Origin of the sequence: Brevibacterium sp. UCMA 11754, from assembly GCF_021532275.1 — a bacterium.
Classification (GTDB): domain Bacteria; phylum Actinomycetota; class Actinomycetes; order Actinomycetales; family Brevibacteriaceae; genus Brevibacterium.
Window position 1 is genome coordinate 1 of the sequence record NZ_JACBOT010000010.1, and the last position, 114476, is coordinate 114476.

106 protein-coding genes, 1 tRNA gene, 3 pseudogenes and 1 other annotated feature (1 of these 111 running past the window's edge) are annotated in these 114476 nt (G+C 62.9%); of the genes and pseudogenes, 30 read left to right on the forward strand and 80 right to left on the reverse strand.

Going from position 1 to position 114476, the window contains the following annotated elements:
- Nucleotides 1-535: 535 nt before the first annotated feature.
- From HX613_RS05555 to map (HX613_RS05570), 4 genes and pseudogenes are all read right to left on the reverse strand, one after another.
- On the reverse strand, nt 536-685 hold the full coding sequence (locus tag HX613_RS05555; protein WP_235344417.1) for a hypothetical protein: 150 nt from the start codon (nt 683-685) through the stop codon (nt 536-538).
- A 331-nt stretch (nt 686-1016) separates the two neighbouring features.
- Nucleotides 1017-1271 (reverse strand): hypothetical protein, encoded by a 255-nt coding sequence (locus HX613_RS05560; RefSeq protein WP_235344418.1) that lies wholly within the window; start codon nt 1269-1271, stop codon nt 1017-1019.
- Between the two features lie 21 nt (nt 1272-1292).
- A complete protein-coding gene (locus HX613_RS05565) occupies nt 1293-1751 on the reverse strand; it encodes an ATPase domain-containing protein (RefSeq protein WP_235344419.1) in 459 nt (152 codons plus the stop codon).
- Between the two features lie 183 nt (nt 1752-1934).
- Nucleotides 1935-2665, reverse strand: a pseudogene (gene map / locus HX613_RS05570) (type I methionyl aminopeptidase).
- Between the two features lie 232 nt (nt 2666-2897).
- Here map (HX613_RS05570) and HX613_RS05575 point away from each other — a divergent pair.
- Nucleotides 2898-3092, forward strand: a complete 195-nt coding sequence (locus HX613_RS05575) for a hypothetical protein (protein WP_235344420.1) — start codon at nt 2898-2900, stop codon at nt 3090-3092.
- Here the strand turns inward: HX613_RS05575 and HX613_RS05580 are convergent, their stop codons facing one another.
- The 4 genes and pseudogenes from HX613_RS05580 to HX613_RS22550 form a co-directional block, all read right to left on the reverse strand.
- On the reverse strand, nt 3093-3335 hold the full coding sequence (locus HX613_RS05580; protein WP_235344421.1) for a hypothetical protein: 243 nt from the start codon (nt 3333-3335) through the stop codon (nt 3093-3095).
- A 9-nt stretch (nt 3336-3344) separates the two neighbouring features.
- Nucleotides 3345-4400: an aldehyde dehydrogenase family protein gene (locus HX613_RS05585; RefSeq protein WP_235344422.1), complete on the reverse strand. Its 1056-nt coding sequence runs from the start codon at nt 4398-4400 to the stop codon at nt 3345-3347.
- A 79-nt stretch (nt 4401-4479) separates the two neighbouring features.
- Nucleotides 4480-4805: pseudogene (locus tag HX613_RS05595) on the reverse strand (aldehyde dehydrogenase family protein); the annotation flags it as partial.
- A 181-nt stretch (nt 4806-4986) separates the two neighbouring features.
- Nucleotides 4987-6137, reverse strand: a pseudogene (locus HX613_RS22550) (NAD(P)/FAD-dependent oxidoreductase).
- Nucleotides 6138-6393: 256 nt separating this feature from the next.
- Here HX613_RS22550 and HX613_RS05610 point away from each other — a divergent pair.
- The 4 genes from HX613_RS05610 (at nt 6394) to HX613_RS05625 (ending at nt 9827) form a co-directional block, all read left to right on the forward strand.
- Complete coding sequence (locus HX613_RS05610; RefSeq protein WP_235344424.1) at nt 6394-6534, forward strand: hypothetical protein; 141 nt, start codon at nt 6394-6396, stop codon at nt 6532-6534.
- Nucleotides 6535-6588: 54 nt separating this feature from the next.
- The gene (locus tag HX613_RS05615) at nt 6589-7929 is read left to right on the forward strand and encodes an NAD(P)/FAD-dependent oxidoreductase (protein WP_235344425.1); all 1341 of its coding nucleotides are present in this window, start codon (nt 6589-6591) and stop codon (nt 7927-7929) included.
- Between the two features lie 84 nt (nt 7930-8013).
- Nucleotides 8014-9552 carry an L-piperidine-6-carboxylate dehydrogenase gene (gene amaB, locus HX613_RS05620; RefSeq protein ID WP_235344426.1) on the forward strand — a complete coding sequence of 513 codons (1539 nt, stop codon included), beginning with the start codon at nt 8014-8016 and terminating at the stop codon, nt 9550-9552.
- A 32-nt stretch (nt 9553-9584) separates the two neighbouring features.
- The gene (locus HX613_RS05625; protein WP_235344427.1) at nt 9585-9827 is read left to right on the forward strand and encodes a PLD nuclease N-terminal domain-containing protein; all 243 of its coding nucleotides are present in this window, start codon (nt 9585-9587) and stop codon (nt 9825-9827) included.
- On the opposite strand, the gene HX613_RS05630 is transcribed toward HX613_RS05625, so the two are convergent.
- Nucleotides 9828-10064: a hypothetical protein gene (locus HX613_RS05630; RefSeq protein WP_235344428.1), complete on the reverse strand. Its 237-nt coding sequence runs from the start codon at nt 10062-10064 to the stop codon at nt 9828-9830. It lies immediately after the preceding gene.
- Between the two features lie 150 nt (nt 10065-10214).
- Here HX613_RS05630 and map (HX613_RS05635) point away from each other — a divergent pair, with 150 nt between their 5' ends.
- The 3 genes from map (HX613_RS05635) to HX613_RS05645 all read left to right on the forward strand — a co-directional run bounded on the left by map (HX613_RS05635) (nt 10215) and on the right by HX613_RS05645 (nt 12953).
- Nucleotides 10215-10982 (forward strand): type I methionyl aminopeptidase, encoded by a 768-nt coding sequence (gene map / locus HX613_RS05635; protein WP_235344429.1) that lies wholly within the window; start codon nt 10215-10217, stop codon nt 10980-10982.
- Between the two features lie 183 nt (nt 10983-11165).
- Nucleotides 11166-12518, forward strand: coding sequence for a DNA repair protein RadA (gene radA / locus HX613_RS05640; RefSeq protein WP_235344430.1), 1353 nt, complete (start codon nt 11166-11168; stop codon nt 12516-12518).
- A gap of 42 nt (nt 12519-12560) precedes the next feature.
- A complete protein-coding gene (locus HX613_RS05645) occupies nt 12561-12953 on the forward strand; it encodes a VOC family protein (RefSeq protein ID WP_235344431.1) in 393 nt (130 codons plus the stop codon).
- Between the two features lie 27 nt (nt 12954-12980).
- Here HX613_RS05645 and HX613_RS05650 read toward each other — a convergent pair whose 3' ends face one another.
- A complete protein-coding gene (locus HX613_RS05650; protein WP_235344432.1) occupies nt 12981-13757 on the reverse strand; it encodes a hypothetical protein in 777 nt (258 codons plus the stop codon).
- A gap of 36 nt (nt 13758-13793) precedes the next feature.
- On the opposite strand from HX613_RS05650, the gene HX613_RS05655 reads away from it, so the two are divergent.
- Together HX613_RS05655 and HX613_RS05660 are read left to right on the forward strand one after the other, a co-directional pair.
- The gene (locus HX613_RS05655) at nt 13794-14828 is read left to right on the forward strand and encodes an A/G-specific adenine glycosylase (protein WP_235344433.1); all 1035 of its coding nucleotides are present in this window, start codon (nt 13794-13796) and stop codon (nt 14826-14828) included.
- A gap of 40 nt (nt 14829-14868) precedes the next feature.
- Nucleotides 14869-15810: an alpha/beta fold hydrolase gene (locus HX613_RS05660; RefSeq protein ID WP_235344434.1), complete on the forward strand. Its 942-nt coding sequence runs from the start codon at nt 14869-14871 to the stop codon at nt 15808-15810.
- A gap of 3 nt (nt 15811-15813) precedes the next feature.
- Here the strand turns inward: HX613_RS05660 and HX613_RS05665 are convergent, their stop codons facing one another.
- The 15 genes from HX613_RS05665 to HX613_RS05735 all read right to left on the reverse strand — a co-directional run bounded on the left by HX613_RS05665 (nt 15814) and on the right by HX613_RS05735 (nt 32203).
- Entirely contained in the window at nt 15814-16398 is a 585-nt protein-coding gene (locus HX613_RS05665) for an amino-acid N-acetyltransferase (protein ID WP_235344435.1), read from the reverse strand.
- Nucleotides 16399-16493: 95 nt separating this feature from the next.
- A complete protein-coding gene (locus HX613_RS05670) occupies nt 16494-19046 on the reverse strand; it encodes an ATP-dependent Clp protease ATP-binding subunit (RefSeq protein ID WP_235344436.1) in 2553 nt (850 codons plus the stop codon).
- A 551-nt stretch (nt 19047-19597) separates the two neighbouring features.
- A complete protein-coding gene (locus tag HX613_RS05675; RefSeq protein ID WP_235344437.1) occupies nt 19598-19936 on the reverse strand; it encodes a histone-like nucleoid-structuring protein Lsr2 in 339 nt (112 codons plus the stop codon).
- Nucleotides 19902-20147, reverse strand: coding sequence for a hypothetical protein (locus HX613_RS05680; RefSeq protein ID WP_235344438.1), 246 nt, complete (start codon nt 20145-20147; stop codon nt 19902-19904). The genes HX613_RS05675 and HX613_RS05680 overlap by 35 nt, the downstream gene beginning before the upstream one ends.
- Nucleotides 20148-20151: 4 nt before the next feature.
- Nucleotides 20152-21711 (reverse strand): lysine--tRNA ligase, encoded by a 1560-nt coding sequence (gene lysS, locus HX613_RS05685; protein ID WP_235344439.1) that lies wholly within the window; start codon nt 21709-21711, stop codon nt 20152-20154.
- Nucleotides 21712-21793: 82 nt separating this feature from the next.
- Entirely contained in the window at nt 21794-22699 is a 906-nt protein-coding gene (locus tag HX613_RS05690) for a Rossmann-like and DUF2520 domain-containing protein (protein WP_235344440.1), read from the reverse strand.
- On the reverse strand, nt 22696-24549 hold the full coding sequence (locus HX613_RS05695; RefSeq protein ID WP_235344441.1) for a PH domain-containing protein: 1854 nt from the start codon (nt 24547-24549) through the stop codon (nt 22696-22698). Before HX613_RS05695 ends, HX613_RS05690 begins: the two co-directional genes overlap by 4 nt.
- Before the next feature lie 2 nt (nt 24550-24551).
- Nucleotides 24552-25052, reverse strand: a complete 501-nt coding sequence (locus tag HX613_RS05700) for a PH domain-containing protein (RefSeq protein WP_235344442.1) — start codon at nt 25050-25052, stop codon at nt 24552-24554.
- On the reverse strand, nt 25049-25510 hold the full coding sequence (locus HX613_RS05705; protein ID WP_235344443.1) for a DUF3180 domain-containing protein: 462 nt from the start codon (nt 25508-25510) through the stop codon (nt 25049-25051). The genes HX613_RS05700 and HX613_RS05705 overlap by 4 nt, the downstream gene beginning before the upstream one ends.
- A 28-nt stretch (nt 25511-25538) precedes the next feature.
- The gene (folK, locus tag HX613_RS05710) at nt 25539-26483 is read right to left on the reverse strand and encodes a 2-amino-4-hydroxy-6-hydroxymethyldihydropteridine diphosphokinase (protein WP_235344444.1); all 945 of its coding nucleotides are present in this window, start codon (nt 26481-26483) and stop codon (nt 25539-25541) included.
- Nucleotides 26480-27346 carry a dihydropteroate synthase gene (folP, locus tag HX613_RS05715; protein ID WP_235344445.1) on the reverse strand — a complete coding sequence of 289 codons (867 nt, stop codon included), beginning with the start codon at nt 27344-27346 and terminating at the stop codon, nt 26480-26482. Before folP ends, folK begins: the two co-directional genes overlap by 4 nt.
- A 9-nt stretch (nt 27347-27355) precedes the next feature.
- Nucleotides 27356-27979, reverse strand: a complete 624-nt coding sequence (gene folE, locus HX613_RS05720) for a GTP cyclohydrolase I FolE (protein ID WP_235344446.1) — start codon at nt 27977-27979, stop codon at nt 27356-27358.
- Nucleotides 27979-30111, reverse strand: coding sequence for an ATP-dependent zinc metalloprotease FtsH (gene ftsH, locus HX613_RS05725; RefSeq protein ID WP_235344447.1), 2133 nt, complete (start codon nt 30109-30111; stop codon nt 27979-27981). The genes folE and ftsH overlap by 1 nt, the downstream gene beginning before the upstream one ends.
- A 167-nt stretch (nt 30112-30278) precedes the next feature.
- Nucleotides 30279-30830 (reverse strand): hypoxanthine phosphoribosyltransferase, encoded by a 552-nt coding sequence (hpt, locus tag HX613_RS05730; RefSeq protein WP_235344448.1) that lies wholly within the window; start codon nt 30828-30830, stop codon nt 30279-30281.
- A 47-nt stretch (nt 30831-30877) separates the two neighbouring features.
- On the reverse strand, nt 30878-32203 hold the full coding sequence (locus tag HX613_RS05735) for an MFS transporter (RefSeq protein ID WP_235344449.1): 1326 nt from the start codon (nt 32201-32203) through the stop codon (nt 30878-30880).
- 110 nt (nt 32204-32313) lie between these two features.
- Between HX613_RS05735 and HX613_RS05740 the strand changes: the two genes are divergently transcribed.
- Nucleotides 32314-33585: an amidohydrolase family protein gene (locus HX613_RS05740; protein ID WP_235344450.1), complete on the forward strand. Its 1272-nt coding sequence runs from the start codon at nt 32314-32316 to the stop codon at nt 33583-33585.
- A gap of 22 nt (nt 33586-33607) precedes the next feature.
- On the opposite strand, the gene tilS is transcribed toward HX613_RS05740, so the two are convergent.
- The 3 genes from tilS to dacB all read right to left on the reverse strand — a co-directional run bounded on the left by tilS (nt 33608) and on the right by dacB (nt 37098).
- On the reverse strand, nt 33608-34486 hold the full coding sequence (gene tilS / locus HX613_RS05745) for a tRNA lysidine(34) synthetase TilS (protein ID WP_235344451.1): 879 nt from the start codon (nt 34484-34486) through the stop codon (nt 33608-33610).
- A gap of 132 nt (nt 34487-34618) precedes the next feature.
- Nucleotides 34619-35635 carry a zinc-dependent metalloprotease gene (locus tag HX613_RS05750; protein WP_235344452.1) on the reverse strand — a complete coding sequence of 339 codons (1017 nt, stop codon included), beginning with the start codon at nt 35633-35635 and terminating at the stop codon, nt 34619-34621.
- On the reverse strand, nt 35632-37098 hold the full coding sequence (gene dacB / locus HX613_RS05755; RefSeq protein ID WP_235344453.1) for a D-alanyl-D-alanine carboxypeptidase/D-alanyl-D-alanine endopeptidase: 1467 nt from the start codon (nt 37096-37098) through the stop codon (nt 35632-35634). The genes HX613_RS05750 and dacB overlap by 4 nt, the downstream gene beginning before the upstream one ends.
- 112 nt (nt 37099-37210) lie before the next feature.
- On the opposite strand from dacB, the gene HX613_RS05760 reads away from it, so the two are divergent.
- Together HX613_RS05760 and HX613_RS05765 are read left to right on the forward strand one after the other, a co-directional pair.
- Nucleotides 37211-37696, forward strand: coding sequence for an inorganic diphosphatase (locus HX613_RS05760; RefSeq protein WP_101570621.1), 486 nt, complete (start codon nt 37211-37213; stop codon nt 37694-37696).
- Nucleotides 37697-37873: 177 nt separating this feature from the next.
- Entirely contained in the window at nt 37874-38518 is a 645-nt protein-coding gene (locus tag HX613_RS05765) for a VOC family protein (protein WP_235344454.1), read from the forward strand.
- 138 nt (nt 38519-38656) lie between these two features.
- On the opposite strand, the gene HX613_RS05770 is transcribed toward HX613_RS05765, so the two are convergent.
- The 13 genes from HX613_RS05770 to HX613_RS05830 all read right to left on the reverse strand — a co-directional run bounded on the left by HX613_RS05770 (nt 38657) and on the right by HX613_RS05830 (nt 53414).
- Nucleotides 38657-39151 carry a GNAT family N-acetyltransferase gene (locus tag HX613_RS05770; RefSeq protein WP_235344455.1) on the reverse strand — a complete coding sequence of 165 codons (495 nt, stop codon included), beginning with the start codon at nt 39149-39151 and terminating at the stop codon, nt 38657-38659.
- A 213-nt stretch (nt 39152-39364) separates the two neighbouring features.
- Complete coding sequence (locus HX613_RS05775; protein WP_235344456.1) at nt 39365-41842, reverse strand: PhoX family protein; 2478 nt, start codon at nt 41840-41842, stop codon at nt 39365-39367.
- 130 nt (nt 41843-41972) lie between these two features.
- Nucleotides 41973-42734: a CPBP family intramembrane glutamic endopeptidase gene (locus HX613_RS05780; RefSeq protein WP_235344457.1), complete on the reverse strand. Its 762-nt coding sequence runs from the start codon at nt 42732-42734 to the stop codon at nt 41973-41975.
- Nucleotides 42735-42759: 25 nt separating this feature from the next.
- The gene (locus HX613_RS05785) at nt 42760-46419 is read right to left on the reverse strand and encodes an efflux RND transporter permease subunit (protein ID WP_235344458.1); all 3660 of its coding nucleotides are present in this window, start codon (nt 46417-46419) and stop codon (nt 42760-42762) included.
- A 131-nt stretch (nt 46420-46550) separates the two neighbouring features.
- A complete protein-coding gene (locus tag HX613_RS05790; RefSeq protein ID WP_235344459.1) occupies nt 46551-47882 on the reverse strand; it encodes an MFS transporter in 1332 nt (443 codons plus the stop codon).
- Nucleotides 47879-48733 carry a nitroreductase family protein gene (locus HX613_RS05795; RefSeq protein WP_235344460.1) on the reverse strand — a complete coding sequence of 285 codons (855 nt, stop codon included), beginning with the start codon at nt 48731-48733 and terminating at the stop codon, nt 47879-47881. The genes HX613_RS05790 and HX613_RS05795 overlap by 4 nt, the downstream gene beginning before the upstream one ends.
- Nucleotides 48734-49264, reverse strand: coding sequence for a peptide-methionine (S)-S-oxide reductase MsrA (msrA, locus tag HX613_RS05800; protein ID WP_235344461.1), 531 nt, complete (start codon nt 49262-49264; stop codon nt 48734-48736).
- A 27-nt stretch (nt 49265-49291) separates the two neighbouring features.
- Entirely contained in the window at nt 49292-50392 is a 1101-nt protein-coding gene (locus HX613_RS05805) for a hypothetical protein (protein ID WP_235344462.1), read from the reverse strand.
- An 11-nt stretch (nt 50393-50403) separates the two neighbouring features.
- Nucleotides 50404-51069 (reverse strand): peptide deformylase, encoded by a 666-nt coding sequence (locus tag HX613_RS05810; RefSeq protein ID WP_235344463.1) that lies wholly within the window; start codon nt 51067-51069, stop codon nt 50404-50406.
- A gap of 22 nt (nt 51070-51091) precedes the next feature.
- Nucleotides 51092-51895, reverse strand: coding sequence for an HpcH/HpaI aldolase/citrate lyase family protein (locus tag HX613_RS05815; RefSeq protein ID WP_235344553.1), 804 nt, complete (start codon nt 51893-51895; stop codon nt 51092-51094).
- A gap of 8 nt (nt 51896-51903) precedes the next feature.
- A complete protein-coding gene (locus HX613_RS05820) occupies nt 51904-52425 on the reverse strand; it encodes a MaoC family dehydratase (protein ID WP_235344464.1) in 522 nt (173 codons plus the stop codon).
- 168 nt (nt 52426-52593) lie between these two features.
- Nucleotides 52594-53079: an SRPBCC family protein gene (locus HX613_RS05825; RefSeq protein WP_235344465.1), complete on the reverse strand. Its 486-nt coding sequence runs from the start codon at nt 53077-53079 to the stop codon at nt 52594-52596.
- Between the two features lie 23 nt (nt 53080-53102).
- A complete protein-coding gene (locus HX613_RS05830; RefSeq protein WP_235344466.1) occupies nt 53103-53414 on the reverse strand; it encodes an ArsR/SmtB family transcription factor in 312 nt (103 codons plus the stop codon).
- A gap of 137 nt (nt 53415-53551) precedes the next feature.
- Between HX613_RS05830 and HX613_RS05835 the strand changes: the two genes are divergently transcribed.
- Nucleotides 53552-54373, forward strand: a complete 822-nt coding sequence (locus HX613_RS05835) for an HAD-IIA family hydrolase (RefSeq protein ID WP_235344467.1) — start codon at nt 53552-53554, stop codon at nt 54371-54373.
- A gap of 42 nt (nt 54374-54415) precedes the next feature.
- On the opposite strand, the gene cls is transcribed toward HX613_RS05835, so the two are convergent.
- The 4 genes from cls to HX613_RS05855 all read right to left on the reverse strand — a co-directional run bounded on the left by cls (nt 54416) and on the right by HX613_RS05855 (nt 60867).
- Entirely contained in the window at nt 54416-55888 is a 1473-nt protein-coding gene (cls, locus tag HX613_RS05840) for a cardiolipin synthase (protein WP_235344468.1), read from the reverse strand.
- A 146-nt stretch (nt 55889-56034) separates the two neighbouring features.
- Complete coding sequence (locus tag HX613_RS05845; RefSeq protein ID WP_235344469.1) at nt 56035-57207, reverse strand: acyl-CoA dehydrogenase family protein; 1173 nt, start codon at nt 57205-57207, stop codon at nt 56035-56037.
- Nucleotides 57208-57250: 43 nt separating this feature from the next.
- A complete protein-coding gene (locus HX613_RS05850; RefSeq protein WP_235344470.1) occupies nt 57251-59245 on the reverse strand; it encodes an acetyl/propionyl/methylcrotonyl-CoA carboxylase subunit alpha in 1995 nt (664 codons plus the stop codon).
- Between the two features lie 8 nt (nt 59246-59253).
- The gene (locus HX613_RS05855) at nt 59254-60867 is read right to left on the reverse strand and encodes a carboxyl transferase domain-containing protein (protein ID WP_235344471.1); all 1614 of its coding nucleotides are present in this window, start codon (nt 60865-60867) and stop codon (nt 59254-59256) included.
- Nucleotides 60868-60994: 127 nt separating this feature from the next.
- Between HX613_RS05855 and HX613_RS05860 the strand changes: the two genes are divergently transcribed.
- Entirely contained in the window at nt 60995-61627 is a 633-nt protein-coding gene (locus tag HX613_RS05860) for a TetR/AcrR family transcriptional regulator (protein ID WP_235344554.1), read from the forward strand.
- A gap of 6 nt (nt 61628-61633) precedes the next feature.
- Here the strand turns inward: HX613_RS05860 and HX613_RS05865 are convergent, their stop codons facing one another.
- The 3 genes from HX613_RS05865 to HX613_RS05875 form a co-directional block, all read right to left on the reverse strand.
- The gene (locus tag HX613_RS05865) at nt 61634-62554 is read right to left on the reverse strand and encodes an NADP-dependent oxidoreductase (RefSeq protein ID WP_235344472.1); all 921 of its coding nucleotides are present in this window, start codon (nt 62552-62554) and stop codon (nt 61634-61636) included.
- Between the two features lie 78 nt (nt 62555-62632).
- The gene (locus HX613_RS05870; protein WP_235344473.1) at nt 62633-64804 is read right to left on the reverse strand and encodes a 3-hydroxyacyl-CoA dehydrogenase NAD-binding domain-containing protein; all 2172 of its coding nucleotides are present in this window, start codon (nt 64802-64804) and stop codon (nt 62633-62635) included.
- A gap of 1 nt (nt 64805) precedes the next feature.
- Nucleotides 64806-66014, reverse strand: a complete 1209-nt coding sequence (locus HX613_RS05875) for an acetyl-CoA C-acetyltransferase (RefSeq protein ID WP_235344474.1) — start codon at nt 66012-66014, stop codon at nt 64806-64808.
- A gap of 350 nt (nt 66015-66364) precedes the next feature.
- Between HX613_RS05875 and HX613_RS05880 the strand changes: the two genes are divergently transcribed.
- The 3 genes from HX613_RS05880 (at nt 66365) to HX613_RS05890 (ending at nt 68704) form a co-directional block, all read left to right on the forward strand.
- Nucleotides 66365-66736 carry a hypothetical protein gene (locus HX613_RS05880; protein WP_235344475.1) on the forward strand — a complete coding sequence of 124 codons (372 nt, stop codon included), beginning with the start codon at nt 66365-66367 and terminating at the stop codon, nt 66734-66736.
- A gap of 47 nt (nt 66737-66783) precedes the next feature.
- Nucleotides 66784-68316: a hypothetical protein gene (locus HX613_RS05885; RefSeq protein WP_235344476.1), complete on the forward strand. Its 1533-nt coding sequence runs from the start codon at nt 66784-66786 to the stop codon at nt 68314-68316.
- Nucleotides 68317-68410: 94 nt separating this feature from the next.
- Complete coding sequence (locus HX613_RS05890) at nt 68411-68704, forward strand: hypothetical protein (protein ID WP_235344477.1); 294 nt, start codon at nt 68411-68413, stop codon at nt 68702-68704.
- A gap of 571 nt (nt 68705-69275) precedes the next feature.
- Here the strand turns inward: HX613_RS05890 and HX613_RS05895 are convergent.
- Entirely contained in the window at nt 69276-69656 is a 381-nt protein-coding gene (locus tag HX613_RS05895) for a hypothetical protein (protein ID WP_235344478.1), read from the reverse strand.
- Nucleotides 69653-69850: a hypothetical protein gene (locus HX613_RS05900; RefSeq protein ID WP_235344479.1), complete on the reverse strand. Its 198-nt coding sequence runs from the start codon at nt 69848-69850 to the stop codon at nt 69653-69655. Before HX613_RS05900 ends, HX613_RS05895 begins: the two co-directional genes overlap by 4 nt.
- A gap of 62 nt (nt 69851-69912) precedes the next feature.
- Between HX613_RS05900 and HX613_RS05905 the strand changes: the two genes are divergently transcribed.
- Nucleotides 69913-70512 (forward strand): HIRAN domain-containing protein, encoded by a 600-nt coding sequence (locus HX613_RS05905; protein WP_235344480.1) that lies wholly within the window; start codon nt 69913-69915, stop codon nt 70510-70512.
- Between the two features lie 288 nt (nt 70513-70800).
- Here HX613_RS05905 and HX613_RS05910 read toward each other — a convergent pair whose 3' ends face one another.
- Complete coding sequence (locus tag HX613_RS05910) at nt 70801-71079, reverse strand: hypothetical protein (protein ID WP_235344481.1); 279 nt, start codon at nt 71077-71079, stop codon at nt 70801-70803.
- Nucleotides 71080-71824: 745 nt separating this feature from the next.
- Nucleotides 71825-71897 (reverse strand) — tRNA-Thr (locus HX613_RS05915).
- A gap of 126 nt (nt 71898-72023) precedes the next feature.
- On the opposite strand from HX613_RS05915, the gene HX613_RS05920 reads away from it, so the two are divergent.
- Complete coding sequence (locus HX613_RS05920; RefSeq protein ID WP_235344482.1) at nt 72024-72368, forward strand: hypothetical protein; 345 nt, start codon at nt 72024-72026, stop codon at nt 72366-72368.
- Nucleotides 72369-72388: 20 nt separating this feature from the next.
- On the opposite strand, the gene HX613_RS05925 is transcribed toward HX613_RS05920, so the two are convergent.
- Together HX613_RS05925 and HX613_RS05930 are read right to left on the reverse strand one after the other, a co-directional pair.
- Nucleotides 72389-73318: an IS3 family transposase gene (locus HX613_RS05925; protein WP_328284908.1), complete on the reverse strand. Its 930-nt coding sequence runs from the start codon at nt 73316-73318 to the stop codon at nt 72389-72391.
- Nucleotides 73220-73348, reverse strand: a sequence feature (AL1L pseudoknot). (Overlaps the previous gene by 99 nt.)
- Entirely contained in the window at nt 73309-73620 is a 312-nt protein-coding gene (locus HX613_RS05930; protein WP_235344483.1) for a transposase, read from the reverse strand. (Overlaps the previous feature by 40 nt.) Before HX613_RS05930 ends, HX613_RS05925 begins: the two co-directional genes overlap by 10 nt.
- A gap of 253 nt (nt 73621-73873) precedes the next feature.
- On the opposite strand from HX613_RS05930, the gene HX613_RS05935 reads away from it, so the two are divergent.
- Together HX613_RS05935 and HX613_RS05940 are read left to right on the forward strand one after the other, a co-directional pair.
- The gene (locus HX613_RS05935) at nt 73874-74245 is read left to right on the forward strand and encodes a GNAT family N-acetyltransferase (protein WP_235344484.1); all 372 of its coding nucleotides are present in this window, start codon (nt 73874-73876) and stop codon (nt 74243-74245) included.
- A 111-nt stretch (nt 74246-74356) separates the two neighbouring features.
- Entirely contained in the window at nt 74357-75448 is a 1092-nt protein-coding gene (locus HX613_RS05940; protein WP_235344485.1) for a M20/M25/M40 family metallo-hydrolase, read from the forward strand.
- A gap of 3 nt (nt 75449-75451) precedes the next feature.
- Here the strand turns inward: HX613_RS05940 and HX613_RS05945 are convergent, their stop codons facing one another.
- Nucleotides 75452-76609 (reverse strand): DNA polymerase III subunit delta', encoded by a 1158-nt coding sequence (locus HX613_RS05945; protein ID WP_235344486.1) that lies wholly within the window; start codon nt 76607-76609, stop codon nt 75452-75454.
- Complete coding sequence (gene tmk, locus HX613_RS05950) at nt 76610-79309, reverse strand: dTMP kinase (protein WP_235344487.1); 2700 nt, start codon at nt 79307-79309, stop codon at nt 76610-76612.
- Between the two features lie 115 nt (nt 79310-79424).
- On the opposite strand from tmk, the gene HX613_RS05955 reads away from it, so the two are divergent.
- Nucleotides 79425-80159 carry a lipoate--protein ligase family protein gene (locus HX613_RS05955; protein ID WP_235344488.1) on the forward strand — a complete coding sequence of 245 codons (735 nt, stop codon included), beginning with the start codon at nt 79425-79427 and terminating at the stop codon, nt 80157-80159.
- Nucleotides 80160-80221: 62 nt separating this feature from the next.
- The gene (locus tag HX613_RS05960; RefSeq protein WP_235344489.1) at nt 80222-80746 is read left to right on the forward strand and encodes a GNAT family N-acetyltransferase; all 525 of its coding nucleotides are present in this window, start codon (nt 80222-80224) and stop codon (nt 80744-80746) included.
- A gap of 130 nt (nt 80747-80876) precedes the next feature.
- Here HX613_RS05960 and topA read toward each other — a convergent pair whose 3' ends face one another.
- On the reverse strand, nt 80877-83723 hold the full coding sequence (gene topA / locus HX613_RS05965; RefSeq protein ID WP_235344490.1) for a type I DNA topoisomerase: 2847 nt from the start codon (nt 83721-83723) through the stop codon (nt 80877-80879).
- A gap of 135 nt (nt 83724-83858) precedes the next feature.
- Nucleotides 83859-85571, reverse strand: a complete 1713-nt coding sequence (locus HX613_RS05970; RefSeq protein WP_235344491.1) for a DUF7059 domain-containing protein — start codon at nt 85569-85571, stop codon at nt 83859-83861.
- Between the two features lie 55 nt (nt 85572-85626).
- Between HX613_RS05970 and HX613_RS05975 the strand changes: the two genes are divergently transcribed.
- Nucleotides 85627-87903 (forward strand): DEAD/DEAH box helicase, encoded by a 2277-nt coding sequence (locus HX613_RS05975; RefSeq protein ID WP_235344492.1) that lies wholly within the window; start codon nt 85627-85629, stop codon nt 87901-87903.
- Nucleotides 87904-87931: 28 nt separating this feature from the next.
- Here the strand turns inward: HX613_RS05975 and HX613_RS05980 are convergent, their stop codons facing one another.
- The 9 genes from HX613_RS05980 to HX613_RS06020 all read right to left on the reverse strand — a co-directional run bounded on the left by HX613_RS05980 (nt 87932) and on the right by HX613_RS06020 (nt 95945).
- On the reverse strand, nt 87932-88249 hold the full coding sequence (locus tag HX613_RS05980; protein ID WP_235344493.1) for an Rv3654c family TadE-like protein: 318 nt from the start codon (nt 88247-88249) through the stop codon (nt 87932-87934).
- Entirely contained in the window at nt 88246-88671 is a 426-nt protein-coding gene (locus tag HX613_RS05985) for a TadE family protein (RefSeq protein ID WP_235344494.1), read from the reverse strand. The genes HX613_RS05980 and HX613_RS05985 overlap by 4 nt, the downstream gene beginning before the upstream one ends.
- A 1-nt stretch (nt 88672) precedes the next feature.
- Nucleotides 88673-89053, reverse strand: coding sequence for a DUF4244 domain-containing protein (locus HX613_RS05990; protein WP_235344495.1), 381 nt, complete (start codon nt 89051-89053; stop codon nt 88673-88675).
- A 170-nt stretch (nt 89054-89223) separates the two neighbouring features.
- A complete protein-coding gene (locus tag HX613_RS05995; protein ID WP_143922100.1) occupies nt 89224-89826 on the reverse strand; it encodes a GNAT family N-acetyltransferase in 603 nt (200 codons plus the stop codon).
- A 91-nt stretch (nt 89827-89917) separates the two neighbouring features.
- Nucleotides 89918-90508 (reverse strand): type II secretion system F family protein, encoded by a 591-nt coding sequence (locus HX613_RS06000; protein ID WP_235344496.1) that lies wholly within the window; start codon nt 90506-90508, stop codon nt 89918-89920.
- Between the two features lie 5 nt (nt 90509-90513).
- Nucleotides 90514-91191, reverse strand: coding sequence for a type II secretion system F family protein (locus tag HX613_RS06005; RefSeq protein WP_235344497.1), 678 nt, complete (start codon nt 91189-91191; stop codon nt 90514-90516).
- Nucleotides 91191-92360, reverse strand: a complete 1170-nt coding sequence (locus HX613_RS06010) for a TadA family conjugal transfer-associated ATPase (protein WP_235344498.1) — start codon at nt 92358-92360, stop codon at nt 91191-91193. The genes HX613_RS06005 and HX613_RS06010 overlap by 1 nt, the downstream gene beginning before the upstream one ends.
- Nucleotides 92357-93364 carry a septum site-determining protein Ssd gene (ssd, locus tag HX613_RS06015; RefSeq protein ID WP_235344499.1) on the reverse strand — a complete coding sequence of 336 codons (1008 nt, stop codon included), beginning with the start codon at nt 93362-93364 and terminating at the stop codon, nt 92357-92359. Before ssd ends, HX613_RS06010 begins: the two co-directional genes overlap by 4 nt.
- Before the next feature lie 244 nt (nt 93365-93608).
- Nucleotides 93609-95945 (reverse strand): hypothetical protein, encoded by a 2337-nt coding sequence (locus HX613_RS06020; protein WP_235344500.1) that lies wholly within the window; start codon nt 95943-95945, stop codon nt 93609-93611.
- 830 nt (nt 95946-96775) lie between these two features.
- Between HX613_RS06020 and acs the strand changes: the two genes are divergently transcribed.
- Nucleotides 96776-98710 carry an acetate--CoA ligase gene (gene acs, locus HX613_RS06025; RefSeq protein WP_235344501.1) on the forward strand — a complete coding sequence of 645 codons (1935 nt, stop codon included), beginning with the start codon at nt 96776-96778 and terminating at the stop codon, nt 98708-98710.
- A gap of 167 nt (nt 98711-98877) precedes the next feature.
- Nucleotides 98878-99285, forward strand: coding sequence for a phage holin family protein (locus HX613_RS06030; protein ID WP_009883350.1), 408 nt, complete (start codon nt 98878-98880; stop codon nt 99283-99285).
- 118 nt (nt 99286-99403) lie between these two features.
- Here HX613_RS06030 and HX613_RS06035 read toward each other — a convergent pair whose 3' ends face one another.
- The gene (locus HX613_RS06035; protein WP_235344502.1) at nt 99404-100423 is read right to left on the reverse strand and encodes a TetR/AcrR family transcriptional regulator; all 1020 of its coding nucleotides are present in this window, start codon (nt 100421-100423) and stop codon (nt 99404-99406) included.
- A gap of 102 nt (nt 100424-100525) precedes the next feature.
- Between HX613_RS06035 and HX613_RS06040 the strand changes: the two genes are divergently transcribed.
- The gene (locus tag HX613_RS06040) at nt 100526-101476 is read left to right on the forward strand and encodes an ABC transporter ATP-binding protein (protein WP_235344503.1); all 951 of its coding nucleotides are present in this window, start codon (nt 100526-100528) and stop codon (nt 101474-101476) included.
- A gap of 2 nt (nt 101477-101478) precedes the next feature.
- The gene (locus HX613_RS06045) at nt 101479-102303 is read left to right on the forward strand and encodes an ABC transporter permease (protein ID WP_235344504.1); all 825 of its coding nucleotides are present in this window, start codon (nt 101479-101481) and stop codon (nt 102301-102303) included.
- A gap of 115 nt (nt 102304-102418) precedes the next feature.
- On the opposite strand, the gene HX613_RS06050 is transcribed toward HX613_RS06045, so the two are convergent.
- Entirely contained in the window at nt 102419-103186 is a 768-nt protein-coding gene (locus tag HX613_RS06050) for an NUDIX hydrolase (protein ID WP_235344505.1), read from the reverse strand.
- Nucleotides 103183-103923, reverse strand: coding sequence for an endonuclease III (gene nth, locus HX613_RS06055; RefSeq protein ID WP_442862588.1), 741 nt, complete (start codon nt 103921-103923; stop codon nt 103183-103185). The genes HX613_RS06050 and nth overlap by 4 nt, the downstream gene beginning before the upstream one ends.
- Nucleotides 103924-104169: 246 nt before the next feature.
- Here nth and HX613_RS06060 point away from each other — a divergent pair, with 246 nt between their 5' ends.
- Nucleotides 104170-104847, forward strand: a complete 678-nt coding sequence (locus HX613_RS06060) for a Crp/Fnr family transcriptional regulator (RefSeq protein WP_069599638.1) — start codon at nt 104170-104172, stop codon at nt 104845-104847.
- 125 nt (nt 104848-104972) lie between these two features.
- Here the strand turns inward: HX613_RS06060 and HX613_RS06065 are convergent, their stop codons facing one another.
- The 10 genes from HX613_RS06065 to HX613_RS06110 all read right to left on the reverse strand — a co-directional run.
- Nucleotides 104973-105740: an MBL fold metallo-hydrolase gene (locus HX613_RS06065; protein ID WP_235344506.1), complete on the reverse strand. Its 768-nt coding sequence runs from the start codon at nt 105738-105740 to the stop codon at nt 104973-104975.
- Entirely contained in the window at nt 105737-106714 is a 978-nt protein-coding gene (locus tag HX613_RS06070; protein ID WP_235344507.1) for a hypothetical protein, read from the reverse strand. Before HX613_RS06070 ends, HX613_RS06065 begins: the two co-directional genes overlap by 4 nt.
- On the reverse strand, nt 106704-107177 hold the full coding sequence (locus HX613_RS06075) for a RidA family protein (RefSeq protein WP_235344508.1): 474 nt from the start codon (nt 107175-107177) through the stop codon (nt 106704-106706). The genes HX613_RS06070 and HX613_RS06075 overlap by 11 nt, the downstream gene beginning before the upstream one ends.
- 87 nt (nt 107178-107264) lie before the next feature.
- Nucleotides 107265-107420: a hypothetical protein gene (locus tag HX613_RS06080; RefSeq protein ID WP_096158366.1), complete on the reverse strand. Its 156-nt coding sequence runs from the start codon at nt 107418-107420 to the stop codon at nt 107265-107267.
- Nucleotides 107421-107683: 263 nt separating this feature from the next.
- Nucleotides 107684-110017 carry a transglycosylase domain-containing protein gene (locus HX613_RS06085; RefSeq protein WP_268826668.1) on the reverse strand — a complete coding sequence of 778 codons (2334 nt, stop codon included), beginning with the start codon at nt 110015-110017 and terminating at the stop codon, nt 107684-107686.
- Between the two features lie 55 nt (nt 110018-110072).
- Nucleotides 110073-111041: a metallophosphoesterase gene (locus HX613_RS06090; RefSeq protein WP_235344509.1), complete on the reverse strand. Its 969-nt coding sequence runs from the start codon at nt 111039-111041 to the stop codon at nt 110073-110075.
- Nucleotides 111042-111172: 131 nt separating this feature from the next.
- The gene (locus tag HX613_RS06095; protein ID WP_235344510.1) at nt 111173-112084 is read right to left on the reverse strand and encodes a metal ABC transporter permease; all 912 of its coding nucleotides are present in this window, start codon (nt 112082-112084) and stop codon (nt 111173-111175) included.
- Entirely contained in the window at nt 112084-112953 is an 870-nt protein-coding gene (locus HX613_RS06100; protein ID WP_235344511.1) for a metal ABC transporter ATP-binding protein, read from the reverse strand. Before HX613_RS06100 ends, HX613_RS06095 begins: the two co-directional genes overlap by 1 nt.
- A gap of 2 nt (nt 112954-112955) precedes the next feature.
- Nucleotides 112956-113957: a metal ABC transporter solute-binding protein, Zn/Mn family gene (locus HX613_RS06105; protein ID WP_235344512.1), complete on the reverse strand. Its 1002-nt coding sequence runs from the start codon at nt 113955-113957 to the stop codon at nt 112956-112958.
- A gap of 212 nt (nt 113958-114169) precedes the next feature.
- A protein-coding gene (locus HX613_RS06110; protein WP_235344513.1) for an aspartate-semialdehyde dehydrogenase crosses the window boundary here: on the reverse strand, nt 114170-114476 show its 3' portion. 746 nt of this gene lie beyond the right edge of the window; only the last 307 of its 1053 coding nucleotides appear in the window; the start codon falls outside the window, past its right edge — the gene reads right to left on this strand; the stop codon is at nt 114170-114172.

Consider the following 114476-nt stretch of genomic DNA (forward strand, 5'->3'; position numbering starts at 1 on the left):
ATGGTCGCGGAAGTCGAATTCCCGACCGCCGTGAGGCTGCGTTGCCACGGGAACGGACGATCGCATGGCCCATGTCGACGATCTCCTCGTAGAGTCGGTCGACCTCCCGTTCGGTGTCGACGACGACGTAGATAGAGGTTCCCCGCCGACGCTGTCCAGAGCCGAGCCGTCATTGCGGACGGAGCCGAACATGATTCCACCCGTCTCGCCCAGTGCGTATTCGCGTGGACGAACGATCTCGGAATCAGGCTCGTCCCTGACGATGAGCCTCTCGGTGAAACCGAGCGCGAGCAGCAGAGCGGTCGTGGCGGCCGCATCTGTGGTCCCTCATTGCGGGAAAGACTGTCGTGGTCATACTTCCAGGATGCGCCATTTTCAGGCAGATGTCCCGGAATTTTTACCGATTTGCCTCCCAAAAGCAACTCGACAGCCTCTGAAACGTGTTCACATTCCTTGACGCGCATCCCTGGGGGGTGGAGACGTTGCGCAGCGCACCGTGGGGACGATCGCATGGGTGATGCCCAGGCGTGACGCCTCATTGAGCCTCTCTGCCCCAGGTTGGGTACATGCGAATCTCGCCCGAGAGGCTGATCTCACCGATAGCCACGAATTTTGCGGCCAGCGACTTTCCGATCGCTGCCGAGGCCAGTGAGGCGATCGCCAGGTCGCTGGCCGGTTCTGCCAATTTCGCGCCCCCGACAGTTGCGGTGAAGACATCGGACTTGGCCAGACTGATGTTTCCGATCTTCTGGCTGAGCCGGCGAGCATCATCGCCACACGGGAGGAGTCCACGCCGGAGACAGACCGGCGGGACTGCCCGCCAGCGGCTCAGTGATCAGTGATTGAACTTCGACGAGAAGCGGACGTTTGCCTTCCTGCGTCACCGTCAGACAGGTCCCTGGAGGATTGCTGCCGCTGCGGGAGAGGAAGAGGCCGGATGGGTCTCTCGAGGCTCTTGATGCCGTTTCTCCTCCATGTCGAAGCAGCCGACATCGTCGTCGGTCCGAACCGGTTCTTCACGGCTCGCAGAAGACGCAGTCGGGAGGTGGTTCCCCTTCGAAGTTGCACACCACATCGACGAGGTGTTCGAGAAGCCGGGGGCCGGCTATTGTGCCGTCCTTCGTGATGTGGCCGACGAGCACGGTCGGCAGGGACCTGGCCTTCGCCTCCCGGATCAGGGCCGCGGCCACTTCTCTGACCTGGGTGACGCCGCCTGGGACCCCGTCGATCTCGGAGGAGGCGAGGGTCTGGATGGAGTCGACGATGAGCATTTCGGGATCTTCTCTGCTCGATCATGCACCGCCAGGACGCGCCGAGGTCGGTCTCCGCCGCCAGCAGCAGGGAGTCCTCGAGGGCGTTGATGCGCTCGGCCCGCAGCCGCACTGCCCAGCCGATTCCTCACCAGTGACGTAGAGAACCTTGGCCCCGAATTTCGCAATGCGCGACGACGCGACATCGAGCAGGAGCGTCGACTTGCCTACACCGGGCTCACCAGAGAGGAGAACGACGGCTCCGGGGACGATGCCACCGCCGAGGACGCGGTCGAATTCGCTGACGTAGGTGGTCTTCGCCTGGGCCAGTGTGGAGTCGATCTGATTGATCGACTTCGCACACGCTGGACTTCTTGACCTTCGTCTTGACCGAGGACTTGCCGGCGCCCTTTTCTTCGAGCGTGCCCAGGCCTGGCATTCGGGGCAGCGGCCCAGCCACTTGACGGTCGAATAGCCGCATTCGGTGCAGGTGAAAGACATAGGACAATTTTGGCACGCCCTACTGACACGGATGGGATGTTGACGCAGAGGCCACGGCCGGGCCACAGGAGCCGGTCTCGGGTGCCGGCGCTGACTGCCCGTGAACGAGACGACCTTCCTATAGAGATCGGGCTCCCAACGATCGCTGTCGTTGGGAGCCCGATTGCAGTGTCCAGGTCGATATCAGTCCTGCGCGGTGAGGATCCTGGGCCCATCCTCGGTGATGGCGATCGTGTTCTCCGAATGCGCGCCGTTCGATCCGTCGGCCAAGCGCAGAGTCCAGCCAATCCTTGTCGACGGAGAGCTTCTTGGAGGTGAACGACCACCATGGTTCGATCGCCAGTGTCAGGCCGGGCTTGAGCACCAGGCCGCGTCCGCCCTTGCCGCGGTTGGCCACGTGCGGATCCTCATGCATCGTGTGGCCCAGTCCGTGACCGCCGAAATCGAGGTTGACCGGAATGCGCTGCTCATCGGCGACATCGCCGATGGCCTTCGAATATCGCCGAGGCGGTTGCCGCGCTGTGCGGCGGAGATGCCGGCTTCTGGCCCGACCAGGTTGAGTCGATGAGGCGCTGATCCTCCTCGCTGCCGTTCCCGACGATGACGGACCGTGCTGCATCGGCGACCCAGCCGTCGATGGACACGGCGAAGTCCAAGGTCAGAAGGTCGCCTTCCTTCATCACGTATTCATGGGGCTTGCCGTGGAGAACCCCGTCGTTGACCGAGAGGCAGATGACGTTTCGGAAGGGTCCCTCACCGAATGAAGGTGCATAGTCCCAATAGCAGGAGACGGCGCCGGCCTCTTCGATGAGCTTTCGTGCGCGCTTCTCCAGATGCATGATGTTCATGCCCGGTTCCGCGAGCTCAGACAATTCGGCCAGTGTCTTCGCGACGAATCGGCCGGTGACCGCCATCTTGTCGATCTCGGCGGGTGTCTTCAGCTCATCACAGGTATTCTCCTTCAGTCGTCACGGGCTCAATCGCAACTTTAGTCGGTCTGCTCCCTTCCGTCTCGGTCGCCTTGCCTACCCGTGATCAAACAGACATCCGCGAACGAATTCCATTGCAAGGAATCTTGCTGGCAGGTAGGTTTCGTCGCCATGAGAAGATATCGTCTTCGCTGTCATCCTCGGCAATGCGTTCGGAATGTCAATGATGTCCGGAGCGCAGGCCTTCGATGAGGGCTCTGACTCGTGGATACTTCAGCTCATCGTCTTCCCGCTCGCCGCTGCGGCGGCCGGAATCGTGTCGCTGCTCCTCAAGCAAAGAAAACGGGCGTCGGCCCAAGGCCGACACCCGAATTCCTACGACATTGATCAAGAGCCAGAACAGCCTCGCTGACTACTGCGCCGACTCCTCGGAATGCTTGCGCTGCGCCAAATTTTTGCGGCGATAGTCGAGCCAGACGAGCGATCCGAGAATCGGTATGACGATGATGAACACCGCCACACTAACTTTGTGGGTCCATCGACTCTCGACCGAGCCAGCGTCACCAATGACCAAACAGCCAAACAGAGGAATACGAGGACGAGTGGCAGACCAAGCCACGTCGTACCAGGCAGGCAGCAGAGGGTGCTCAACCATGTCAGCAGACTATCCATCTGACAAGTGACCTTCACAGGAACTCCACCCCCTGGGCAGCGGGAGCTCACCGGAGTAGTTGACCGTGTTCGTGGCCTGCCGCATGTAGGCCTTCACACGAGTCGGTGCCGGATTCGCGGCCGCCGCCGGTCTCTCTTCTCGCCACCGAAGGCCCACCGATCTCCGCACCCGAGGTGCCGATGTTGACGTTGGCGATGCGCAGTCGGATCGGGACAAGAACTTCTCCGACTCGGCCAGCTCTGAGGTGAAGATCGCCGAGGACAGGCCCTGCGGCACCCCGTTGTGGATCTCGAGCGCCTCGTCGAGGTCGGAATACGTAACGACGACGTAGAGGATCGGTGCGAAGGTCTCCGACTCCATCACCGAGGTCTGGGCAGGCATCCGCACGACCGCCGGCTCCACATAGTGTGCGTCGGGTCGGTCCTCGTTCAGAACACGTTCGCCGCCGCAGAGTACTGTGCCGCCCTCGGACTCGGCCTGTTTCAGGGCCGCCTGCATCGCGTCGTAGGATCCTGCATTGACGAGCGGGCCTACCAGCACGCCATCCTCGGTGGGGGAGCCGATGCTCAAGGTCTTATAGGCGGCGACGATCTTGTCCACGAAGTCATCGGCAATCGATTCGTGGACGATGAGGCGACGCAGGGTAGTGCAGCGCTGCCCCGCGGTTCCCGCAGCTGCGAACACCACACCGCGCAGCGCCAGATCGATGTCCGCACTCGAGACCACGATCGCACCATTGTTGCCGCCGAGCTCCAGGAGGACTCGACCGAAGCGCTCGGCCACAACCGGTCCGACCTCACGACCCATGCGCACCGACCCGGTGGCCGAGACCAGAGCAACGCGCTCATCGCGGACCATGGCATCGCCGATGTCCCGACCCCCGACAAGGACAGGGACGAGCCCCTCCGGCGCCCCCACCTCGGCGGCAGCACGGGCCAGCAGGGATTGAGCACCAAGAGCTGCGAGCACGGCGTTCTCCGAAGGCTTCCACACCACGGCATCGCCGGCGACCAGGGCCAGCGCAGTGTTCCAGGAGTAGACGGCCACGGGAAGTTGAAGGCCGAGATGACCCGACGACGCCGAGCGGATGCCAGGTCTCCATCAACCTGTGACCGGGACGTTCGCTGGGCATCGTCTTGCCCCACAGCTGCCTGGACTGGCCCAGGGCGTACTCGCAGATGTCGATCATCTCCTGCACTTCACCGGCGGCCTCGGACGGGTCTTGCCCGCCTCGACCGTGATGATCTTCGCGAGATTCTCCTTGTGCTCGCCCAGCAGCTGCCCCCAGCGCTGCACCAACTGGCCGCGCACTGGTGCGGGAACATCACGCCAGGCAGCGAACGCCTCGGCGGCTGCCGCGATCTTGTCCCCCGCAGACTTCTTGGTGTCCGCGGCCAGGGTGCCCAGGCTCTGGCCGTGATGGGGGAGCGGGCAGGCAGATTCGCCGGGCACTGGTGCCGCCGCTGAGTACAGAGGTGTCGACTCCGCAGGCCTTGAGTCCGGAGGTGAGGAGGTCGGTGATGGTCTGGTCGGTGGGCAATGCGGTCATTGCAGTCCTTTCGCTGGTGCTCCTGATGAGCGGGAATCTGATGATGTGTTTGAGTCAAAGCCGAGGAGGGCGGGGGAAGGAACGTCAGACGATGTTGAGCTCCTTGCGCAGACCCAGGGTGGCGAAGCGCCGTTTATCCAGCCGGAGACGTCGACGAAAGGCTGATGCCCGGTCATGAGGTCGGCGACGACCTCCCCCGACTGCCGGACCCATGAGGAACCCGTGACCCGAGAACCCGCAGGCGTAGAAGAAGCCGGAGAGTTCCTCGGCCTCGCCGATGAGGGCATTGTGATCGGGAGTCATCTCATAGAGTCCCGCCCAGCCGCGCTTGACCTCGACATCACCCAAGGCCGGAGCCCGAGTTTCGATGAGCTCGGCAGGGTGGGCAGCCAGTCCGGGTTGCGCTTGTCATCGAAGTCCCACACATCCGCCTCGTCCGGGCACCAAGAGCAGACCCGGCCCTCCGGATGGACGTAGAAGCTCGTGGAGAAGTCGATGGTGAAGGGCATCCGCACCAGGTCGATGCCCCGCGGCCTCATCCACGGGTTCGCTGACCATGATCTCCCGACGCAGAGGCCTCACTGGCAGATCCACGCCGGCAGCCTCACCGATGAGACCGGACCAAGCGCCGGCGGCACAGACGACCTGCGCACACTCGATTCTGCCCTTGCTCGTCGTCACCGCGCTGACCCTGCGACCGCTGTTCGAACCGTCGCCGCCCACCGAACCGTCACCGCCGGCGGTTTCGAACCCCGTCACCTCGCACTTCTTGAGACCTGCACACCCAGGTTCCGTGCGGCGTTGATGTACCCGGACACCACGGCCTCAGGAGTGCAGTGACCGTCTCCGGGATTGAAGGCGCCGCCAACGAGTCCCGCTGTATCGATGTACGGGGCCAACTCAGCCACCTCGGCGACGGTGAGCATCCGGGACTCCAGACCCATCCGCTGCTGGAGTTCGACGTTGGCGGCGAAGGTCTCAGCGTCCTCGGCGGAATCGAGGAGAGACAGGTACCCATTCTCACCAGATCGATGTCGACGCCGAACTCGGCCTCGAAGCTGCGCAGCACCTCGAGGCTGCGTGTGGACAGGGCGATGTTGACCTCATCGGGAGAATTGGCAACGCACCCCGCCTGCAGCCTTCGACGTCGAACCCGAACCAGGAGTGTCCCGCTCGACGAGAACGATGTCGTGGACGCCATGCTTGGCCAGGTGATAGGCGATGGATGCTCCCATGACGCGGCGCCGATATGACACACCACCTCGGCGCTCGCCGGGGCCATGCCAGTCGGTGATGTGCTCTCCAACTTCCACCTCTTTCGTCTCCTGCTGCGACGACCGTCCGTTGGGCCCTGCGCGGCAACGGGGGAGCGCCGACGTCGATGTCGGCGTATTGCGGTTCACTGCCCATTGTGGTTCCAGTCACGTTTAAGGGCAAGGCGAGTTCATGAAACTGTTTTTAGGAGAACCTGAAAACAGCTAGGCTGTGGCCATGGCATGTGCTCTGGGCAGCTGCGCATCCTTCGTCCACGGTGTCCGGGCTCGGTCGATGAGCCGTGCCGCCGACCCCGAGCTCGGCCACCGTGACGAAGGTGCGCAGCTGCCCAGAGTCCATGCCATGGCCACAGCCTAGCTGTTTTCAGGTTTCCTAAAAACAGTTTTCATGAACTCGCCCTTGCCCTTAAACGTGACTGGAACCACATGGGCAGTGAACCGCAATACGCCGACATCGACGTCGGCGCTCCCCGTTGCCGCGAGGGCCAAGGACGGTCGTCGCAGCAGGAGACGAAAGAGGTGGAAGTTGGAGAGCACATCACCGACTGGCATGGCCCCGGCGAGCGCCGAGGTGGTCATCATCGGCGCCGGCGTCATGGGAGCATCCATCGCCTATCACCTGGCCAAGCATGGCGTCCACGACATCGTTCTCGTCGAGCGGGACACTCCTGGTTCGGGTTCGACGTCGAAGGCTGCAGGCGGGGTGCGTTGCCAATTCTCCGATGAGGTCAACATCGCCCTGTCCACACGCAGCCTCGAGGTGCTGCGCAGCTTCGAGGCCGAGTTCGGCGTCGACATCGATCTGGTGAGCAATGGGTACCTGTTCCTCCTCGATTCCGCCGAGGACGCTGAGACCTTCGCCGCCAACGTCGAACTCCAGCAGCGGATGGGTCTGGAGTCCCGGATGCTCACCGTCGCCGAGGTGGCTGAGTTGGCCCCGTACATCGATACAGCGGGACTCGTTGGCGGCGCCTTCAATCCCGGAGACGGTCACTGCACTCCTGAGGCCGTGGTGTCCGGGTACATCAACGCCGCACGGAACCTGGGTGTGCAGGTGCTCAAGAAGTGCGAGGTGACGGGGTTCGAAACCGCCGGCGGTGACGGTTCGGTGGGCGGCGACGGTTCGAACAGCGGTCGCAGGGTCAGCGCGGTGACGACGAGCAAGGGCAGAATCGAGTGTGCGCAGGTCGTCTGTGCCGCCGGCGCTTGGTCCGGTCTCATCGGTGAGGCTGCCGGCGTGGATCTGCCAGTGAGGCCTCTGCGTCGGGAGATCATGGTCAGCGAACCCGTGGATGAGGCCGCGCTGGGCATCGACCTGGTGCGGATGCCCTTCACCATCGACTTCTCCACGAGCTTCTACGTCCATCCGGAGGGCCCGGGTCTGCTCTTCGGGTGCCCGGACGAGGCGGATGTGTGGGACTTCGATGACAAGCGCAACCCGGACTGGCTGCCCACCCTGGCCGAGCTCATCGAAACTCGGGCTCCGGCCTTGGGTGATGTCGAGGTCAAGCGCGGCTGGGCGGGACTCTATGAGATGACTCCCGATCACAATGCCCTCATCGGCGAGGCCGAGGAACTCTCCGGCTTCTTCTACGCCTGCGGGTTCTCGGGTCACGGGTTCCTCATGGGTCCGGCAGTCGGGGAGGTCGTCGCCGACCTCATGACCGGGCATCAGCCTTTCGTCGACGTCTCCGGCCTGGATAAACGGCGCTTCGCCACCTCGGGTCTGCGCAAGGAGCTCAACATCGTCTGACGTTCCTTCCCCCGCCCTCCTCGGCTTTGACTCAAACACATCATCAGATTCCCGCTCATCAGGAGCACCAGCGAAAGGACTGCAATGACCGCATTGCCCACCGACCAGACCATCACCGACCTCCTCACCTCCGGACTCAAGGCCTGCGGAGTCGACACCTCTGTACTCAGCGGCGGCACCAGTGCCCCGGCGAATCTGCCTGCCCGCTCCCCCATCACCGGCCAGAGCCTGGGCACCCTGGCCGCGGACACCAAGAAGTCTGCGGGGGACAAGATCGCGGCAGCCGCCGAGGCGTTCGCTGCCTGGCGTGATGTTCCCGCACCAGTGCGCGGCCAGTTGGTGCAGCGCTGGGGGCAGCTGCTGGGCGAGCACAAGGAGAATCTCGCGAAGATCATCACGGTCGAGGCGGGCAAGACCCCGTCCGAGGCCGCCGGTGAAGTGCAGGAGATGATCGACATCTGCGAGTACGCCCTGGGCCAGTCCAGGCAGCTGTGGGGCAAGACGATGCCCAGCGAACGTCCCGGTCACAGGTTGATGGAGACCTGGCATCCGCTCGGCGTCGTCGGAGTCATCTCGGCCTTCAACTTCCCCGTGGCCGTCTACTCCTGGAACACTGCGCTGGCCCTGGTCGCCGGCGATGCCGTGGTGTGGAAGCCTTCGGAGAACGCCGTGCTCGCAGCTCTTGGTGCTCAATCCCTGCTGGCCCGTGCTGCCGCCGAGGTGGGGGCGCCGGAGGGGCTCGTCCCTGTCCTTGTCGGGGGTCGGGACATCGGCGATGCCATGGTCCGCGATGAGCGCGTTGCTCTGGTCTCGGCCACCGGGTCGGTGCGCATGGGTCGTGAGGTCGGACCGGTTGTGGCCGAGCGCTTCGGTCGAGTCCTCCTGGAGCTCGGCGGCAACAATGGTGCGATCGTGGCTCCGAGTGCGGACATCGATCTGGCGCTGCGCGGTGTGGTGTTCGCAGCTGCGGGAACCGCGGGGCAGCGCTGCACTACCCTGCGTCGCCTCATCGTCCACGAATCGATTGCCGATGACTTCGTGGACAAGATCGTCGCCGCCTATAAGACCTTGAGCATCGGCTCCCCCACCGAGGATGGCGTGCTGGTAGGCCCGCTCGTCAATGCAGGATCCTACGACGCGATGCAGGCGGCCCTGAAACAGGCCGAGTCCGAGGGCGGCACAGTACTCTGCGGCGGCGAACGTGTTCTGAACGAGGACCGACCCGACGCACACTATGTGGAGCCGGCGGTCGTGCGGATGCCTGCCCAGACCTCGGTGATGGAGTCGGAGACCTTCGCACCGATCCTCTACGTCGTTACGTATTCCGACCTCGACGAGGCGCTCGAGATCCACAACGGGGTGCCGCAGGGCCTGTCCTCGGCGATCTTCACCTCAGAGCTGGCCGAGTCGGAGAAGTTCTTGTCCCGATCCGACTGCGGCATCGCCAACGTCAACATCGGCACCTCGGGTGCGGAGATCGGTGGGGCCTTCGGTGGCGAGAAGGAGACCGGCGGCGGCCGCGAATCCGGCACCGACTCGTGGAAGGCCTACATGCGGCAGGCCACGAACACGGTCAACTACTCCGGTGAGCTCCCGCTGGCCCAGGGGGTGGAGTTCCTGTGAAGGTCACTTGTCAGATGGGATAGTCTGCTGACATGGTTGAGCACCCTCTGCTGCCTGCCTGGTACGACGTGGCTTGGTCTGCACTCGTCCTCGTATTCCTCTGTTTGGCTGTTTGGTCATTGGTGACGCTGGCTCGGTCGAGAGTCGATGGACCCACAAAGTTAGTGTGGGCGGTGTTCATCATCGTCATACCGATTCTCGGATCGCTCGTCTGGCTCGACTATCGCCGCAAAAATTTGGCGCAGCGCAAGCATTCCGAGGAGTCGGCGCAGTAGTCAGCGAGGCTGTTCTGGCTCTTGATCAATGTCGTAGGAATTCGGGTGTCGGCCTTGGGCCGACGCCCGTTTTCTTTGCTTGAGGAGCAGCGACACGATTCCGGCCGCAGCGGCGAGCGGGAAGACGATGAGCTGAAGTATCCACGAGTCAGAGCCCTCATCGAAGGCCTGCGCTCCGGACATCATTGACATTCCGAACGCATTGCCGAGGATGACAGCGAAGACGATATCTCTCATGGCGACGAACCTACCTGCCAGCAAGATTCCTTGCAATGGAATTCGTTCGCGGATGTCTGTTTGATCACGGGTAGGCAAGGCGACCGAGACGGAAGGGAGCAGACCGACTAAAGTTGCGATTGAGCCCGTGACGACTGAAGGAGAATACCTGTGATTGAGCTGAAGACACCCGCCGAGATCGACAAGATGGCGGTCACCGGCCGATTCGTCGCGAAGACACTGGCCGAATTGTCTGAGCTCGCGGAACCGGGCATGAACATCATGCATCTGGAGAAGCGCGCACGAAAGCTCATCGAAGAGGCCGGCGCCGTCTCCTGCTATTGGGACTATGCACCTTCATTCGGTGAGGGACCCTTCCGAAACGTCATCTGCCTCTCGGTCAACGACGGGGTTCTCCACGGCAAGCCCCATGAATACGTGATGAAGGAAGGCGACCTTCTGACCTTGGACTTCGCCGTGTCCATCGACGGCTGGGTCGCCGATGCAGCACGGTCCGTCATCGTCGGGAACGGCAGCGAGGAGGATCAGCGCCTCATCGACTCAACCTGGTCGGGACTCGAAGCCGGCATCTCCGCCGCACAGCCGGGCAACCGCCTCGGCGATATATCGAAGGCCATCGGCGATGTCGCCGATGAGCAGCGCATTCCGGTCAACCTCGATTTCGGCGGTCACGGACTGGGCCACACGATGCATGAGGATCCGCACGTGGCCAACCGCGGCAAGGGCGGACGCGGCCTGGTGCTCAAGCCCGGCCTGACACTGGCGATCGAACCATGGTGGTCGTTCACCTCCAAGAAGCTCTCCGTCGACAAGGATGGCTGGACTCTGCGCTTGGCCGACGGATCGAACGGCGCGCATTCGGAGAACACGATCGCCATCACCGAGGATGGGCCCAGGATCCTCACCGCGCAGGACTGATATCGACCTGGACACTGCAATCGGGCTCCCAACGACAGCGATCGTTGGGAGCCCGATCTCTATAGGAAGGTCGTCTCGTTCACGGGCAGTCAGCGCCGGCACCCGAGACCGGCTCCTGTGGCCCGGCCGTGGCCTCTGCGTCAACATCCCATCCGTGTCAGTAGGGCGTGCCAAAATTGTCCTATGTCTTTCACCTGCACCGAATGCGGCTATTCGACCGTCAAGTGGCTGGGCCGCTGCCCCGAATGCCAGGCCTGGGGCACGCTCGAAGAAAAGGGCGCCGGCAAGTCCTCGGTCAAGACGAAGGTCAAGAAGTCCAGCGGTGCGAAGTCGATCAATCAGATCGACTCCACACTGGCCCAGGCGAAGACCACCTACGTCAGCGAATTCGACCGCGTCCTCGGCGGTGGCATCGTCCCCGGAGCCGTCGTTCTCCTCTCTGGTGAGCCCGGTGTAGGCAAGTCGACGCTCCTGCTCGATGTCGCGTCGCGCATTGCGAAATTCGGGGCCAAGGTTCTCTACGTCACTGGTGAGGAATCGGCTGGGCAGGTGCGGCTGCGGGCCGAGCGCATCAACGCCCTCGAGGACTCCCTGCTGCTGGCGGCGGAGACCGACCTCGGCGCGGTCCTGGGCATGATCGAGGCAGAAGATCCCGAAATGCTCATCGTCGACTCCATCCAGACCCTCGCCTCCTCCGAGATCGACGGGGTCCCAGGCGGCGTCACCCAGGTCAGAGAAGTGGCCGCGGCCCTGATCCGGGAGGCGAAGGCCAGGTCCCTGCCGACCGTGCTCGTCGGCCACATCACGAAGGACGGCACAATAGCCGGCCCCCGGCTTCTCGAACACCTCGTCGATGTGGTGTGCAACTTCGAAGGGGAACGCCACTCCCGACTGCGTCTTCTGCGAGCCGTGAAGAACCGGTTCGGACCGACCGACGATGTCGGCTGCTTCGACATGGAGGAGAACGGCATCAAGAGCCTCGAGGACCCATCCGGCCTCTTCCTCTCCCGCAGCGGCAGCAATCCTCCAGGGACCTGTCTGACGGTGACGCAGGAAGGCAAACGTCCGCTTCTCGTCGAAGTTCAATCACTGATCACTGAGTCCGCTGGCGGGCAGTCCCGCCGGTCTGTCTCCGGCGTGGACTCCTCCCGTGTGGCGATGATGCTCGCCGTGCTCAGCCAGAAGATCGGAAACATCAGTCTGGCCAAGTCCGATGTCTTCACCGCAACTGTCGGGGGCGCGAAATTGGCAGAACCGGCCAGCGACCTGGCGATCTGCCTCTCACTGGCCTCGGCAGCGATCGGAAAGTCGCTGGCCGCAAAATTCGTGGCTATCGGTGAGATCAGCCTCTCGGGCGAGATTCGCAATGTACCCAACCTGGGGCAGAGGCTCAATGAGGCGTCACGCCTGGGCATCACCCATGCGATCGTCGCCCACGGTGCGCTGCGCAACGTCTCCACCCCCCAGGGGATGCGCGTCAAGGAATGTGAACACGTTTCAGAGGCTGTCGAGTTGCTTTTGGGAGGCAATCGGTAAAAATTCCGGGACATCTGCCTGAAAATGGCGCATCCTGGAAGTATGACCACGACAGTCTTTCCCGCAATGAGGACCACAGATGCGGCCGCCACGACCGCTCTGCTGCTCGCGCTCGGTTTCACCGAGAGGCTCATCGTCAGGGACGAGCCTGATTCCGAGATCGTCGTCCACGCCGAATACGCACTGGGCGAGACGGGTGGAATCATGTTCGGCTCCGTCCGCAATGACGGCTCGGCTCTGGACAGCGTCGGCGGGAACTCTATCTACGTCGTCGTCGACACCGAACGGGAGGTCGACCGACTCTACGAGGAGATCGTCGACATGGGCCATGCGATCGTCCGTCCCGTGGCAACGCAGCCTCACGGCGGTCGGGAATTCGACTTCCGCGACCATGACGGCAATTCCTGGGGCGTGGGGTCCTACCGCGGAGCCTGATCAACAGCCGGCTGGTTCAGCAGAGATCTACTCCTCTGTTGACTTCTCTTCCGATGGCTTCTCGTCGGGCGCCTCGGACTCCTTTTCCTCCGACTTCTTGTCCTCGGCCTCTTTCTTCTCTTTGGCCTTGGTGGCGGCGTCCTTCTCCAGTTTGAACTTCGCCGGTTTGCTCTTCTCGTCGCCGAGTTTCACCACGAGCTCGTAATCTCCCGCCTCGAAATTCTTGTTCGTACGATTGCAGTTCTTGTCGACCTGCACCCGGTTCCATTCGAACTGAGCAGTCTTCTCAGACTCGGGCGCGAACTCGGTCGAGACTTCAGCGTTCTCGTCCTCATCGGCGGCGCAGAACTGCGATGACCAGACGACGTCACCGTTCTTCTCGACCAGGAACTCCTGGTCCTTGGTGCCGACCTCGATCAGGCATGTGGCCGTGTGGTTGTTCTCGATCACCATTTCGAACTTGGGCTTGGCCTCTTCTTTGAAGGTCTTCTTATCGACCTTGGCTTTGAGTCCGACCTTCTCCTCGGGGCACTTCCCACTTGCGGCCTTCTCGTCTGGGACTGGTGCTGCCGACGTCGTGCTTGCCGACGGAGTCTCCTCGGCGGCAGGTTCGTCGCTGCTGCCCCTGCCCAGTCCTTTGACGATTCCGACGACTCCGAGCGCCAATAATGCGACCACCACGACGCTGGCCACCAACAGCGCGTATCGCCGCCGACGGTACACGTGTGCTGGCAGCTTCCCGCTAGACTGGCGGGGCTGCCTGGCGCCGTTCTTCGGCTGCGAACCACGATTGGAAGGAGTCATCGCTTTGAGCCTAGGCCGAAGCGATTGAGCATCCAAATGACACACCGAACCTCTGCCGAATCGAGATCTTCGCGCCGCGACTCTCCGTTCCCCGCAGTCGCGAACGCGGACATCCACCACGTGCGCGAGACGATCATCACCTGGTTCGAAACCGCTGCTCGCCCTCTGCCTTGGAGAGATGCAGACACCAGCGCCTGGGCCGTCCTCGTCAGCGAGATCATGTCGCAGCAGACTCCAGTCTCCAGAGTCGAGCCCCGTTGGCGGGAATGGATGCACAAGTGGCCAACGCCTGCAGATCTGGCACAGGCACCCACCGCCGAAGTGCTCCACAGTTGGGACCGCCTCGGCTACCCACGGAGGGCATTGCGGCTCCAGGAAGCCGCACGGGTGATCGCCGAGGACCTCGACGGTCACGTGCCGCAGACTGCGCAGGAGCTCGAGCGTCTCCCCGGCATCGGTTCCTATACCGCAGCGGCTGTGGCCTCATTCGCCCACGGTGAGCGCACCACTGTGCTCGACACAAATGTGCGCCGTGTTCTCATCCGGCTCTTCGCCGGCCGCGATCGTCCCTCAGCTTCACCGGGTCGCGCAGAGACCGAATGGGCCAGCCAGTTCGTTCCTGAGACGAACCATGAGAAGTGGAACGCCGGGGTCATGGAGTTCGGGGCGCTCGTGTGCACGGCCAGGAACCCCCAGTGCGAGACCTGCCCGCTCAGCGACATGTGCGCCTGGCAGAAGGCGGGAAGGCCAGCCTCGGCGGTGAAGCCGAAGACACAGAAGTGGGCGGGCACGGACCGTCAGCTGCGCGGTGCCATTATGGATGTGCTCAAGTCCGCGCACGAACATTCCGACGGCGCCCATTTCGGCTGCGTCTCTTTTGATCTCTTCACCGCATCCATCGCCGAGGTGGATCCCGAGTTGCTCGACTCGCTCCCTACGCACACGTCGACGAAGCTTGCGCAGGTACGGGAACTCAGCGCAGATCCGGATCGGATCTCCCGTCTCATCGGCGATCTGATCTCTGATGGTCTGGCAGCTCAGGACGGTGAGAGGCTTCGTCTTCCTGGGTGAGCGCCGAGGACACAGCAGACCGCGTTGCTAGACTTCGGACATGTCTGGTCGACGCAATGACGCTTCGGCTGCTTCGTCAGCCGATCAACGCAACGGGGTGGGACGATTCAGATCAGCAGAGGCGCGCGGACGGTTCTTGGAGCAGCTGAATGCCGTACTCGAGTCGTGGCCCGAGCGCACCGACTTGTCATTAGAAACCTCTTTCGGCACGACTGCCTGCTCCAGCATCTCCCCTTCTGGCCTGTCTGCCCTCGGTGAGTCGAGCGCGACGCCGCTGGTTCTCCTTCAGGGCGGCAACAGCACCGTTGCCGGCTGGTCGAAGCTCATCGGACCATGGTCGAGGATGCACCCTGTCATTGCGATCGACACGGTCTGGGAGGCTGGGCGCAGCGTCCAACTGGCCCCGATGAACGACGGTGAGCTGGTCGCGCAATGGCTTGAAGAGGTCATCGACGCCTTGGGCCTGGAATCGCTGCACCTGATCGGCTATTCATACGGGGCGTGGGCGGCGCTCAATCAGGCCCTTCATGCCCCCGATCGTCTGGCAACTGTCACTGCTATCGATCCACCGGGGGCGATCACTGGGATACCGCTGCGCGCTTGGGCTCGACTGATCAGGCTGATGAGAGGCGGCCGAGAAGAAGCACTGGACTTCCTTGCCTGGGTGAGGAACGGTGAGCTGCCGCCCCCACCGATGAGGGATCTGCTACTGAGTTCGACGCTGGACTTCGTCAAACGGGGCAGCCCATTGCCGAGAAGGCTGCGAGACGACGATTGGGCGGGCATCACGGTCCCGTTGGAGGTCATCATCGCAGGCAGCAGCCAGTTCGTTCCCCGTCGCGCACTGCGCACGCTTCGCCGCCATGCCCCTGGCATCGATGTCCACGTCCTCGATGGGATCGGTCACGCTGTGCTCTCAGATGCGCCCGAGGATACGGTCTCCATCGTCGAAGAGTTCATCTCGAAAGTCGAGGAGCAGTGATCCTCACAGGAACTTGATCATCCGGGCGTTGCCCAGGGTATTGGGTTTGACGCGGGCCAGGTCCAGGAACTCTGCCACACCTTCATCGGCGGAGTGCAGGAGTTCGACGTAGACCTCTGGGGAGACTGGGATGCCCTTGATCGGCTCGAATCCGAGTGCACCGAAGAATCCGGTCTCGAAGGTCAGGCAGAAGACCCTGTCGACGCCGATCGCCACGGCGTCTGCCAGGAGCTGCCGGATGAGAGCCTTGCCCACTCCACGCCCCCGATAGACCGGCGAGGTGGCAACGGTGCGCGCCTCCGCAAGGTCTGCCCAGATGATGTGCAGTGCCGCGCATCCGGCCAGCACTTCGGTTCCGTCCGGCTGCGGGTCCACCACCAGCCAGAATTCCTGCAGGGTCTCGAAGTAGGTGACGGTGTCCTTGGCCAGCAGGATGCGCTCTTCAGCCAGCGGTGCGACCAATGCCTCAATCCCTTTGACGTCGCTCGTCCGTGCCCTGCGCAGGTAGAGCCCGCCGGGAAGGGAATGGTTGAAGTGGTGGTCTGCGGAGACCTGGTGATGGTCGAAGTCGACTGGGGCGGAGGTCATATCTTCATTCAACACCATCGGCTGCGAGCATGAAAAAAGCCCGGGGACTCAGCTGCTGCTGTGTCCCCGGGCCTCTTCAGCGCACTAGGAGGAGATCAGGAAGCGGAGCTTCCCGATCCGCTCCCACCGGACGAACCGGCACCAGCGAGTTCTCCACCGGAACCGGAATCATCCGGATCGCTGGCGGCAATGCTCTCGGTCTCCGCGCCTTCAAACGTGAATTCCGCTTCCTTGCCTTCTCCCTTGACGTCGACCTTGATGGTCTGACCGCTGCCGATCTCCTTGAACAGGATCTTCTCGGACAGGTGGTCTTCGATCTCGAGCTGAATCGTCCGACGCAGCGGACGAGCGCCCAAGACCGGATCGTAGCCACGGTCGGCCAACAGACTCTTGGCCGCATCGCTGACCTCGACCTTCATGCCCTGATCGGCCAGACGGGCGTCCAGACGTGCCAGGAACTGATCGACGATCTGCAGAATCTCTTCCTTGTTCAGCTGAGGGAAGACGATCGTGTCATCGACACGGTTGAGGAACTCGGGGCGGAAGTGCTGCTTGAGCTCCTCGTTGACCTTCTGCTTCATGCGCTCGTAGTTGTTGTTCGTGTTGCCCTCAACCTGGAAGCCCAGCTGCAGGCCACTCGAGATGTCTCGAGTACCAAGGTTGGTGGTCATGATGATGATGGTGTTCTTGAAGTCCACCTCACGACCCTGCGAGTCGGTCAGACGGCCATCTTCGAGGATCTGCAGCAGCGAGTTGAAGATATCCGAGTGAGCCTTCTCCACCTCGTCGAAGAGGACCACCGAGAACGGTTTGCGACGGACCTTCTCCGTCAGCTGGCCGCCCTCTTCGTAGCCCACGTAGCCGGGAGGAGAACCGAACAGTCGGGACACGGTGTGCTTCTCCGAGTACTCCGACATGTCCAGGCTGATGAGCGAATCCTCATCACCGAACAGGAACTCCGACAGAGCCTTCGCCAACTCGGTCTTGCCGACACCGGTGGGGCCCGCGAAGATGAACGAGCCGGAGGGGCGCTTCGGATCCTTCAGACCCGCACGTGTCCGGCGGATGGCGCGGGAGATCGACTTGACCGCGTCGTTCTGCCCGATGATGCGCTTGTGCAGCTCGTCTTCCATCCGCAGCAGACGCGAGGACTCTTCCTCGGTGAGCTTGAAGATCGGAATACCGGTGGCTGCCGCCAGCACCTCGGCGATCAGCTCCGCGTCGACGACTGCAGAAGTGTCCTTGCCGCTCTTGCGCCAGGCTTCGGTCTGTTCGTCCTTGTCCTGCTGCAGTTTCATCTCTGCGTCACGCTCAGATGCCGCGAGCTCAAAGTCCTGAGCGTCGATGGCGGCTTCCTTGCGGTGACGGGCCTCGAGGATCTGCTCCTCCAGGTCGCGGATCTCCTGCGGCACCGACAGACGCGAGATGCGCAGTTTGGCACCTGCTTCGTCGATGAGGTCGATCGCCTTGTCCGGCAGGTACCTGTCGTTGACATAGCGATCCGACATGTTCACGGCGGCCGAGAGTGCACCTTCCGTGATAGTGACCTTGTGGTGCGCCTCGTACTTGTCGCGAAGACCCTTGAGGATCTCGATCGAATGCGCCAGCGATGGTTCGGGAACCTGAATCGGCTGGAAGCGACGTTCGAGAGCAGCGTCCTTCTCGATGTGCTTGCGGTACTCGTCGAGAGTTGTCGCACCGATCGTCTGCAGCTCGCCTCGCGCCAGCATGGGCTTGAGAATCGAAGCAGCGTCGATGGCACCTTCAGCGGCACCCGCACCCACCAGAGTGTGGATCTCGTCGATGAAGAGGATGATGTCGCCGCGTGTGCGGATTTCCTTGAGGACCTTCTTCAGGCGTTCTTCGAAGTCACCGCGGTAGCGGGAGCCTGCCACCAGTGAACCGAGGTCCAAGGTGTAGAGCTGCTTGTCCTCGAGAATCTCCGGAACTTCGCCGTTGACGATCGCCAAGGCGAGTCCTTCGACCACTGCGGTCTTGCCGACACCGGGTTCACCGATGAGGACAGGGTTGTTCTTGGTCCGCCGCGACAGGATCTGCATCACGCGCTGCATCTGCTCGTGCCGGCCGATGACCGGATCGAGGTTGCCTTCGCGCGCGGCTGCGGTCAGGTTCGTTCCGAACTGGTCGAGGACGAGCGACCCGGATGGTGTTCCCTCCTCGCGTCCACCTGCGGAGACGGGCTCCTTGCCCTGGTAGCCCGACAGAAGCTTGATGACTTCCTGGCGGACTCGTCCCAGATCGGCACCCAGCTTGACGAGCACCTGTGCGGCAACGCCTTCGCCCTCGCGGATCAGACCGAGCAGGATGTGCTCGGTTCCGATGTAGCTGTGTCCCAGCTGCAGCGCCTCACGAAGGCTGAGCTCGAGGACCTTCTTGGCACGCGGGGTGAACGGGATGTGCCCGCTCGGTGCCTGCTGCCCCTGTCCGATGATCTCCTGGACTTGGTCGCGCACCTGCTCGAGGGAGATGTCCATTCCCTCGAGTGCTTTGGCTGCCAGGCCCTCACCCTCGTGGATCAGGCCGAGCAGGATGTGCTCGGTTCCGATGTAGTTATGTTTGAGTAGTTTGGCTTCTTCCTGGGCAAGCACTACCACTCGGCGTGCTCGGTCAGTGAACCGCTCGAACATATTCACCCTCCTCGGTCTTGTTATTCTTTAGAGCCTAACGACCATTGGCCACGATCTATTGCACGTTTCGCCATCAGCCGAAACCGTTTGGCTGTGGGCGAAATTCGGTGTTCGCCCCTTCGTCGCTCTTCCGCACGACATACTGCCGCCCCGTCCTGCGCAGACTCCGGTTCTCCGTGTCTCTGAGGTGTGTCGATTCCGTACTTCGCAACGGGAAATCGAGATACTCCATCAATTGCTGCGGACATAGATTACCGCGAGTGGGAATTGAGTAAATCGTCTTACTTTACTGTCGGCGATCAAGTGACAACGTGATTACAGTCAGCCGTCATATTCGACAACGGCGCTGGGACGTCATCCACTCCAACGTCATTCGCGGGGTGGATATTCCGGTGCCGACTCCGGAAGCCCGGCTTGCGAAACTCATCAGCAAAACACTGAAGGACCAACGGTTCAACCGTTGGTCCTTCAGGAAGCGATTATCGAATCAGTCGCAATCAATCGATTCGCTATAACGCTTCAGTTATCGGCTGTGACTGGATTCAGTGGGATCAGCTGTCTGCAGCTTCGTATGCCTGGACGATTTCATGCGGAATGCGTCCGCGATCGCCCAGCTGGTAACCGTTTGCCTGTGCCCATTCGCGGATCTTGGCAGTGTCGCGCTTCGGACCCGCGGTGGAGCCGGCCCCTGCGCGACGTCCGCGGCCACCCGGGTTGGCTACCCGACGAGCCTTGGCGATGAACGGGGCGAACGTTTCACGGAGCTTTTCGGCATTCTCTGTCGACAGTTCGAGTTCGTAGGTACCTTGGTCGAGGCTGAAGCGAACGGTTTCCGACGCCTCCGAGCCATCGAAATCATCCGTGAGAACGAGTCGCATCTCCCTTGCCATGTTCACTCTTTTCATAATCAGAAGTATTTGTCGCAATCATCTTAACATCTGATTCATGATTATCGCCTAATTCGCTAACCTCATGCTCTGAATAGAATTTATCGATCTGCTCTCGTTCTGTCCGATCTGCACGCAGGATGTTTCTCATCACGTACCAGAACAGCAAACCAACACAGATCGAAGGCAATAGTGCCTTCATCAGATCCATCATGTGCTCAACCTTCCTCAGCCATTTCCGAATTACCGGAGGCAATTGGCTTCGTGAATGGGAAGAGAATCGTTTCTCGAATTCCCAGGCCGGTCAAAGCCATGAGCAGACGATCAAGCCCCATTCCCATACCGCCGGTCGGCGGCATTCCGTGTTCCATCGCGGTGAGGAATTCCTCGTCGAGTCCCATCGCCTCTTCATCACCCTTGGCCGCGTCGGCCGCCTGAGCCTCGAACCGTTCACGCTGAATGACCGGGTCGACGAGCTCGGAATAGCCGGTGGCCAATTCGAAGCCGCGAACATAGAGGTCCCACTTCTCTACGACGCCCTTCTTGGTCCGGTGTTCACGGACCAGAGGTGAGGTGTCGACGGGGAAGTCGGTGACGAATGTCGGCACCCACAGCTTGTCCTGGTAGAAGTGCTCCCACAGCTCCTCGACATATTTGCCGTGTGAGCGGAATACTCCACCCAGTTCGACGTTGTTGTCGGCCGCGATCTTGTCGAGGACGTCGAGTCCGGTCTCCGGGGTGACTTCGACTCCGGATTCCGCGGACAAGGTCTCGTACATGCTGACAACAGGCCAGTCACCACCGAAGTCGTAGTCCTCACCGTCTCCCAACTTCACCACGAGAGATCCGGTGGCGTCCTGCGCCGCGTTCTGGACCAGCGTCTTCGTCAGTTCGGCGATCGAATGGTAGTCGCCGTAGGACTGGTAGGCCTCGAGCATCGCGAACTCCGGTGAGTGCGTGGAGTCGGCGCCTTCATTGCGGAAGTTGCGATTGATCTCGAAGACGTTCTCGATGCCGCCGACGATCGCCCGCTTGAGGAAGAGCTCCGGCGCGATGCGCAGGAACATATCGATGTCATAGGCATTCATATGTGTCTTGAATGGACGTGCTGCAGCACCACCGTGCATGAACTGGAGCATCGGAGTCTCGATCTCGACGAACTCCTGTTCTGCGAACGTCCGACGCAGGGATGACATGACCTCTGCTCGCGCCAGCATGTTCTTCCGTGCGTCTTCGCGGGTGATCAGGTCGAGGTAGCGCTGACGCACACGAGTATCTTCGGCCAGCTCGGTGTGCAGGCCCGGCAGCGGACGCAGCGCCTTGCTGGCCATCGTCCAGGAATCGGCGAGCACAGAGAGTTCGCCGCGTTTGGACTTTATGACCTTGCCGTGGACGAACAGGAAGTCGCCCAGATCGACGTCGGTCTTGAAGTCGCCGAGTCGTTCCTCCCCCACTTCACGCAGAGACAGCATGCCCTGAAGTCGCGTCCCATCTCCCGACTGCAGGGTCACGAAGCAGAGCTTGCCAGTTGTCCGGACGAACACGACACGGCCGACGACGCCGACGATGTCCTCGGTCTCGTCACCGGCTTCCAGCCCGTCATGCGCGGCATGAACCTCGGCGAGGGTGTGCGTGCGAGGAATTCCGACCGGATAGGCATCGGTGTCGGAGTCTAAGAGCCGCTGTCGCTTTTCCTTCCGGATCCGGATCTGTTCGGGATCGAGATGCTCGGGTGAAAGGTCTGCGTTTTCGGGCGTGTTCGACTCGGTATCTGCCATACCCTCCAGGCTACCGTGAGCGCGGCCCCAGGGGGAATTCGCAAACGACCGCCGGACCCGGCACACAGTTCCAGCACGTCGTTCAGTCCAGTCGGGACAATATCTCCTGCGCCTGCGACTCCGTGATCCGTCCCAAGCTCAGCGCCTTGGCTGTCGTCGATCTGGCCAGCGCTATGTAGCTGTTGCGTGCCGCGGGACTGGAGACGTTGAGACTGAACTCACTGAGCGCTGCCAGGTGCGCGGAGACCGTGCCCACGTCTCCGCGGCTGACGGGTCCCGTCAGGGCCTTCGGACCGTTCTGCAGGGTGTTCGTCACACTTGCGTCGACGAGAGCTGTGAGCACACGTGAAGGGTCACTGACTCCCGCCTCGGCGAGCATCTCCATCGCTTCGCTGATGATCGTTATCGAGTGGTTGGAGGCGTGGGTGATGGCTGCATGGTAGAGCGGACGGTCCGCCTCGGCCACGTCGATCGGCTCGGCGCCCATTTCGACGACGAGCGCCTGGCCCACCGGACGGATCGGTGCAGGTGCGGTCACGGCGATCGTCGACTGCCGCAGGCGTGGTAGATCGACTGCGGTGCCGGTGAAAGACAGCGATGGGTGCAGTGCGATCGGCAGCGCGCCGAGGCTGGTCCCGGCTTCGAGGACGTCCGTTCCGTACCGGCCCGAGCAGTGAACAAGGATCTGCCCCGAATGGATTCGTGACACCTTCGCCAGGCCGCTGACGAGGGACTCGATCTCATCGTCGGGGACGGTCAGGAGCAGAAGCTCCGCACGGTCTGCGACATCGTCCGGCGGCAGAACCGGTACTCCAGGCAGCATCTCCTCGGCCCGTTGCAGGCTGGTCGCCGAGGTGGCACTGACACCGATGATGGCATGACCGGCCTCGCGCCAGGCAGCTCCGATGGTCGCGCCGACCTTCCCACAGCCGATAATTCCGATTCCCAGACGAGAGGCCCCGTCCTGGCCCATGCCTGCTTGGCTCATGGCCTGCCTTCCTTGGCCCTGCGGGCTTCCTCGTCGTAACGCTGCCGTGCGAGTCGCGTCCGGTCGGAGTGCTCGCTGAAGAACCGTTTCGCGTCCTCGACGCTCTGATGGGTGACGCGAGGGTCGATGGGACCGGCCGTGGAGTGCACGGCGACCGTGCCCAGACCGAGCGCGCGCATGAGTGGACCCTGGTGATAGCTCATCGACTGCACGCGCACATGCGGCACGAAGTCGACTCGACGGTCAAGGACACCCATTCGCAGCACGAGCAGGGAACCGGTCACGACATAGGCCCGCCGCTTCCACACCAAGGGGTCGATGAGCCGAGAGGAACGGGGCTGACCGTGGAACAGCTCTTCCGCGGATTCGGCCTGCGGGTCCTCGGACTTGCGGTCGTACATGGCTGATCGCACCAGGGTCGCAGCGCTGACCTCGTCTGGCATCTGCGGATCCGGGAGCGCGAGGCCGACCATGAGCAGTGCCTGGTCGATGTCGCCGACGGGCAGCAGAATGTTCGTCTCGCCCGAGCCTCCGGCGCTGGCGATGTTGTATTCGACCTTCCACCAGCCGGCCCACCGCCACAGCAGCGGCTGATGGAGGCACACGGCCTGCAGACGGTCGAGTGGGATCACCTTGCGGGAGGTGGAGACGAGCCCGTGGTTGACGGCCAGTCCGTTCTCTCCCAGCTTGACCACGAAGTTCGCGTTGTCAAGGTTCTTCCTGAAGGCGGAGAAAGCCGCGAAGAGACCGGGGATGACTGCGACGAGCATCGGGATGAAGGCCTCGGTCAGCCCCATAGCCAGGAGAACGATGGCTGCGGCGATGACGATGAGGACGACCAAGACCGAGATGATCGTCTCTGACTTCAACAGCGAGGAGACCACGACCCGGTGCACTGGCACGCGGACGATCTCGCCTTCGTCACTGACGTCGGCGGAGACATCGTAGGGAGCCAGAAGTTCGTTGATGCTTGACTCCGCCTCCTGTGAGGCCCCTTCGGCCAGTGAGCCGAGGCGTTTGCTCAGGCGTACGCCGATGCTGTCATCGCGACGTTCGGGTACGCTGCGATCGATGGCGGGCACGGCACCGGAATCGCCGGGTGCACCCGTGGCTTCGGCATCGCCGGGAGCTCCAGGTTCAGTTCCGGTGGGCGCACCGACGGCGCCAGGAGCTGTGCCAGGGACCGCCTCGGCGGATACTCCCGAGGTCGGGGTTCGCTCCCCCTGGTGAGTTCCCTGCTTCTTCTCGCGGACAGCGGCGAGAAGCTCGTCCCGCAGTCCCTCGGCACGCTTCTTCGACAGGTACTTCAGGGAGATGTTGGAGTCGGTGCCTCCGGCGACGTCGAAGACGAGTTCCGCCATACCCAGCAGTCGGGGCAACAGCTTCTGCTGCAGGTCGATCGACTGCACGCGGTCGAGCCTGGCTTTGCGCAGCTTCTTCGACAGCAGACCGCGCCGATAGTAGATGGACTCGGAATCGATCCGATAGCCCATCACCCTCCAGGCCAGCCAGCTGAAGAGTGCGGTGATAAGGAGGATGAGAACGATTCCTCCGACGCCGCCGAGGATGACGAGGGGGTGGGTGCGCAGCCAACCGGCGAATCCCAGGTCGACGCCATCGCCCCTGGCCAGGTTTTCGATGGCAGTCTGCGCAAAGTTCTGCAGACCGTAGGCGGCCGCGATGAAGATACCCACGAGCACGCCGAAGCTTTCGAGAATCGGTGTCAGGGGGTGGACCCTGTGCCACACCTCGGGAGCCGCCGCGTCCTGGTCTGCCGGCTCGGCCGTGGGCTCGGCTGCGGGATCACCCGCGGGTTCGGGAGCTTGGCCCTTCGGTACGTCCTCGGTCATGCTCACAGCCCTGCCAAGTTGGCCTGGCCCAGACCGGCGAGGCTGTCGCGCAGACGATCGGCCTCAGCACGTGGCAATCCCGGAATGGTGGCATCTGTGGCCGCCGAGGCAGTATGAAGTTTGACGCTGGCCAGACCGAACATGCGATCGATGGGGCCGGCATCCACGTCGACGAACTGCAGACGTCCGTACGGGACGACCGTGGCCTTGTGGAACATGATGCCGCGCCGGATGAGGAGGTCGTCGGCCCTCTCTGCATAGCCGATCGCCTTGGCCTGACGGATGATGATGACGATGAGGAAGACGGTGAACGCCACAAGGCCGGCCCAGATCGCGTGCAGCCATGGAACTTCGGAGGTGAAGATGATGGCGAAGACGAGAGCCACGATGATCAGCGGGACGAGCATCGTCAGAGTCGCGATCGTCTCCTTGAGCCCGTATTTGGGACTGACCCGGTTGAAGTCGGCGTCTGTTCCGGACAGATAGTTGAATTCGCGGCTCATGCTGGTTCAGCTCCTGGTGGATCTTGAGGGGGCAGCTCGCAGAAGCCTTCGACGATCAAGCCGACGATCATCAACGCTGCGGCTGCGATCATAGCGAAAAGCATACCTGCCGCCAAGTCATTGCGGATGCCGGGTGCGGACAGAAAGTAGTAGGCGGCGTTGCCCATATACCAACCGGCCAGTCCGGCGCCTGTTAGGGCACTGGCCTTGGCCATGACGGCTACGCGGGCTGCTTGCAGTGGGTCGATCTCCTTGGTCCGGTCGCCGTCATTCAATTTCTTGATCGGCCACCCCAGGACCAGCAGGACTGCAGCGAGTATGAGCATTCCGATGATGGCGAACCAGGGCAGGCCCGGCAGAGCGAAGCCCTGACTCTCCAGCAGCACGTCGACTGTCGGCGCCAGCACGGCGCCGATGACGGCCCAGATGACGAGAGTCCCCGACGATGTTCGCTGCATAGCTCCAAGTCTCTCAAACCCTGGCCCCTTATGGGGCCGGGATTCGCGTGATTTCCTGGTCGCCCAGCTCGCTCAGGACGGCGGTGATCGGTCGCGGACCGGTGGGTGTGCGGATTTCTGCGGCCTCATCGAGCTCGGCCCATGGTGCGAGGACGAATGCACGTTCGTGCGCCCGTGGGTGGGGCAGAGTCAGTTCGTCGGTGTCGAGGATGAGCTCTGCCTGCGCGGTGCCGAAGCGGATCAGGTCGATGTCGAGGGTGCGTGGTCCCCAGCGCAGTTCCCGGGTCCGGCCGCAGGCGACTTCGATTCCCTGCGCCACGGCGAGGAGCTGTGGGGCGGGCAGGCTGGTGGCCACGATGATGCCCAGATTGAGGAAGTCGTTCTGTTCGACTCCGCCCCAGGGTGCGGTGCGATACAGGGAGGATCGCCTGAGCACGGCGATCTTGGGATGTCGATCGAGTGCGGCAACGGCTTGCTCGAGTGTGTCCGCCGCATCGCCCAGGTTGGCCCCGAGATTGAGGTAGGCCTCTGTCTCGGCAGGCTCGGTCCCGGCAAGCTCATCATCGACCGTCCTGGCCGCAGCGGCGTCGGTGGCCGCGGCGTCGGTGGTGTCGCGGGAACGGACGACGGTGACGCTGACGTCGTTGAAGCTGCGCTGGATCGGTGCTCCGGGCTTATGGACGACAACTTCGACATTTCCGGCCAGGCCCAGGCAGTGTTCTGCGATCCGGGCGGCCAGGGTCTCGATGAGGTCGAAGGTGTTGTCTTCGACGATGTGTGCGACGTCTTCGGCCAGCTCGCCGTAGTGGACGGTGTCGGCGATGTCGTCCGTGGCCGCGGCCCGCGATACGGAGGTGTGCAGGGTGACGTCGATGACGAAGTCCTGGCCCTCACGCTTCTCAAAGTCGAAGACTCCGTGGTTGCCGCGCACTCTCAGCCCGCGCAGTTCGATCCGATCCGAATCGGCACTCATGCGTCTCCCTCCGCTGCACGCTCATCCGGAGTGGCTGCCGGGGCATGTGAGTTCACGGCGTGAATGACCTTGGCCGCGGTCGCCGAGGTGGAAGGTTCGTGGACGCGCACCGCCCACGCTCCTGCCCTGGCCGACAGGGCCGAGATCGCGGCCGTGGCCTGATCCTTCGCCGACTCCTCGGCGAGTTTCGGGTCCTCCGGCGAGAGCAGGGTGGAGATGAAGCGTTTGCGGCTGGCGGCGACGAGGAGCCGATGATCCAGATCCGCAAACTCGTCGAGAGCCCCGAGGATCTGCCAGTTGTGTTCGGCGTTCTTCGAGAAGCCCAGGCCCGGGTCGAGGATGATGTTCTCATGCTTCACACCGACGGCCGTCGCTTCGTCGATTCTCGTCTTCAGCTCCCTGATCACCTCGGCGACGACATCGTCGTAGTGGAAGGACGCCGACGCACGGTCGAGGTAGCCTCGCCAGTGCATGAGCACGACCGGGGCTGCGGTCTCGGCGGCGACGGTCAGCATCGTCGGATCGGAGAGTCCTGCGGAGACGTCGTTGATGATGTGGGCGCCGATATCCAGTGATGCCTCTGCGACCTTGGCTCGCATCGTGTCGACGCTGATGACGGCACCTGCGGCGGCCAACTCTCTGATCACAGGGACGACGCGGCGCAGCTCCTCCGCCTCATCGACTCGAACGGAGCCGGGGCGAGTGGACTCCCCTCCGACATCGATGATGTCTGCGCCCGAGCGCAGCAGTTCGAAACCGTGGGTGATGGCGGCGTCGTGGTCGAAGTAGCGACCGCCGTCGGAGAAGGAGTCGGGCGTGACGTTGAGGACGCCCATGATCTTCGTGCGTTCCGGTGTGGGCATGTGCGACCTCTATCTCCGGATGATCAGACTCATGGCTTCTGCTCGGGATGCCGTTTCGCGCAGCTGCCCGCGCACCGCCGAGGTGATGGTCGAGGCACCCGGTTTCCGGACTCCCCGCATGGTCATGCACAGATGCTCGGCCTCGACGACGACGATCGCGCCCTGAGGCTCGAGGTATTCGACGAGTGCGTCGGCGATCTGAGTCGTCAGCCGTTCCTGGACCTGGGGGCGACGAGCATAGATCTCGACGAGGCGGGCCAGCTTAGACAGTCCAGTGACTTTGCCGTTCTTACTCGGGATGTAGCCGATGTGGGCGACTCCGTGGAACGGCACCAGATGATGTTCGCACATCGAATACAGGTCGATGTCTCGGACGAGGACCATTTCCTCGTGGCTGATGTCGAAGGTCACGCCCAGAACGTCGGCCGGGTCGCGGTGGATGCCGGCGAAGACCTCTTCGTAGGCACGAGCGACCCTGTCCGGGGTCTCCAGCAGACCTTCTCGATCAGGATCTTCACCGACGGCGATGAGGATCTCACGCACGGCGGCGGCGATCCGCGGCTGGTCGACCTTGTTGCCGGTGCCGGCGGGTGCCTTGCCGAGGACCTCCGTCACCTCTTCGAGCTCTGACATCAGTAGCCGCTCTCCCCGCTGCCGTCGGTATTGCGTGGACCCGTCGGTCCGGATGGACCGGTCGGGTCGTTGGGATTGATCGGCCCTGTGGGGTTATGGGGCACGTGAGGTCCGTTCGCACCCGTCGGTCCGGCACCGGGAACGTCGGTGGTGTCGACCTCCGAGCTGCCGTTGCTCTTGCCGTTGCGGTCCCCGCTCAAGGGTGCAGGCGGATCGATGGGTCCGCGTTCGGAGACCGGGCGGTCGTCGTTGGCCAGCCACACATCGCGTGTGGGGCGTTTGACGATGGGGGTGAAGATCTCTGCCAGTGCCGCCTGATCAAGAGTCTCCCGCTCGAGGAGCTGGTAGGCGAGGTCGTCGAGGACGTCGCGGTTGTGCGTCAGCGCCCAGTAGGCGTCAGCATGGGCGGCGTCGATGATGTCGCGAACCTCGCCGTCGATCGAGGACAGGGTCGCATCGCCGTACTCGTCGCCCCCGCCGTAGCCGCGACCTGCGAAGGGCTCGCCCTGATCGTCGCCGATCTTGACCATGCCGAGCTTGTCGCTCATGCCGTACTGCGTGACCATCTTCCGGGCGATGTTCGTCGCCTTCTCGATGTCGTTGCTGGCACCGGTGGTGGGGTCGTGGAAGACGACTTCCTCGGCCACGCGGCCGCCCATGGCGTAAGCCATCTGGTCGAGCAGCTCGTTGCGGGTCGTGGAGTACTTGTCCTCGCTCGGCAGGACCATGGTGTAGCCCAGGGCGCGGCCACGGGGCAGGATAGTGACCTTGGTGACCGGGTCGGTCTGGTTCATCGCCGCGGCCACAAGTGCGTGCCCGCCCTCGTGATACGCGGTGATGAGCCGTTCCTTGTCGTTCATCAGGCGGGTCCGTTTCTGCGGTCCGGCGATGACGCGATCGATCGCCTCATCGAGGATCCTGTTGTCAAGGACCTTCGCCCCCTCACGCGCTGTCAGCAGAGCCGCCTCGTTGAGGACGTTGGCCAGGTCCGCGCCTGAGAATCCGGGGGTGCGCTTGGCGATCTGGGCCAGATCGACGTCATCTGCCAGGGGCTTGCCCTCGGCGTGGACCTCGAGGATGTGCTGCCGGCCCTTCATGTCCGGGGCCTCAACCGGGATCTGCCGATCGAAGCGGCCGGGGCGCAGAAGCGCCGGGTCGAGAACGTCGGGACGGTTGGTGGCGGCGATGAGGATGACGTTGGTCTTCACGTCGAAGCCGTCCATCTCGACGAGCAGCTGGTTGAGCGTCTGTTCGCGCTCGTCATGGCCGCCGCCCATGCCGGCTCCGCGCTGGCGGCCGACGGCGTCGATCTCATCGATGAAGATGATGCAGGGAGCGTTCGTCTTAGCCTGCTCGAACAGGTCGCGCACACGGGAGGCGCCCACGCCGACGTACATCTCGACGAAGTCAGAGCCCGAGATCGAGTAGAAGGGCACACCGGCTTCACCGGCCACGGCCTTCGCCAACAGGGTCTTACCGGTACCGGGCTGACCGTAGAGGAGGACACCCTTGGGGATCTTGGCTCCCACGGCCTTGAACTTCTCCGGTTCGGCCAGGAACTCCTTGATCTCCTCGAGCTCTTCAAGAGCCTCGTCGACACCGGCGACGTCCTTGAACGTGACGTCCGGGTTCTCCTTGTTGACCAGCTTCGCCTTGGACTTGCCGAAGTTCATCATCTTCCCGCCCGACATCTGCGAGATGAGGAACCAGAAGACGACGAAGATGATGACGAATGGAATCAGAGTTCCCAGCAGGGACATCAGCCAGCTCTGCTTGGGCACCTCGTCGGTGTATCCCTTGCTGGGCTCGGCCGAGTCCACGGCCTTGACGATCTGCTCTCCACGCTGCTCCACGTAGAAGAACTGAACCTTCTTGCCGAAGTCCTTGCCCTCGATCTTGAGATCGTCTTTCAAGGTCAGGTCGACGCGCTGATCCTTGTCGACGATCTTGGCCTGTTCGACCTTGTCGTCCTGGAGCAGCTCGAGGCCTTGCTGGGTGTCAATCTGGCTGAATCCGACTCTGCTGAAGAGCAGAGCACCGATAGACACTACGAGCAGTGCCAGAACGATCCAGACCAAAGGGCCCTTCGTCGCCTTGTTGAGCAGTGGGCGACGCTTATTCGACTCGGCCATAAGTCCTCTCAGGAAAAAGATGTGGGCAACCTGTTCAGGCTACCGAGGCTGCCTGGGAACATCCCCCACAGCCTAATACCTCGCACTGACATAGCTCGAATGCACCCATTTTTGTTCCCGGGTGCGGCAGGCATTCAGTCAATGCGCGGAACGTTCATGCGCAACGCTCAGCTGTAGACGTGCTGAGCCAGGGTCGCGACGAACGGAACGTTGCGGTACTTCTCGGCATAGTCGAGTCCGTAGCCGATGACGAATTCGTTCGGAACGTCGAAGCCGATGTATTTGACGTCGATATCGACCTTGACTGCTTCGGGCTTGCGCAGCATCGTGCAGATCTCGACGGTCGCCGCTCCACGCGAGCGCAGGTTCTGGACCAGCCAGGACAGGGTGAGACCCGAGTCGATGATGTCTTCGACGATGAGCACGTGACGGTTTGAGAGGTCGGTGTCGAGATCCTTGAGGATGCGGACGACACCGGAGGATTTGGTGCCCGAACCGTAGGAGGAGACGGCCATCCAGTCCATGGTCACCGGCGAATGGATCGCACGAGCCAGGTCCGCCATGACCATGACGGCACCCTTGAGGACGCCGACGAGCAGGATGTCCTTGCCCTTGTAGTCTTCATCGATGGCGGCTGCCAGTTCAACGAGTCGTGCGGCTATCTGTTCTTCCGAGACAAGTACTTTTTCGATGTCATTGCCGAGATCGTTGATGTCCACAGGTGTCGAATCTCCTCGCTTGGGGTGGGGTGTGTCTCCATTATGATTCACTTCTGCCCCGGCGTGCCACCACGGAGGTCGTTCGTGCCACCGTGGAGGTCGTTGGCGCCACCACCAAGTTCTGATGCTTCACTGCGGGTGCCAAGTGCGGCCAGATCATCGTCGACTGTCCCCGGTGCGGCAGCAAGGTACCCGGTCACGCCCATGAGCGCCGAAACGCCGATCATGAACTCCAGCGGCACCGACCAGCCGCCGCTGAATCCGAGGAGTCCGCCGACGGCCAAGGGGCCGATCGCAGCCAGCACATAGCCGCTGGACTGCACGAATGCTGAGGTCCGGGCAGTGACGGACACGGCCTGTGTGCGGCCCGTGATGAGCGCGAGCGCGGCAGGGAAGGCGAAGCCGCCGTAGCCTAGGAGGATCGCCCACAGCACCGGCACGGTGGTGGGCATGAGGAGCAGTCCGAGGTAGCCGCACACGGCGCTGACGGAGAAGCTGACGAGGAAGAAGCGGGGCAGGATGCTGCGCATGATGATCTGCGGGGCAAGGAAGCCGCCGGGGATCCCACCAAGGGTGACGACGGTGAGCATGAGTCCGGCGAGGACCGGATCGATCCCTGCGTCACGGTAGATCTGCGGCAGCCATCCGAACTGGACATAGGCGTTGACTGACTGCAGACCGAAGAACATCGCCATGTATCTGGCCTTGGCAGAGGTGAAGATATGTCGCCGAGGCGGGCCAGCCTCGTGTGTGTCCTGCTCGGGCCGATCCAGGTGGGGTACGGATCGGACGAGCTTGAGGATGATCCAGGTGATCAGTGCGCAGGCAGGCACTAGTGCCCAGATGCCCAGTCCCACCCGCCAGTTGTCGAAGTGGCCGGTGAGTGGTGCGGTGAGGAAGGCGGGGAACATCGCACCCAGTCCCAGGGACACTGTGAAGGCGGTGGCGCCGAGGTTGGCTCGGTGGGGGAAGCGCATTTTCACGTACACCGGCAGAATGACGTTTCCGATGGACATTCCGGCCAGCGCGACCACGGTCAGACCGGCGAAGCCGAACCAGTTGTCGACGAGGACCCGGGCGCCCACTCCGACCGCGATCAGCACGCAGGTCATCGCCAGCGAGCTGAAGAGTCCGATCTTCTTGAGCACGGGAACGGCGATGAACCCGCAGATTGCGAAGATCAGGCCGGGAAGTGCTGTGAGCAGGCCTGTCTGCCATTCGACCAGGGCGTAGGCGCCTTGGACTTCGGAGAGGACGGGGCCCAAGGACGATGCGGCCGGTCGCAGGGAGCAGGCGATGAGGATGAGGCCCACGAGCGCCAGCACGTCGAGTCCCCGACCCGTACGATGGCCGTATTCGGGCTGAGAGGTCATTGGCTCATCCTTTCAGACGCTGTGTTCGCTCGATTCGGCGGCCCGTACCCAAGCCACATAAAGGTATACCATTTGGAGGTCAAGTGCCCTCCTATCTCTCAAGGACGACGATGACCACTCTGAGAAATATTCGCCTCTTTCCCCGCACTGCCGATGCCCAGACTGTTGATGTCGGGATCGAGAACGGACGTTTCACCTCGTTCACGCCGGCTGCCTCGGCGCAGGCGATCGGCCGCACCGACCCCGCCAGCGCCGAAGACGTCGATGGGCCCGACATCATCGATGGGGCCGGGCGAGCGCTGCTGCCCAGCCTCGGCGACGTCCATGCCCACCTCGATTCGAACCGGATGGGCCAGACCTTCCGTCCCCACACTGCTGACGGAACGCTGCACGGCTTCATCATGAACGATCGGGAGAACTGGCGGCAGGGCGAGCGCAGCGTCCGTGACCAGGCTGCCTTCGTGATCGCAGAGATCGTCTCCTCCGGCGGTACGCGCATCCGCTCGCATACCCAGATCGACGCCGACTGCGGTCTCGAGCGCTTCATCGGCGTCCGGGACGCACTGGCCGATCACGCTGCGGTCCTCGACTCTCAGGTCGTGGCCTTCCCGCAGGCCGGCATCGTACGCGAAAAGGGCGTCAGAGATCTTCTCGACGCGGCCTTGAGCGAGGGCGCTGATCTGGTCGGAGGACTCGACCCACTCCAATACGACCGCGACCCGGTCGCGCACCTCGACGTCGTCTTCGGGCTTGCGGAGAAGCACGGCAAAGGCATCGACATCCATCTCCATGAGCGCGGCAGCGCAGGCGTGTTCACGTTCGAGGAGATCGCCCACCGCACGAAGGCTCTCGGCATGGATGGGAAGGTGACGATCTCCCACGCCTTCGCCCTGAGCTCCAACCCTGCACCAGAGGTCGAACGGATCATCGAACTCGTCGCCGAGGCGGGAATCTCTCTGACGACGGTGGCACCGCAGAACGGCGTCCTGCCGCAGCGCAGCCTGCGTGAGAATCGGGTGGCGTTGGGTCTTGGCGAGGACGGTCAGCGCGACTACTGGAGTCCCTACGGTGACGGTGACCTGCTGCGGCGGGCCTGGCAGCTGGCATTCACGAATGGGCATCGCCTGGATGAGGACATCGAAGCATGCTTGGACATCGCTTCCCGAGGCGGGGCACAGGTGATGGCCGGAGCCCGACCGGACGGAACCGCATTGATCGATGATGCCCGCTTCGGTCTGGGCATCGGTGCTCCGGCGGACTTCATGCTGCTCGAGGCCGATACGGTCACCTCGGCGATCATGGACTGCCCTGCCGATCGCGACGTCTTCAAGAACGGAGGGCTGGTGGCCACCGGCGGCCACCTGGTCCACGGCAAGGCCTGAGCCCAACGTCCGGGGGCTGCAGTCACCCGGTCTTCGCGTCGCGACGGAAGCACAGGAGCTGCCTGGTGATGATCACTTCGGTGTCACCGGGAAGTGACAGACGAGCATGTGGGCGACCCGAGGTCCCAGGTTCGCGAATCTGGGCGCACAGTTGGGCCACGCGGGCGGCGCCGAAGCTCTGTGCGGGCACGTCGAGGGAGATCAGCCACTCGCGGACGACGCGGGAGAGGATCGCCTCCTCCAATCCTGCCAGTTCGGCCAACGGCACCTCGGTGCGTCCGCGCACGGCGGCGGCTGAGGTCTCGGCGAGCCCGTCGAGGCAGTCGGCATCGGCACGGCACAGCTCGGCGGTGCGGGCCAGATTCGCGGTGACAGGCTGGCCCAGGTCGGCCTCCAGGGTTGCCAGCAGGGCGCGGGCACGGACCCGGGCGAAGGAATCGTCGGCGTTCATCGGGTCATCCCAGACTTCGATGCCCTGAGCCCGGCACGAGGCGACAGTGGTCGCCCGTTCGATGTCGAGCAGGAGACGCACCACGGTGCCGGTGCGCAGAGCCATTCCAGCCAGGGATCTCGTGCCCGAACCACGCATCAGTCCCAGCAGCACCGTCTCCGCCTGGTCACTGCGGGTGTGCGCGGTCAGCACCCACTCGGCCCCCTGCACTTTCCGGGCGGCTTCAAGTGCGCCGTAGCGGGCATCGCGGGCGGCGGCTTCAAGGCCCTCGTCACCGGCTGCGACGGTGACGCTGGCGACCTCGGCGGACAGACCCCAGGATTCGGCGATCGAGACGACCCGGCGGGCCACCTCGGCGGTCGAGGACTGCAGACCATGGTCGACGGTCACGGCCTGCGCATGCAGCTCCCCACGTCGGTGGAGAAAGGCGCAGGCATGCAGCAGCGCCATCGAGTCCGCTCCCCGGAGACCGCGACGATGACCTTGGGCCGGGAACTGCCCAACTGAGCCAACGCTTCACGGACACTGCTGCGGATCGCTCCGCTGGCCGGATCGAGGCTCGGTCGCCGAGGTGGTCGCGCCTCAGCCGTGGACACGGTCCAACCACAGACTCGGGGTGTGGATCTCCTCGCTCCTCGGCAGGTTCTCCGGTTTGGCATAGACGGCGGAGAAACCGGTCTGGCCGACTTCCTTGCGGATGGCGCGGACGAACGTGGCGCCGTCACGGTACTGGGCGAGTTTGAGGTTCATGCCCAGCAGGTTCGACAGGAATCCGCCCTGTCCGGCGTCGCGGCGGGCTTCGAACTTGCGTCGCAGCTTCCGCACGCTCGGGATCACTTCGATGCCGACCTCGTCCATGACCACGTCGGCGTGCCCTTCGAGCAGGCTGAGGATCGCCGTCGCCTCGTCGAGGGCGCTGCGCATCCCCTCGTCCCTGATCAGATCGACCATGCTCGCATCACCCTTGATGATCCGGCCCACTGTGGAGAAGACGTCAGCGAGACCGCTGATGCCAGGTGCCCTGAGAGGGGTCGCGACGACCTGAGACAGGAGAGAGCGCATGTGCTCACGCAGCCAGGGCGCGGTGGCGAACTGCACCTGGTGCGTGGCCTCGTGCAGGGCCACCCACATGCGAAAGTCGCGCGGCTTGACGTTCATCGCCTCTTCGGCGATGAGGACAGCGGGGGCGACGAACATCAGCCGGCCCGTGTCCACCGCAAAGGGGTCGAATTGGCCCAGAACTCGAGTCGACAGCAGCGAGAGCACGCCTGCCAGTTCCACGGCGGCCGCTTTCGCCGCTCCCGGACCGACAGGGGCGGGCAGGGAGTCCGCGTCGACCATGCCGTTGAGCGACTGCGCATTGGCCTTGATCCAGCCGATCTGATCGAGCACGAGCACGGAACCGGCGCCCAGACGAGTGCGCACGTCATCGGCATGGGCAGGGTCGAGGAGGAACGAGTCGACGACGAGTTCCTGCGCCGTCAGCGCATTGTCCTTGAGCCCGGCGACCAGCGCGTCAAGTTCATCGATGTCGGGCATACGCGCTGCGGGGACGAGTTCCCGGGCTGTGCGGGCGGCGAACTTCTCATCGACGATCATCGGCAGCCGCAATCCGCGAGTGCTGCGACGATATCGTCCACGGTTTTCCTGGCTTCCAATATTTTGTCCTTGTCCACGTCGTCGATCTGCAGGGTGAAGACGAGATAGCGTCCATCGGCGTCGAGCACCCCTCCTGCCAGTGAGGTCACGGTCGACAGGGTCCCCGTCTTCGCGTGCACCGTCCCGGCTGCAGCCTTGTCTTTGGTGAAACGTTGGGTCAGTGTGCCGGTCAGTCCTCCGACGGGCATGTAGCTGATGAGGCTGGAGAGCGAATCGTCGGCGACGACCGATGCCTGCAGGATCGTCGTCAGGTCGTGCGGACTGATCTGGTTGTCATAGGACAGGCCCGAGGTGTCTTCGAGGTGGGTCTTGCCCAGATCCACGGAATCGGACAGGGCCGCCAGCACGGCTTCGGGGCCGGATTCCAGGCTTCCGGGTTCACCCTGGGCGATGGCGACCTCGTTGCCGAGGACCTCGGCGACGACGTTGTCGCTGTGCACGAGCGCGTATTCGACGATCTCGGAGATCGTGGCCGATTCCACCCCCGCCAGCTGGCTGGTTTCGGAGTCTCCGTCGGTCTTCGCGTCGTCACCCGTCTCAGCGGCGGGTGCAGGGTTGTCGGTGACTGTGACTCCGGCTGCCTTGAGCTCTTTGGCAAAGACTGCGAAGGCGTCCTTGGCCGGGTGCTCGCTGCGGCCCCGCCATTCCTTGTCTTTGCTGCCGACATACCCGGTGTCGATCATCAGCGGCTGGATCGGCGTGATGACGCCCTTGGCGATATCGGCACGCTCCCATCCGGGACTGAAGTCCTTGCCCGTGTACCGGGAGGTGTCCAAGTCCAGGGCCACCTCGGCGACGTTCTGGCTCTTGAGTGATTCGGCAGTCTGCTGAGCCAGCGTCGTCAGGCCCGCGTGACCGTTCACGGCACCCGGCTGGGACTCCCCCGCACCCAGCAGTGAGTCTCCGCCGCCTGTCAGCGTCACCGTCGAGGTGGACGGGTCGAACTCTGTGGTCGTGCTCAGTCGCTTCTCGCCGCCGATGCTCAGCAGTGCCGCCGAGGCCGTGAGGACCTTGGTCACCGAGGCCGGCGTGCGAGGTCTGTTCTCGTTCTGGGCGTAGAGGATGTCATCGCTGAGCCCGTCGCGGATCTCGATCCCCAAGCCCTTGACCTTGGCATCAGAGAGGACCTTGTCCACCGTGTCGGGGACCTTGGTGGGCACAGGTGCGGAATCATCTAGCGCCGAGGCGGGGGCGGGCATGTCCTTGCCCTGCGCGTCAGGCGCGGGGACCGCCTGGACTTCGACGGCGGGGTCAGTGGTCAGGATTCCCGGGAGCTCGGGGAAGACGTCGTAGGCGTCGACTGCCGCAACCGCGCCCAGCACGATGGCGAGGCTGCCTGCGGTGATGCCGGCGACAGCCTTCTTCGACCGCTTCCGCCTCTTCCGCTCCGGGGTCTGGTTCAAGCGCGGGCTCTCATTCTCATTGCCATCGTCCTCGCCGTAGCCGTTGTGGTTGTCGTTCGTGGGGACTTGTAAGCTCTATTCTAGTGATGCAACCCTAGCTTGAAGGAGCACTATGGAACTCTTGGCCACAATCGAGATCCCGCGCGGATCGCGCAACAAGTACGAGGTCGATCATGAGACAGGTCGAGTCAAGCTCGACCGCTACCTCTACACCTCGATGCAGTACCCCGCTGACTACGGCTTCTTCGAGGACACGCTGGGCAACGACGGGGACCCGCTCGACGTTCTCGTACTGCTGCCCGAACCCCTCTTCCCCGGCGTCCTCATCGATGTGCGCCCCATCGGAATGTTCAAGATGGAAGATGAAGCAGGCGGCGACGACAAGGTCCTGGGCGTCACGGCCGGCGATCCCCGCTGGGAGAGCTACCAGGACATCGGCGACGTCGATCAGTTCACCCTCGACTCGATCGAGCACTTCTTCACCCGCTACAAGGATCTTGAGCCGGGCAAGTACGTCAAGGGCTCCAGCTGGGTCGGGCGTGCAGAGGCTGAGGCCGAGGTCGAGGCTTCGATCAAGCGCTTCAAGGACTCTCACTGAGTTCACCCTCACCGAGGTGGTGTGAAGCATCGCCTCACCCGTGATCAGAGACCGCCCGGACCTCGCCGTCCGGGCGGTCTCTGCATTCATCGGACGAGCGGCTGCCGGCCCTGGGACGACCCACTACTTAGGTGATCCTAATGAGAAGTGTGAGCCAGGTTATGCGATTGTCGAGACATGAAACTCGATCATGTGTCATTCGCCAGCGAACCAGACGGGTACAAAGCCACTGCCGAGCGGATCTCGGAGAAGCTCGGTGTGGTTCCCTACGACGGTGGTGTGCATCCTCGATTCGGTACCAGAAATCTGATCTTCCCTCTCGCGAACGGTCATTACCTCGAAGTCGTCGAAGCCTTGGAGCACCCGGCCGCGTTGTCAACACCCTTCGGCCAGGCAGTGCGAGCTCGTTCCGAGCTCGGCGGCGGCTGGATGGGATGGTGCGTTTCGGTCGATGACCTCGCCGGAGTGGAAACTCGTCTCGAACGCAAAGCCGTCGACGGAAACCGCACCCCGGAATCAGGCCTGGAACTCAAGTGGCTACAGATCGGAATCAAGGGGCTCATCGCCGACCCTCAGCTTCCGTTCTTCATCAAGTGGGCGGCCGACTCGTCTCAGCATCCTTCGTCCTACAAGACCAATGGCGATGTCGCTCTCGACACCCTGCAGATCGCCGGGGATCGTGACCGACTCCGCGACTGGTTGGGAACCCAGGATCCCAAGCCCATCCCGGAGATCCACATCGACTGGTCGGCGCCGCACGGCACCCCCGGCATCATGTCGATCAGCTTCGACACCGCCAAGAACGGCCTCGTCACCATCTGAGACGCCGTAGGCCGGAACGTTCGGCGCTGTTCGGCATTCGCCGGGCAGAATTGATTCGCCGGCGGAGCCAGACAGCTGGGCTCAGACGACTGACGTCGCACAGCGTAGAGGGCAGCACACCGATTCGGTGTGCTGCCCTCATTTCATACGAGGAGCCCGGTCCACAGTGTCTCCCCCGTCGATGACAACCTCGGACGGTTTCATGCCAAGCTGCTTGGCGATCCGCGAAGATGCCTCGTGATCTGGATGGATGTGAGCAATCACCTGCTCGACTCCGCGGGTGCGAAGGCGGTTGGTGAGATGTAGAGCGGCCCGACCTGCGTACCCGAGCCCCTGCCACGGGCGGCCGATCACCCAGGAGATCTCCGCGGATCGCTGATCGGCCGGGAGGGTCGCCTGGACGAAACCGACAGCTTGCTGGTCATCCCCGAGCGTGACGATGTCATTGAGCCACACCTCGGTCCGGTCGGCAGGCCCACCGCGAGTCTGAATGCCATAGAGCCTCTTGAGGTCAGCTTCGCTGGGCGGTTGCCCGCCTGTGTACCGGTAGAGGTCAGGATGTGAGAGAACGACCGCCATCTCGGCGGCGTCTCCGACACACAGAGGACGGAGGGTGACGGCCTCGTTCATCATGCCAGCCAACCATCTCCCTCCGAGGCGAGCAAGAGGCGCCTATACGTCCTCTGCACACCGTGACTCAATGGGGATCCGCCCCCAAGAGGGGATGGTGATAGCTGTAGCTGCATCGCCCTACGCCACCGGTTCACGCTTAAGTGGACGTTTTGGGCTGAATACAATCGGAATTGTCAGCCCAAAACGTCCACTTAAGCTGGAGTGGCCGCGGAGTCAGACCTCCGCGGAGCCCTCTGTGAGGTCTTCGGCACCCTCTGCTGCCTTTTTCTTGCGCATGTGCGCGGCCGTTGCCATGGCACCGCCTGCGGCAAGCAGGCCGGCACCTCCGCCGAGCAGCGGCAGAGTGCTGTCGTTGCCGGTCCGCGGCAGGTCACCGCCGCCACCGGAACCCGAACCGCCGGAGCCGGATCCGCCGTTCGACCCGGCATCACTTGCGCCCGCTGCTCCGGCCGCCGCAGCTGCATCCTTCGCACCGTCCTGGGAGCCGCTCGTCGAGCCCTCGGACGAGGAACTGCCGTCGCCGCCATCGGACGAGTCGCCGTCAGACCCGTCGGACGAGCCGTCCTCGTTGCCTTCGGTGTCTGCGTCCTTCGGGTCCTCGTTCGGAGGGTCGGTTGGGTCCTCTGTCGGAGGGTCGGTGGGCTCTTCGCCGCTGCCCTTGATCACCTGGACCACTGTCGGTCGGGGAAGCGCTGCCACGCCCTTGTCGACATCTGTGGTGTCGACATAGTCGGGGAACCGCGAGTGCTGATCCGACCATTCGCCGTCCTCACCTGGGTGCTGCACAGCCACGAACGCCGAGTTGTAGGAGTCGTGGACGAGCGGTCCGCAGACTTCACCTTCACGCGGGACGGAGAGGAACTGCTCGACGCGTCCGCGCTCCTCACCTTCGATGGTGACCTTGAACAGACCGTCGCAGTAGCCGATGCCATCGGGTGCACCATCCGTGGAGATCCACAGGTTGCCTGCCGAGTCGAACGTGACATTGTCGGGGCAGGAGATCGGTGAGACCTGGTCTTCGGGGAAGCCTGAGAAGTAGGTCGTGTCGCCTTGCTTCGGGTCACCGCACACCAGCAGCAGAGTCCAGTCGAACTCGGTGCCGGTGTGGTCACCGTTGCGTTCGGTCAGTTCGACGATGTGTCCGTCGCGGTTCTCGCTGCGCGGGTTCGCCTCATCGGCGACGGCCTTGCCGTCAACGCCACGATCCGAATTGTTTGTGCACGCAACGTAGATCTTTCCGTTGACTGGGTTGGGCTCGACGTCCTCACAACGGTCCATCTTCGTCGGACCGACCTTGTCCGCCGCCAGTCGAGTGTTGACCAGCACCTCTTCAATGGCCATTCCCGAGACCTGCGACTTGCCGTCCTTGATCAGCGGCAGCCACTGCCCGCTGCCATCGAACTCGCCGTCGGCCGGAACGTCACCGCTGCCGTCGATCTCGCCCTTCGGGGAGTTGCCCGTGAACTTCGCTACGAACAGATCGCCCTCGGTCAGCAGGGTCATGTTGTGGGGCAGGTCGCCTTCGATGTACTTGCCCTTGGACACGAACTTGTAGAGGTAGTCGAACTTCTCATCGTCGCCCATGTAGGCAACGGCCTGACCCGAATCGGCGATCGTGATGTTGGCGCCCTCGTGCTTGAGGCGGCCCAGGTTGGTGTGCTTGAGCGGTGTCGATTCGGGGTCGCGCGGGTCGACTTCGACGATCCAGCCGAATCGGTTGGCTTCGTTGGCGTAGCCGGAGTTGTTCGTGTCGAAGCGCTGCAGGTCTTCTTCCCAGCCATTGGCCGAGGCCTCGTTGCTCAGACCGTAGCGTTTGTCGGCCGCCGAGGTGCCCTGCGCTTTGAAGTAGGAGTTGAAGTTCTCCTCGCCGGAGACCAGTGTGCCCCACGGAGTCAGGCCTCCCGAGCAGTTGCCCAGGGTTCCCTGAGCCTTGTCGCCGTTGGGGTAGTCCCTGGTGCGGAGCAGGTCGGAGCCGGCTGCCGGCCCAGTGAATTCGTATTCGGTATCGATGAGGAAGCGGCGGTTGTTGGCGCCGTTGACGTCGACCTTCCACGGGGTCTTCTCATTGGTCCGGACCAGTTCCGCAACAGTCAGCCCGTGTGCATCGCGGCTGATGGCGCGCTGGGTGGCCTTGTCCATACTGTCGGGGTACATGATCGCGTCGTTCGTGTACTCCTGGTTGGCGAACAGCAGGGCACGGTTGCCGTCGCCGTTCTCGTCGACCTGGATTTCGAGGAAGTCGTTGTTGTACCCGAACTGACGTCGCTGCGATTCGACGCTCTGGTTCTCGGGGTCGAACTTCGGAGCGTCCGGAAACAGAGGGTCACCCCAGCGCACGACGGGGTGCCACGAGTACCCCTCGGGGACGATGAACTTGTCGACCTCGTGCTGGACCGGGTCGATCGCGGTGAAGTCGAGGCTGCTTCCTGTGCCTGCTGCTGCGGCCGCGGCTGCACGTGTGGTCGGACTCGGTCCGGTCGTGACTGCGATGGCCAGTGCTCCTGCCGCCGACGCCCCCAGCACTGCCCTGCGGGACAGCTGCGCCCCGACGATGTCGCGGAAGTAGCTGTTGGACGAGGTGTTGCAGATCGCCTTGGTGCACGCGTTGTCGCATTTGAGCGCACATGTGACGGGGCTGCGCTTGCCTCGGACGTGTCCGGCCATGGGCAGAAGTTCACGTAGGGGTGCCATCGGTTCGGTTGTCTCCTTGGATCGGGTCTGTCGGCCCTGCCTCGCGAAACGGAGTCGGGCTCATCAGTTCGAGACTTTCAGGGTCAGTTGGACCCAGAACTACCGTTGTATGAACTGCGCGTGAACCCGTTCAGCCGATGTCGACGAGGGTGAGGATTCCCGGTGCCAGGAAGCCCACGGCGTCGATGATGAAATGTGCCCACACCAGCGGCATCAGCCTGCCTCGGCGCATGAAGTACCACCCGAAGATGATGCCCATGGCGACGTTGCCGATGAATGGCCCGATGCCCTGGTACAGGTGGTAGCTGGCACGGAGGACTGCCAGACTGATGATGATCGGCCACATCCCGCAGCCCAGGCGCTGGAGCCGTTCGGCCCCGAAGCCGAAGATGATGACCTCTTCGACGATGCCGTTCTTCGCCGCGGCCAGAATGAGCACGGGAATAGTCCACCAATGATCGCCGAGGTTGGCCGGCTGGACCTCGGCAGTGATCCCCAGTGCCCTGCCGCCCGCGTAGACGGCCAGAGTGCCGATGCCGATGATGGTGAAGATGAGCGTTCCGCGCCCGAGGTCTTTCCCCCTCTGGCCGTTCACGCCCAGCCGTGTGCTCAGGGGCGGGGCATTCGAGTCGCGAGTCAGCAGGTAGAGGGCCAAGAGCACTGGTACGAGGGTGAACCCGATGTCGAGGATCTGGTAGACGAGGTCGAATCCGGGTCGCGGCGACATCGAGGTGTTGAGCTTCGCTTGGGCGTCGCTGATCGGACCGCGGGTGGTGATGTCTGCTAAGCGCACGATCGCATAGACCGCCGATTGGCCCAGCGAGAGTGCCGCAACGAGACCGAGCTCGAACCACAGGCGCTTCTTCTCCTGCGGTTCGAGCTCGTTTCTCATGGATCCCACTGTAGTGGGCGAGGACTCAGTGCCTCGGTTCCTCGTCCGTGTCGGGGCGACCGCCGGTGGCCACTGACCCCGCATCTGCGGTGGTCTCCGTCTGCGTGCCTGAGCGAGCACGATCCGTCGTATCCGAACGCTGCGCAGCCCTCGCCTCGGCGACGTCGAGGACCTGGCCGCGGGCCATGTTCTTCACGTGCTTCTTCTCTCCGCGACGTTCCTTCGCTCCTTCGAGGAGGAGGTAGAGGACAGGCACGAGGATGAGCGTGAGCAGGGTCGAGCTGACGAGACCGCCGATGACGACGATCGCCAGCGGCTTCGAGATGAACACTCCCCCACCCGTCAGTCCCAGGGCCATCGGTATAAGCGCGAAGATCGTCGCTGCCGCGGTCATAAGGATCGGACGATAACGCAGTCTGGCACCGTGGACGATCGCCGCTCGCAGATCAACGCCTCGAGCTCTGAAGTGGTTGATCAGGTCGATGAGAACGATCGCGTTGGTGACCACGATGCCGATGAGCATGAGCAGACCGATCATCGAGGTCAGGCCTAGCGGAGTATCGGTCAGCAGTGACAGCGCGATGGATCCGGTGGCCGCGAACGGGATCGAGACCAGCAGGATCAACGGCTGCAGCAGCGACTTGAACGTGGCGACCATGATGACGAACACGATGAGGATCGCGGCGAGCATGGCCAGGCCCAGCTGGGAGAACGCTTCGTTCTGCTCCTGCGTGGCACCACCGGTGTCAACGCTGACCGAGTCGGGGATGTCGACCTCGTTCAGTGCTGACTGCACATCGGCGGACACGGTTCCCAGGTCGTCACCGGCAGGGGTCACAGAGACCGTGGTCGAACGCTGCGAGTCCGTGTGACGGATCGTCGGTGCGGTCTTGACCTCTTTCACCTCGGCGACGTCACTGAGATCGATGAACCGGGGCTCAGATGTCGGTGCTGGAGCGCCTGCCATGGCGCCGGGGTCACCAGCGGCACCGGCGTCGCCACCGGCTGCACCACCAGCACCGGCTCCGCCGCCAGCACCCGTGCCGCCTTCTGCTCCTCCGGCCTCTCCGGCCCCGCCCGCAGCACCGGCACCACCGTCAGCTGCTCCTGCAGCACCAGCACCGCCGTCTGCAGCACCGGCAGCGCCACCGGCTGGAGCCGTCTCCTTCGGCTTGCCAGGGATCTTGAGGTCGCGCAGTTCGTCGACCGTGTCGGCGTTGCGGTCGAAGAGGAGCACCGAATGCGACACGTTGTCGATGACGACCTCACCGATGTTCTGGCCATGCATCGCCCGCTGCACGTACTGGCCGATGGTGGCCTCCGTGAGATTCTCCTTCGCGGCCTTCTCATGATCGACCTTGACCTCGATGACAGGCTGGACGGCTTCGAGGTCGCTGGTCACCGACTGGGTGCCGGAGACGCCTTCGAGCTTGTCCGTGACTGCCTTCGTCGCATCGTCGAGCTCTTCGGCATCCGAGGCAGAGAGGGTGACGTCGATGGTCTGGGCACCGGGCATCGAACTCTGGCTCTGAACCTCGACCTGTCCGACATCCTTCAGACCATCGAATTCCTTCTGCAGCTGTGAGGAGATCGACTGAGCGGAGACGCCTTCCTTCGAGTTCACCGTGTAGGTGCCAGTGGTTGAGGCATCGTCGGTGAATCCGAAGGTCGATCCACCGATTGAGAGCTGATAGGACTCGACGTCGCTGTTGTCCTTGAGGATCTTCTCAACCGGCTCGGCCTGCTTCGAGGCCTCATCGAGGTCGGTGCCGGGGTCGAATGTCTGCGAGACCTGCAGGCTGTCCTGACCGGCGTCGCCGAAGAGTTCGGTCTTCAGCTGCGGAATCATCGCTCCTGTACCAGCAAGGAGGAGGATCGCGACCAGGATCATCGCGACCGGGTGTTTGGTGGAGAACGAGATGACCGGCATATAGGTCTTCTGCAGCCGTGTCACCGGAGAGTGCATGCCCGCGAGCTCGTCGACCTCGCCCGCTTCTTCCGCGGTGTCGCCATAGCGTGGCCCCGCCGAGGTGGCGGCAGCACTCGCAGTCGTGGACTCGGTGCCGGGCTCGTCATGGCGTCCGGCGGTGAGGATGTCCTGTTTCTTCGACACTTTCTTCGCGGCTTTGCTCTCGCTTCTCCATTCGGAGAGCATGCCCTTGCGGTTACGGCGGATCTCCTTCTTCTCCGCGCGAGTGAGTTTGACCTTCGCCTCACGCTGCCTCAGGAACCAGTAGGCGAGGACGGGCACGATCGTCAGCGCCACGAACAGACTCGAGAGGAGTGCGATGGTGGCTGTCAGGGCGAAGGGTCGGAACATCTCTCCGGTCTGGCCGGAGACGAAGGCCAGCGGCAGGAATACGGCGACGGTCGTCAGCGTGGAGGCGGTGATGGCCCCGGAGACTTCGGAGACTGCGGCGAGGATATTCGCGAACTTCTCACCACCTGAGGCGTGCCGTCGTCGGATCGCCTCGATGACGACGATCGAATCGTCGACGACGCGTCCGACGGAGATCGTCAGAGCACCCAGGGTCAGCATGTTCAGGGTCTCACCGCCCATCCACAGACCGACCATGGCGATGAGCAGCGAGAGCGGAATCGAGATCGCCGTGATGATCGTGGCGCGCACCGAGAGCAGGAACACGAGGATGACGAGGACTGCGAAGAACAGTCCCAATCCGCCTTCGACGAGCAGATCGTGGATCGACTGCTCGATGAATGGCGCCTGGTCGAAGGCGGAGACGAACTCCGTGTTCTCCCCCATCGACTTCTCAAGATCGGGCAGCTTCTGGGCCACAGCATCGGAGACATCAACGGTGTTGGCGTCGGATTCCTTCATGATCGACACCGACAGCGAAGGCTGTCCGTTGGTGCGCGAGATCGATTCCACGGGCTGGTTCTCGATCGTGACGTCGGCGACGTCTGCGAGCTTGATCGGGTCGTCCTTGCCGCTGATGACGAGATCCTTGATGGCATCCACTGAGCGGATGCGGGTGCCGACCTCGACCGGTGCGGTGCCCTCATCGCTCTTCAGCTCGCCCGCCGAGGTGGGGATTCCGTTGGACTGGAGGATCCCGGCGATCTCGTCGAGGTTGGCTCCCTCGTCCTCGAGGTCGTCACGCCGGATGGTGACCTCAACCTGCTTGGTCTTCGCACCGGCGATCATGACCTGGGAGACGCCGTCGATCTTCTTCAGTTCAGGTTCGGCGATGTCGTTGAGGTTGGCAGCGAGTTTGTCCTCGTCCGCGTCCGAGGTCACGGACAGGGCGAGGACGGGGATGTCATCGGTTCCGGCCGTGTTCACGGTGGGTTCGACACCGTCTGGCAGAGTGGCCTGAACCTGTGAGACGGCACGCTGGAGGGACTTGACGACATCGTCGGAGTCCTCACCGTACTCGGTGCTCACGGTGATCGAGGAGCTGCCGGCCGAGGAGGTCGAGGTCATGTCCTCAACCTCAGGCAGGGCCGTCAGCGCACCTTCGAGAGGATCGGTGACCTCTTGTTCGACGGCTTCGGGAGTCGCCCCCTCATACGAGGCGGTGACCGTGGCCTGCGGGTTCTCGAGGGAGGGGAACAGTTCCTGCTTGAGAGCTCCCGCTCCGATGATGCCGAAGATGATAGCGACGACGGAGATGAGCGCAATGAGTGCGCGGTTCTTCAGGCTCAAACGGGTCAGAAAACTCACGTGGTGACTCTCTTGTCGGTGACGCATGCGCAGGGATCGCCTGCAGGGGGTGGTGCTCCGTGAACCAATACTAGTGATTCACACTATCCAAATCACGTGAGCAGACCCTGAGCGCCCGGGCACTGCCGAGCTCAGCTCAGATCGTCCTCAATCCGCTCGTTCTGCTCCGCTTGACGCACCACCCGCGGCCGAGTCTCACGACCGGTGATCCAGTACGCTGCGGCCAGGATGCCGAGGACACCCGTGAGCATGAATGCCCAGGAGTAGTCGAAGTGGTCGACGACGACACCGGCGATGATGGGGCCGAGGATTGCTCCCGCGTCGAGGGCCATCTGGTACTTCGCCAGGACGCGACCGCCCTTGCGATCACGTCCGATGACATCGGCAACGGTGGCCTGCTGGGCGGGATTGGCCAGCCCTGAGCCGATTCCGGCGATGACCGAGAGGACGAAGAACAACCAGATCGAGTCGGTGAAGGCCAGCGCCGAGGTGGTCACGCCGAGGACGAGCAGTCCCCATTGGATGAAGGGTTTGCGTCCATAGGTGTCTGCGTATCTGCCGACGACGGTGACCGCGGAGGCATTGCCGATCGCGAACATCGTCAGCGCCAGGCCGGCGACGGCGGTGTCGGCCTTGAGCGCTTGGATGGCGAAGAGCGGGTAGATGGCCACACGGATGCCCATGGCCGACCAGCCTTGGACGAAGGCAGAGATCAGGGCGGCGCGGTAGGCAGAGTCGCCCCACGCCTGCTTGAACGTCATCACCTCCATCTGGGTCTCGTCCTTCGTTGCTTCCAGGCGAGCGCGCCCGAGCTTGGTCGAGGAGCCCTCTGAGGCAGTGGAGGCGAGGAAGATGCGAACGACGATGGCTGCGATGAGGAGCCCGACGGCGTAGATGATGAACGGGATGCGCATGCCCCATCCGGCCATTGCTCCGCCGAGGACGGGGCCGGCGATGTTGCCGACGAGGAAGGCCGTGGCATAGGTGCTCGAGGCCTTGGCGCGTGCGTCGATCGGGGCCAGCCGGATGATCAGGGCCATCGCTGAGACGGTGAACATCGTTGAGCCGATGCCTCCCAGACCGCGGAAGATCAGCAGCTGCCAGTAGTTCTGGGCGAAGGCGACGGCTGCGGTGGAGGCGGCGACGATGAGGAGACCGGAGATGTAGATGCGGCGTTCGCCGAAGGCGTCGACGAGGCGCCCGGAGGACGGTGAGAACACGAACCGGAAGAAGGCGAAGGAGGAGACCACGATCGTGGCGGCGGTGACGCCGAAGTTGAAGCTCGCCGCGAACTGCGGAAGCACGGGGGCGATGATGCCGTAGCCAAGAGCCACGATGAAGGCCGCCGCGACGAGGACGTAGATCTCCTTGGGGAGTCGGCGCGAGGCGGCAGTCGACTCTGCCTGTTCGTCGTCGTGGTTCGTCGAGTTGTCGTGGTTCGTCGAGTTGTCGTTGTTCGTCACAGGGTATCGAGGAATTGTTCGGGATCCGGCAGTGGTCGGGTGCTGTTCGCCATGCGCTGTCGGTAGCGTTCGGGGACCGCTCCGATGTAGAGCCAACCCATGAGCAGTTCCTTGTCCTTGAGTCGGTGGAGTCTGCGCACTGCCGGTTCGTTCGTGAGGTTTCCGCTGCGCCACATGACGCCCCAACCTGCCTGCCACAGAGCGAGTTCGAGCAGGTGACCTGCTCCGGCCGCTGTGGCGTGCTGTTCCCATTCGGGGACCTTAGGGTTGTCCCGCGGTGCGGCTACGAGTGCCAGGAGGAGTTCCGCCCGCAGCGGCTTTTCGTTGATCTCACCGGATTTCCTGTGCACTCCTCCCGCTTCGTCGAGGGCCTTACCGAGGCGGATCCTGTCGTCACCGCGGATGATGATGAACCGCCAGGGCTTGAGCCCCTTGTGATCGGCGACCGAGGAGACTGCGTGGATGAGTTCACGCAAGTCAGAGTCGTTCGGGGTCTCCGGGTCGAGTTTTGAGATCGAACGTCGGGTGGAGATCGCGTGCAGGACGGGGTCGGCGACGATGTCGATGGAGCTCGGCACAGAGTAGTCTGGGCCGCGCCGGTTCGCGAGGCGGGCCGTTGTCGATTGCGCAGCATCTTCGCCTGTCTCCGAGTTCGCTGTCGGTTGGTCCGAGTCGGCTGGCTGGCCTGCCAGCTTCTTCGCCCAGGGGCCGGTTTCACCGTCGAGGAAATGTGCCCGTGCCCGCTCCTTGGATACGATGCCGCGGGTATCGTTCACTCTCGACTGCTTCTTCTTCGCCGCCTTCTTCGACGAACTGTCAGACTTCTTCTTCGAGTCCTTGTGCTTCGACAATCAGCTCACCCAATCCGCAAATGCCTCCCGTGCATGGGACAGCTTCGGATCAATGATGACACGGCAGTACCCGTTGTTCCGGTTCTCGGTGTAGAAGTCCTGGTGGACGGCCTCGGCGGTATGGAAGACGCCGAGGGGCTCAAGGGTGGTGACGATCGGAGCGTCGAAGAGCTCCTGTGCCTCGGCGATGGCGGCTTCGAAACGTGCCTTCTCATCCTCGTCGGCATAGAACATGGAAGACCGGTACTGGGTGCCCACATCGTAGCCCTGAGCGTTCAGGCTGGTGGGATCGTGTCCGGTGAAGAAGAGCCCCAGGATGACGCTTTCGGGAACGATGTCCGGGTCGAACGTGACCTGCAGCGCTTCGGCGTGACCGGAGGCCCCCGAGCAGACTTCACGGTAGTGCGGGTGCGGTGTGTAGCCCCCGGTGTATCCGGAGATGACCGAGGTGACTCCTGTGGTGCGCTGGTAGACGGCGTCGAGGCACCAGAAGCAGCCAGCACCCAGGGTCAAGGTACGAAGTTCACTCATATTCGGTACAACGATGCTGTGCTCAGGTTATTCCCGGTCGGTGCGGAACGTCAGGTCAGCAGGGTTTGGCCACACGGTTCCGAGGGCCGTTTCATCTTCGTCGTCTGTGATCTCAATTCTGCTCTGGTATCCGGCCTCTTCCGAGTGCTCCTCGAGTCCATTCGGGTGGAGTGTTCCTGGACCCGTGCCGGAGGGAAGATCCTCGGAGAACAACAGGGACTCGGCTGGGAACGGTTCGTCGAAGGTGATGCGGCGCAGGCACCCTGCGCTGATCTCGAGACGGAGTTCAAGCCCGTTGTGGACCGCGCTGACAGGATAGGTCTGTGTCGCAGGGATCGTGGTGTCTTCCGCAGTCGCCGGATAGACGTCGATGAAGCTGAAATCGACGTCAGTGAGCAGTTCGGCCAGTTGCCGGTCATCGAGCACGATCGGGCTCTCACCGGGATGGTGTCTGCGCGGATAGGAGACGTCGACGAAGAATCGAGCCGAGTCGAACTGCCGGCGGACGGTTTCCGCCGAGCGCTGGGACAACGGATGAGGCTGGTCCAGCAGACGATGCACACATTCGCGGATTTGGTCCGGGAGTCCGACCTCGACAGGTGCGAAATCGATCTCATCGACATCGGACTGGACCTCGAATCTGTCGATGACAGCAGCGCAGACTGCCACCAGCGATCCGCTGGCCGCGGCGCCCAGCCCGCGCCCCAGTCCGGCAGGCAGTCGCGCGTCAATGGCATCGGCGATGTTCTGAGTCGGATTCCACAGAGTCCAGCTGATCACTCCGGAGGCCGCCGCCGTGGTGGCGTTGAGGAACGCCTGTACCTTCGCCGCCTCATCCTCCTCGGCAGATTCGTTCACGGTCGAATACCGTGCCGGTATCCCGGCGTCTGCGCCGAAAGCGCCGAACAGCTCACCGGGGTCGAACTCGTCGCCGATCCGTCCGGCGAATGCCAGCGTGCCGGAGAGCCAGGTCAGACCGGTCGAGGCGATGGCGTTTGCAAGCCTGGCTGCCGGTTCGTGTTCTTGGGCGAAGTCACGACGGCGGACGAGCGCGAGGGCGCCCGTTCCCGCGGCCGCGATGATGCGGGTGAGCCGGCGATGGCGTTCGGGAATATCGGGAAGACGCATGGAAGCAATTGTCACATGAGCATGCCGCTGGGCAGGGTGAACCCGAGCTCGGCGGCGGCTTTCTGCGTGGACGGCTGGCTCCAGAACCTCGCGACCGAAGTGTTCGTCGACAGAGATCGCATCTCTGCCTTGTCCAGGAACATGATGCCGTCGAGGTGATCGGTCTCGTGGGCGACGATGCGTGCCGACCAACCGGAGACCACCTCGGCGATGGGCGCGCCCTTGAGGTCCTGGCCTCTCAGGTCGATCTCACGGGGACGGGCGACGACCGCTTGGTAGCCGGGGATCGACAGGCAACCTTCGAAGAACGCGACGTCCTCGGAGGTGGCAGGGGTGTAGCCGGCATTGAGGACGACGCGCAGGGGCATCGGGGTCCGCTGCCGCACCTCGGCGGTCTCAGGGTCGAGACTTCCGGGGTCTTCGGCCACGAACATCGACAGACCGATGCCCACCTGCGGACCAGCCAATCCCACACCTGGGGCGGCGAGCATGGTTGCCCGCATCACCTCAGCGAGTTGGGCCAGTTCCGCATCATCGACCTGCCCGTCGAAGGGGCGGGTGGTCGAGCGGAGGATCGGGTCGCCGGCCTCGACGATCGGGGCCACTCCCCCGCCTGCCTCTGCCGCGTCGAGCACGGAGCGGATTTGGGCGGCGATGAGCGCATCGGCATCATTCATGGTCAGGGACCTTTCGACCGGCTCACACGTCCCGGGCGACGATGAGCTCGGCGTGTTTGAGTAAGGGTGCGTCGATCATCTTGCCTTCGTAGGCGAACGCGCCCTTCTCGGTCTTCCCGAGTTCGAGCACGGCCTTCGCCCAGGTCAGCTGCTCCTCACTTGGGCGGAACGCATCGCGGACGACGGGAACGTGGCTGGGGTGGATGGAGACCTTGCCGCTGAAGCCGGACTGCACGGCGTCTTCGGCTTCCTCTCCCAGGCCGTCGAGGTCGGGGATGTTCGCCCAGATCGAGTCGAGGGCGAATCTTCCGTGTGCACTGGCGGCCAGCAGGGTCGAATTGCGCACGTGTTTGGCAACATCGCGGTAGCCGCCGTCGGCAGTGCGCGACGACCCTCCGCCGAGGTCGGCGATGAGGTCCTCGGATCCCCACATGAGTGCGTAGGCGTTGGGTGCGGCGGCGATCTCGGCGACGTTGACGGCGCCCAGGGCCGTCTCGATCAGTGCGATGACCTGGTAGTCACCGAGGACCGTAAGGTCGGAGGCGTGCTCACACTTCGGCAGCATGACAGCCGTGTACTCGGTCTTGGCGAGCATCGCGAGATCCTCGCCGAGGTGCTCCGAATCCCGGGCATTGATGCGGACCACCGTGCGGGTCGGATCAAGCGGATAGTCGATGATCGCTTCGCGTGCGGTGGGCTTGTCGGCGTCGTTGACCGCGTCCTCGAGGTCGAGGATGACGATGTCGGAGCGTTCGGCTGCCTTCGTATAGCGGTCGGGGCGGTCGCCGGGGACGAAGAGCCAGGCGGGTTTGAAGTCCAATGCCATGGTGGTGCTCACTTTCCGGTTTCGGGCTGGGTGTTCTTCTCGCCTGCTTCGTCGGCGTGGCTGGAGTCGAACATCATGGTCTGGCGCACGGCCTTGGCGACGAGGGTTCCGTCCTGGTTGTAGCCGCGGTGCTCCAAGGTCACGATGCCCTGGCCGGGCCGGGACTTCGAGTTGCGCTTGTCGAGGATCGTCGTCTCCGCATACAGGGTGTCGCCGTGGAAGAGCGGAGCGGGGAAGGAGACCTCGGAGAAGCCGAGATTGCCCACGATCGTGCCCTGAGTCAGCTGCGTGACCGACAGGCCGATGAGGGTGGAGAGGGTGAACATCGAGTTGACGAGGCGCTGTCCGAAGGGCTCGGTCGCCGCGAAGGCTGCATCAAGGTGAAGGGCCTGCGTGTTCATGGTCACGGCGGTGAACCAGGTGTTGTCCGCCTCGGTGATGGTCCGGCCCGGCGCGTGCTTGTAGATCGCGCCGACTTCCATCTCGTCTAGCCACAGACCTCGTTGTTCGATGACTTTCTGCTCACTCATGCGTCACTCCTCTGTGTCACTGCTGATCGCCGTGTGTCACTGACCACTTGTCGTGATTTGAGCTTATCGCCTGGGCCCGAACAGCAGGTAACCCGGGTGCTCACGATGAGTCGCCCGGGCTATCTGATTGCAGTGTGGACAATCGTGGTGTTGTGAGTTGTCGCGTGTTCAGCTGGTCAGCTCTCCTTCGAGGACATTGAACGCCGAGCTCCAGCCGTCGTAGGCGCTGGCGTCGGAGCCCGAATCATTCGGAATTCCTGTCAACGCGAACGTCATCCGCGTGGAATTCTCGTCGATCTCATCGAATTCGATGCTCACCCGGGGTGCATCATCGACGTCTCCCGGGCTGCCCCAGGTGAAATCCAATCGCCGAGGTGGCTCGATGTGGAGGTATCTGCCGGCAGTCGGAAATTCCATGTCGGTGCCCACGATCTGCATCGTGTACGTATAGAGACCACCGACGCGCAGATCGGCACTAACCGATTCGCGGGGCGTGACCAGGGTTTCCGGATGCATCCACTGAGCCATGACATCGGGGCTGGTCCAGGCATCCCAGACCCGTTCGCGTGGTGCTGCGAAGTCGCGGACGATGGTGAAGCCCGGCGCCCCAGTCGTTTCTGCTGTGCTGTCGGCGGACATGCTGTTCTGATTCATGATGGTTCTCCTCCTTGAGTCGATCACTTCTTCTCGGCCAGAACCTGGTCGAGGTTGTCGAACCGCTGTTCCCAGTCCTCGCGTGCCGACAGCAGCCAGTCTGTGGCGGTAGTCAGTCGGTCGGTATTGAGATGTACGATCCGTGTCTGTGCGCTCTTGGTCCTGGTGATCAACCCAGCATCCTCGAGCACCTTGAGATGCTGCGACACTGCCGACCTGCTGATGGTCAGCGGTTCGGCCAACTCTCCTGCACTGAGGTCCCCTGCTCGCAGGCGGTCGATCATCGCCCGCCGAGTCGGGTCAGCCAAAGCACCGAACAGCGAACTCAGATTCATTTCAGCATCTCCTTAATTAAGTAATTACTACACTACAGCGTGGGGCGCCGGTGTCAAGGGCCTTCTGCGAAACCGGATCGGACGCGTCGACCCGCTAGGCTGGTGGCATCGGCTCAACGACTATCTTCAGGAGAGACATGGACCGCGACTCGATCGAATGCTGGTTGACCGACATGGACGGTGTCCTAGTCAGGGAGAACAATCCGCTACCTGGCGCGGCCGAGCTCCTCGCACAGTGGCGACAGGCAGACATCCCCTACCTCGTGCTGACGAACAATTCGATCTACACCGCTCGGGACCTCTCTGCCCGACTCCGGTCGAACGGCCTCGACGTTCCCGAATCGAAGATCTGGACCTCCGCGATGGCCACTGCCGACTTCCTGTCCAACCAGGTCGAGCACGGCACCGCCTACGTCGTCGGCGAGGCGGGACTGACCACGGCGATCCACGAGGCCGGGTTCATCATGACCGAGAAGGATCCGGACTTCGTCGTCGTCGGCGAGACCCATTCCTATTCCTTCGAGGCGATCACCAAGGCGATCCGCCTCATCGACGGCGGTTCACGCTTCATCGTGACCAACCCCGATGCCACCGGCCCCAGCCCCGAGGGCGTCCTCCCTGCCACCGGCGCCATCGCCGCGCTGATCACGAAGGCCACGAACCGAGACCCCTACGTCGTGGGCAAACCCAATCCCATGATGTTCAGATCCGCACTCAACCAGATCGGCGCTCACTCGATGAGCACCGCGATGATCGGCGACCGGATGGACACAGACATCATCGCGGGCATGGAAGCGGGCATGCATACGGTTCTCGTCCTCTCGGGGATCTCCACCGCCGAGGATGTGCGCCGTTTCCCATTCCGCCCCAATGAGATCGTCAACGGAGTTCACGATCTCCTCGACGTTCCTCTCGATCAGCGAGGGACGCTGGGACCAGACGTCACCGGCTCCGCCTGAGACCATTCCGCGTCGCCGCATGACGCCCCGCCTCGAGCATCCTTACTGCAGGGCCGAGGTCAACCTCATCGCGGATTCCATGTAACGCCTGATCAGCGGGCGCTTCTCCCACTCCTCCAGGGTGAGCTCCCGACTGGCCTGCTGGTAGCCGGCGACCACCTCGGCGATGTCACCAACGAGGTCTCCTCCGGTCGTCAGCAGGCTGATCTCGTAGTTGAGACCGAAGGACCGCATGTCCATATTCGATGACCCCATCACCGCGTACTTGTCATCGACGACGAAGCACTTCGTATGCAGCACCTGCGGCTTCGGGTACAGGAAGATCCGCACCCCGGCCTCCAGCAGAGAGCGGTAGTAGGAGGATTGGGCGCGCTCAACCATGTACTGGTCGGCCTGCTCGCTGACGTAGAGTTCGACATCGACTCCCCGGTGGGCCGCTGTGGTCACGGCCGAGAGCAGGGATTCGTCGGGCACGAAGTACGGGCTGACGATCGCCAGCCGTTCCTGCGCGAGATACATCATCGAGGTGAACACCTTGAGGTTGGGTTCTGTTTTGAACCCGGGGCCCGAGGGGATGAGCTGCATGGCACTGGTCGCACCGCCGACATCCGGCTCGTCCCCGTCGCGTTCATAGGGTCTGATGCCCAGCGCCTCACCGCATTCGGAGTACCAGTCGGTGGAGAACACAGCCTCGACCGCGGCCACGATCGGACCGCTGAGTTCGACCATGATGTCGCGCCAGTGCCGGCCGATCTCAATGTTCTTCTTCTGCAGGTAACTCGAGTCGATCATGTTCTGCGACCCCATCATCGCTTTGATTCCGTCGACGACGAGGAGCTTGCGGTGATTGCGCAGATCGATGCGCCTGGCCTTTCCCCGCCACGGGATGAAGGGCAGCATGAGGTGCCATTCGATGCCGACCTTGGTCAGGCGTCTGCCCAGCCGGTGGAAGCCCGGGTACTTGCGTGAGCCGATGTGATCGAAGAGCACCTTGACCTGCACTCCGCGGGCGGCCGCGCGCTCAAGTGCTTGGAAGAAGACATCGGTCGTGGAGTCCCAGGCCATGATGTAGATCTCGACGTGCGCGTATTCACGAGCGCCATCAACGAGCTCGGCCATTCGGCCGATGCTGGTCTCGTAGTCCGAGATCACGCCATGACTGTTCCCCGTGACCATGGGCAGCGCCGTGAGTGAGCGCCCGAGCGAGGCAACCGACACGAAGTCCCGTGGTGCGTCCAGAGACGGCGGCACATCGGGCAGTTCATCGGCGCCTTCGTGCATGAGTTCATTTGCGTCGGCTTGGATCCGCGCCCGACGCTGGTTGATATAGGGACTGCCGAGCATGAGGAACAGCGGGATCCCGACGATCGGGAGGAACAGGATCAGCAGCAGCCAGGCCGATGAGGACGAGGGCCTGCGGTTTTCGGGAACAACGCCGATGGCGATGATCTTCACCGCGTATTCGATGACGATCAGACTCACAGTCAGAACCGATGTGATGACACTGTAGTCCAACTCTTGCCTCCTGGTCCTCAGCTGTTCGGCGGGTGTCTGTTCAACCTTATCCGGGACCGATGACAAACACCGCCCGCCGAGGTGGCCCTGCACTTCCGTAGGGAAGTATCGAGCCGCCTCGGCGGGCGGTGTGATTGCGGCTGAGCTCAGATTCCGAGTTCGCGGGCGATGAGCATGAGTTGGACCTCGGTCGTGCCTTCGCCGACTTCGAGGATCTTCGAGTCACGGTAGTGGCGGGCGACGAGGTATTCGTTCATGAAGCCGTACCCGCCGTGGATCTGCGTGGCGTCGCGGGCGTTGTCCATCGCGGCCTCACCGGCAACCATCTTCGCAATCGCGGCTTCCTTCTTGAAGGGAAGTCCTGCCATCATGCGCGATGCCGCGAGGTAGTACGCGGAACGGGCTGCGACGACGCGGGCCTCCATCCGGGCGATCTTGAAGGAGATCCCCTGGAAGTCGGAGATCGGCTTGCCGAAGGCCTGACGCTCCTTCGCGTACTTCACGGATTCGTCGACACAGCCTTGGGCGGCACCGACGGACAGTGCGCCCACGGCGATTCGGCCCTCGTCGAGGATGCGCAGGAAGTTAGCGTAGCCGCGCCCCCGTTCGCCGAGCAGGTTGGCTTCGGGCACCTGCACGTTGTCGAAGGTCAGCGGGTGCGTGTCCGATGAGTTCCAGCCGACCTTGTCATAGGCGGGCTCGGCAGTGAAGCCGGGGGTGCCCGTCGGGATCATGATCGTCGAGATCTCGGGGACCTCGCGGCCGGAGCCGGAGGTTCGGGTTCCGGTCACGGCGGTGGCTGTGACCAGACGGGTGATGTCGGTGCCCGAGTTCGTGATGAAGCACTTTCCACCGTCGACCGTCCAGGTGCCGTTCTCCAGGGTGGCCTTGGTCCGCGTGCCGCCGGCGTCGGATCCTGCTTCCGGTTCGGTCAGGCCGAAGGCGGCCAGCCCGGAGGCATCGGTGAGTTTGGGCAGCCATTCGCGCTTCTGCTCCTCGGTGCCGAAGCGGTAGATCGGCATTGCCCCCAGGGAGACACCGGCCTCCAGCGTGATGGCCAGCGACTGGTTGACGCGGGCGATCTCCTCGATGGCAAGTGTCAGCGCGAAGTAGTCCCCGCCCATCCCGCCGTACTCTTCATCGAAGGGCAGCCCGAAGAGGCCCATCTGCCCCATCTTCTTCACGAGTTCGTAGGGGAACTCGTGCTTGGCATCGAGTTCAGCCGACACTGGCGCGACCTCTTCGTCGGCGAACTTCGCGACGCCGGCTCGCAGGTCCTCGTATTCTTCGGGCAGCATGCCCGGAACGAAAGCTGTCATGATTTCCTCCCCGCTGTATGCGTGGTCAGTGAGTTTCTGATGGTCAGTTGCTTGCTGCGGCGGCTTCGTCGACGACGGTGGCGAGCACCTCGTCGAGGCCGACCTGGACGCCCTGGACTGCGGTGACGGTGACGATTCCCGTGGCCGGTGCGGTGAGCACGTGCTCCATCTTCATCGCCTCGACGACGACTATCGGATCGCCCTGATCGACGTGGTCTCCGGACTCCACTCGGACCTCGACGACGGATCCGGGCATCGGGGCAAGCACCTCGGCGCCGTCGAGCCCCGGAGTCAGCGACGTATCGGCCTGGGGACGGGTGAACGTGTAGACGCCCTGGTCGCTGCTGACCCAGATGCTTCGATCGCGAGCATCGGAGAACACGCGGGCCGTGTGCTGCACACCGTCGATCGTCAGGTGCCAGAGGCCGCTGTCATCGACGGAGACATCGCCGACGTGTGATTCGACTTCGGCGACGTCTCCCCCAGAGCTCAGGACCACGGTGGGACGGAAGTCCGGACGTGAGGTCCGCCAGGCAGATGGCTTCCCCCACGCCGAGGCGGTCGCGGAGTTATGCGGCAGCTGTGCTACCGTGATCGCTCCGGTCAGTTCGGTTCCGGCCTTGCCCCCGGTGACGAGCACGGCCGCAGCGGCAAGCTGACGGTCAGTCTCGCCCGGTGCATGCGCGAGCTGGTCATCACTGAGGTTGTCGATGAGTGAGGTGTCGAGATCGCCGGAGACCACTGCGTCGAGGTTGATGAGCGTGCGCAGGAAGTCGATGTTCGTGACGATCCCCGGTACCGCCGAGGCGGCGAGTGCGGCATCGAGGCGCGCTATGGCTGACGCCCGATCCGGGGCGTGGACGATGAGTTTGGCGATCATCGGGTCGTAGTCCGAGGCGATCGTCTGCCCGGCTTCGAGTCCGGCATCAACACGGATGCCCTCGCCTTCGGGGAAGACGACGTCGAGGGCCCGACCGCCGGTGGGCAGGAATCCGCGCGAGGGGTCCTCTGCGTAGATGCGCGCCTCGATCGAATGACCGGTCATCGTGATGTCGTCCTGGCTCAGTGTCAGCTCTTCACCTGCTCCGACGCGCAGCTGGAGTTCGACGAGATCGACGCCTGTGACCTCTTCGGTCACCGGATGCTCGACCTGCAGCCGGGTGTTCATCTCCATGAAGAAGAACTCTTCGGGGCGGTCGGCACCGACGATGAACTCGACCGTGCCTGCCCCGCGGTATCCCACGGACTTCGCGGTCTCACAGGCTGCTTGGCCGATCCGTGCCCGGGTTGCCTCGTCGAGCAGTGCCGAAGGAGCTTCCTCGATGACCTTCTGGTGGCGGCGCTGCAGGGAGCACTCGCGTTCGCCGAGGTGGATGACATTGCCGTGCGCATCGGCCATCACCTGGACCTCGATGTGACGCGGGGTCGCGACGAGGCGTTCGAGGAACAGCGTGTCGTCGCCGAAGGAACTCGCGGCCTCACGGCGGGCGGTGTCCAGTGCTGCGGACAGTTCGGAGGGCTCGAAGACCGCGTGCATGCCCTTGCCGCCGCCACCGGCGGAGGGTTTGATGAGCACCGGGAAGCCGATGTCGTCGGCCGCGGCGACCAGCGATTCGTTGGACATGGCGGCGTCCTTGGTGCCGGGCACCAAAGGAACTCCACGCTGGGAGACGGCGTTCTTCGCGGTGATTTTGTCGCCCATGGTGCGGATGGCTTCGGCACCGGGGCCCAGGAAGACGATTCCTGCGGTGTCACAGGCGGCAGAGAAGTCAGCGTTCTCCGACAGGAATCCGTAGCCGGGGTGGATCGCCTCGGCGCCGGTGGCCTTCGCCGCGGCGATGACCTTGTCGATGCGCAGGTATGACTCGGAGGCCTGGGCGGGGCCCAGGTGCACGGCGGTGTCGGCGGCCTTGACGTGGGCGGCGTGGGCATCGGCGTCGGAGTAGACGGCGACCGTTCTGATGCCCAGTCGGCGGCAGGTGCGCATGACGCGCAGCGCGATTTCGCCGCGGTTGGCGATGAGTACGGTATTGAACATGGATGAGCTCACATTCTGAAAACGCCGTAGCCGCTGGCATTCAGCGGGCGTTCCATGGGTCCGAAACGGGCGAGTTCGAGTGCCAGGGACAGCACCTGGCGAGTGTCGGTGGGTTCGATGATTCCGTCGTCCCAGAGGCGGGCCGTCGAGTAGTACGGGTTGCCCTGAGCTTCGTACTGATCGCGGACCGGCTGCTTGAACGTGTCTTCCTCGTCGGCGCTCCAGGTTTCGCCACGGCCTTCGATCTGGTCGCGTTTGACCGTTGAGAGCACGCTGGCGGCCTGTTCGCCGCCCATGACGGAGATGCGGGCGTTGGGCCACATCCACAGGAAGCGAGGTGAGTAGGCGCGACCGCACATCGAGTAGTTGCCGGCGCCGAAGGAGCCGCCGATGACGACGGTGAACTTGGGCACGCGGGCGGTGGCGACGGCGTTGACCATCTTCGCTCCGTGCTTGGCGATGCCGCCGGCTTCGTAGTCGCGGCCGACCATGAAGCCCGAGATGTTCTGCAGGAAGATCAGCGGCACGCTGCGCTGGTCGCAGAGTTCGATGAAGTGGGCGCCCTTCTGCGCGGACTCGCCGAAGAGAATGCCGTTGTTCGCAACGATTCCCACTGGGTGTCCATCGAGGTGGGCGAAGCCGGCGATGAGGCTGGTGCCGTATTCGGCCTTGAATTCGTGGAACTCGGAGGCGTCGACGAGGCGGGCGATGACCTCGTGGACATCGTAGGGAGTCCTCGAATCGACGGGCACCACCGAGGTGAGCTCCTCGGGAGAGTGCAGCGGTTCCCGAGCTTCGACGACGTCCCAGTTGGCTTGGGGTTTCGGCCCCAGTGTGGAGACGACGTCGCGCATGATCTCCAGGGCGTGGGAGTCATTGGCCGCGAGGTGATCGGTGACTCCGGAGACGCGTGAGTGGAGTGCTCCGCCGCCGAGGTCCTCTGCGCTGACTTCCTCGCCTGTTGCGGCCTTGACCAGGGGTGGGCCGCCGAGGAAGATTGTGCCCTGTTCGCTCACGATGATCGACTCATCGGCCATGGCGGGAACGTAGGCGCCTCCGGCGGTGCAGGAGCCCAGCACCGCTGCCAGCTGCGGGATGCCTGCTGCCGAGAGTGTGGCCTGGTTGAAGAAGATGCGGCCGAAGTGCTCACGGTCGGGGAAGACATCGTCCTGGTTGGGCAGGTTGGCGCCTCCCGAGTCGACGAGGTAGATGCAGGGAAGACTGTTCTCCTTCGCGATCTCCTGGGCGCGCAGGTGCTTCTTCACCGTGACGGGATAGTAGGTCCCGCCCTTGGCTGTGGCGTCGTTGGCGACGATGATGCACTCGCGTCCGTTGACGCGGCCGATGCCTGTGATGACGCCCGCTCCGGGACTGGCATCGTCGTACATGTCGTTGGCTGCCAGGGGCGAGAGTTCGAGGAACGCTGTGCCCGGGTCGAGGAGATTCTCGACGCGCTCGCGTGGAAGCAGCTTGCCGCGGTCGATGTGGCGTTGCCTGGATTTTTCGGGTCCGCCCAGGGCCGTGGCCCGGATCCGTTCCCGGAGTTCAGCGATGAGTTCGGCATGAGCATCGGCGTTCGCCTGCCCCGTTGCCGGACTGACCGCAGTTCCCACTGCTCTCATTCCACTCCCCATTTCAGTTAATACTTGTTAACTGACTGCTATGATACTGCTCAAAGGCCATTGTGACAATGCGCACGATCGAGCAGACTTCGAGCCGGGTGCGAACGAGGGAGATGAGGTGACTGATATGGAGTCGAAGGCATCCGCGAGCTCAACGACGGCAGGGTCGGGATCCGTGAGGACCACCCGCGCGGCGGCGAAGGCCGCGCGTCGTGAGCAGCTTCTTTCGGTGGCGAAGACCCTATACGCTCAGCACGGTTTCCACGGGGTCCGCCTCGATGATCTGGGCAAGGGTGCCGGGATCTCCGCCCCGGCGGTCTATCGCCATTTCGAGTCGAAGGAAGCGGTCCTCGAGGAGCTGCTCGTCGGAATCTCCGAGTATCTGAACTCGGGCGGGGACGCGATCATCGCCCGTCATGAGAACGACGGGGCCGCCTCGGCGCTGGTCGAGCTCATCGACTTCCATGTCGCCTTCGCCATGAGTGAGCCCGAGCTCATTCGGATTCAGGATCGTGACCTCGCGGCACTTCCCGAATCCTCACGGCGCACGGTCCGTCGCCTGCAGAGAAGCTATGTCAGCCACTGGGCTGAGGTCGTGGCTCGGGCCAACCCGGATTGGTCGATCGATGCCGCGACGGTGCGTGTGCACGCGGTCTTCGGCATGATCAATTCGACCCCGTACCAGGCCAGGCGTTCAAGCGCCGAGGTGGTCGGGGTCGAATTGCGCGCCGCGGCATGCGCGGCGCTGGGTATCGCCTGATGTCGCTCAGGGAACGATGACGAGCTTTCCTCGTGTGTGCCCGGTGGCACTGGCCTTGAAGGCCTCGGGCACCTGGTCGAGACCGTAGGTGTCGGCGACTTCGACCGTGAGCTCGCCCGAGTCGACGAGTTCGGCCACTCGCGCGGTCTGCGAGCCGTAGGGGCGCACCCAGATGTAGCGTCCTCCGTGTTCGGCCACCGAAGGGTCTGCGACGGAGGCATGCGCTCCGCCGTCCTTCAGTACCGCGAGGGTGGTTTCGAGCATTTCTCCGACGAAGTCGACGACCCCGTCGATCGGGCCGCCCGCGATCTCGAGAACACGATCTCTGAGTCCGTCCCCGTAGGTGACTGGTTCGGCGCCGAGAGTGCGCAGGTAGTCATGATTGGCTTCCGACGCGGTGCCGATGACTCGGGCGCCGAAGTCCTTCGCGATCTGCACGGCGAAGCTGCCCACTCCCCCGGATGCCCCGTGGACGAGTACGGTCTTTCCGTTGATGTCGCCCAGCGCCTCGAGGGTGCGCAGAGCGGTGCCGCCGGCCAGTGGCAGTCCGCCAGCCTGTTCCCAGCTCAGGCTCTTCGGCTTGGCGGTGACCGCGTGCACGGGCACCGCGACCTTCTCGGCGAAGGTGCCCGCGCCGAGCACATCCTTGCGGGCGTAGGCAATGACCTCATCGCCGATGGAGAATTCCGGAGTGTCGAAACCGAGTCCGATGACGACTCCGGCGACGTCCCATCCTGGGGTGACGGGGAACTGGACGGGCATGATGGCGTCGAGGTGACCGCCGACGAGTTTCCAGTCGACCGGGTTCACACCCGCTGCATGCACCTCGATGAGCACGGATGCCGGCGGGACTTTCGGGTCATCGACGTCACGGACCGTGATGTCGTCGAAGTCATCGGTGTACTGGTCGTAGACTGCTGCACGCATAACGGCGGCCTTCCGGTAGTCATCAGTGGATAGCTGATGAACACCGAAAGGCCGCCGACCTATTCCTGCGTGCAGTTCCTACTCGTAGGTGTCGTTCGACTTCGCACGCTCGAGGAGCGAGGCCGGCGGAGTGAACCGGTCACCGTAGGTTGCTGCAAGTTCCTTCGCACGTTCGGCGAAACCGCTCAGGCCGCCCTCGTACTGGTTGACGTACTGGAGCACGCCACCGGTCCAGGCAGGGAATCCGATGCCGAAGATCGAACCGATGTTCGCATCCGGCACAGAGGTGAGCACTCCCTCGTCGAGGCATTTGATCGTCTCGATCGCCTCGGCGAAGAGCATCCGCTCCTGCAGGTCAGTGAAGGGCTGGGTCGCGGAACCGGAGTCGTACTTCTCGCGCAGGCCCTGCCACAGCTTGCCGCGTTTGCCGTCCTCGTCGTATTCGTAGAATCCGGCGCCGTCCTTGCGGCCTGTGCGTCCGGCTTCCTCGACCATCCAGTCGAAGACCACATCGGAGGGGTGGCTTTCGCGCTTTCCTCCGGCGGCTTCGATAGCCTCTTCGGTCTCCTTCCGGATCTTCTGCGACAGGGTCAGCGTCAGTTCGTCGAGCAGCTGCAGGGCACCGGTCGGGTACCCGGCCTGCAGTGCCGCCTGCTCCACCGATGCCGGCTCCACGCCCTCACCGACGGCGGCGACCGCCTCGGCGATGAATGTGCCGATCACACGTGAGGTGAAGAAGCCACGGCTGTCGGTGACGACGATCGGGGTCTTCTTGATCTGCTGCACGAGGTCGAAGGTGCGTGCCAGGGTCTCATCCGAGGTGTTCTCACCACGGATGATCTCGACCAGGGGCATCTTGTCGGCGGGCGAGAAGAAGTGGACGCCGATGAAGTCGGAATCGCGCTTGACCCCGGTGGCCAGGTCGGTGATCGGCAGAGTCGAGGTGTTGGAGCCGAGCACCGCGTCGGAGTCGACGACGTCCTGGATCTCCTGGAACACCTGCTGTTTGAGGGGCACCGATTCGAAGACCGCTTCGATGACGAAGTCGACGCCGGCGAAGTCATCGGCCGAAGCACTCGGTGTGATCCGATCGAGGACGGCCTTGCTCTTCTCCGCGGTGGTCTTACCCTTGGCCAGAGCTGATTCCTCACGCGTGCGCGCATAGGCCTTGCCCTTGTCCGCGGCCTCGATCTTGACGTCCTTGAGGACGACCTCGATGCCGGCCTTGGCTGCGGTGTATGCGATCGCGGCGCCCATCATGCCGGCGCCGAGGACGCCGAGCTTCTTCACCTGGCGCGGTTCGACGCCATCGGGCCTCGAGCCGCCGGAGTTGATGTGCCCGAGGTCGAAGAAGAACGCCTTGATCATGTTCTTCGCCACCGGGGTGTGGGTGAGGTGGACGAAGTAGCGGGTTTCGACTGCCAGTGCCGTGTCGATGTCGACGTAGGCACCTTCGACGGCGGCAGCGATCGCCGCGCGCGGAGCGGGCATCGGTGCACCCTTGGTCTGACGACGCAGGAGCGCCGGCAGTGCGGGCAGCATCGCACCCAGTGACGGCGAGGTGGGTGATCCGCCTGGGATTTTGAAGCCCTTGACGTCCCAGGGCTGAGTCGCCTCGGGGTTGGCCTTGATCCAGGCTTTGGCACGATCTTCGAGCTCGGCCACGGGGGCGAGTTCGTCGATGAGTCCGAGCTTGAGAGCCTCGGCTGCCTTGAACTTCGTCGACGGCAGGATGGCCTTCTGCAGTGCATTCTGGAGGCCCATCAGGCGTACGGCTCTGGCGACACCGCCACCGCCGGGCAGGAGGCCCAGGGAGACTTCGGGGAATCCAACCCGCAGGCTGGAGACGTCCTCCGCGGCAATGCGGTGATGTGCGACGAGCGCGACCTCGAGACCGCCTCCGAGTGCGGCACCGTTGATGGCTGCGACGACGGGCTTGCCCAGCGTCTCGAGGCGGCGCATGACCGTCTTCATGTGGTTGGTCAGTGCGGCTTCGGCCTCCGAGTTCTCAGGGTCGGCGGCGCGCAGCTTATTGAGGTCACCGCCTGCGAAGAAGGTCTTCTTCGCCGAGGTGAGGACGACGCCGGTGATGTCATCGACGTTTGCTTCGAGCCAGTCCACGACGCCCTCGAAGGCATCCTTGAAATGGTCGTTCATCGTGTTGACCTTGGAATTCGGGTCGTCGAGGACGACGGTGACGATTCCGTCCGAGTCAGTGGAACGGGAGTAAGTCGTTTCAGTGTTCGTCATGTCAGACCCTTTCAATGATCGTCGCAATGCCCATTCCGCCGCCGATGCACAGCGTGACGAGGCCACGCTGAAGATCGCGACGTTCGAGTTCGTCGAGGACGGTGCCGAGGATCATGGCACCGGTGGCACCCAGAGGGTGGCCCATGGCGATTGCTCCGCCGTTGACGTTGACCTTGTCATGCGGGATGTTGAGGTCCTTCATCCACTTCAGGACCACTGCACCGAAGGCTTCGTTGAGTTCGAACAGGTCGATGTCCTCGACGGTCAGTCCGGCCTTGTCCAGCGCCTTCTGCGTTGCGGGTGTGGGACCGGTGAGCATGATGGTCGGCTCGGATCCTGTGACGGCAGTGGAGACGATGCGAGCACGCGGCTTCATATTCATCGTCTGACCCACATCGTCGTCGCCGATGATGACGAGGCTGGCCCCGTCGACGATTCCCGAGGAGTTCGCTGCGGTGTGGACGTGGTCGATCTCCTCGACCCAGTGGTACTTCTGGAGAGCAACCTCGTCGAAGCCTGCCTGCGCAGCGACCTTGGTGAAGGCCGGGGACAGCTTCGACAGGGACTCCACCGTCGAACCGGGGCGCATGTGCTCATCGGTGTCGAGCAGGGTCACACCGTTGATGTCTTTGACGGGGACGATCGACTTCTCGAAGTAGCCGTTCTTCCAGGCGTTGGCGGCGCGCTTCTGCGACTCCTCGGCGAATTCGTCGATATCGGTGCGGCTGAATCCCTCGGTGGTTGCGATGAGATCGGCGCTGATGCCCTGGGGCACGAAATAGGTGTCGAAGTTCGTCGTCGGGTCCTGTGCCCATGCGCCTCCGTCGGAGCCGAGGGGAACACGCGACATCGATTCGACGCCGCCGGCCAGGACGAGGTTCTCGAATCCGCTGCCGACCTTCTGTGCGGCGATGTTGACCGCTTCGAGCCCGGATGCACAGAACCGGTTGACCTGAACACCGGCGACGGACTCATCGAGGCCTGCGACGAGCGCCGCGGTGCGAGCAATGTCTCCGCCCTGTTCGCCGACGGGCGAGACGACGCCCAAGACCATGTCGTCGATCGCTTTGTCGTCGAGATCGGGATTGCGTTCGCGCAGGGCACCGATGAGCCCTGTCACAAGATCGATTGGTTTGACGCTGTGCAGGGCTCCGCCGCGGTTCTTTCCGCGCGGCGTGCGCACTGCGTCGTAGATGTACGCTTCGCTCATCTGTTCCTCACAGTCCTAGAGAACGGCCGATGATCGCGCTCGCGATCTCGGCCGTGGATACGTCAATGACGCTCGTTCAGCCTCACCGGCTGATCGATCGTTCAGTAACATTCGCACCCCCATTCAATACCAGTTGCGTGTGATGGTCAACACAGAAACCGCGAGGCAGCGACTGTGGCAGAGCACACGTGGTCCGTGACTAATTCGTGACCTTTAAATCACGGGCGAAGTGTTTATAATAATGAAACCTAACACTCTTAGTCTCCTGGAGAATCATGACCGAACTCATTCCTGCCCGATTCACGTCGGCTTCAATTGCGCCTACTTCTGCCCATACTGCGCGCTCGCGCATGGGATCTAAATTCCTCGCGCTGACTTTGGCCGCTGGACTTCTCGCGGGCCCAATTGTGCTCGATGCCCCTCCCGCCGAGGCCGCCACGAAGAAGTGTGCGGCGAAGATGTCGATCTCAAAACCGCGGCAGTACTCGAACACCGTGGTGAAGGTTTCCAAGGTTGGGGCGAAGGCGAAGGTCACCACGACCGCGCACTACAAGACGACGAAGACCAAGAAGAAGGCGACTGCTTCGAAGAACGGTGCTGCGAACCTCAAGTACTACATTTCGGGAGCGACTCCAGGCAAAAAGGTGTCGGTGACCGTAGTGGCGAAGAAGGGCAAGACCACCTGGAAATGCTCCACCTCATTCAAACCCAAGAAGAAGTAGTCCGCCTCCTGGCGTAGAACAATCGCCGGTCGGTGGGAAGATGAACCATGCGTCGATTCTTCGCAGTGACCTCGATTCTGTCCCGGGGACGGGCAGGCTGGATGTACTTCTGGCCGATCATGGCCTCGCTGTGCGTGTACGTCATAGCTCTGTCCGTCCTCGTTCCTCTCTTCGGCGCCGTCGAGCGGGCTGGCGCCGAAGAGGGAGTCCCGACACCGGTTCCTGCCCCGACGACTGCGGAACAGCCACCAGGCTCACCCCCGAATTTCTCGATCGCGGTCGGCACGGACGACGAACCGCGGGAGATGCCTGCGATCCAGAGCGCAATGACGGACTACATGTCATTTTCGGATCAGTTCTTCACCAGGCTCGAGCAAGGGGCGGTCGCTCCTGACTTCTCCACGACTGAACGCGAGCTTTCACCTGAGGCCGCCCGCGCTCAGGTGAAGGATGGGACTTCGGTGCTCGCAGTCCTGTTGCCGAAGGACCTCACTCCGCAGGCCATCGACGACATCAGAGCGTATTACCGCGGTGACATCGACGCCCCGCGCTACACGATCGCTGTCCTGGCAAGTCCGCAGGCACTGAACGAAGACAAGTTCATCCTCGACCAGTACCGGGACCAGGTCATCCGCCAAGCGGAGGAGCATGTCTCCGAGCAGATTCGCATCGTCGCCCAGAAGTTCGGATGCGACACCGGGGAGCAGGCCTGCCCACGTACTTCGAAACAGGCCCAACGCGCCTTCGAGCGCCCCTTCGACATCAAGATTGAGAAAGTCAGCGGACCACCGGCCGTCGACTACTTCAGCGAAGGATCTGATGGGGAGAGCCCTCAGCCAGGTTCGCAGTCCTCGGCGCCAGTCGCGGCAGCTTCCTCGCCTTCTGGTCCCGCCGACACGTCCTCCGACACAGATGCCACATCATCCCAATCGCACGCTCCACAGTCGTCGATCAGCGCCGGAGTCTCCGCGATCTTCGGCGCACTCATTCTCGCCGCGGTCACTTTGGCCATGCTGTCATCGGCGACCGTCAATCGGGCGGCGGGACTGCAGGTCGCGATCATCGGGCCATGGCGATCACTGTCACTTCAGAGACCATTCCCCAGAAGAACGCTGCTGAGCCAGAAATTCGGACTGGCCGCCTCCGGGACACTCGCGCTGACAACGGCTGCCACCGTGAGTGCTGTATTGCCGGGGAGAAGCATCGTCGACAGCCTCGGCGCCTACCCGAGTCTGCGGCTGATCGCGATCATCGGGCTTATCTGTCTCGTCTGTCTGACCATGGCTATTGTCATTCTCGCCGTGACTGACACTTTGGGGGTGCTGGCCGGAGTCGTAATCGCTGTCGGCGCTGTTGTCTGGGGAACTGTCTGGAACACAGCGGCGAATCTGCTCGACCCGAGCCACCCGGGCCCGTCGTCCAGTGTCACGATATTCATCAGTGGGAACAGACACTTGGTGGGCGAACTGGTGCCGACGCTGCTGGTTCTGCTGGTCATCCTTGTCGCGGCATTGATTGGAAGCTTCGCCGTGACCAGTGCCTTCGACCGGAGATTCAGCACTCAGATCAAGCGGTCATAGATACCCCGTGGCCGAATCCAGTCGATACTCATGGCAATCTCGCCCCTACGCCGGAACCGTTCCGCGAGGCAAACTCACGCAATAGACTGACGGAATGGGTGACGAGCGCTATGTCGAGGACTGCACTGATAAAGAGCTTTTGGAAACTTTCGTGAAGCCGACGATCGAACGAATCTTCAAGCCCGGAGAAATCGACGACGCACGGCTGGTCCGCTCTGACCGAGACTTGATCTACCGGATCACCGTAGGTGGCGACGTGTTCTACCCCATTGTTCGGCCGCATGGGAATGGATTCAGTGTCGAGAGCGTCGGTCAACAGTTCTTCGATGATGTCCAGGACGATGTTGCTGAGTCCTACTTCGCGTGGGGTGAGCTGCGAGGCGAGTGACAGGAACTCGCGCCACTACAAAGTAGCGATCCCGGTGCTGTGGTTGATTTGATGCCCCCCTGGAGCCTTCGATAGATGGTCCTTGCTGCGCGGGCATCCTTGGAGCCTCCGCTGTGGCGCAGACAGACTCGTAGGCCGCGGACAGGGTAGTTTCTTGCACTGGTCGCCGCGCTTCTTTGACGTGGCTTGGCATTTGTCGGGATCCCACCCGGTTTTGTCGACGGTGCTCATAGCCCGTTCACCGCGACAGTCTGTTCGACGTACACGGTCGCACCATTGGGGACAACGTGTTGATGGTCGCCGATGATGAGGGTACTGGTGACAGATCCATTGTTGGAGATGATGTTGGTGAGGGTGCCTTTTCGGCAGCGTCCGGGGCTGAGAGCGTCGGCAGGGTGATGGTCTTACCGAGGTCGCTTGCGGTGAGGTGTTTTACGATCATGCACGAAGCTTGTGACCGGGCACGGGAGAGTTACCAGGGACGACACGCGGAGGGCCAGGGTCGGCTGGACTCCCCACGCAAGCAACCCCCGGGCCGTGATAGCCCGGGGGTTGCTTGCGTGGGGTGACGCTATTTACGTCGTTTCGGTGGGAAGTTCTCCATGTCGATCACAATCGGTTCGTAATCGTCATCGTGGTACACGATCTCACCGCTGGAAGACGTATCCCATTCTTCGTGATGGTCCTCGCGGATACCGTTTGCGATAAGAGCGAGAGCAGCACGTTGTGCTCCACGATCGTTTCCCATCGCGATGACCGCGTCGGAACTGTTGGCTTCGACTTCGTCTGCGAGGCCACGAATGTCGATGCTAAAACTCACGAGTGAGCCTTCGTTGTCACGCATAGGGAATGTCATTTCAGGGCCACGAACTTCAACGTCTCCTTCCGCGCCGACCATGTCGGCCAGCCGTCCGGCGAGAACGTAGTCGAGGTCTCGGATCTTCTTGGTCATTTGCATGCCTTTGCAGGGAATGATGTGATTATGTTCTTCCCAACGTGCGAGACTGGCACATTGGTCAGGAACTTATCGTAGGTCTTGCCGTTGTATTTCAACTGTACAGGCGCACGGTAGTTGTGCGTGTCGTTGCCTTGCTCATAGGTGTGGTGAGCGCTGGCGTGATCTTCGGCCTTCCCGACCCAGCTCATAGCTTCTCCTCTACGACGACTTCGGCTATAGTTCGGAAAACGGTAGACACGGAGGTCACCTCATGTGGGAAATAGTCGGCATCCTTTTCGGCATTGCCCTCATATGCTGGTTGGTGGCGAAATTCCTCAAGACATCGAGTCCTCAACAGCCTGTCGACGCCGCTGCACTGGATACCTCCGATCTGACCAAAAGCAGCGCTTCGGCTACCAGCGACACGTGGCTTTCGAAAGAAGAAGCTGATTCCGAACTGGTTCGTGACTCCGCTAAAACGCTCGCCTTCCGAGTTGAGCGCCGCGACGGTGAGTTCCGATTCGTGAGTGAAGAGTCCGGTAAGCAGCCCTCCCCCGGCAACCTGGCGCTGGCAAGATTGGGCATCTTGTACCTGAACGTTCGAGGGTGGAAGAACTATCCAGCCGCACGATTGAAGGTTGGCGATCGCATTCACCTTCGCAGGGAGCCCGGGAACAAGTCCGATCCCAACGCAATAGCTGTTGCTCATCCCGGCTCGAAACACATCTACGGCTACGTCAACAAAGGATTCGCCCGGCGTCTCGCGAAGCCCCTCGATGCCGGCGAAGAGTTCGTCGGGGTGGTCATGGGCAGAGAAGGAATTACAATCGCGATCCTGCCGGTCGACGTCTCTGAGGAGCTGGATCTGTAGCAACCGTCGATGCTCCGCTGCGATCGCGTTTCGCCCTCGACTATATATCTCTTTCATGGTTGTAGCTTGTCCTCACCTACGGGACTTTTCTCAGTCCTGACACGTGGTTGGTGAGGTTCCGTTTCAGCCCAAGCGTTTGGTGAGGTTGAAGCGCTGTGCGCCCGTTCTAGGCGCTTTCGGGTCGCCCATGACACCCATAATGTTATTCAAGGAGGATTGCGGCCAGGACAGCGGCAGGCACGACGGCTACGGTGATGATGAGCGCAATCATGATGCTTTCCTGTTCTCCTAACGGAGTTCCGGCGGGCAGGGCACGCGCTGCGGATTCGACTCAAGCTGGGGTCGGCGTGTACCTGTGCGTCGGTCGCGGATCCTTTTTGTTTCGGCGAGGATGTCGCCGGGCCGGGCATGGGCGGCACCTTCGCCGGCATAGTGCTTGGAGATCGCTGCTCTCCAGTCGTCGGCGAGGATTATGGGGATCTCGTCGACTGGGTACACCCATGCGTCGAGGTCGTCTTCGTTGAGTGTGCGGCCGTCGTGGTCGGCAATGAATCGCAGTAGGTCCATGGTTAAGCTCCGAGCTGTCTTTGCCCTGGGTCGTCTCCCCTTTTCTTCAGCTTTGATTCGTGACCGGAGTGCGAGGTTCTGGTCTCGTGCCGCAATTGGTCGAATGTGCGGGGCTCTACCCGCCCCGTTGGTCGTGCCCGATCTGATGGTGAGTCGTTGATCCACACGTCGGCGTTGACCCATATTGCCGTGTTCTTTGTGTACGTGTCTTCCCGGTTGGGCTCGTCGCGGTAGTCCTCGGCTCAAGAGCCGATGGGCTCTGGGTCTGCTCGCTTGGTCGCGGTCTCCCATGTTTCATGTTCTCGGCGTTTGTCGATGTTCTTGGGGTAAATGGTCCAGAAGGTCTCGAAGTCTTCGGGGTAGGCGGTGTGCGCATTTTTGCGCAGAGCATGGAGATGGGAGCCGGAGTTAGTAGCTGGAGTAGGAGTAGGCGAAGTTTGATTTGGGCCCAGTTTGAGTTCGGCGTGCAAAGTTCGGCTGGATGACGCCGAGGACGATCAGAAACACCGTCGGTACGACCTATTTCACGCCAGCCGGACTAGCGCTGGCGTCGGCCCAACTGGGACATTCGGAGGTCGGCACGCCCACGAAACAATACGCGCTGCGCCTCAATTTCGGCCCTGAGTCCGTCGTGGCATGCTCGACGAATGGTCTCAAAGCGCCTCGTAACCGCATTCCTGACCGGCTTCAGGCAAGTAAAATCCCCTCCCCCAGACCGTCAAGCCTGGTGGGAGGGGATGTGCTGAGCCGCCTGGGAGAATCGAACTCCCGACCTATTCATTACGAGTGAATCGCTCTACCGACTGAGCTAAGGCGGCAACCGACCTAACTTTAGCCAAAACCAGGACTCCTGGTCAAAAGGAGAATGACTGAGACCTCAGTACGTAACGCAACTCACATATGATGGGCTTCTCCGCGCATTCATTTCGCACTTCAGGAGTCACATGAGCACCGCACAGATGGCCGTTCCAACGGCCGCAGAACTTCCCAGCATCGGCGCCGTGCTCGACAGCTGGCAGACCGACGACGGACCGCTCCATCTTCACACAGGCGACCTCGGCTGGTATTCGCTGAGAGACTCCGAAGCTACAGCTCAAGCAATGCGGATCTGGCGGTGCGACGACAAGGTCCTGGCAATCGGACTGCTGGACGGGGAACACCTTCTGCGCCTGGCCGTGGACCCGGACTTCAGCCATGACGACTCTTTGGCACAACAGATCGAATCCGACATCGACCCGTCAGACAACGCCGTCTTCGGGAAAGGATCTGTCAAGCCCCGGGTTTCATAGAGGGTGTTTTTCTTGGCCTTCTATGCAGCCACACTCGCGGCCGCACCCTGGCTAGTCCACTCAGCTTGAACCTCGAACGGCGGCCGATATCCGATCGCCGAATGCAGTCGTTGGCGGTTGTACCAGCCGATCCATTTCGACGTCTCTGCCATCACCTCGATTAACCCCGACCATTCGCGACGGTCGATCAGTTCCGCTTTGTAGACTGAATTGAGCGCTTCAGCCATGGCGTTATCGTAGGAATCCCCGCGGGACCCGACAGACGCCACGACCTCGGATTCTGCCAGTGTCTCGCCGTAGCGAATCGATCGGAATTGGACTCCGCGATCCGAGTGGTCGACAAGCCCGGATACGTCTTCGCCAGCTCGGAACTTCGCCGCCAAAGCCATCGTTAGCGCGTCCCTGGCCAAGGACTCGCGCATATGGTTCGTCACCTGCCAACCCACGATCTCCCGGTGGAACACGTCCAGAATGAACGTCGTGTACACCCACCCAGACCGCGTCGGTACATACGTTATATCGGCGACCCACAGACAGTTCGGCGCAGCCGCTGTGAACTCACGCTCGACGAGATCGCCAGGGCACTCCTCGGCCCTGGCCGAGGCCGTTTTCGGACGCTTCCGCTTCCGACGCACACCGTCGATACCCAGTCGGCGCATCAACCGCTCGACCGTGCACCGGGCCACTGGCCCGAATCGGTCGGCATAGCCACGGTTGATCGCCTTCCACATCTTCCGCACTCCGTAACAGGAATAGTTGGCTTCATAGACGTCTTCGATGACGACCATGAGTTCCCGGTCCCGACGGGCCCGGGTTGAGGGTCGGCGCAACTTGTACGCGTAATACGAGCTCACAGCAATCCGTGCAGCAGTCCCTGACAGGGCACGCACGATTGGCTCGACTCCGAACTCGTGTCTATTCGCGTCGATGAAGTCGACGACTACCTTGATGGGCGGTCGAGCTCCGCCGCGAAGAAAGCCGACGCCTTCTTCAAAATCTCGTTCGCCCGCCTAGACTCAGCCAGCTCAGCCCGCAGTCGGCGATTCTCTGCCTCAAGATCAACTGATTCGGCCGGCGTGGCTTTGCCCGAGTCCTTGTGTTTACGCACCCAGACTCGCAATGTTTCCTTGCTCAGTCCAAGCTCGTTCGCGACACGGGTGATTGCCCCGTTCGCGGTCTCGGGATCGGCTTGAGCATGGACGACGAGTTCGACGGCACGAGCCTTGAGTTCGTCGGTGTATTTCACTGGCATGAGAGAATCTCCTTCTTCCAATCTCCCTGCCTCCATTATCCCCGGAGCAATTCAATCGGCAATCGTCGAGGCTCGAGGAGCAACCTGCCTCGTTGCTCGGTTGGCAGAACGCGGATGGGAGGCAGACGAGCCGTGGACGCCTCTGAATCGTGACCTGAATCTGCCAGTTGAGGAACCCGACCTCCGGGTGGAGGTTGCCGGGCCGGATAACGCTGAGGCATGGACTGTCGTTCATTGGTCAGCATTCCGCAGTATGCCCTACACCGTGGACGACAAACAGCGATTCGTCCAACGGTGGCACACGATGATGTCTGGCCCTTTCTCCTCGTGTGCACAGAGTCTGCTGGGGTATGACCACTCAGACCAGCCGGTCGCAGTGACGACGGTGTGGTCCGCAGGTCCGAACCGGCCAGGGCTGCTCGAGCCGTTGGCTGTGCACCGTGACCACCAGGGTCACGGCTACGGGAAGGCCATGGCGATCGCTGCGGCAAGAGCCCTGCAACAGTTGGGATCTTCGTCAGCAGCGGTGGGCACAGAGAGTTCGAATGTGGCCGCTGTCGCCGCGTACTCATCCGCTGGCTTCGCTCCCCGCACCGAGGTGAGGGATCTTCGACGAAACAGGTGAAGCACCGTGCGCTGACGTTTCAGGGACACCGCACCCGTTAACCTGGTGAAGACAGACATTCGAAGAGAGAAAAGGGTGACGCACGTGGTCGAGTTCGACTCGAAGGACTTCATGAGTGATTTCCAGACGCTCATCGAATGTGAGTCGTTCTCCCAGGATCCCGAATCATTGGCCCGCAGCGCTCAGCTCGTCTCTCGGATCGGCACCGGTCTGCTGGGGGCAGCCCCTCACATCATCGAAACCGACTCGCATCCACACGTGCTGTGGCGCTTCGGGCCCGGGCCCCGCAAGGTCGTGCTCATCGGCCATCATGACACTGTGTGGCCTACAGGCACTCTTGCCGATTTCCCCTATTCGGTCACGGACGGCGTTGTGCGCGGACCGGGCGCCGACGATATGAAGGGCGGTCTGCTCATCGCTCTGTATGCGATGGCGCGTCTGCGCGAGGAGCGCGGAAATCTCGATGGCGTCAGCATCCTCATGACCGGAGACGAAGAGCTCGGCTCCCCCGGCTCACGCCAGATCATCGAGGACGAAGCCCGTGGAGCCAAGGCGGCTTTGGTCTTCGAAAGCGGCGCACCCGACGGGGCTGTGAAGATCGCCCGCAAAGGTGTCGCTATCTACTCACTGGAAGTCACTGGTTTGGCCGCTCATGCGGGTGTGGAACCGGAGAAGGGCATCAACGCCACGATCGAAGTCGCCAACCAGGTCGTCAAGATCGCGGGCCTTCATGATCCGTCTGCGGGAACCTCGGTTGTGCCGACCGTCATGCACAGCGGTTCGACGACGAACACCGTGCCGGCCAAGGCTGTTGTCGGTGTCGACTCCCGAGCCGCCTCGGTCGCAGAACAGGAACGCATCGACGCAATCATGAGCTCCCTCTCCCCCACTGTGGCGGGGGCCAAGGTCGACGTCCTAGGTGGGATCAACCGAGCCCCGCTGGAGGAGAATATGGCAATGGGGCTCTACGCCCGAGCCCAGCGCCTGAGTGCTCACCTGGGCCACCCGCCATTGCGGTCCGTGGCCGTCGGCGGTGGATCGGACGGCAATTTCACAGCCGGCGTCGGAACACCGACCATTGACGGGCTCGGCACTGTGGGCGGAGGTTCGCATGCGAGAACCGAGCATGCCCTTCAGGTGTGGATCCCTCGCCGTGTTGAGCTCACCACTGCTCTGGTCGGTGAGCTTCTCGCCGAAGATTGAACCTCAAAGCGCCCCAGTACGGTCCTCGAGCAGCCAGGGGTTCGACAGCAGCACGAATGCCGATTCGACGATGAGCACTGGCGACATGTTCGTCTGCAGCCGTCGTCTCGCCTCGGTGATGGCATCGATGCGCAGCAGAGTCGTGTCAGGGCCGTCTCGGTTCGCCTGCTCGGCGATGAGATCGACTTCTCCGGCGTTGATCCATCCCTCACGGATCCCCAACTGATGCATGAGGATGTCGCGGTAGAGACTCATGAGTTCGAGGAAGATTCGGTCGAGTTCGTCATTGCGGGCGCGCACCGACCGGCGCTTCTGCTCCTCTTCGAGCTTCCTGATCTGAGATCGCGCCGAGGGAGGGATGGACTTCTCGGATTCGATGCCCAAAGTCGCCATGAGATCACTGCGCTCCGAAGCATTGCGTTCCTCAACACGAGACTTAGCGGTCTCCGCGGCTTCATCGACGATGCGTCCCGCCAAGCGGATCGTTGCGCCGACCGAAGTCAGCTTCCCCGGGATCGCGAGGATCTGCTTGCGCTCCTCACCGGCGGATTCGTTGAGCGCCATGTACTTGGCCCGACCGATGTGGTTCTGCGCCACGGCGGCTGCCCACTTGGCCCTGTCCTCGTCCACGTGGTCGCGTTCGATGAGGAGCTGCGCCACGGCCTCCCGTGAGGGAATCCGCAGGCGAACGGGCCGGCACCGAGAACGGATCGTGGTGAGCACATCGATGGGACTCGGCGCGCACAGCAGCCACACAGTGGCCGGGGGCGGTTCTTCGATGGCCTTGAGAAGGACGTTGGCCGTCCGCTCGCTCATCCGGTCCGCGTCTTCGATGATGACGACTCGCCACGGGGAGTTGACCGGGGCTGACTGCGCTCTCGATACCAGTTCCCTCACTTCATCGATGGCGATCACCGATTTCTGAGTCGACATGATCGTCAACGATTCGTGATGACCTTTGAGCACGCGCGAGGTGACTTCGTCGGGCTCCTCGCTGCCGGAGATCAGTGCCGCAGCGAAGGCCCGAGCCGCATTGGATCGACCGGACCCCGGTGGCCCGGTGAATAGCCAGGCATGGGTCATCGCGCCCGGCGAATAGAGTGCGTGCTTGAGCTGGGTGATGACGTCGTCCTGGCCGACGAGCTCATTGAAGACGCTCACTCAGTGACCCTCCGGGTTGTTGAAGCGCTGATGGTTGCGTTCACGCTGCTTGCGCAGCCGCTCACGTGCCTGCCGTTCGATCTCTGCCTGGGCCTGCAGCCGCTCTCGGCTCATCTGTCGGGCGTTTCGCATGGGCAGGACCGTTGTCGCTGCATCTTCGTCACCGTCGTCGGTCCCGCCACCCGGCTGGGCCTCGGACCTCGGTGGAGTCCCGTCAGCACTGCGGGGGTCGACCTGACCGACCACACGGGTTTCTGCTTCCTCCGAGTCAGGCGTTGCGATCTCATTCGTCGGCACAGCGTCCTCATCATCGTCATCCGCCAAGGGAGCACTCGGCGTAACTCCGCGGGTCGGCAGCACCGTGGTGGCCGCATCCTCGTCGATCTCGGGTTCGGACTCAGGCTCGGGTTCGGACTCGGGTACGCTTGCGTGGGCCGGAAGCACCGTTGTGGCCGCTTCATCATCGCCCTGTTCATCTGACTGTCGCAGCTCAGCGCCGAGGTCGACCCTCTCCGTTTCGACTCCGTCATTGCGTTCTTCGGATTCGAGTCGATCAGCAGCTTGTGGGACGAACCGTTCGTTCGAAGCTGGAACGAATCGGACTCCGGGCTCGGGTGCGACCGACTCGTCGGCGGTTGCCGATACCCCCTCATCGGACTCCTCAGCGGGCGCACCGACGACGGCTTCGGAGGGATGGCTCTCCTCCACCTCGGCGTCGGTTGAAGTGCTTGAGACGACACCTGCATCGGTGGCGGCCGAACTGCCCACCTGCCGCGGCAGACGGGTGCGGATGGCAGTGAGGATTTCGGCGGTCAATTCATCCTCTGACACCGATGCGTCGAGGACGACGTAGCGGTCGGGCTCTTTGTGCGCACGGGTCAGGTAGGTCTGACGGACCCGCTGGTGGAACTGCCGGTTCTCGTCGTCGAGGTAGTTGTTCTCGCCGCGTTTGCCCATCCGGGTCGCGGCGGTCTCGGGATCGATGTCGAGGACGATTGTCAGATGCGGGACGAGTCCCTGAGTCGCCCATTTGCTCAGCGCCAGGATCGTCTTCGGGTCGAAGTTGCGGCCTGCAGCCTGGTAGGCGATCGTCGAATCGATGTACCTGTCGGTGATGACGATGTTTCCGCTGTCGAGACTCGGATCGACCAATGAGGCCACGTGGTGGGCGCGATCGGCGGCAAAGAGCAGCGCCTCGGTGCGGGGGCTCGGAGGTTCGGAGTCGAACAGCACCGAACGGATCTGTCGTCCCAGTTCGGTTCCGCCTGGTTCACGGGTCGCTTCGACGTTGTGTCCCTCGTCGGCCAGGGTCTGTGAGATTCGCTTGATCTGTGTGCTCTTGCCCGAACCATCGCCGCCTTCGATGGCGATGAAGAATCCGGCTCCCAGTCGCTCCGCGGAGTTTCCGATACCGTCGTTCGCTCCGTTCTCGGCGGCGCTGGGCGGACGGAATCCATGCACGATGTCAACGGACAGTCCCTGGAGACCGTGCGGGTCGAAGATGAAGAGTCCGATGACTCCGGCGACCAGAGCGGCCAATCCCAAGATTCCGAAGGCAACGTCGCTGGGGGCCAGCAGCCATTCCATGGCCGAGCCGACTGGGATGGTGATGCCGAAGTCGATGGAGTTGAGGATGAGGGCGACAACCGCGCCGCCGACGGCTCCGATCCGCCGCGAGAAGTCATAGGGCTGTGAGCGCACCCCGATTCCGACGAGGAAGGCGATGACTGCGGAAAGGACGACCTTGCCGGAGAGCTCGCTGATGGCTCCCGTGGCGATCAGCAGAATTCCGGACACGGTCAATGCGAAGGCGGAGACGCGCGGCCGAGACATTCCGGGCGCGAAGGTGGGCCCCATCTCGAAGCCGATGGCCCAACCCACCAGGCACGACGCAATGATGAGGGCGAAGCCGGCTTGGCCGAAGCTGTGTTCAACAGCGGTCGGCTGGGCCAGGATGACGGTGGTTCCAAGCACTGCGAACAGCGCGATGCAGACCCACGGCATCTTAATGGTCGCGGCAGGTCTGGCCACACGTGCCTTGGTCGAGGGGAATGCGCCGGTTGTCGCTTCTACGGCGTGGAGAGCGCGCTCGGGGGTGAGGAAGATGATCACGGCGCCGACGGCCATGGCAATGCCCACCAGGAGACTCATCCACCCCAGGGACTGAGTGCCTGCGGCGGACCCACCGATGATCTGGAAGGCGAATGAAACGAAGACGAGGATCGCGGCGGGGATGCCGACTCGACGCCACGGCTTCTCGTTCGTGAACGGATTGATGCTCATCAGCAGGCCGACGACGGCTCCGAGGAACAGTGCGGTGACCCAAGTCAGCCAGGCACTCGGCGCGAGGGAGAGGACGATGAGCAGCCCTGCCTCGACGACAGCGGCGATGCTGAGCGCCAGTTTGCGGACGGCTGGGCCCTTGCTCGCCAAGATCTTCTGCGGAATGAACAGTCCGGCCCCGGCGAGGACGAAGACGATGAGGAGAGACAGGCTTCCCAACTGGTTGTCGAAGCCTCCCGCACCAATGCTGTCGGCCGTTGCGGTAAACGCCCGCCCACCGATCGTGGCGAAGAATCCGCTGGTGCCCGCCACGACATAGCTGATCGCCACGAGCACTATCAGTGCGCCCCAGGCAGCGGTCTCGGCAACCAACCGGCCAGGGGCTCCGGGAAGTCGATGTCCTGTAGTCGTCAACATACTCACAGCTCTACAATATCTGCCGGGACTGACATATCTCTTGGAACAGGCCGGATCTCTTCTCACCCACGCCTGATCCTCTACTCTTGATTGCGTGCACCCAACCAATACCGCCATGTCAGCAGTTGCAACCACCGGGCTGAGTCCGATCGAGGAGCTCGCCTTCGCCCGAGTCCTCCTCGACTCGGTCAAGCATGGCAGGCGCGGGGCGACCCTGCGGATGTACCGCCCTGCTCCGACGGTGGCATTCGGGGCCAGAGACCGTTTCCTCCCCGGGTTCCCGAGCGCCGTCGAAGCAACCCGAGATCACGGTTTCACCCCAGCTCTGCGCAGCCTCGGCGGACGAGCCGCCGCATATCATCGGGGGTCCCTGGTCATCGACCACATCGAGCCCAGTGATGCCTTCATCAAGGACACGACTGCCAGGTTCACCGGATTCGGGCAGGACTACGTCGAGGTGCTGCGGGGCATCGGAGTCGACGCCCGCCTCGGCGAGATTCCCGGTGAATACTGCCCCGGTGAGCACAGCGTCAACGTCGCCGGTCTGATCAAGGCGATCGGAACTGCGCAGCGGGTGGTCTCGGGGGCGTGGCTGTTCTCGTCCTCCGTGATCGTCGAGGATCCTGATCCCATCCGTGCCGTCCTCACCGACGTCGAGGCGGCCCTGGGCATCGAGTGGGACCCGGCCACTGGCGGTTCGATCAGTGAAGTCCACCCCGAGATCACGACCGATGCCGTCGCCGAGGCCTTCGCCTCCTACTATTCCTCTGCCGATCCGCACACGCCTGGTGAGCCCACCGCCGACGAGCTCGCGGCGCTCCCGGAGAAGATCGGCACTCACGTGCTGTGACACCCCTAGAGCTGCGAAAATTCCTGCACTGTGACGCTGAAGCGATTGGAGACTATGACCTCATGAATGTGCGCGAGGCGACGAAGAACGATCTGCCGGACATTCTGCGACTTGTCCATGCTCTGGCCGTGTATGAGAAGGAACCCGACGCGGTCGACGCCACCGAGGACGACTTCGCTGCGGTGATGTTCCCAGACGATGGCCGTCCGAACACCTATGGGCTCGTCGCCGAGGTGGATGGGCAGATCATCGGCATCGCAATCTGGTTCCATTCGTTCTCCACCTGGACTGGAAAGAACGGGATCTGGCTCGAGGATCTGTTCGTTGACCCTGACTATCGCGGCATCGGGGCGGGCAAAGCCCTACTGGGGCACTTGGCCCAGATCTGCCAGGAACGGGGGCTGACCCGACTGGAGTGGTGCGTGCTCAAGTGGAACGAACCCTCGATCGGGTTCTACCGCTCGCTGGGCGCGACGGCTCAGGACGAGTGGGAGACCTTCCGTCTCGATGGTCAGGCCCTGCACTCGTTCGCCGTTGAATCAGCCGCGAACATATCAGGTGCAAACGCATCGGGTGAAGGTGCTTAATAAGAGCCGATGACTCGCATCTCAGCCACTGTGAACGCCCCTTAGGTGGTCGTTTTGGGCCGATCCCAGAGCGGGAAATCAGTCCAAAACGTCCACCTAAGGGGCGTCGATGCCAGCCGACCCAGGTTCGTCAGGGAGTCTTCGGCTTCGCAGTCGTCGACTTCTTAGCAGCTGTCGTCTTCTTCGCGGCAGCGGTCTTCGTTGTCGTCGACTTCGCCGTCGTGGCCTTCTTGGCCGTCGTCGACTTCGCAGCTGTCTTCGCCGGGGTCTTCTTTGCGGCGGTCGTCTTGGCAGCCGTCGTCTTCTTAGCCGGGGCCTTCTTCGCTGGTGCCTTCTTCGCCGGCGCCTTCTTCTTCGCCGGTCCCTTCGCACGCTTTTCCGCCAGGAGCTCGGCGGCACGGCCGATGTTCATCGACTCGACCGTATCGTCCTTGCGCAGAGTGGCGTTGAACTCACCATCGGTGACGTAGGGGCCGAAGCGACCGTCCTTGACCACGACCGGCTTCTTCGAAATGGGATCCTCGCCCAGTTCCTTCAATGGTGCTGCGGCTTGACGGCCGCCGCGCTGCTTCGGCTGGGCGTAGATCTTCAGTGCCTCGTCCAAGGTGATGTTGAAGATCTGCTCTTCGTCGGTCAGCGACCGTGAGTCCGTGCCCTTCTTCAGGTACGGACCGTAGCGCCCGTTCTGGGCGGTGATGTCGGTGCCCTCTTCGTCCTGGCCGACGACCCGAGGAAGGCTGAGCAGGGTCAGTGCCGTCTCAAGGTCGATCGAGTTCAGGTCCATGGACTTGAACAGGGATCCGGTGCGCGGTTTCGGCTTCTTCGCTCCGCGCTTGGGCTTCTCTTCGGGCTCGGGCAGAATCTCGGAGACATAGGGGCCGAAGCGCCCGTTCTTTGCCACGATCGTGTGTCCGGTCTCTGGGTCGACACCAAGTTCACGGTCGCCATCACCCTGCGATTCGATGAGTTCAGCGGCCTTGGCCGCGGTCAGCTCATCCGGGGCCAGATCCTCGGGCACGGACACGCGCTTCGGGTCCGCGCCCTCTTCGGAGGCCGGAACCTCGAGGTAGGGGCCATAACGACCCACGCGCAGATTCACGCCTTCGCTGATCCGCACGGTGTTGACCTCGCGGGCGTCGATGTCGCCGAGGTCGTCGACGACTTCCTTGAGCCCTTCGCGGTCCTGGGACTTGTCGCCGAAGTAGAAGCGGGCCAACCACGCTTTGCGGTCTTCCTCGCCCATGGCGATCCGGTCGAGTTCGGATTCCAGGTCGGCGGTGAACGCGTAGTCGATGAGGCCTGTGAAGTGCTCCTCAAGGAGGCGGACGACGGAGAACGCCAGCCAACTGGGTACCAGCGCATTGCCGCGGGAGGTGACGTATCCGCGGTCCTGGATGACAGAGATCGTGGCGGCGTAGGTTGACGGTCGGCCGATGCCGAGCTCTTCGAGCTGCTTGACCAGGCTGGCTTCCGTGAAGCGTGGCGGTGGGGCCGTCGTGTGACCGTCGGCTTCGGCCTTGACCACGGACAGCGACTGTCCTTCTTCGACCTGCGGCAGGCGTGACTCGCCGGACTTCGTGTCATAGCGTCCGGCGTCGGTGCCCTCTTCGTAGGCTGCGAGGAACCCGCGGAAGGTGATGACGGTGCCGCTGGCGCTGAAGCCCGCATCATGGCCGTCGGCGAGGTCGGCGCGGACCTTGATCGTTGCGGTCTTGCCCTTCGCGTCGGCCATCTGGCTGGCGACTGTGCGCTTCCAGATCAGGTCGTAGAGACGGAACTCCTCGCCGCTGAGTGACTTCGAGACCTGGGCCGGGGTGCGGAAGGAGTCACCGGAGGGACGGATCGCCTCGTGGGCCTCCTGCGCCGACTTCTGTTTGCCCGAGTAGGTGCGAGGCGACTGCGGAACGAATTCGGGACCGTAGAGTTCGGTCACCTGTTTCCGTGCCGCGGAGATCGCCTGACCCGACAGCGCAGAGGAGTCGGTACGCATGTAGGTGATGTAACCGTGCTCGTACAGCGACTGGGCGGTGCGCATGGCCTGACGAGCACTCATGCGCAGCTTACGGCCGGCTTCCTGCTGCAGGGTCGAGGTCGTGAACGGTGCCGCAGGCTTGCGCGAATACGGCTTCGACTCGACGGCAGTGACCGTCAGCGCGTCCTTCGCGGTGCCGTTGAGCTCCGTGGCCAGCGCTTCGGCCCTGGCCTGGTCGACGACGGCGGCCGATGAGTTCTTCAGCTCACCCTTGTCATTGAAATCTCGGCCCGAGGCCACTCGAGCGCCGTCGAGGGTTGAGAGGTTCGCGGCGAACGGGCTGGTGCCATCGGCCAGTCCCAAGTCGACGTCGAGGTCCCAGTAGTCGGCGGAGACGAAGGCCATGCGTTCGCGTTCGCGTTCGACGACGAGTCGGGTTGCCACCGACTGGACACGGCCGGCGGAGAGTCCCGCACGGATCTTGCGCCACAGGACGGGCGAGATCTCGTAGCCGTAGAGGCGGTCGAGGATGCGGCGGGTCTCCTGTGCGTCGACGAGAGCGGTGTCGATCTCACGGGTGTTCTCCAGGGCCCGCTCGATGGCCTCGCGGGTGATCTCGTGGAAGACCATGCGCTTGACGGGGATCTTCGGCTTCAGTACCTCGAGAAGGTGCCAGGCGATGGCCTCACCTTCCCGGTCCTCATCTGTTGCGAGATAGAGCTCGTCGGCATCCTTGAGGAGGCGCTTGAGTTCGGTGACCTTCTTCTTCTTGCCTGGGTCGACGCGATAGTAGGGATCGAAGTTGTTGTCGACGTCGACAGCGAACTTTCCGTACGGCCCCTTCTTCATGTCCGCCGGGAGTTCGGACGGGGTGGGAAGATCGCGGATGTGGCCGACCGACGCCTCGACGTCGTAACCCTCTCCGAGGTACCCAACGATCGTTCGCGCCTTCGTCGGGGACTCGACGATGACGAGACGGCGGGGCTGCTTCTCGGTTGTGGTCACGCTTTCACATTCCTCTCACGGCGCCGGTTGATCGAATAAACGGACGATCCGGCCCAATGTAACACTGATGATCGTGCCCGACCTGCATCGGGTTGATGCAGTGAACCTCAACGGCAACGGTTTTCGATACTACCGTTATTCCTGCTTCCCCTCGTTCACAGGCAACAGTGCACCGGCGGTGACGAGCTGTCTCACCTGAGCGATGAGCTGGTCTTCGAGTGCTGTCGGGTTGACGTCGAGAAGCTGGGCAAGAGCCACCGCTGTCTGCCGCAGAGTCAGGCTTCCGTCGGCGACCGAGACGAATCCGGCGAGGGCTGTGTCGAGGTCGAATACCTGTCCGAATCCGATGCCCTGTTCCAGCGTGATCGAGTTCGGGTCTGATTCTCCGGGCATATGGTGGCGGTGCTCGACGAGGTCCGGGGAACGGGTGAATATGGTGTTCGCGATCTCTTCGGCGCCGGCAGTCGCCAGCCACGATCGCAACGCGAATGTGGTCGCGATGAATTGTCCGAGTCCATGCGGATTGTTCGCTATCGCCGAGGTGGTCCTGACCCTTGTCTTGAACACGGATGATGGCTGTTCGCCGTTGCCGACGATCGTGTGGTCGGCAATTGTTGGGGCATCGTTATCTGCCGTCGACGTGCCTTCTGACTTGTGCATGATGACGTATCCGAAGACGACCTCGGTCACATCACGTGTGTCGAAGTCCTCAATCCAGGCTGCAGTTGCCGCGTTCCAGTCCTCGCTGGCACGTGGGACGCCTCCGTCTCTGATCCATGTCTCTGCGTAGGCGATGGGGTCGAGCGCCTCACGTTCGATGACGAGCACCGAGGTATCCGGGTCCGTGACCCAGGCCTCCGGCCCTGCATCCACCGCCGAGGTGGTCTCCCAGTTCCCGAGGCACACTGACCGTCCGCCCGGTTGCAGGTGGTCGGGAATCGCGGTGAACAGGGACCGCACCAGCCGGTCGCCGGTCATCCCGCCGTCCCTGTATTCGAAGTTGGCCACGGTGGTGCGTGGGGTGATGACGAAGGGTGGGTTGGACACGAGCAGATCGACTGGTTCGCTGAGCGGTTCGAGCATGGATCCTGCCCGGAGTTCGATGTTGTCCACGCCATTGAGTCCGGCGCTGAGTCCGGTCAGGTGCAGAGCGCGCTCTGCGATGTCAGTGGCGATGACGCGGTCGCTGTGCCGGGCCAGCAGCAGAGCCTGGATTCCACACCCGGTGCCGATGTCGGCGGAGATGGAGACATGGTCACGCGGCGTCAGTGACACGAGCGTGCGCCCGGCCCCGCCGAGTCCGAGTACGAAGTCGCCGTCGAGAACATCGGGGTTGATGAGAGTTCCATGGTCGCTGACGAGATAGAGGTTTTCGTCGCCGGGGCGGAACCCGCGTGGAACACCGACCGGCAGATCATAGGGAGTGATCGCAAACGGAGCGGACACGGTTCCCGGTTCCCCCACCTCGGCGTTCGAAATCGCGTCACCATCGTCTGTGGTGCCACGGCTGCTGGTCACGAGCAGTCCGCTGTCGACTGCGATATCGAACGCGTCGTCGCCGAGGGCTGCACGCGCAGTTTCGGTGCTGATCTCGCGATGGAAGTGGAAGAGCATGGTCAGCGTCGCCAGGTGCTCGTCGAACCGCTGTGGGGCCTCACCAGGCTCCTGTGCTTCCATCTGTGTCTGGGCGGATTCGAGCACCGTCTGGCAGAAGTGGATCGCGGGGGCAGCGTTGTTGCGCACCAGCGCGGAGGCGATGGGTCCACCCCAGAACTGTCGGAGCCGTGGCTCGGTGTATCCGGCCCGGTAGAGTCGGTCTGCCACGAGGGTCATGTCTTGTTCAATCACACACAAATCCTAGCGACTGCACCTCGAGGACTCTGACTGCGCCATAATTGGGGCCATGGCCTCTTCTGCTCTTCTCGACATCGTCACCGGATTCGGTGCCAGGGATGAACGGATCGTCCACGTGCGCGATATTCCACAGCGGTTCGAACATGAGTCGGACTGGCCGGAGTGGATCGACGAGGAACTCAAACACGCCTGTCATGCCATCGGGGTCGATCAGCTGTGGGACCACCAACTCGAAGCAGCGCAGGCGGCGAGGGACGGTTCGGACGTCGTCATCGCCACTCCGACTGCCTCGGGGAAATCGTTGGGGTTCTGGCTGCCGGTCCTCGAATCGATTCAGAGCACCCGTGCGAAGTTGCGCACTTCCTCGGCGATCTACATCGCACCGACCAAGGCTTTGGCCGCTGATCAGTTGGCGAATCTGGAGAAGCTCATCGTCCAGGGCATGCGGCCTGCGACCTACGACGGGGACACCTCCCAGGCGTCGAAGGACTGGGCCAGACGGCATGCGAACATCATCTTCACCAACCCGGACATGCTCCACCGCGGGATCCTGCCGCAGCACGAACGGTTCGCTCGGCTATTCAAGTCGCTGCGCTTCATCGTCATCGACGAGGCCCACCGCTACCGGGGAGTATTCGGCTCCCACGTGGCGCTGATCCTCCGTCGCCTGCTGCGCATCGCCGCGCATTACGGGGCTCACCCTGTGGTCATCGGAGCGTCGGCGACGATGGCGAACCCGGATGAGGCGTTCTCCAAGCTCACGGGACGCGAAGTGCACGCGGTGAGCCAGGACTCGTCTCCTCGCGCCTCGGGCAGCTTCGCTCTCTGGGAGCCACCGGTCTCCCCCGGCGGCGAGCGCCGCAGCGGCCTTGTCGAAGCGGCAGATATCCTCACCGACGCAATGTGCGCGGGCTATCGTTCGATTGCGTTCATCGCCTCCCGCCGCGGCACAGAAGCATTGGCGTCGACCGTGCGTGACCAGGTCGGTCAGGTCGATGACTCGTTGAAGGAAAAGGTCGCGGCCTATCGCGGCGGTTATCTTGCCGAGGAGCGCAGACTCCTCGAGTCGGCACTGCGATCAGGACGCCTCCTGGCGGTGGCGTCGACGAACGCTCTTGAGCTCGGGATCGATATCTCCGGCCTCGACCTCGTCATCATCTCCGGGTGGCCCGGAACCCTTGCATCACTGTGGCAGCAGGCCGGTCGTGCGGGACGTGCAGGACAGCGGTGGATGGCCGTCTTCATCGCCCGTGATGACCCGCTGGACACCTATGTCGTGAACCATCCCGAAGTCATCTTCGATGCTCCCGTCGATACTGGTGTCATCCATCCCGGCAATCCGCATGTTCTGGGCGGGCACCTGTGTGCCGCAGCCGCCGAGGTACCGCTGACGAAGGCGGATCTCGTTCACTTCCCCGACAACTCAGCCGAGGTGCTCGCTGATTTAGTCGAGCGAAAGCTCCTGCGCGCACGACCCACCGGGTGGTTCTGGGCGAAGGACTCGTCCGCGGCGGATATGTCCGACATCCGTGGCAGCGGGGGTGGACAGTTCCGACTCGTCGAGGCCAGCACGGGTGCACTGTTGGGCACCGTCGACGAGTCCGGTGCTTTCACTGGGGCTCATCCCGGTGCGGTCTATACGCATCAGGGCGCCGACTTCACGGTCCTCGACCTTGATCTCGAGGATCATGTGGCGCTGGTCGAACGTGCCGAGGTCGACTACACGACGCAGGCCCGGTCCCAGACCGAGATCGACATCGTCGACACCGATCAGCAGCGGACCCTCACCTCCGGTGTGTCAGTGCACAGCGGGACGGTCGATGTGAAGGACCATGTCATCGCCTACCGGATGCGGGCGAAGCGCGGTGGGGCGATCATCGCCGAACACGAACTCGATCTGCCCGAACGCACCCTGGAGACCAAAGCCGTGTGGTGGACGATTCCGCAGACGCTGTTGGACGAAGCCGAGATCGTCCATGCCGACCTGCCCGGTGCCGTCCACGCAGCCGAGCATGCTTCGATCGGTCTTCTGCCGCTGTTCGCCGGCTGCGACCGGTGGGACATCGGCGGCGTCTCCACCGCGCTGCACGCTGACACCGGAATGGCCACGGTCTTCGTCTACGACGGGCTCGCCGGTGGGGCCGGGTTCGCCGAGCGCGGCTACGAGGTCATCGAAGGGTGGCTGGGCGCGACACGTGATGCGATCGCCGCGTGCGAATGCGTCGACGGCTGTCCTTCGTGCGTGCAGTCACCAAAATGCGGCAACGGCAATGAACCATTGGAGAAGGATGCGGCTCTGCGACTGCTGCGCGCCGTCCTGGACTGACAATCTCCGTCGTTGCTGACCACTTCCTCTATTTCCCGGCCACGGCCTTTTCCTTCACCTTCGGCAGCGGGCCGGGGATGTCGACCTCGACCTGAACATATGCGCTCTGCTCCGACATTGAGGCTCGGCAGTCATTGACGGCTGCGCCGTTGCGCTTCGCGACCTCCTTGGCGATGTCACAGGGATCGCCGGTGGCGAGTCCGCGAACTGCGTCGGCTGCCGCGAGCACCGCAAGGTCGGCGGCACTCTGCGCTGTGCTGTGGGCTGCGAAGGCTTGACTGAGGCCGCCGATAGCGGTGACGAGGACCAGGATCATCGAGCACAGCCCGACCACGATGTTCGTCACGGCAGTCCACCCGAAGCGGGCTGGCCCAGGGCCTCGTCGGCTGTGGAGCGACTTCCTTCTGTTCGCGCCGTCGCTGCTGCTTCGACTTCGCTGAGGAAGATGATCGCTGCGGGGAGTTCGATGGTGACGGTCACCGTCGAATATCCCCCCTCGGAGCGGACCAGCACCTCGGACGCATTTCCAGCGTGCTTCTTGGCTTCGGTCACGACCGCTGCCTGAGGTTCACCGCGGGCGATCTCTCGGGCGGCAGATCTGGCTGCGTCGAAGGCTCTCAACTGGGAGAAGCCGACGGCGGCTGCCCCTGTGAGTACGATGATGAGAAGCACGATGGCGGGCATGACCACAGCGAATTCGGCGGTGGCCGTTCCCGCATCCCGGTGCTGCTTCTGTCTTCGTGAGTCACAGGAGCATCCGGTCGCCATGTCAGGCTCCGAGCCCGAGGGCGGTCTGGATTACGCCGGTGACGAGTTCTTTGATCGGTTCCGATTTCAGGATGACGACCAGAAGCGCCGCGAATCCGCAGGCAGCAAGGGTGGTGATCGCATATTCTGCGGTCGTTGCCCCCGCGTCTGGACCCCAGGGTTCTGGAGTGCCATCTAATCGCCAGGGTTCTTCATCGTCGTTGGCACCCGCAGCAGCAACCGCATCGGTGCCAGTGCTGGCTCCGGAGCCGGTACCAGGGCCGGCTCCGGAGTACTGGGCTGTTCCGGCCCAATCGACATCGCTGGTATCGACGCTTCGTGCCTGACCCCATTGCGGGTAGGGTGGCCCGTCACAGTCGGTCGGCTTTGTCTCTATGCTCATAGTCTCCTCCTCGTTGAAGCCCTCATTCGCGGTCTGCGATGAGGGTTTCAGTGTTGGATGAGACGAGGATTCACGTCCAGAGTTCACACTCGGGCTGTGGAAACAGGTTCAGCGTCCACAGCCGAAACGCACACGAGTCGAGGCGGATTCCACAGGTTGAAGCCCACGAGTCAGCCCCGGCCGGCCCACTCCTCTTTGAGGATTGCCATGAGGACCTCGTCGTGACGGCGACCGTTGAAGAAGACAGCCTCACGGCGACGTCCCTCTTCGACGAATCCGGCCTTCGTGTACGATGCGATGCCGCGGGTGTTGAACGCCCATGTCTGCAGCTCGATACGATTGAGTCCCAACTGCAGGAAGCCGTATTTGATGCCCAGACGCACGGCATCCGAGCCATAGCCGCGACCGTGGAACTCGGGTCCGAGGACGATAGCCAAGGTGGCGGACTGGTTGATCGAATTCCGACCGAAGAGTGTCACGTGACCGACGAATTCCTCGGTCTCGAGCAGCTCGATGCTGAAACCGACAGCATCGGTGTCCTTGTTCGCGCTCCACAGTGCGAACTGTTCGGACACCCCGCCCTCGGGACGCGGCAGCACCGTGTGGTTCTGCAGGACCACGATCGAGGGATCAAACCACCACTGTTCGAGGTAGGGCAGATCCTCCTGCTGCAGCGGACGAAGCCTGACGTGCCGACCGGTGAAGAGCTTGTCGGCGTATTCTTCGGCTTGTTCGACGTTGGACAATTGATTGAAGGGCGTAACCGGTGCCATCCCCCGACCTTACCAAGGCCAGCTGAACGGTCGGTCGACAATCACTCACGACAGTCAGTAAGCGTGGTCGACCCATGGGTCAGAGGTTCTGTCAGAAGAAGACAGTCGTCAGGTCAGACAGCAGCGAAATGACCACGGGAACGACCGAGAGGAGCAGAAAGGCTGGGAGGATGCAGACTCCGAGCGGCACGACGAGTTTGACGCCCAGAGCGGCCGCCGCCTCCTGCCTGCGCCTGCGAGACGAGTCCCGGAGCTCCTTCGCGACGGACTCGATGAGTGGTGCGGGTCCGACGCCTGTGTGTTCGGAGAATTCGAAGACTTCGAGCACCGGGATGAGCCGATCATCGTCAGACAGGTCCTGGCCCCCGATCGTCATGGACCGCGAGATTCGCCCCAACCCGGACCGGTCGCCTGTCGCCTCGGCGGTCAATGCCAGAGCGACCGGGATCGGCAGCCCGGAGGTGAGGCAGATGGCCACGAGATCGAGGTCGAAGGCGAGCAGGTCATCGACGACCCGAGACTGGTTCTTCGAGTCCGGCTGGGAATCGCTCTGGGGTGCCTCGACACCGCCTTGCCGTCCTTGACTCCGTCCGTTCAGCAGGCGTCTCAGCCGCCCGTCGGATCTGCCTGACCACAACAGGACTCCCATCGCGATGAGCACTCCCATCAGGACTGTGGTCATATCGATCAGCGCTCCGCCCGAGCCATCATTCGTCGCATCCACCAGCGCCCGACGAGGTAGAGGGCGAGACCGCCGCCGATGCTCAGGCGGCCAGGAAGTCCTGAGAACAGTTCAACGGGTTGGACGCCGATGAGCAGCCCGAGTCCGACCCCGATCAACGGCAGCCAGCTGAGGACTCGGACTGTCGCTCGGGGCCCGGCCATCGCTATGCGTCTCTCCCGATCAGCATCGAGGGCGCTGCGCTGTGCCTTGGCATAGCGGAGAATCATGTCGGCCGCGGGTGCACCGGAACGCTCCGACACGGTCCACACCGACGACATGCCGGCGAAGACTTCGGCGGCTGCAGGTGGCAGTGCTGCTCCCCTGGTAGCAATAGCTCGTCCGGGTTCCTCGCCCAAGGAGATCGCTCGAGACATCGGTGCCAATTGTGCGTTCTGCCGGCTCAGGGTCGCCATCACTGCCTGCGGAGTCATTCCCACTTTGAGCAGGTGCGCACAGTTCTCCACCGCAGAGATGGCCCATAGCTTGTCCTGTTCGGGATCTTCTTTGGTCGATCGTCCACCCCGGCGGGAGTCGTCCCTGTCCGGGCGTGTGCGGAGCAGATCCTGCAGTCGCGATGCCGGATCAAGCGGCGCGCTGAGGATGATGCTCACGGCCACCAGCACGGCGATGGCGGTGACCATCAGGCAGCCTTCTGCTCGAGCACTGCTTCGAATCGGCTCAAGGCTCGACGGTTGAAGGTGCCCTCGGACAATGGGGATGGTCGGCCCCAGACGGGTTCCATCGTCACCCCGCTGCTGCTCTCCCTGGTGGGGATGGCCAGTTCTGTGATTCCTCGGTCGGCTCCGATCCGGCGCAGATGGATGACGAGGTCAATTGCCGTTGAGAACTGTGAGAACACGGCCTGTGGGCTCATATTCGCCAGTGCACCCAGCGCTGCCAGGCGGCTGGGAACGGCTTCGGCTGTGTTCGCGTGGATCGTGGCGCTGCCGCCCTCGTGGCCGGTGTTCAACGCGGTGAGCATGTCCCTCACCTCCGCGCCTCGACACTCTCCGACGACGAGGCGGTCGGGCCGCATCCGCAGGGCGTTTCGAACGAGGTCCGTCAGCGTCACTTCACCGCCGCCCTCGACATTGGCCTGACGCGCGGCGAGTTGGACCACGTGGGAGTGTCCGACGATGAGCTCTCGGGAGTCCTCGACGATGACGATGCGGTGCTCTGTATCGACAAGGCCCAGAAGCGCGCCGAGGAGGACCGTCTTTCCGGTTCCGGTGCCGCCGGAGATGAGGATGTTGGCTCGGGACCGGACCGCCGAGATGAGTAGTTCGTGCACTTCTTCGGGGATGAATCCGCCGGTGAGCAGCTGGTCGAAGGTGAAACCGGCGTGCCGGGGAACTCGGAAGGAGATCGTCGTGTGCTCACCGGAGATCGGCGGCACGATCGCGTTCATACGTACCCCGTCGGGCAGCCTGACGTCGACGAACGGACTCGAATCATCGAGACGGCGGCCGCCCAGAGCCGCCAAGCGCACAGCCAATGACCGCACTTCGTCCTCAGAACCCAAGGACAGGTCGAGAAGGCGGGGTCCCGTTCCGGTGTCGGCGAAGATCTCACGTGGTCCGTTGACGAACACATCGGTGGTGTCAGCGACTTCGAGCACTGATTGGAGGGGACCTGCTCCGGAGAGCTGCGCGGACAGTCGGTTCACGAGTTCGAGGAGGGCGCTGGAACCGAGCACCCGCCCGGTGCGTTGAACCGCCTCGGCGACGGCAGCTGTGGTCACCGGCCCCGGATTGTCGAGCAGAGTCTTGCGGACCTCTGCCACGAGTGAGGCGTCGAGCCATTCGCTCATTCCACCCACTCCCCCAGAAGCCGGTCTACGAGCTTTCCCAGTCGTGCCCCGCCGGGGATGCCCTCGCCCCGGTCGACGGCGGCGGACAGGCCACGATCGTCACGGATGCTGCCGGCGAGGTCGAGTCCGATGGATTCGGCGAGGAGCTCGGCGTCAAGACCTCCGGCGCCGGTGTCGCGAACGACAAGACGGACGTCGGGATGGGATTGGGACAGGCGTTTGGCGACTTGAGACGCTGCGACTGCGGACCGGACCCGTGCCGGGGAGACGAGCAGGACGTGATGGCAGCGGCGAGTCCACTGTGGTGGGGCGTGGCGAGGCAAGTCCACGATGACGAGTTCGAACGCCTGTCCGGCGGCTGCCAGGAAGTCGTCGAATACGTCCGGGTCGAGGTCAAGGATGTCGTCGCGGCCCCACGACAGGATGGCCAAGCCCTCGTGTCGGGGCAGCGCCTGACTCAACGTCGAGGGCCGAAGCTTTCCCCGTGATGCGCTGAGATCGGCCCAGCGTGGGCCCGGAACCTGTTCTGCCCCGAGCACCAGATCGAGTCCACCGCCCAGCGGATCAGCGTCAACGAGGACCGTGCTCACATCCGGACCGGCACGGCGGGCGAGAGCACAGGCAAGCACCGAGGCGCCAGCTCCTCCACACCCGGCGACGACGCCGACAGTGACGCCGGGGGCCACAGGCGGTTCGACGGCCGCGATCATACGTCCGCTCAGCCACTCCGCGGCCGAGGGCAGAACCGCCAACTGTTCGACGCCGAGGTGGGCCGCACGTTTCCACGCCGAGCTGGGTTCGTCCCCGTCGAGGACGACGAGGATGCGGTCCGCATGGTCCGTGGCCGGAGCTTCGCGAACATCCTCGCCGAGGAGAATGAGGGAGGCGTTCTGCCAGCCGCCCGAGTCCGGAGGCAGGACCTTGAGCGAAATGCCGATGCTTTCGGCGACTCGTGCGCATTCGTCGGTGATGGCGCCGAGGTCGGTGATGAGTGCTACCTGCATGGTGACAGCGTGGACCCGCAGTATGTCCTGACGACAGGTCCACACGATGGGCTGTGGACAAAAGACAGAGGGGGCGGCTCCTGTGCACTCAAGTCACAGGAGCCGCCCCATCTCAGTCGGCGTGAGCATCTCGCATGGTCAGAACCCTCACGGGCACAGTCTGACAGTATCTGGCCAGGTGGTCAGACGACGTGTGCTCGGACCGTTGTCCACGGCCCGAGCACACGAGTCGACCGTTTTGGTCTCAGCCCCGCTGGACACCTTCGGTGTTGCGCAGGAGTCCTTCGCGACCATCTGAATCGCGAACCTTGAACCACGAACCGTTGTCCTCGAGACCGAGGAACCAGTCTCCGGGGTAGATCGTGAACACCGGCATTCCGGTGGTCGCGTCCACGGCTTCGCGCGGTTCGGGAACGGCGAACCAGAACGCCTGGATCACGTTCTGGCCAGCACCCTGATCGGACTCGTCCTGGTCGGCATCGTCCTGGTTCTGACCCGAGCGGTCCTCGCGATCGTCCAGGCTGGTGCCCGGTTGAACTGCGCTTTGGACGACAGTTTCCTCTTCGTCGATCGCGAAGGAGTTCGACGAGCCGGTCGCTGCTCCGAACTGTGGAGCCGAAGGAGCGTTCTCGGCGTGATCTCCGCCGCGCCCTCTCACCTCTCCGGTGTCCGAGCCGTTGTTGCCATGATCGTTGTTGCCATAGTCGGCCACCGGCACATACTGCGTCGGTTCGTCAGCTTCCGGGTGGCTGGTACGTTCCGCATCCGATTCCGCGCTACCAGTCGCACCTGTTGCGGCAGCAGCGCCAGATGCACCAGTTGCGGGGGAACCGCTGACGACGGTGGCATCGTCGTCCGAAGCCCCGGTCTGTGGCCTCTGGGCGCCAGCCTCGCTTCCACGGTCCTCGTCGGCGGTCGTGCTTCTCTCGCTGCGTCCGGCATTCGCCGAAGCCGTCGAGTCAGCTGATTCGCCCGAGATGGCCGAAGCAGTTGAGGTGGTTGAGTCGGTTGAGTCGTCTTCCGGCTTCAGCGCAACCCCTTCGGAGGCACGAACGTTGGTGTCCGATTCGTGAGCGTTGACCTTCGAGGCAAACGAGCTGCTCTCCGCAGGAGACGCGGAGTCCCCCCGGTCGCTGTCCGCTTCACGATCGGCACCTTCGGTGCGGTCGGGGCCACCTTCTGAACGCTCGGCCTGACCGTCAGCCCGTCCCTCAGCTGTTTCGGATTCTCCATCCGAATTGGGAGCGGCATGGCGTCCGCGACGACGTTCTGATTCCGACTTCGATTCAGATTCCGAGCTCGCTGAGGCTGCTCCGGCAACAGCGGCACCGACTCCGACTGCGCCCGCGCCTGCGACGGCAGCGGTCGTGCCCGCTCCCGACGAATCGTGGTCGGCGCTGTCGGACTTCGACTCGGTGGTGCCTCGGCTGTCCGCGCCGGAGCCACTCGCGTCACGGGAGTCGCTTCTTTCATTCGAATCGCTGGCGCTTGAGCCGTCGGCAGGCACGGGAGCCTGAACTGCTGTTTCGCCGTCATTGCTCCACAGCGATTCCTCACGCTGAGCGCCGAAGCCGAACGTCTGCGTCGGTTCGCTCTGCGTGTGCTGGGGATCCTGTGAGTCTTGGGCCCCCAGGTAGGTCTGACCTGACCCTGTACTCTGAACCGCCTGGTCCGCCGAGTCATCGGCAGCCGTTGCAGAATCGAAAGACGACTCCTGCGCTTGCTGCTCCGGCGGAGCATACGGGCTGTCCTGTCCGGCTCCGATGGGCTGACCGAACTGGACCTGTCCATCGGGTCGACTGAACTGGTCCTGCCCAACAGGCTGGCCAATCTGTTCCGGCGCAGCGAATTGCCCTGGCTGTCCTGGCTGGCCGTACTGCCCTTGCTGGCCTGGCTGCCCTTGCTGGCCGAACTGGTCCGCTCCACCTGGCTGGCCTGGTCCAGCTTGCTGACCTGGGCCAGCGAACTGGCTCTGTCCGCCGAACTGACCCAGTCCACCTTGCTGACCTGGATGTAGGGGTGCCCCTGGCTGACCCTGCGAACCGATCGGCCCGTTGGGCTGACCGCCGTAGGGTGCACCGAATCCGCCTGGGCCGTTGTGGGCTCCTGGCACGTTCGCCACAGGAGCTGGATGCGGTGCACGCTTGCTCACGGGGCGTGCCTTCGGATGCGCGGCAACATCATCGCGAACCGCGAATTCCTTGCTGAAGAAGGGAAGCATGGTGAATACGCCCGCGAAGAAGGCAATCAGAGCTGCGAAGAAGGCAAGATACGCACCGACGTGCCAGAACTGGACCGACGTCAGCAGGTGGACGAAGGCAAAGGTGAACGCAGCGCCGGAGAGAACCGAGATCGCCTGATCAAGACTGAGTGAACCGACCTTGAGTCCACCGTTGCCGAATTTGCTGACGAAGACTGCCGCCACAATCAACCAGATTCCCAACACGTCGAATGTCAGGGTGCCCATAGCGTCGATGGTCCAATGCCACAGCGACACCGATACGAACCCATCGCCCTTGAACGGCACGAAAAGGACAACCAGTGAAAGGAGTCCTGCAAAGAGCAGGAACAGATCGCGCAAGGTCAGCGGTCCGAGAAGACCCGGGCCGCTGCGCGGACTCTTCTGGGCTGCTGGACCTGCGGAACCGAACTGACCCGGCGCTGACCCCTGAGGGCCGGGAGCGGAACCATAGGGACCAGGCGCCGAACCATAAGGTCCTGGGCCTCCTGAACCGTAAGGGCCTGGACCAGTGTTCTGCGGGCCTGGAGCTGGACCCGAGCCGTATGGTCCCGGCGCTGGCGCTGAACCATAAGGGCCGGGGCCTGAGTTCTGCTGACCTGGTCCCGAGCCATAGGGACCGGGCCCTCCCGAACCATAGGGACCTGGTCCTCCCGAGCCGACAGGACCGCCGCCGTAGCCTCCGGGACCGGAGGACTGAGAATCAGGTCCTGCACCGAAGGCAGGTCCTGATCCATATGCCGCCCCTTGGCCGAACTGTGATTGGCTGTTCGGGCCGGGGTTCTGCGCGTGCGGATCATGCCACTGCTGTGGTCCTGATCCAATGGGGTGCTGCGGCGAACTCATCGATTGCTCCAGTCGCTCTTGGGGACAGGGTCGTCAAACTTCATGTGTCTGTCTGGTTTCCATCCTGACAGACTCCTACCCCATCCTTGCAGAACAGGACCCCCTGCGCACTCCTTCTATGCCGCCCGTCCGATGCAGGTGCATCTCCTTATATGTCTCCCCGGCCTACCACTAGGCGCCTAGAGTGTGGCGTATAGCACAGCCTTTGAGTGATTGCTACCCCCGGACACCACCGTTCATCGAACGGACGACGGTGCCCCTGGGCCCCACCTCGGGTATACAGTGCAACTAGAATTTTCGATCCATCAAAGAAGCCGGAGGGAAAAATGACCGACAGCACAGCAGAATCCGAAACCTTTGCCCCACCTGAAGAGTTCGTTGCTGCCGCCAATGTCAAGGCCGACGAATACGAGCGTGCCGATGCCGACTACCTGAGCTTCTGGGCCGAGCAGTCTCGTGACCTCGTCGACTGGAATGAGGACTTCGACGAAGTACTCGACTGGACCAACCCGCCATTCGCGAAGTGGTTCATCGGCGGCAGAATCAACGTGGCCTACAACTGCCTCGATCGCCACGTCATCGCCGGCAACGGTGATCGCGTTGCCATCAACTTCGAAGGGGAACCCGGCGACTCGCGCTCATTCACCTACGCGGAGCTGCTCGCCGAAGTGTCCAAGGCAGCCAACACTCTCACCGATCTCGGGGTCAAGGCCGGAGATCGTGTGGCCATCTACCTGCCTATGATCCCCGAAGCGATGATCTCCATGTTGGCCTGTGCCCGCCTCGGCGCCGCCCATTCAGTGGTCTTCGGCGGCTTCTCTGCCGATGCGCTGCGCTCACGCATCATCGATGCCGAAGCACGTGTGGTCATCACCGCCGACGGCAGCTACCGTCGCTCCAAGGCCACCAGCCTCAAACCGGCCGTGGACGACGCCCTGTCACACGGTGACACTCCCGTCGAAACTGTTCTCGTGGTGCGCCGCACGGGTCAGGACGTCGAGATGGTCGACGGTCGGGACCAGTGGTGGCACGAGACGGTGGAAACCGCGAGCCCAGTGCACGAATGCGAATTCTTCGACTCTGAGAACCCGCTGTTCATCCTCTACACCTCCGGAACCACAGGTAAACCGAAGGGCATCCTGCACACCTCGGGCGGCTACCTCACCCAGGTTCTGTACTCGATGAAGGCCGTCTTCGACATCAAGCCCGAATCCGATGTGTTCTGGTGCACTGCCGACGTCGGCTGGGTCACCGGACACTCATATGTCACCTACGGACCGTTGGCGGCCGGCGCCACCCAGATCGTCTACGAGGGCACTCCTGACACGCCCCACCAGGGACGCTGGTGGGAGATCATCGAGAAGTACAAGGCAACGATCCTCTACGCCGCTCCAACGGCCATCCGCACATGCATGAAGTGGGGCGAGGAGATTCCAGCGAAGTACGATCTCTCCAGCCTGCGTCTGCTCGGCAGCGTCGGCGAACCGATCAATCCTGAGGCCTGGCGCTGGTACCACCGCGTCGTCGGCGGTGAGCGCTGCCCCATCGTCGACACCTGGTGGCAGACGGAGACGGGCGCGCACATGATCGCTCCGCTTCCCGGCGTGATGTCGACGAAGCCAGGCTCGTCGCAGCGTCCGATCCCGGGCATCTCGGTCGATGTTGTCGACGATGAGGGCAACAGCCCAGCCGGTCCGGAGGGTGGACTCCTCGTCATCCGCCAGCCATGGCCGTCGATGCTGCGCGGTATTTGGAAAGATCCCGAGCGCTTCAAGGAGACCTACTGGTCACGGTTCGAGAACACCTATTTCGCGGGGGACGGCGCCAGGCGCGATGAGGACGGGGACATCTGGTTCCTCGGCCGCGTCGATGACGTGATGAACGTATCCGGGCACCGTCTGTCGACAGCCGAGATCGAGTCATCCTTGGTTGCTCACCCCTATGTCGCCGAGGCGGCAGTGGTCGGAGCAGCGGACGATACGTCCGGTCAGGCCGTCGTTGCCTTCGTCATCGTGGGCAACGATGTCGAAGACTCCCCTGAGATCTCCGAAGAGCTGCGTCAACACGTCGGGAAGGACATCGGGCCGATCGCGAAGCCGAAGAAGGTCCATATCGTGTCCGAGCTGCCGAAGACCCGCTCCGGCAAGATCATGCGCCGCCTGCTCAAGGACGTCGCCGAACACCGCAAGGTGGGAGACTCCTCGACGCTGGCCGACTCGTCAGTCATGGACCTGATCGAAGAATCTGTGGCGAAGGATTGACCGTGCTCTGAGACGAACCCGCCGGTGAGAACGGATGCTTGCAAAGAACCGTTCCGTATTCATCTGGCGGGTTTTTCTCGTTTTACTGGCCGCATTTCTTTGGTCACCACGCGCGTTCAGACTACTCTTAAGAAAGATTGTCCAAGTTTTTGTCGATAGGAGCACTCATGGCTGAGAGGTCGATCAGCGAACTGATCAAAGGCATCGGCGACGATTCCAAAGCGATCGCCGAGGAAGAAATTGCGCTGGCCAAGGCTGAAGCCACAGCCGGTGCGAAGAACTTGGGCATCGGCTCGGCACTTGCCGTCGTCGCCCTGTTCTTCCTGTTCTTGTCATCGTTCATGGTGATTTTCGCCGGGGCCGCCGCATTCCACGAGGGTCTGGGATGGCCATGGTGGGGCAGCTTCCTCATTGTCTTCGGCATCCTTGCGGTGCTCGCCATCATCCTCGTGTTGATTGCTCTGCCGTTGTTCAAGAAGGGCAACCCGGTCCCGGGTACGGCAATCGGTTCGGCCAAGTCGTTGGTCGCGTCGGTCAAGCGTGCGGTGAAGAATCCCTCCGGACCGCGATACTGACAGATCTCGCAACTGAGAACAGCAGAATAGTTCCACACTCGGTGGCGTCGGGCTCAGCCCGACGCCACCGCTGAATTCTCGCCCGAGGCAATCACCCTCGACCGCTTCGCCACTGGTCTCAACGCCTTTTGGCGACCCGCTCCTTCGCTTCTCTCAGAGTCTGACGCTCCCGCTTACGCGCCTCGGCAAGCACCTTTTGCGCTTGCCTGACGGCTTTCTGTGATTCGCGGTACTTCTTATCGGCCGCAACTTCTGGATCTTCATCGGTCACGACCGACTGCTCGACGCCTGAGGTGTCCTCAGCAGGCAACGTCGCCCCTGAAGCCGAAGATTCGCCCGCCTCCGAGGCGGGTTCCGCGATATCTCCTGCCGCAGCTGAAGCTCCATCGCCTCGCTCGCGGCGGACTCTGTCAATGTATTCGGCCAAGCCATCGAGCCCACACTCAAAACCGAAAGCAAATGGATCAGCTTCGGAGGTGAAGACACCTGCGTCGATGGCACGGCGCAGCGAGGGGTACCCATCATCGGTGATGACAGCATCGAAGAGCTGAGATTCCTGCTGCGCAAGCTCGGAATCATTCAGTCCAGTGACGCGTTTCTGATCCTCGTACCCAGCGAACACGGCGCCCTTCCATCGGGCCGCGCCGGTGACGAAGATCGAGACGGCAATGCGCTCGTCCTGTGTGAGCGGAGTGTCGTGGAGCGCCTCGAGGCTCGCGTCCAACCACGCGGAGCTGTTGGGTGTGATGGGACTGCCCATGATCGACAGAGACAGCAACCACGGCTGCGTCAGGTAGACCTGTGTCTGGGCTTCGTAGAGCTCTTCAAGTCGGGTGCGCCAATTGTCCACCCCCTCGGTCTCCGGTGGCAGCCCTGTCGCCTCCTCCTGCATGAGAAGCAGCAGATCGTCCTTGGCGCTGACATACCGATAGAGCGACATCGGCGTGTAACCGAGGCGTTTCGCGACCGCCGACATCGACACCGCCTGGATGCCGTCGTGATCGGCGATCTCGATGGCAGCATCGACTATTCGCTCGACACTCATCTCGCGCTTGGGTCCGCGCTGCGGCGTTGCGGCCACGCCCCAGGCCAGTGCGATTCCGCGTGGTAGCTGCTCGATCGGGTCTTCTGTACTCATCTCACCAGTTTATATTGTGTACGTCATATATTGCGTGTTACTGTCATATACAGTTGCAGCCATACGCAGTCAGCTCCACATAGGATCTCCGAGAGGCACGACATGAAACGCACAATGACGTCAGCCGGCCCGGGCGCCGAAGCGACAGGCGACGCGGCGCCCGCCACAGCTATCGAGTTCTCTGATGTTCGCAGACGCTTCGGTAAGAACCCGGTCCTCCAAGGGCTCGACCTCAAAATCAGCCAGGGTGAAGTGTTCGCCTTGCTTGGCGCGAACGGGGCCGGAAAGACCACATCGATCAACATCCTCACCACTCTGATTCGCCCGGATTCGGGCACAGTCCACGTCGCGGGGATCAATGTGGCCGAAGAGCCGAGTGAGGCAAAACGGCGTTTCGCAGTCACTGGGCAGTCGGCGGCCGTCGACGAATATCTCTCAACACGGGAGAACCTCATCCTGTTGGCACGCCTGTCGGGGCTCTCGCGCCGGGAGGCGAAGGCCAGAGCAGCACAGCTGGCCGAGCGTCTGAGCCTGACCTCATTCATCGATACGAGAGTTGCCGCACTCTCCGGTGGCATGAGGCGCAGGCTCGATCTGGCGCTGAGCCTGGTGGTGCGGGTCGATGTGCTGATCCTTGACGAACCGACAACTGGGTTGGACACTCGTTCGCGTCGCGAGTTGTGGGACGAGGTGAAGGAGCTGGCAAAGGGCGGCACGACCGTCTTTCTCACCACTCAGTACCTCGAGGAAGCCGATGCCTTGGCCGATCGAATCGGCCTGCTCGATCGCGGTCGTCTGGCTGGGCTGGGCACGCCGACAGAACTCAAGGCGAAGGTCGGTCAGGGAATGGTGGCCGTCCACGACGATCGTGGCACGACCGTCTCACAGTTGCCGACCACCGGAACTGTACGCGATATCTCGTCTGCCTTGGCAACAGTCGAGCCAGAGTTCGCCGAGTCCTCGGTCAGCCTCCGCCACCCCAGCCTTGACGACGTCTTCCTCTCGCTCACCGCCCCCGACCCATCCGCCGAACCTTCGCAGACAGGAGAATGATCATGACCGATATTGCAGAAGCGTCACTGACGACGAAGTACCCGTCGCCTGCTCGACGACGAACCCCTCCTCGTGGCATCAATACTGAGTTGGCGCTCATCGGTCGCAGTCTTCGTCATGCCATTCGGGACGTCGAATCCATGCTCATGGCAGTCGCACTGCCGGTGATGCTCATGCTGATGTTCACCTTCGTCTTCGGTGGAGCCATCGACCCGAGCGGAGACTACGTCAACTACATCGTCCCCGGAATCATTCTCACGTGCGCCGGATTCGGCGCGGCTTCAACGTCACTGTCCGTGGCCAACGACATGACTTCAGGATTCATCGACCGGCTCAGGACCATGCCAGTCCGATCAAGTGGGGTGATCACAGGGCATGTGGTCGCGAGCGTAGTGAAGAACCTGTTCGCCACTGGCATCGTCTTCTCAGTAGCAGTGTCGATCGGTTTTCGTCCATCGGCGGACGTGGCTGAATGGGTGGCCGTCATCGCCCTCATCACTCTCTACATCTTCACCATCACATATCTGTTCGCGGCGATCGGCCTGGCCGCCAAATCAGCGGAGTCGGCGAATGGCTATGGATTCGTTCTGTTGTTCCTGCCATATGTCTCGAGCGCATTCGTTCCGGTCGAAACGATGCCCGGATGGCTGACCTGGTTTGCAGACAATCAACCGATCACCCCGATCATCGATGCACTGCGAAGCCTGCTCGTCGGTACCACCATGGGCAACTCAGCCCTGCTTTCAGTCGTCTGGTGCGTGGCTATCCTGGCGATCTCCATCGTGTGGACGGCTCAGCTGTTCAAGATCAAAGCCGGTCGACGCTGACAGCCGCAAACATCGGTGGCGTCGGGCTCAGCCCGGCACCACCAGCACATCCAGCGGGCTGATCTCGAGACTCCGCGTTCGCTTGGCAGTCGTCCTCGAGAGAGGAGCAACAGCCTCAGAAGTCGATGTCTATGTGTGCGTCGCGATCCCAGTCCCCGGCCCAGCCGAGGTGGTCAAGAGCGAAGTCGAGGATTCCTGCAGTGAAGCCCCACACCTTGAGCACTCCGACGTCGAAGGCCGGTGTCGTGATCTTCAGGTCCGGCCGGGAGAACGTCCCTCGATTGGCCGGTGCCACCAGATCGGCAACAGAGACCCGGTAGACCGAGTACGACTCTGCCTCGTCCATCACCCGCACCACACCGGGCTGCGCCCAGTACCCGATGACAGGCGTGACCTGGAACTTGCTGACGGGAATATAGAGCGGATCCATCTGACCGAGCACATCGACCGTCGACGGCACGATGCCGGCCTCCTCCTGAGCTTCACGCAGGGCTGCGGAGACCAGGGAATCGTCTTCAGGGTCTCGTCCGCCTCCGGGAAACGCCACCTGTCCGGGATGATTGCGCAGGGTGCTTGCCCTCTGCAACAGAACGATGTCGACGTCGTCGACTCCGAAATCCGCCAGACGCGATGACTCGGCACGGCCGGCATCTGTACGCGGCTGACCGCCCCTGCCGAAGAGCATGAGGACTGCCGCATCACGCACCGATTCGTCACCCGATGCCGGTGCCCGCCTGAGCCACTCGGGCGAACCATTCGAGGCCGCGAGGTTCTCCAGCTGCGTCCGCAGGGTCTCATCGTGCGAAACGGAGTCCCGCCCGGTCGACGCCCGCACAGCAGAGCCTGGCCCCACCGGTGGATGCTCACACGCTTCGGCGCTCATGCCTGGGGCGCCATTTCGAATCTGAGCATCGCCCGCGCCTTCTCCGGATCGAGTTCCCCGACCCCGAACGAAGGGCACAGTGCCATCAACGGGCACACTCCGCAGGCTGGTCTGCGCGAGTGGCAGATCCGTCGTCCGTGGAAGATGACTCGGTGGGAGAGCAGAGTGAGTTCCTTCTTCGGGAACAGTGCCGCGATGTCGTGCTCAGCCTTGACCGGGTCCTCCTCCTCGGTCCATCCGAGCCTGCGTGCCAACCGCCCCATGTGCGTGTCGACAGTCAGGCCCGGGGTGTCGAAGGCGTTGCCGAGGACCACATTCGCGGTCTTCCGTCCGACCCCTGCAAGCTTGACGAGTTTGTCCAATGAGTTGGGGACCTCACCGTCATAGGTGTCGACGAGTTCATTGGCGAGCTTGACGATGTTACGGGCTTTCGCTCGGTAGAAGCCGGTCGAGTGGATGAGCTCCTCGACCTCGATCAGGTTGGCCACCGCGAGGCTGTGCGCATCAGGGAAGGCGGAGAACAGCCCCGGTGTCACCGCGTTGACCCGGATGTCTGTGGTCTGTGCAGACAGGACGGTCGCGATCAGGAGCTGGAACGGGGTCTCGAAGTCGAGCTCGCATTTCGCGTTCGGGTACACCTCGGCGAGGATGCGATGAATCTTCCTCGCCCGTCGAGTCTTGCCCAATGAGGTTTCCTTGGCGAACTTCCGCGCGCTCTTCTCTGCCACCGTCAACACGACTCACCATCCTAATCCGTGCCCTGTATTTGCGCAGTGGCGCCCCTCACATCGCCGAGGTGACTCTGCAGCTGCCCGTCGAACGGGGTCGTCCGTACGTAACCGTGGCCCACCTCGGCGAGGGTGGAGGAAACGCAAGCAAAACCCCTTGTTTTGCACTAATGCCGCAAACTCCCGCGCCTTTGCTGGTATCAGCACCGTTGACCAGGTAGATTTATCTGTGATTACCACGACAAGGAGGACACAGTGGATATTGAAGTTGTGCGGGGCGCCACGCTCTTCGCAGGTTTGGACGATGAAGCCACAAGCGCATTGATGAAGTTCATGAACCCGCGGAGCCTCCGTCGGGGAACCGTGCTCTTTCACGAGGGCGATGCCGGTGACGAACTCTATATCGTCTCCAGCGGCAAGCTCAAGATCGGCCGCGAGTCCTCCGACGGCCGCGAGAATCTGCTCTCGGTCATCGGGCCGGGCGAGATCATCGGTGAGCTCAGCCTCTTTGATCCGGGTCCACGTTCGACCTCCGTCACCGCTGTCTCTCAGTCCGAGCTGCTCAGCCTCAAGCATGAGGACCTCACGACGTGGCTCGATGAACGCCCGCGGGCCGCAATGAACCTGCTCAAGGCTCTGGCACAGCGACTGCGCCGCACGAACGAGACCGTGGGCGACCTCGTGTTCTCCGATGTTCCCGGTCGCGTCGCCAAGGCACTGCTGGACCTCGCGTCTCGCTTCTCGAAGCCGGCACCCGACGGTGTCCTCGTCGCGCACGACCTGACGCAGGAAGAGCTCGCGCAGCTCGTCGGTGCCTCACGTGAGACCGTGAACAAGGCCCTGGCCGACTTCGCAGCTCGTGGCTTCATCCGCCTCGAAGCTCGTTCCGTCGTCATCCTCGACATGGAGCGGATGCGCAACCGCGCCCGCTGATCGAAGTTTCAACCGGCTGATGCCGGACCACTGAATTCTCAGTCATCGAACGCCCAGGCACACATCGTGCCTGGGCGTTCGTGCGTCTGGTGTGGTGGGCCCTGCCTACGCTTGGCCGGGTCGAGTCAGGACTGGTCGTCGGGAGCGAGGACTCCGAGGTAGGCCAACTGGGCGCGCACGATCTGCTCGGCGGCTCCCCGGACGCTGGGATCGACATCGTGGTAGACGATGTCGCAGACGTCAGTGGCGCGCGTGGCTCCCTCCGCCAGTGCCCCTCTGACCTGCTCGATGCGTTCGAGTCGGTGGCTGCGGTAGTACTCGAGCACCTGGGCAGGGGATTCGATGCTGGGACCGTGTGCGGGCTCAATGGTCGAATATGCCCCCTCCTCGAGCAGCCGAAGGAGCAGGTCCAGGGAATTGAGGTAGTCGCGCAGAGACCCCTCGGGGTGGGTGACGATGGTCGTCCCCTCCCCCAGGACCGTATCGCCGCTGTAGAGGACGTGGTCGTGGATGAGACTGATGCTGTCCATTGTGTGCCCCGGAGTCGCGATGACCTCCATGACGTCGGCTGTGTCAGTGCCGAATGCGATCGTGTCACCATCGGCCACAGGAGGTGCCACACGGCCGAACTTCTCGAGGACCGCGTACACGGGCACCTCGGGTGCCCACTGGTCCACACTGCCGAGCATCTCCGAGTGATCGGCATGCTGATGAGTGAGGATGATGGCCGACAGCTTCCTGTCGCCGAGCTCAGCGAGGAAGTTCTCACGGTGCTGCGCAAGTTCGGGGCCCGGATCGATGAGCACTGCCGTGGTGTCGTCCACCGAGGCGATGACATAGGTGTTGGTGCCCGTCAGCGTCATCGGAGATGGGTTGTTCGCGCGGATCCTCATGATTCGTCGGTCTCCTCTTCGCCGCTTTCGGCGTTGTTGTCATCGTCGCTCAGCGTCAGGAATCCTGGACTCTGGTCGTTCTCGTCGTCACCGACGGCTATCGCGTAGTCACGCAGAGTGCCTTTGCGGTAGAGGTCGCGTCCGGGGTGGATGACGACGCGCCATTCGCCGTCTTCATTGGTGACCTCTGGTCGCAGCGGATGCAGGTCGCGGACCTGGGCCATGGCGGCTCCGACGCTTGGGACATCTATCAGGCTCTCAGCGATGACGCGTGTGCTCGCACTGATCTTGTCGGGATCTCCTGCTGTCTCGGCGAGGATCTCTTTGGGCCGTTTCCACCCTCCCGAGGTCTCATTCGGTGAGAGGAAGTCGACGTTCTGTCCGAAGGGCACTGTGGCCACAAAATAGGTGGTGTCGAAACGGTGCAGTTGTGTCCCCGTGTTGATCCAACGCAGCCAGGGTTTGCAGAGGTCCGGGCGCAGCTTGAGATCACGTTCGCGCAGGATCTGGGACCAGGAGAGCTCATTGGAGAACAGCCGTGCCCGTGTTCCGCGCCAATCCGTCTGGGGCGCGGCGACGATGTCACGATCGACGTCTTCGGCCAGCAGGACACCGGTTGCGGCGAACGAAATGCGTGCCGCGGCCGAGAAATGGTGCAGCGCCCGTGACTTGTTCTCGATGCTCAGAGTCCTTGCACAGCGAGCCGAATTCCATCCGGCCAGAGGCAGATTGCGCAGGTCACCGGGGCGCAGGTTGCTGACCGGGTAGGACAGGCGGTTGCGGTCTTCGATTCCGCGGGCATCGAGCTGCCGGGTGATGAAGGTTTCCAAACCAACCAGCGAGTCCCTGATCAACACGATCGCCGAGGCGGGGCGTGGAGCTTCGGGGACCGGGAACCGCCCGTCGGACTGCCATTGGTCCAAGAGCCAACGCAGCTCCGACGAGACGGGCAGAGAGCGTCCGCTAAGCGGCATCGTCCTCAACCTCGACGATGACCTCGACCTCGACTGGAGTGCCGAGAGGAAGAGTGTTCACTCCCACTGCACTGCGCGTGTGCTGGCCGCGGTCGCCGAGGATCTCACCGTAGAGTTCGGAGACTCCGTTGATGACCGCTGGCTGCTGTGTGAAGTCATCTGCCGAGTTCACGAATCCGGTCACCTTGACGACGCGCACGATCTTGTCCAGGTCCCCGATGACCCCGGCAATTGCGGCGAGAGCATTGAGCCCTGCGGTCCGTGCCAGGTCGTAGCCGGTCTCGAGGTCGACGTCGGAGCCGATGTGGCCGGTCGCCGGGAGCTTCCCGTCGACGACGGGCAGCTGGCCCGAGGTGTAGACGTAGTTGCCGGTGCGAAGCGCCGGGACATAGACGCCAGCGGGAACGGCGACAGCGGGCAGGGTGAGACCGAGTTCAGCGATGCGGTCTAGAGTCTTCGACATGGTTTGTCCTTCGACGAGGGTATTGCAGGTCAGGTGAGCGCCCACACTCTGATGCGTCAGGCTTTTGGTGCTTCAATCATTGTTGCTTCAGGCTTTGGGACGCTTGAGATAGGCAACGAGTCCATTGTTATCGGGGCCCGGGACAACTTGGACAAGCTCGTAGCCGTCTTCGCCCCACTGGTCGAGGATCTGCTTCGTTGCGTGAACGATGAGCGGCACGGTGACGTATTCCCACTTGGTCATGATTCTCCTTGAGTCTCTGTGTGCCCGAGTCCCCGATGCGTCATCGGAACGAGCGTCTGCATGGACCGACAGCCGATCGTTCTGCAGGAGTGCGACCGGCCAATCATTGTCGTTCCCAACACTAGCCGAGAACCCGCGCGCCTACCGCCAGCCGTGCCACAGTGTGAACACCGCTGAGAGACGAGAATGGGGTGGGACGATCATGATGATCGTCCCACCCCACCTCAGGCCCTGTATCTCAGGCTCAGTCTGACGTCCGGTGCTCAGTTGCCGCCGAGGCCCGGCGCGTCGCCGCCGCCGTCTCCGCCGCCACCATCGCCGCCGTCTCCACCGCCGGTGCCACCGCCGCCGTTACCGCCACCGCCGCCACCGTTACCGCCGCCGGTGCCACCGTTGCCGCCGCCACCGCCGCCGTTGCCGCCACCACCGTTCTGACCGCCGCCACCGGTACCGCCACCGCCGCCCATGTACTTGCTGGTCGGCTTAGGGAATCCGGTGTTGCCCTTCGTCTCCTTGACCGCGTCATTCATATACGCCTGCCAGGTCTTACCGGAGATCGTGGCACCGTAGACGTGTCCGCGGACTACGCCCTCGCTGTTGTTTCGCCAGTCGCGTGTTCCTGCCGGGTCACCGGTCCAGACCGCAGTCGACAGTGTCTTCGTGAACCCGAGCAACCAGGTGTGGCCCACATCGAAGTTCGTCGTACCGGTCTTTGCACCTGCTGGTGCTCCGATCTTCAACTGGGTGGTGGTACCGCCGTTGAACGTCTGAGTCAGAGCGTAGGCGACGCCCTTGGCCACCTCTTTGTCGAGGACTCGCTTACAGCCTTCTCCCGGCACGTCGATGTTCTTGCCTGAGCGGTCCTTGATGGAGACGATCGGCTTCGGGCCGCAGAATTCGCCCTCGTTCGCGAAGGTCGCGAATGCCGCGGCCATTGCAATCGGAGTTGTCTCCGTCGTGCCCAGGATCGAGGATGGTGACAGGGCCTGGATGAAGCCCGCCTTGTTTTTGAAGTCGAGCTTCTCGCCGCTGCCGTAGCGAATCCCAAGGTCCATCGCGGTGTCCATGACCTTGCACATGTTGAGCTGATTGCCCATAGCCGCGTATCCGGTGTTCACGGACTTCTTCGTGGCTTCCAGTGCGGTCATCGAGCCCTTGCCTTCACCGTCGCCAGCGTTGTTCGGGTCCCAGTCGCCGCCCATGTTCGGACAGCCGTCATATTTCCAAGAACTTGCAGGGAAGTTGCGCTTGGTAGCGTTGACCGTGGCATTGAGACCGCGACCGGATTTCAGCCACGTGGCCAGTACGAAGGGCTTCCATGTCGAACCGACCTGGAACCCGCCACCGCCGTTGTGCTTCCTGTCGACCGTGTAGTTGATGCTGGTCTTCTTGTTCTTTTCGTTCTTCTTGACCTCGCCGACCGTGTATTCACGGTTCTCGGCCATGGCGATGACCTCGCCCGTGCCCGGTTCGATCGTGACCAGAGCGTGTCCGGCGCCGGACGGATCGCCCACAGGAACACGCTTCTTGATCTCCTTGTCAGCGATCTTCTGAATGTCAGGGTTGAGGCTGGTCTTGATCGTCAGTCCGCCCCGCTGCAGGAAGGCGAGGCGCTCGTCGACGGTCTCGCCGAAGGTGTCATCATTCTTGATGACGTTTTCGACGTAGTCGCAGAAGAACTCTGCGTTGCTCTTGGCCGAGGTACAGCCGTTCGGCGTCTCATGCAGATCGAGGTCGAGGTCGGTCTTCACCGCCTTGTCGTATTCCTTCTGAGTGATGTGCTTGTACTTGAGCATCTGCCCCAGCACGGTGTTGCGGCGCTTCTTCACCTGATCGGGGAAACGCTGCGGGTTGAAGGCCGAAGGGTTCTGCACAATACCGGCGAGCATCGCCGACTGCTCGATATTCAGGTCCTTCGCGTCGATGCCCCAATACTTATGGGCGGCTGCCTGCACGCCGTAGGCGTTGGGTGAACCGGAGTAGTTGTTGATGTTCATGTAGCGGTTGAGAATGTCCTTTTTGTCGTACTTCTTCTCAACTGCCACCGCGAGTTTGGCTTCGCGGAGCTTACGCGCATAGCCGGCCGTGCCATCCGACTCCTTGGCCGCTGACACGCCCTCTTTGTCCGCTTCGGCATGGGCGTTCTCCGCCAGCACGTTCTTCACGTACTGCTGAGTCAGCGTTGATCCGCCCTGCGTTGTCGAGGACACCATATTGTGCACCGCTGCACGCGCGATGCCCTCGATATCGACGCCGCCGTGTTCGAAGTACCTGTAGTCCTCGACTGCGATCGTCGCGTCCTGCATATGATCTGAGATCTCGTCGAGAGGCACCTCGACTCGGTTCTGCCAGTAGAACTCCGCGATCTCCGAACCATCGGAGGCGAGCATCGTCGACTTCTCGCCCAGGTCCTGGATCTCCAGTGTCGCGGGGAGTGAATTGAAGATCTCGACGGCACTGTTTGCACTGGCAGTAGCTACACCGACTCCGGGGATGGCAAGACCGGCGGCAACGATCCCCGCCACCGCGCTCACGGCGACGAACTGGAGAAACGCACCTGTCTTGGTCGGGTTCGGATTTGACTCAGGAGACACCATGAAACCAAGTTTAACTAATACGACTTGTGCAAGTTCTCAAAAATCGTTGAGAACGTCAGACTTCAGGGACGAGCGTCAACAGGCTGACCTCGGGACGGCAGGCGAAACGCACCGGTGAGAAGGGCGAGAAACCCAATCCGGCGGAGATCTCGACGAGAGATTTTCGATAGGGAAACAGGCCTCTCGCGCGTGTCCGATCGAGGTCGCAGTTCGTCACCGGCGCGCCCCAGAATGGGACCCGGATCTGTCCCCCATGAGTGTGCCCGGTCATGATGAGGTCAGCCCCCGCCGAGGTGAACGCCTCCAACGTCCGCGAATAGGGCGCATGCGTGACCCCGACTTTCACTCCAGCTTCAGAATCGAAGTGAGGGTAGTCGAACGCGTCAGGGCCGCGGCCCTGACCGTCGCTGGGCTGGATCCGGTCACGGTCGATGTGGGAGTCCCCCAGGCCGCAGAAGTCGATGCGAGTCCCACGGATCGTCAGAGTCGCCTCGGCGTTGTCGAGGAAATGCCATCCGCGGGTGCTGCTGGGCGTGTCACCAGTCGACGCGTTGCTGACTGCTTCGTCTCTGGCCTCGAACCCGCGGATCAGGGCCTTCACGTCGAGATCGGGCTGCGTGCGGTGCTTCACCTCGGAGGGAGACCGCAGATAGGTGGCTGGGTTCTTCGCCTTGGGTGAGAAGAAGTCGTTGGATCCGAGGACGAAGACTCCGGGTACATCGAGAAGTCCGTCGAAGACGTCGAGGACAGTGGGCACGATGTCTGCAGAGAGGTTGTCCCCGGTGTTGACGACGACGTCCGGTTCCAGTCGCGTCAGCGCCTTGACCCAAGCGGCCCGGTGCTTCTGCCAGGGTGCCAGATGCAGATCGGAGACGTGCAGCATCCTGATGCTCTGTGCACCGGCCGGCAGGATCGGCAGAGTGTGGCGGCGGACGGTGAAGAGGTGTGGTTCGATGACCGCGCCCCAGATTCCAGCCGCCGCGGGAACTGCAAGGGCGCCGGCGAATAGTGCACGCTTCTTCATTCGTCCAACTCTAGTCGGCCTCGGAGTCCCGGCCTGGACCCGGCCCCCGAGCTTCCGTCATTGTGGGCTCCCGTTCGAAGATTCACGCGTTCTCGAACGCGAGCCCACAATCACAGGCTGCCAACGGCACCTCAGGCAGGGAACGCGACCGGCTTGTCGTGTTCATCGGCGGCACGGGCCGTGCGGCGGCGATGCAGATGCTTCATCCGGCGCTGCCCCACGAGCCGGCAGACGAGGTAGATGAGGAAGGAGATCGTCGTGACGAATGGGCTGATCGGCACCACCGGCGAGCCCAGTGCGATGAGGATGCCGCCGACGGAGGCAGCGACCGCGAAGATGACGCTGAACACCGGCACCCACACCGGGGAGGCCGAGAGCTGGGTGGCCGCCGCGGCTGGAGTGATGAGCAGAGCCAACACCAGGAGGACGCCGACGACCTGCACGCTCAATGCCACGGCCAGGCCGAGGACGAGCATGAATACGATCGTCAGACCGGACACCGGGACCCCTTTGGCACGTGCCACCTCCGGGTCGAGGCTGGCGAACATGAGCGGTCGCCAGATGACGGCGAGCACGAGGAGCACGATCAGCGAGCACACGACGAGGGTCATGATCTGGCCCGGGGTGATGGCCACGATCTGCCCGGTCAACAGACCGAATTTGCTGGCGGCACGTCCGTCGTAGAGGGCGAGGAACAGAATCGCGAGGCCCAGCCCGAAGGGCATGAGCACACCGATGATGGCGTTCTTCTCCGAGGCTTTGGCCCCACCGATGCCGATGATGAGTGCGGCGATGATTGAGCCGATGATGGATCCGCCGACCACGTCGAAGCCGATGAGGAGGGCAAAGGCGGCACCGGCGAACGAGAGCTCGGAGACACCATGGACGGCGAAAGGAATATCGCGGGCCATGACGAAGACGCTGATGAGGCCGCCGACGACGCCGAGCAGTCCGGCGGCGATGAGCGAGTTGGTCAGCAGCGCCACCAGTTCGCCGTAGTCCTCGAAGGTGAACAGGCTGCCGAAGATCTCCTGAGCCGACATCAGATCGCACCTCGTTCCATGCTCATCTCGTCCTCGTGGACGTGGTGATCCACGCATTCGGCTTCGCCGCCGACCACGATGAGCCGACCGCCTACCCGGACCACTTCGACCGGGGAACCATAGAGTCGGGTCAGCGACTGGGTGGTCATGACCTCGGCGGGGGTGCCGACGAGGAAGTGGCCGCCGACGATGTAGAGGACGCGGTCGACGTAGGGCAGGATCGGGTTGATCTCGTGGGTGACGAAGACGACTGAGGTGTTGCGTTTGACTCGCTGCTCATGGAGCAGGTTGGCCACGACCTTCTGATGGTGGATGTCCAGGGACAGCAGCGGCTCATCACAGAGAAGCACCGAGGGGTCGTTGGCCAGGGCCTGAGCCACGCGCAGACGCTGCAGCTCACCGCCGGACAGGGTCCCGGCCGGGGCGTCCGCGTAATCTCGAGCGCCGACGGATTCGAGGAGTTCATCGACCTGCTGACGGCGGCGCTTCAGAAACCGGCCGGGTCCCCAACGGTGTCCGTCGATGCCCATCCGAACCAGATCGCGACCCCGCATCGGGGTGTGTTGGTCGATTCCGCGCTGCTGGGGGATGTAGCCGATGGCCGAGTTCCCAGAGTGGACATTGCGACCATTGATCTCCGCCGAGCCGGTGGACAGCGCATGCTGGCCCAACAGCACCTTGAGCAGCGAAGTCTTTCCTGTCCCGTTCGGGCCCAGCACCGCCACGAACTCCCCCGGCGCGACATCGAGATCGAGGTCGTGCCAGAGCACACGCTCTCCGAATCGCAGTTCGGCATCTCGCAGACGGATCACCGGAGGGTGATCAGCTGATGCGGTCTGCTCGGGAGAAACGTCGGAATCAGTGGCCATTCTCAGTGTTCATGTCCTTCGAGCGCAGTGGAGATTTCGGTGATGTAGTCGCCCATCCAATCCGCGTAGTGCGCATCGGCCGGCATCGTCTCGCCGAGGTCGACGACCGGAACATCGGAATTCTCAGCCGTGGATTTCAGCTGCTCTGCCTGTGGACCTGCCGCTTGAGTATTGTACCCAAGCAGCACCGCCTCGCCCGAGGAAATCTGCTCCTCGGCCTTCTTCAGCACCAGAGGCGGCACGTCATTGCCCTCTTCCACCGCTTCGAGGAACTCATCGGAGGTGATGTTCTTCAGTCCCATGTCCTCGAACAGCCACAGCGGCACGGGTTCGGTGGCAGCGACCTCATCTCCATCATGTTGTGCCTTGGCGTCGTCGATCTGCGACTGCAGCTTCTCCAGTGTCTTCTTATAGTCATCCGCGTTGGCTGCGAAGTCGTCCTTATGCTCAGGCTCAGCCTCGCCGAGGTGGGTTGCGACCTCGTCGACGAGCTTCGTCATCGTGGGGACGGAGTACCAGAGATGTTCGTTGAATTCCCCGTGTTCATGGGCTTCGTCCTCGCCGTGGTCGTGGGCGTGGCCACCGGCACGGGCTTCCTCGTCACCATGGTCATGGCCCTCATTGCCGACCCCTTCAGATCCAGGCAGGCCCGAGATCGAGACTGTATCGATGGTGTCGACGTCGACATCGGAGGCCTCGAGCATCGTGGTCATGAACGAGTCGTAGCCGCCGCCGTTCTGCACCACCAGATCGGCCTTCGACAGCTTCAATCGGTCCTGGGTCGTCGCCTCATAGGAATGAGGGTCCTGGTTGGGATCGTCGATGACAGCGCTCACCTTCGCGAAGTCGCCTGCCACCTGCGACACGATGTCGGCGTACACATTGGTCGAAGTGACCACAGAGAGATCAGTGGACCCCGATGCCTGTCCCCCGCATCCGCTCAGGGCGGCAACAGTCGTGAGGGCTGCCGCCCCGGATATGAAGCCGACTAGGGAAGAGCGCATGATGTGCCTTTCAGAACGCAGGTGAGGAGAAGCGTGACAATGACGTTCACACTACTCAACCCGAAGACTCACCACTAATATAAATATTTATATATAGCAACTTGTTTATGTGTCCTCGCCGCGCTCGATCTGCTCCGAGTTCGAAGACGTTCCGGCAATGCCGAACGCCCGAGAGCAAGGCTCCCGGGCGTTCGATACGGCTATTCGACTGTTCAGGCCGCCTGTGACTTGACCTTCTTCGCCAGCAGCGCGGCGATCTGCACCGTGTTCAGGGCAGCGCCCTTGCGCAGGTTGTCGTTGGCCACGAACAGCACGAGTCCCTTGCCTGCCGGGGCGGACTGGTCGGCGCGGATGCGGCCTACGAAGCTTGCGTCCTTGCCGGCCGCCTTCAGTGGTGTGGGCACGTCATCAAGTTCGACACCGGGTGCCTCAGCGAGCACCTCGGTGGCCCTGGCCGGGGTGATCTCGGAGTCGAACTCCGCGTGGATGCTCAGGCTGTGCCCGGTGAACACGGGAACG

Excerpts from the sequence above, each read along its gene's own strand:
- HX613_RS05875 (WP_235344474.1), bottom strand. The coding sequence starts at position 66,014 with ATGAGCGAAGCGTACATCTACGACGCAGTGCGCACGCCGCGCGGAAAG.
- HX613_RS05885 (WP_235344476.1), top strand. The coding sequence starts at position 66,784 with ATGCGTCGATTCTTCGCAGTGACCTCGATTCTGTCCCGGGGACGGGCA.
- HX613_RS05830 (WP_235344466.1), bottom strand. The coding sequence starts at position 53,414 with ATGAATCTGAGTTCGCTGTTCGGTGCTTTGGCTGACCCGACTCGGCGG.
- HX613_RS05660 (WP_235344434.1), top strand. The coding sequence starts at position 14,869 with ATGTCTGGTCGACGCAATGACGCTTCGGCTGCTTCGTCAGCCGATCAA.
- HX613_RS05675 (WP_235344437.1), bottom strand. The coding sequence starts at position 19,936 with ATGGCAAGGGAGATGCGACTCGTTCTCACGGATGATTTCGATGGCTCG.
- HX613_RS06085 (WP_268826668.1), bottom strand. The coding sequence starts at position 110,017 with ATGGTGTCTCCTGAGTCAAATCCGAACCCGACCAAGACAGGTGCGTTT.
- HX613_RS05610 (WP_235344424.1), top strand. The coding sequence starts at position 6,394 with ATGGCATGTGCTCTGGGCAGCTGCGCATCCTTCGTCCACGGTGTCCGG.
- HX613_RS05850 (WP_235344470.1), bottom strand. The coding sequence starts at position 59,245 with ATGTTCAATACCGTACTCATCGCCAACCGCGGCGAAATCGCGCTGCGC.
- HX613_RS05865 (WP_235344472.1), bottom strand. The coding sequence starts at position 62,554 with ATGCGTGCAGCAGTCTACGACCAGTACACCGATGACTTCGACGACATC.
- HX613_RS05910 (WP_235344481.1), bottom strand. The coding sequence starts at position 71,079 with ATGGACCTACTGCGATTCATTGCCGACCACGACGGCCGCACACTCAAC.
- HX613_RS06075 (WP_235344508.1), bottom strand. The coding sequence starts at position 107,177 with ATGTCGAAGACTCTAGACCGCATCGCTGAACTCGGTCTCACCCTGCCC.
- HX613_RS05750 (WP_235344452.1), bottom strand. The coding sequence starts at position 35,635 with ATGATCGTCGATGAGAAGTTCGCCGCCCGCACAGCCCGGGAACTCGTC.
- HX613_RS05835 (WP_235344467.1), top strand. The coding sequence starts at position 53,552 with ATGGACCGCGACTCGATCGAATGCTGGTTGACCGACATGGACGGTGTC.
- HX613_RS05960 (WP_235344489.1), top strand. The coding sequence starts at position 80,222 with ATGAATGTGCGCGAGGCGACGAAGAACGATCTGCCGGACATTCTGCGA.
- HX613_RS05775 (WP_235344456.1), bottom strand. The coding sequence starts at position 41,842 with ATGGCACCCCTACGTGAACTTCTGCCCATGGCCGGACACGTCCGAGGC.
- HX613_RS05930 (WP_235344483.1), bottom strand. The coding sequence starts at position 73,620 with ATGCCAGTGAAATACACCGACGAACTCAAGGCTCGTGCCGTCGAACTC.
- HX613_RS05810 (WP_235344463.1), bottom strand. The coding sequence starts at position 51,069 with ATGAATGATGCCGATGCGCTCATCGCCGCCCAAATCCGCTCCGTGCTC.
- HX613_RS05995 (WP_143922100.1), bottom strand. The coding sequence starts at position 89,826 with ATGGCACCGGTTACGCCCTTCAATCAATTGTCCAACGTCGAACAAGCC.
- folP (WP_235344445.1), bottom strand. The coding sequence starts at position 27,346 with ATGCCCACACCGGAACGCACGAAGATCATGGGCGTCCTCAACGTCACG.
- HX613_RS05955 (WP_235344488.1), top strand. The coding sequence starts at position 79,425 with ATGTCAGCAGTTGCAACCACCGGGCTGAGTCCGATCGAGGAGCTCGCC.
- HX613_RS05655 (WP_235344433.1), top strand. The coding sequence starts at position 13,794 with ATGACACACCGAACCTCTGCCGAATCGAGATCTTCGCGCCGCGACTCT.
- HX613_RS05650 (WP_235344432.1), bottom strand. The coding sequence starts at position 13,757 with ATGACTCCTTCCAATCGTGGTTCGCAGCCGAAGAACGGCGCCAGGCAG.
- HX613_RS05770 (WP_235344455.1), bottom strand. The coding sequence starts at position 39,151 with ATGATGAACGAGGCCGTCACCCTCCGTCCTCTGTGTGTCGGAGACGCC.
- HX613_RS05705 (WP_235344443.1), bottom strand. The coding sequence starts at position 25,510 with ATGCAGCGAACATCGTCGGGGACTCTCGTCATCTGGGCCGTCATCGGC.
- HX613_RS06050 (WP_235344505.1), bottom strand. The coding sequence starts at position 103,186 with ATGAGCGCCGAAGCGTGTGAGCATCCACCGGTGGGGCCAGGCTCTGCT.
- HX613_RS05870 (WP_235344473.1), bottom strand. The coding sequence starts at position 64,804 with ATGACGAACACTGAAACGACTTACTCCCGTTCCACTGACTCGGACGGA.
- HX613_RS05880 (WP_235344475.1), top strand. The coding sequence starts at position 66,365 with ATGGGATCTAAATTCCTCGCGCTGACTTTGGCCGCTGGACTTCTCGCG.
- HX613_RS05975 (WP_235344492.1), top strand. The coding sequence starts at position 85,627 with ATGGCCTCTTCTGCTCTTCTCGACATCGTCACCGGATTCGGTGCCAGG.
- ftsH (WP_235344447.1), bottom strand. The coding sequence starts at position 30,111 with ATGGCCGAGTCGAATAAGCGTCGCCCACTGCTCAACAAGGCGACGAAG.
- HX613_RS05935 (WP_235344484.1), top strand. The coding sequence starts at position 73,874 with ATGCCCTACACCGTGGACGACAAACAGCGATTCGTCCAACGGTGGCAC.
- amaB (WP_235344426.1), top strand. The coding sequence starts at position 8,014 with ATGACCGCATTGCCCACCGACCAGACCATCACCGACCTCCTCACCTCC.
- HX613_RS06045 (WP_235344504.1), top strand. The coding sequence starts at position 101,479 with ATGACCGATATTGCAGAAGCGTCACTGACGACGAAGTACCCGTCGCCT.
- HX613_RS05920 (WP_235344482.1), top strand. The coding sequence starts at position 72,024 with ATGAGCACCGCACAGATGGCCGTTCCAACGGCCGCAGAACTTCCCAGC.
- HX613_RS05905 (WP_235344480.1), top strand. The coding sequence starts at position 69,913 with ATGTGGGAAATAGTCGGCATCCTTTTCGGCATTGCCCTCATATGCTGG.
- HX613_RS05680 (WP_235344438.1), bottom strand. The coding sequence starts at position 20,147 with ATGATGGATCTGATGAAGGCACTATTGCCTTCGATCTGTGTTGGTTTG.
- HX613_RS05820 (WP_235344464.1), bottom strand. The coding sequence starts at position 52,425 with ATGAGTGAGCAGAAAGTCATCGAACAACGAGGTCTGTGGCTAGACGAG.
- ssd (WP_235344499.1), bottom strand. The coding sequence starts at position 93,364 with ATGCAGGTAGCACTCATCACCGACCTCGGCGCCATCACCGACGAATGC.
- HX613_RS05700 (WP_235344442.1), bottom strand. The coding sequence starts at position 25,052 with ATGAGCCGCGAATTCAACTATCTGTCCGGAACAGACGCCGACTTCAAC.
- HX613_RS05805 (WP_235344462.1), bottom strand. The coding sequence starts at position 50,392 with ATGCGTCTTCCCGATATTCCCGAACGCCATCGCCGGCTCACCCGCATC.
- folE (WP_235344446.1), bottom strand. The coding sequence starts at position 27,979 with ATGTCAGAGCTCGAAGAGGTGACGGAGGTCCTCGGCAAGGCACCCGCC.
- HX613_RS05645 (WP_235344431.1), top strand. The coding sequence starts at position 12,561 with ATGACCACGACAGTCTTTCCCGCAATGAGGACCACAGATGCGGCCGCC.
- HX613_RS05565 (WP_235344419.1), bottom strand. The coding sequence starts at position 1,751 with ATGTCTTTCACCTGCACCGAATGCGGCTATTCGACCGTCAAGTGGCTG.
- HX613_RS06040 (WP_235344503.1), top strand. The coding sequence starts at position 100,526 with ATGAAACGCACAATGACGTCAGCCGGCCCGGGCGCCGAAGCGACAGGC.
- HX613_RS05940 (WP_235344485.1), top strand. The coding sequence starts at position 74,357 with ATGAGTGATTTCCAGACGCTCATCGAATGTGAGTCGTTCTCCCAGGAT.
- HX613_RS06010 (WP_235344498.1), bottom strand. The coding sequence starts at position 92,360 with ATGAGCGAATGGCTCGACGCCTCACTCGTGGCAGAGGTCCGCAAGACT.
- HX613_RS06070 (WP_235344507.1), bottom strand. The coding sequence starts at position 106,714 with ATGCCGCTTAGCGGACGCTCTCTGCCCGTCTCGTCGGAGCTGCGTTGG.
- HX613_RS05630 (WP_235344428.1), bottom strand. The coding sequence starts at position 10,064 with ATGAGAGATATCGTCTTCGCTGTCATCCTCGGCAATGCGTTCGGAATG.
- HX613_RS06080 (WP_096158366.1), bottom strand. The coding sequence starts at position 107,420 with ATGACCAAGTGGGAATACGTCACCGTGCCGCTCATCGTTCACGCAACG.
- HX613_RS06030 (WP_009883350.1), top strand. The coding sequence starts at position 98,878 with ATGGCTGAGAGGTCGATCAGCGAACTGATCAAAGGCATCGGCGACGAT.
- HX613_RS05695 (WP_235344441.1), bottom strand. The coding sequence starts at position 24,549 with ATGACCGAGGACGTACCGAAGGGCCAAGCTCCCGAACCCGCGGGTGAT.
- HX613_RS05900 (WP_235344479.1), bottom strand. The coding sequence starts at position 69,850 with ATGAGCTGGGTCGGGAAGGCCGAAGATCACGCCAGCGCTCACCACACC.
- HX613_RS06035 (WP_235344502.1), bottom strand. The coding sequence starts at position 100,423 with ATGAGTACAGAAGACCCGATCGAGCAGCTACCACGCGGAATCGCACTG.
- HX613_RS05575 (WP_235344420.1), top strand. The coding sequence starts at position 2,898 with ATGTCAATGATGTCCGGAGCGCAGGCCTTCGATGAGGGCTCTGACTCG.
- HX613_RS05825 (WP_235344465.1), bottom strand. The coding sequence starts at position 53,079 with ATGAATCAGAACAGCATGTCCGCCGACAGCACAGCAGAAACGACTGGG.
- folK (WP_235344444.1), bottom strand. The coding sequence starts at position 26,483 with ATGAGTGCCGATTCGGATCGGATCGAACTGCGCGGGCTGAGAGTGCGC.
- tmk (WP_235344487.1), bottom strand. The coding sequence starts at position 79,309 with ATGTTGACGACTACAGGACATCGACTTCCCGGAGCCCCTGGCCGGTTG.
- HX613_RS06090 (WP_235344509.1), bottom strand. The coding sequence starts at position 111,041 with ATGAAGAAGCGTGCACTATTCGCCGGCGCCCTTGCAGTTCCCGCGGCG.
- HX613_RS05860 (WP_235344554.1), top strand. The coding sequence starts at position 60,995 with ATGGAGTCGAAGGCATCCGCGAGCTCAACGACGGCAGGGTCGGGATCC.
- lysS (WP_235344439.1), bottom strand. The coding sequence starts at position 21,711 with ATGGCAGATACCGAGTCGAACACGCCCGAAAACGCAGACCTTTCACCC.
- HX613_RS05815 (WP_235344553.1), bottom strand. The coding sequence starts at position 51,895 with ATGGCATTGGACTTCAAACCCGCCTGGCTCTTCGTCCCCGGCGACCGC.
- HX613_RS05580 (WP_235344421.1), bottom strand. The coding sequence starts at position 3,335 with ATGGTTGAGCACCCTCTGCTGCCTGCCTGGTACGACGTGGCTTGGTCT.
- HX613_RS06005 (WP_235344497.1), bottom strand. The coding sequence starts at position 91,191 with ATGGTCACCGCCATCGCCGTGCTGGTGGCCGTGAGCATCATCCTCAGC.
- msrA (WP_235344461.1), bottom strand. The coding sequence starts at position 49,264 with ATGAGTGAACTTCGTACCTTGACCCTGGGTGCTGGCTGCTTCTGGTGC.
- HX613_RS05765 (WP_235344454.1), top strand. The coding sequence starts at position 37,874 with ATGAAACTCGATCATGTGTCATTCGCCAGCGAACCAGACGGGTACAAA.
- HX613_RS05895 (WP_235344478.1), bottom strand. The coding sequence starts at position 69,656 with ATGACCAAGAAGATCCGAGACCTCGACTACGTTCTCGCCGGACGGCTG.
- HX613_RS05780 (WP_235344457.1), bottom strand. The coding sequence starts at position 42,734 with ATGAGAAACGAGCTCGAACCGCAGGAGAAGAAGCGCCTGTGGTTCGAG.
- HX613_RS06095 (WP_235344510.1), bottom strand. The coding sequence starts at position 112,084 with ATGTCGGCTCAGGAGATCTTCGGCAGCCTGTTCACCTTCGAGGACTAC.
- acs (WP_235344501.1), top strand. The coding sequence starts at position 96,776 with ATGACCGACAGCACAGCAGAATCCGAAACCTTTGCCCCACCTGAAGAG.
- HX613_RS05665 (WP_235344435.1), bottom strand. The coding sequence starts at position 16,398 with ATGACCTCCGCCCCAGTCGACTTCGACCATCACCAGGTCTCCGCAGAC.
- HX613_RS05985 (WP_235344494.1), bottom strand. The coding sequence starts at position 88,671 with ATGGCGACCGGATGCTCCTGTGACTCACGAAGACAGAAGCAGCACCGG.
- HX613_RS06000 (WP_235344496.1), bottom strand. The coding sequence starts at position 90,508 with ATGACCACAGTCCTGATGGGAGTGCTCATCGCGATGGGAGTCCTGTTG.
- HX613_RS05740 (WP_235344450.1), top strand. The coding sequence starts at position 32,314 with ATGACCACTCTGAGAAATATTCGCCTCTTTCCCCGCACTGCCGATGCC.
- HX613_RS06065 (WP_235344506.1), bottom strand. The coding sequence starts at position 105,740 with ATGAGGATCCGCGCGAACAACCCATCTCCGATGACGCTGACGGGCACC.
- HX613_RS05990 (WP_235344495.1), bottom strand. The coding sequence starts at position 89,053 with ATGAGCATAGAGACAAAGCCGACCGACTGTGACGGGCCACCCTACCCG.
- tilS (WP_235344451.1), bottom strand. The coding sequence starts at position 34,486 with ATGGCGCTGCTGCATGCCTGCGCCTTTCTCCACCGACGTGGGGAGCTG.
- radA (WP_235344430.1), top strand. The coding sequence starts at position 11,166 with ATGTCTTTCACCTGCACCGAATGCGGCTATTCGACCGTCAAGTGGCTG.
- HX613_RS06100 (WP_235344511.1), bottom strand. The coding sequence starts at position 112,953 with ATGGCCACTGATTCCGACGTTTCTCCCGAGCAGACCGCATCAGCTGAT.
- HX613_RS05625 (WP_235344427.1), top strand. The coding sequence starts at position 9,585 with ATGGTTGAGCACCCTCTGCTGCCTGCCTGGTACGACGTGGCTTGGTCT.
- HX613_RS05890 (WP_235344477.1), top strand. The coding sequence starts at position 68,411 with ATGGGTGACGAGCGCTATGTCGAGGACTGCACTGATAAAGAGCTTTTG.
- HX613_RS05845 (WP_235344469.1), bottom strand. The coding sequence starts at position 57,207 with ATGACAGCTTTCGTTCCGGGCATGCTGCCCGAAGAATACGAGGACCTG.
- HX613_RS06105 (WP_235344512.1), bottom strand. The coding sequence starts at position 113,957 with ATGCGCTCTTCCCTAGTCGGCTTCATATCCGGGGCGGCAGCCCTCACG.
- HX613_RS05855 (WP_235344471.1), bottom strand. The coding sequence starts at position 60,867 with ATGAGAGCAGTGGGAACTGCGGTCAGTCCGGCAACGGGGCAGGCGAAC.
- HX613_RS05690 (WP_235344440.1), bottom strand. The coding sequence starts at position 22,699 with ATGAGCCAAGCAGGCATGGGCCAGGACGGGGCCTCTCGTCTGGGAATC.
- HX613_RS05670 (WP_235344436.1), bottom strand. The coding sequence starts at position 19,046 with ATGTTCGAGCGGTTCACTGACCGAGCACGCCGAGTGGTAGTGCTTGCC.
- HX613_RS05760 (WP_101570621.1), top strand. The coding sequence starts at position 37,211 with ATGGAACTCTTGGCCACAATCGAGATCCCGCGCGGATCGCGCAACAAG.
- HX613_RS05560 (WP_235344418.1), bottom strand. The coding sequence starts at position 1,271 with ATGCTCATCGTCGACTCCATCCAGACCCTCGCCTCCTCCGAGATCGAC.
- HX613_RS05735 (WP_235344449.1), bottom strand. The coding sequence starts at position 32,203 with ATGACCTCTCAGCCCGAATACGGCCATCGTACGGGTCGGGGACTCGAC.